Here is a 105,829-nt window from a genome sequence, read left to right as displayed (position 1 = left end):
CTATCGTGGTGTCCGAAATTACTTGACCACAGCAAGTAGCCTCACCGTACCGTTCTGAAAGCAAACCATAAGTCTCTGGACTCATGCCCTGCCAACGTTTCATCCACGCTTGAGAAAAATAGCGCTCCATATCGGTAAAAAGCATCGCCCGTCGAAAGGTCCCAACGACTGTTGTCGATGGAACGTGCCGCATCAGAGCAGCTAGAAAATCTGCAGTCAACAGGTGCTTGATGCCACTGACGGTGTCAACACCGAATAGCTTAAGCTCTCCTATCACATCTTCCACAACGGTGGATTTGGCTGAAAATTGCCCCGTGGCAATAGGTAGATCTATTCCAGACTTCAAATACTCTAAAAGGCTCAGAGACGTCAACTCCTCTTCCCCTAGAGAACCTGATTTCGCACTTTGTTGAACCCGCTTGGTGTACTCATCTACCTCGTACGCCAAGAGACCAAATTCCCCGTCTGCCAGTTCTAGAACACCAGCCAGTAGATTGAGACGCCTTCGTATAACGGACGGTAGTTCGCCAGAAAATTTGTAGCTCCTATCATGTTCAATTTCTGCCCACGCATGCTGCAGAACAGTCCGAACCTGTACTTCAAATGTCAAGCCTTTGAACGGTGCCAACTCTGGAAGTGCAATCCGTGCGTCCCCCAATTCGCAAACGAAATGAACAGATCGATATCCAAACCTATCATCACTAAGTTCCTCGGATTTATCGACGCTTTTGTCAGTGTGAACAAGAAACGCTGTTCCAACCAATTCAGCCGCGCGCGTGACATCAGACTCAATGTACGTAATGACACGAATGCCAGCAATATCAGTCATCTCGGAGAGATCGGCATAATCCTTGCGAGTAACCTTTTCTATCACGCTCTCAAGGGTCTTAGTGCGATGTGATACAGCAAGAAAGTCCACTTTTCGCGACCGTAAAAGTGCAGACAACGTTGTTGCCGCGATCTCGGCCAAGGAACTAAAGACCGGACGCTGTTCATGATACCGCTCAGCTACTTCTGTTTCATTTGACATATTGGCTTCTCTCGTTAAACGACGTCGCTGAGCAGATGACTTTAGGGCCCGAGCGGGTGTTCGAGGTGCGTTCATCAACGACCGCTCTTAGCCACTAGTTGACATTAGGGAACTTATGCGCATGCAAGTGTTGCGGTCGCCCGGAGACTGACCGCGAGACATCAACGAAACTTGTACCGCTCCCCCGTCTTCAAATCCAGCGCAAACTTCACCCCATTCTCGCTCACCGGCACTTCATCGGGCGGCTCATCCCCCGCCAGCGCGCCTTCGACGAACGCCAGCCCTTCGCCCTTGCGCACCAGTTCATCGGCGCGCTCGTACACATTGCGGCAGCCCGTCTCCGCGATCAAGGCCTGCACGATCGGCACCTTCCACGCATCCGCGCCCGCGGCCTGGAATTCGCAGATCAGATAGCCCTCCTTGCCGCCGTACTGCTCCACCAGCAAACCCGGCAACTGATCCGCCTCGGCGTTGACCAGCTTGACCACCTGGTCCGGGCGCGCCTTCTTCGCCGCCGCCGCGCTCCTGGCCAGCGCCGCTTTCACGCGCCGTTTGATCAGCGCATGGTCGACCGGCTCGCCCTCGTCGAAGGTCCACACCCGCGCGCGGATCTGCGACTTCGAATTGTAGGCCGCGCGCGCCAGGAATTTGGTGGACGACGACTGCACGATGGCCGTGCCGCCCGCCTTCATTTTTTCGTTCGGCTTGCCGTCGACTTTGTCGATCGCGGACGCGTAAATCCAGGGCTCGCCCGCGAGAAGGCTCTTTTCCTTGCCCTGTTTGATGGTGATGATCAGCATGTTGTTCCAGTGAAAATGCATTGCAATGCCACATGATACCGCCTGCCCCCCATTTAGAGCCCCTGCGCTAGCCCACAAAAATTTTTCTTGCGCCTAGACCGATCAGTCTATAGGATGAATTGCATGAAACCCACAGATGCCAAACAGCGCCTCATCGGCGCCATGATCGACGCCCTGCAACGCCGTGGCCTGCACGGCAGCGGCCTGACCGAACTGCTGGCCGCCGCCGACGCGCCCAAAGGCGTGCTCTACCACCACTTCCCGGGCGGCAAGACCGAACTCGCGGTGGCCGCCATCGAGGTGACCATTGCGCGCCTGTGCGACAGCATGGAAGCGAGCCTGGCCGCCAGCGGCGACCCCGGCGCGGCGCTGATGGTCTGGATTAACGGCGCCCAGAAGCGGCTCGACGCCAGCCACTACGAACGCGGCTGCCCGCTGGCCACCATCGCGCTGGAAACCACCGCCGACGACGTGGCGATCCGCGCCGCGCTGGCCAGGGGCTTCGCGGCGCTGCGCGAGCGCATCGCCGCCGGTTTGATCAAGGCCGGCTACGACGCGGCCAGCGCCCACGCCACGGCGGCGCTGATCCTGGCCGCCTACGAGGGCGGCCTGCTGCAGGCGCGCGTGGACGGCACGCCCGAACCGATGGCCCTGGTCAGCGCTGCCCTGCTCACCTACCTGAAACTGCAGCGCCCCAAGGAGCCCGATCATGAGTAAGCCCGCCGATGCCGAATCGCTGACCCTGACCACCGCCGACGGCTACCGGATCGCGGCGCTGCGCTACCCCGCCGCCGGCGCCACGCGCGGCCATCTGGTGGTAGCCGGCGCCACCGGCGTGCCGCAGGGCTTCTACCGCCGCTTCGCGCAGTACGCCAGCAGCTGCGGCTACACCGTGATGACGCTCGACTATCGCGGCATCGGCCTGTCCAAGCCGGCCTCGCTCAGGGGCTTCCGCATGGATTACCTGGACTGGGGCCGCCAGGACCTGGCGGCCGCCGTCGACGCCATGAGCGTGCCCGGACTGCCTTTATATATGGTGGGGCACTCCTACGGCGGCCATGCCTTCGGCCTGCTGCCCAACCACGACAAGGTGGACGGCCTGTACACCTTCGCCACCGGCGCCGGCTGGCATGGCTGGATGCCGCCGGCCGAGCGCCTGCGCGTGCTGCTCATGTGGCGCGTGGTCGGCCCGGTCATCGTGCGCATCAAAGGCTACCTGGCCTGGAACTGGATGGGCATGGGCGAAGACCTGCCGATCGATGTGTACCGCCAGTGGAAGCGCTGGTGCACCTTTCCGCGCTATTTTTTCCAGGACCCGGCGATGACGCACATCGCCGCCTCGTACGAGAGCGTGCGCAGTCCGATCATGGCCTGCAACGCGCTCGACGACCTGTGGGCGCGCCCGCCCTCGCGCAATGCCTTCATGTCGGCCTACCGCAACGCCGGCTGGCAGTCGACCGACATCGACCCGCGCCAGGCCGGCCTGGGCGCCATCGGCCACATGGGCTATTTCAAGGCCCACTGCAAGCCGCTGTGGGAAGGTGCGCTGGGCTGGCTGGAGCAGCACGGACGGATTCGCCCGGCCGCTCCATCGCGCTAGATTGCAGCCTGTCCGGCGCGCGCTGCAGTCTGTCGCAAACGGCGCGCCGCGCATCGCCCGCTTGCCTACTATGCCGATCAGGAACACCGTCCGATCATTTATATAGAGGAAGCCGCCATGACCCCAGCACCGACATCCCGTTTCGCCCTGCGCCACCTCGTCCTGGCCGCCGTCATCGCGTGCGCGCTGCCCGCCAGCCAGGCGGCCGGCAGCTGGTTCGGGGGCGAAAAAGTCCAGGGCAGCACCATCATCAAGCGCCAGGCGCGCGCGCTGGGCCACTTCAGCGGCGTGGGCGTAAGCCTGCCGGCCAGGGTGGAAGTGCGCATCGGCGAGACCGAAGGCGTCACCATCGAAGCCGACGACAACCTGCTGCCGCTGATCGAAGCGGTGATCGAAGACGGCACGCTGCAGCTGCGCCCCAGCAAGCGCAACCTCAGTCTTCAGTCGCGCAACATCAAGATCGTGGTGCAGGCCAGGAAGATCGATCACCTGGCCATGGGCGGCTCGGGCAGCATCGAGTCCGACACCCTGCGCGGCGACAAGGTCACCCTCAACGTCGGCGGATCGGGCAGCGTCGTGCTCAAGGGGATCGAGGCCGATCACGCCGTGATTGCGGTCGGCGGCAGCGGCAGCCTGTCGAGCGGCCCCGGCACGCTGAGCAATGCCTCGATCTCGATCGGCGGTTCGGGCGACGTCGACCTCGGCAAGGTCAGGACGCGCGACGCAAAAATCAGCGTGGCCGGCTCCGGCGAAGCGACCGTGTGGGCCAGCGCCAGCATCAACGCCTCGATTGCCGGCTCGGGCGACGTCAAATACTACGGCGACCCGAAGGTGAGCAAGTCGGTGGCCGGTTCCGGCACCACCCGCCGCATCGGCGACGCCCCGCGCTGACCATTACAGGTCGAAGCGCAGTTCCGCCACCGCCGTGCGCTGGGTGTACGGATGGAAGGCCCAGTAGCGCGCGTTGTTCACATTGTCGATCCCGAGCGCCGCGCTCCACTGCTTGTCGATCCTGTAGCGCAGGCGCAGGTCGGCCACCAGGTAGTCGGACACGCCCATGTAGGTGGCGCCGTTCGGATCGGTGTTATCCAGCGTGCCGTATTGCCTGCCGCTGTAGCGCACGCCCACGCTGCCGACCCAGTCCTGCCCCAGGTGGTAGGTCGTCAGCAGGTTGGCGCGCCATTGCGGCACGCGCGGCTGGCGTTTGCCGACGCTGGCCGCAAAGCCGCGATTGCGCACGATGGCCGAATCGGCGTAGGTCAGGCTGCTGTTGATGGTCAGGCCGTGCACCAGCACATCGTCGCCCTGCCATGCCATTTCCAGGCCGTTGGTGCGGATCTTGTCCACGTTCTGGACCGTGTTCACAAGGCCGGTCAGCGGCTGCGAGTACAGCGCGTCGCGCGTGGTTTCGTGGAACAGGGTGGCGCGCAGCGAGGTATCGCCGCTCATCCGTTCGGCGGTCAGCTCGCCGGTCCACGAACGCTCGGCGCGCAGCTTGGGGTCGCGGTTGACGATCTGCTGGTCGACGATCGATCCCTGGAACAGTTCCGCCGCCGTCGGATTGCGCACCGCGCGCCCGCTTGACGCCTTGAGCGCCCACTCGTCGCTGGCCTGCCACGCCAGCGCCGCCTTGGGCGACCAGCTGGTCTCGCTGCGCTCGCCGAACGGCAGCGGCGCGACCGAGGCCGCGTTCGATACTTCGCCGCCGTACGCGCGCCAGCGCTCCATGCGCATGCCGAGGGTGGTCTTCCACGCGGGCGCAAAGCGCCAGGTGTCTTGCGCGTACAGGCTTTGCAGGCGCGTATTGCCGTTGAAGGTCGAGACGGTGGCGCCGTCGCCCGCGTTAATCCAGTCGCTGGCCGAGAACACGCGCGTGCGCAGGGCCGCGCTCTCGCTCTGCGCGCCCATGTCCACAATGTGGGCCGGCGACGGGCGCCAGATGCCCTTGAGCGCCAGCGTGGTCCAGCCGCTGCCTTCCATGTCGGTCACGTTGCCGCGCCCCGCCTGGCCGATGCCGGCGACCGGCACCGTCGGCGTGCGCACCAGGTCCTTGGCATAGTCGTATCTGCTGGCCGCGACTTCCCAGTCCCACACGCCCTTGCTGTGCTGCTTGAGCGAGAAACCGTGCATCAGGTGTTCCAGCTTGCCGATGGTGGGCGCCAGATCCGACGGCTTGAGTTCATAGCGCTTGCCGCCCATGTTGATGAAGCCGTTGGCATCGCCACGGTAGACCGGTGCGCCGCTGGCGTCGCGCAGGTAGGTCTCGGCGGCGCGATGGGCGTCGTTGCCCCACCAGCCCAAGGTGTAGCTGGCGCGCAGCACCGGCGACACATCGTAGGCCAGCTTGATCTTGGCGTGGTCCTGCACCGTGTGCGACTGGCCGGTGGTGCCGATGATCAGCCAATCCTTGTTGGCCGAATTCCGGTCCGCCACCGCGCCGCTCACCGGCAGGCCGGCCGCGCTGTTCACGCCCGTCGACACCAGCTTGTTGGCGAACACGATCGGCTGGCCGCGGCTGTCCAGGCGCGACACATCGACCCACCACGACCACGCGCCCTGGCGCTTGCCGACCGAGGCGCTGCCCTGCCCTCCGCCGTAGCGGTCGTCGGTCGCGTACTGGCGATAACGCTGGCTGAAGGCGGACAGCTTCACGTGCGCTTCCAGACGGGTCGGCATGCGGGTCTGGAAGTCGACCACGGCGCCGGCCGAATTGCCCGGATAGGCGGCCGAAAACGGGCCGTACAGCACGTCGACGCGCTCGATTTCCTCCGGCGAGACCATGCCCCAGCGCGGGGTAAAGGTGGCGCCGTTGCCGAGCAGGTTGGACAGCAGGATGCCGTCGGCGTACACCAGCGAACGCGCGCTGTTGCCGGTGCCGGACGCGCGGCTGGCCAGCACCGCGTGGTCGTAGTCGCCGATGTAGCGCTTGCGCACATTCAGGCTGGGGAAGTATTTGAGCGCGTCTTCGCTGTCGGTGGCGTTGATGCGCTGCTCCACCTGCGCGCCGCTGATGCTCTCGATGGTGGTCGGGATCTGGGTCGGCAGCGAGCTGGGACGCCCGCCGTTGACGGTCACCACCGGCAGCCGGTCCGGCGTGTGGGTGGCCTGCGCCACGCTGGCGGTACAGGCGAGCAGGATCCCCAGCGCCGGCGCGCTGCTCATAAACGTGTTCATGGCGGCTCCTTAGTGGTGGGGCGCGCCGGCGGCGGCGGGAACGATCTCGATCCACGGCGCCGGCGAGGCAAGCCTGGCGCCGCTGGCGTCGGGAAGCGCATCCCAGTCGAGGCGTCCCTGCTCGCACAGCTGCGCGACCTTGAAGTAGTGCTTGCCGACGCTGGCGGGCAGCTTGACCTGCATGACGAATTCGTCGTAGTGGGCGTCCGCCAGCGGGCCGCCTTTCCAGGTGACCTGGTTGGACGTGGTGGCGAGCGCCCAGCCGGTCTTGGGCATGGGCTTGGCGCCGTTGAAGCCGTCCGGCAGGGTCACCGTCAGCGTGTGGGTCGGGCTGCCCTTGCAGCCGTGGCCGACGCGGAAGGTCAGTTTTTGGTACGCGCCGGCAGCGGCGCTGGTTTGTTCGAGCGTCACGTGGGCGTGCGCAAGCGGCGCGGCAAGCGCCGCGCAGGCGAAGAGAAGGCGAATGTGCATGATGGTTTCCGAAGAAGGTATTGCGTCAGGTTCAGTGGGCAGCGTGCGCACCGGCTTGGCCGACAAAATTGAGCGGCTTGACGGGAACCTCGACGGTCATCGATTCGCGTTGCTTGTTCGGGTGTTCGAAGGTCAGTGTGAGCGGCACGGTGTCGCCCGCCTTGAGCTGGCGTTTCAGGTCGATCAGCATGAGGTGGTAGCCGCCCGAGGCCAGCTTGACGGCCTTGCCGGCCGGGAGGTCGATGGCGTCGACCTGCGCCATTTTCATCTGGTCGCCCTTCATTTCCATCTTGTGCATTTCGACGGTGCCGGCCACCGGGGAGCTGGCGCCGACCAGGCGCGCATCCCTGGCCGACTGCAGCTGCATGAAGGCGCCGCTGGTTTTCTGGACCGGCACGGTGGCGCGCGCCCAGGGGGCGTCGACCTTGACCTGGGCGAAGGCGGAGGAAGCGAGCGCGCACAGGGCGATCAGCGTAGCGATATTCTTTTTCATGGTGGTTCTCTCTGTCAGGTTCTGGGGACGTGGGCCTGCCGTGCAGGCGCGCACTGTCGCAAAGGGGCGGCGCGCAGGGCGCCGCAAGAACGAATCAGAGAACCGCGGGAGGGCCGCGCGGCGGGGCGGCGCTGAGCGCGAGCAGCGGCTGCGGCGCGCGGTAGAACAGGAAGGGACGCAGCGCGTGGCCGCCGAGGATGGCCAGGCCGGTGACCTGGTTCGGCATCAGCGAATAGGTTCCGGCGTGCGGCAGGCAGTAGCCGCAATCTTGCATCATGCCCGCTTCGGAATGCTTGTACTGGTCGGCGACGAAGTTGATGGCGTCGACGGCTGGCGCGGCGCGGGTGCCGGAATCGGTGAAGCAGATGTCGGCGCCGGGCACGACGGTGCGGGCCGCCGCCACCGCGTGCGAAATCGAGGGAGCGAGCACGTTCATCAGGATCGCGAAACATGCGATCCAGATTTGCAGGCGCCAGGTGGTCGACTTCATATTCATGCGATGAATTATATCGCAGCGATGCTGCGTTTGGGGCAATACCTCGGACGGCAAAAGGACTAGGTCCCGTACCGAATTCGGCGTTTGGATGTTACAGCCAAAGCTGCAAAAACGCTTGAACCACCCGCCGCCGACGCCTACCCCGAGGCGCCGCGAACGAGCCGGGCGCAGCAGGCCGGAATGACGGTGCTTAGCGCACCGCCTTGAAATCCTCGCGCTCGATCAGCACCGTGTTGGTGCTGTCGGTCAGGTAGATCTGGCCGTCCTGGATCGTGCACTGCAACTGCATGTTACGCTGCGCCAGCGCTTCGAGCTGCGCGCTGGCCTCGGCCGGGATGTTAATCACGGTCAGGTTCTTGGCGCGATCGAGCTTGTTGGCGATCTGCTTGTACCAGATATGGCTGGTGGCGCTGTAGCTGTACACGATCACGCGCTCGCTGCGGCCGCACGCCTTCATCAGGCGCTTGTCGTCCGGCTGCCCGACTTCGATCCACAGCTCGATCGCGCCGGTCAGGTCCTTTTGCCACAGGTCCGGTTCGTCGGTATCGAACAGGCCCTTGGTAAAGGTCAGCGATTCGCTCGCGTGGATCGCAAACGCGAGCAGGCGGATCATCATCCGTTCGTCGGTCTCCGAGGGATGCCGGGCCAGGGTCAGGATATGTTCCTGATAATAGTTGCGGTCCATGTCCGCAATCTGCAGCTCTGCCTTGTAAATTGTCGCTTTAAGTGCCATCGATACGCCTGCCTTTAACTTCTTTGTTGAACTTCTCTGATTTATTTGAAGACGACCGTCTTGTCGCCGTTTTGCAGGATGCGGTGCTCCACGAACCACTTGACGGCGCGCGCCAGCACCACGCATTCCACGTCGCGCCCGATGGCGCTGAGGGTGTCCGCATCCATCGCGTGATCGACCCGTTCCACGTCCTGCTCGATGATCGGGCCTTCGTCGAGGTCGCCGGTGACGAAGTGCGCGGTGGCGCCGATCAGCTTCACGCCGCGGTGGTGCGCCTGCGCATACGGCTTGGCGCCCTTGAAACTGGGCAGGAAGGAATGGTGGATATTGATCGCCTTGCCGCGCATCGCCTCGCACAAGGCCGGCGACAGGATCTGCATGTAGCGCGCCAGCACCACCAGGTCGATCTTGTGCGCGTGCATCAGTTCGAGCACGCGCGCTTCCTGCGCCTGCTTGGCCGCCGCATCGGCACCGATTGCCAGCGGCAAGTGGTGGAAGGGAATGTTGTAACTGGCCGCCAGCTGGTAAAAGTCCATGTGGTTCGAGACGATGGCCGGAATGTCCACCGGCAGCAGGCCGCTCTTGTAGCGGAACAGCAAATCGTTCAGGCAATGCCCGATTTTCGACACCATCAGCATCACGCGCGGTTTGGCGTGGGCGTCATGCAACTGCCCGAGCATGCCCATCTGCGTGCACAGGGCCTCGAAATCGGCGCGCAGCACCGCGTCGCCGACGGCGCCCTCTTCCAGCGCAAAATGGACGCGCATGAAAAACAGCTTCGATTCGGCATCGCCGAACTGGGCCGAATCGATGATGTTGCAGCCATGTTCGGCGAGAAAGCCCGACACACGGTGCACGATGCCGCGCTGATCGAGGCAGGACAGGGTCAAAATGTATTCTGGATGCGTCATGGTCGTATAGTCATTGGCGTGGGAACTGCGAACCTTGTATTGTCGCATGCGTCAGGGAAAATCGCCCCAACACAAAAAAGCACGCCCGTGCAGAATTGCGGTATAGTAGGTAGATCACCACTTCAATCAAGGACTCGCCATGACGACTACCGCACTGATGAACCAGCAGTTCCGCCTCGCCGCCCGCCCTGTCGGGATGCCGAAACGCAGCGACTGGGAAGAGATTACCGAAGCAGTGCGCGAGATCGGCGATGGCGAGATCGTCGTCAAGGTCCTCTACCTGTCGCTCGACCCGGCCATGCGCGGCTGGATGAACGAAGGCAAGTCCTACATCCGTCCGGTCGCCATCGGCGAAACCATGCGCGCCGCCGGCGTGGGCGTGGTGGTCGCCTCCCAATCGGACAAGTTTGCCGTCGGCGACACCGTCTCCGGCGCCACCGGCGTACAGCAATACTGGGCCGGCGCAGCCGACGACAAGCACGCCAACTTCTACAAGATCTTCCCGGCCATGGCGCCGCTGACGACCTGGCTCAACACCCTGGGCATGCCCGGCATGACCGGCTACTTCGGCCTGATCGAATCGGGCCAGCCGAAGGCCGGCGAGACGGTGGTGGTATCGGGCGCGGCCGGCGCGGTCGGCATGACGGTCGGCCAGGTCGCCAAGCAGCTCGGCTGCCGCGTGGTCGGCATTGCCGGCGGCAAGGAAAAATGCGATTTCGTGGTCAATGAGCTGGGCTTCGACGCCTGCATCGACTACAAGAACAGCGCGGTCAAGGATGGCCTCAAAGAACATTGCCCGAACGGCGTGGACGTCTACTTCGACAACGTGGGCGGCGACATCCTCGACACCGTGCTCACGCGCATCAACCTGCGCGCCCGCATCGTCATCTGCGGCGCCATCTCGCAGTACAACAACACCACCCCGGTCAAGGGTCCGGCCAACTACCTGTCGCTGCTGGTGAACCGCGCGCGCATGGAAGGCATCGTCGTGTTCGACTACGCCGACCGCTACCACCAGGGCGTGGCCGCCATGGCCAAGTGGATGCAGGAAGGCACCTTCAAAAGCCGCGAAGACGTGGTCGACGGCCTCGACAATTTCCCGGAAGCGCTGTTGATGCTGTTCGAAGGCAAAAACTTCGGCAAGCTGGTGCTCAAGGTGGCGGACGCCTAAGCCGCCCATCCCGCCTCCCTTCATCTGATCTGACCCACCGGGCCGCCCGTTCGCGGCGGCCTTGCCCCCCTTCCCGCTTGACCTAACGCGCCTTCGCGCAAAGTTCATGGAACTTTGGCGCGCCTTGTCACGTCTATCCCATGCCAATACGACGCACGGCCGCCTGAACGCGGCGGCGTCCTTCCCCATGTTCTACGACAAGGAATGTCATGCCAAGCTATCCGAACAGACCACCGATGCGCTCGCCGTTCGACACGCAGGTCGATTTTCTCACCGGGGTGGCGAGCACGGGCCTCGATGCGCTGCGCAGGCTGAGCGCGCTCAATCTGCAGCTGGCGCGGCAACTCAATGACGACGGCATCGACGCCCTGCGCGCGCTGATGGCCTTCGGCGCCCGCGCGGCCGGGGCGGCACCCGGCGCGCCGGCATCCCATCGGCCGGCGTAAGCGCCGGCCAACAGACCACCCACGGAGTTCACCCATGTCCAACCACGGTAAGCCAAAAAGCGGCGCGGCGATCGGCGCGCTCGCATTGCTGAAAGCCGACCATGACAAGGTCAAAAGCCTTTTTCTCGCATTCGACAGCCTGCGCGAGAACGACGACGAGGACGAACGCAAGTTCGAGCTGGTCGACGAGATCTGCTACGAACTGACCTTGCACTCGATGATCGAGGAAGACATCTTCTATCCCATGCTGCGCTCGGTCATCGACGACGGCGAGTTGATGGACGAAGCCGACGTCGACCACGTCGGCATGCGCGACCTGATCGGCCGGCTCGACGTGATGTATCCGGGCGACGACCATGTCGCCGCCACGGTCACGGTGCTGGGCGAAGAAATGCGCCGCCACATCGCGCGGGAAGAGCGCGACATGTTCGACGCCGCGCTGGAGTCGGGCATCGACCTCGACGACCTGGGCGAGCGGCTGGCGGCGCGCAAGGACCAGCTGGACGACGACCTGACGGCGCCGCCGCCCCCGATCGACGCGATGGACCGGCACGACGGCGCGCGCCGCATGCCGCGCCCACCCGACTAAGAGCCTATCTCAATAAGCCGCGCTCCGCATCGCGCGGGAACTATTGAATTGGGCACCTCTCTAACCCACAAACCCGGTAACGCGCGAGAGCGGGGTTCCTATATCCAGGCAAACAAGGAGAACGACATGGCAACAAGTAAGGAAAGCGGAGGCAACAAGAACAGTACGTCCGGCGGCAACGCGCAAAAGAGCGGGAGCGGCAGCGCTCCCGCCAAGCGCGGTTTCGCGGCGATGGACCAGAACCAGCAGCGCGAAATTGCCAGCAAGGGCGGCCAGGCAGCCCACCAGAAGGGAACGGCGCACGAATTCGATTCCGAAGAAGCGCGGCGGGCCGGGCAAAAAGGGGGCGAAGCGGTAAGCCGCAACCGCGAGCACATGGCGGACATCGGCCGCAAGGGTGGCGAGAGCCGGCAATCGGCGGCGCGCGCTGCCGCTGCCGCCAACAATGCCGATGGCGCCGCCGGCGCCGCCGCCAAGGGATCGCGCCAGGGCAGCAAGGAAAAAGCCAGGGACAAGACGGAGTGATGGCAAGTGGTGCCGGCGGCATGCGGGCACCACCTGCCATCAACGGCGATGGCATATCCGCGGATGTGAACCGGAAGTTCATATCCTGCGCATGTGCGCGTGACAGCGTGCTGACAATTGACTGCGGCAATGCGATGGTCAGCCGGCTCCGTTCGCGCGCTACAACCGCGACTGCGCTGGCGTGCATCCATGCAGTCATCCACGCCGCGCCGGCGCGCGCCGCGTGCCGCGTGCATATGATGCATACGCCAACGGCGCCAATGCCGGCAAGGCGCGCTTTGAAGCCGATCCGGCGCCGCACCTCCTCAAGCGGCAAAAACTGATCTATCATGCAACTCCGGAAGCCGCAGCCGACGGCATCCCCACCCAACCAGAAAGACGTTCGCCATGTCACGTGCCGCCTTGCGTTTCTCCCTGTCCGCCATCGCCGCAGCATGCTGCGCTTCCAGCTTCGCCCAGGCTCCCGCCGAGGGCGATACCCAGCGCGCTTTCTCGCACCCCAACCAGATGGTCGACATCGGCGGGCGGCGCCTGAACCTGTACTGCAGCGGATCGGGAGCGAACACGGTCATCTTCGATTCGCCGTCCGGCATGGGTGGCTGGGTCTGGTACAAGGTCCAGCCGGAGGTGGCAAAACACACGCGCGCCTGTGTCTTCGACCGCGCCGGCATGGGCTTCAGCGACCCGTCGCCGCGTCCGAACACCTCGCACAACGTCGTGGAAGACTTGCACATAGCACTCGGCAAGGCCGGCATCGCGCCGCCCTACGTCCTGGTCGGCAATTCCTTCGGCGGCGCCAATGTGCAGTTGTTTACCTACCGCTATCCGGGCCAGGTCGCTGGGCTGGTACTGGTCGAGGGCCAGCATGAAGATGAAATCGACCGCATCGATGCCGTCTCGAAGGGCAAGTTCAAGGAAATGAATGCGGCCGGGGCCGAATACGCCAAAGCCTGCGAGGCCCAGGCCGAAAAAGGCTTCGTTCCCGGCAGCGAACTGTTCACCAACTGCACGGGCGGCTTCCAGCCGCAATTCGGGCGCGCCCTGAATGCCGCCTATTTGGCCTCGCTCGTCTCGCCGGCGTACTGGCGCGCGCGCAATGCCGAGGAAAACGCCTTCGAAGAAAGCGGCGCCCAGTTGCGCGCGGTGCGCAAGCCCTTCGGCGACCTGCCGCTGATGGTGCTCACGCGCAGCGTGTCGCCGTATGCCATTCCCGGCAAGCCGCAAAGCGCGCTGAACAAGGCAACGGAAAAGGAGAACTTCACGATTCACCAGGAGATGGCGGCCCTGTCCACGCGCAGCACGCACCGGGTGGTGCCGGGTGCGGGCCACCTTATCCAGGCCGACCAGCCGCAGGCGGTGGTCAGGGCGGTACTCGACGTCCTGGCGCAAATCAAGCCATAATGCCGCAGCATGCAGGCGCGCCGATTCCGCCTGCGCAAGACAAGGAAACCGCATGATCCCAGACGAGGTAAGGACCGAGATAATGGCGCGCCTGGCGCGCACCGAGCGCGAGGAAGGCGTGCGCATTATCCTGGCGATCGAATCGGGCAGCCGCGCCTGGGGCTTTGCCTCGCCCAACAGCGATTACGACGTGCGCTTCATTTACATGCGTCCGGCCGACTGGTATCTGGCGGTCGATCTGGAAGAGCGGCGCGACGTGATCGAATACCCGATCGTCGACGATATCGACCTCAATGGCTGGGACTTGCGCAAGGCGCTGCGCCTGCTGTGGAAAACCAATCCGGCGATGGTGGAATGGATCCAGTCGCCGATTTCGTATATCGAGCAAGGCGGCTTTGGCGCCGGTGCGCGCGAACTGCTGCCGGCCCTGTATTCGCCGGAGCGCGGGATTTATCATTATCGCAGCATGGCCAAGACCAATTATGGCGACCATTTGCGCGCCGCGCAGGTGCCGCTCAAAAAATACTTTTATGTGCTGCGCGCGCTGCTCTCGGTGCACTGGATCGAGCGCTATGGCACGGCGGCGCCGATCGAATTCCACAAGCTGCTGCATTTGCTCGACGGGCGTGCGGATCTGCTGGCGCGGATCGACGCGCTGCTGGTGCAGAAGCGCGCGTCGCCCGAACTTGGCTTATCCGCCCCGATCATGCTTCTCAACGACTTCATCGAGCAGGAACTGGCCCGGCTGGAAACGGTACAAGCGCTGCCGGCGCCACGCACCCAGCCCCTGCCCGCGCTGAACGCCCTCTTCCACGCCGTCCTGCGCGAACACCAGGGCTGACTCCGCCCCGCGCGGCCGCTTACCTGTCCAGTTCGTGTCCACCCCGGTGCCAGGTCTGACATTCGGACACGGCCTCATCCTTTACAGCCAGTCACATCACGAGTCTGACTGCTCTGCAGGGGTCCTTCTGCGTGCTCAGTTCGTGTCCGAATGTCAGACCTGGCACCGAAGTGGACATTTACAGCCAGTCACATCACGAGTCTGACAGCTCTGCAGGGGTCCGTCTGCGTGCTCAGTTCGTGTCCGAATGTCAGACCTGGCACCGAAGTGGACACGGACTCATCCTTTATAACTAGCAGCATCATGCGCCTGCCAGCCCGCAGGCGGCCGCTTGCCTGCCCAGTTCGTATCCGAATGTCAGACCTGGCACCGGGGTGGACACGAACTGGACGGCGGCGGTCTGTTGAGGCCTTCCCTGCACGTAATTCGTAAACCTCCTATAATTTCAGTAATTCCTGAAAATTCAATACTTCCAAAGACCTATAGACATGACCAATCTCACTCCCCTTGCCCAGAAATTCATCCTGCATTTCGGCGAAATGGGCAGCCGCTGGGGCATCAACCGGACCGTCGGGCAGATCTACGCCCTGCTGTACGTCCTGGCCAAGCCGCTCAATGCCGATGAAATCGCCGAACACCTGCAGTTTTCGCGCTCGAATGTGTCGATGGGCCTCAAGGAGCTGCAATCCTGGCGCCTGGTCAAGCTGCTGCACCAGCCGGGCGACCGCCGCGAATACTTCGAGCCGCCCAAGGATATCTGGGACATCTTCAAGGCCCTGCTCGAGGAACGCCGCCGCCGCGAAGTCGAACCGACCCTGTCGATGCTGCGCGACGCCCTGCTCGAAACGCCGGCCACCGACGCCGACCGCGTCGCCCAGGAACGCATGCGCGAGATGTACAACCTGATCGAACTATCGAGCTCCTGGTTCGACGACGTGCAGCGCCTCTCGCCCGAAACCCTCACCTCGCTGATGAAGATGGGCTCCACCGTCAAGACCCTGCTCAACGTCGGCGACACCGTGCGCGGCACCTTCCGCAAGAAGCGCGCCCCCGAAACGGCAGCCGCCGCCGAACCGGGCGACGACAGCGCCAAAGGCGATTAGGATGCGCGCCCTTCTCCACCGTCTCCCGTTCGCGCTGGCGATCACGCTGGTGCTGGTTTTGAAGGTCGTCATCCTGTTCATGCTGTACAAAGCCTTCTTTTCCACGCCCCAGGTTAAAAAAATGCGCATGCCGACCGCGCAGGTGGAACAGCACCTGCTCGCTACGCCCCGCTTGCCCCCACCTCCTCCCGCCAAGGCCACGCCATGAGTCCCATCGACGATGTTGTCACCCTGTCGCGCTTGCAGTTCGCCGCGACCGCCATGTATCACTTCCTGTTCGTTCCCCTCACCCTGGGCCTGTCGTGGATCCTGGTGATCATGGAATCGGTCTACGTCATGACCGGCCGCGAAATCTACCGCGACATGACCAAGTTCTGGGGCAAGCTGTTCGGGATTAACTTCGCCATGGGCGTCACCACCGGTATCACCCTCGAATTCCAGTTCGGGACCAACTGGGCCTACTACTCGCACTACGTGGGCGATATCTTCGGCACCCCGCTGGCGATCGAGGGCATGATGGCCTTCTTCCTCGAATCGACCTTCGTCGGCCTGTTCTTCTTCGGCTGGTCGCGCCTGTCGAAGGTGCAGCACCTCGGCGTGACCTTCCTGGTGGCCCTCGGATCGAGCCTGTCGGCCCTGTGGATCCTGATCGCCAACGGCTGGATGAACAATCCGGTCGGCGCCGAATTCAACTTCGAAACCATGCGCATGGAACTGGTCAGCATGTCGGAGGTGTTCCTCAATCCGGTCGCCCAGGTCAAGTTCGTCCACACCGTGGCCGCCGGCTACGTGACCGCGTCGATGTTCGTATTGGGCGTGTCGGCCTTTTACCTGCTCAAGGCGCGCGACGTGCCCTTCGCCCTGCGTTCGTTCGCGATCGCGGCCGGCTTCGGCCTGGCCTCGACCCTGTCGGTGATCGTGCTGGGCGACGAATCGGGCTACACCGCCGGTGAAGTCAACAAGGTCAAGCTGGCCGCCATCGAAGCCGAATGGGAAACCGAACCCGCACCGGCCGGCATTACCCTCATCGGCTTGCCCAACGACGCCGAGGAACGCACAGATTACGCGGTCAAGATCCCATACGTGCTGGGACTGATCGCGACCCGTTCGGTCGATACCCAGGTGATCGGGATCAAGGACCTGAAGAAGCTGCACGAGACGCGCATCCGCAACGGCATGCTGTCGTACGCGGCCCTGACGCGCCTGAAAAGCGGCGACAAGTCGCCCGAAGCGCGCGCCGAGTTCCTGCGCCTGCGGGACGACCTGGGCTACGGCCTGCTGCTCAAAAAGTACACCCCGCGCGTGATCGACGCCACCGAAGCGCAGATCAGGATGGCCGTCAACGACACGGTGCCGAAAGTCGCGCCGCTGTTCTGGTCCTTCCGCATCATGGTCGGACTGGGGATGCTGTTCCTGTTCATCTTCAGCGCCTCGTTCTATTTCCTGATCCGCAAGCGCCTGGCGCAGCAGCGCTGGCTGCTGAAACTGGCCGTGTTCTCGATCCCGCTGCCGTGGGTGGCGGCGGAACTGGGCTGGGTGGTGGCCGAATACGGCCGCCAGCCGTGGACCATCGCCGGCATCCTGCCGACCCATCTGTCGGCGTCGACCCTGCAGGCATCGAACCTGTATTTCAGCCTGGCCGGCTTCATCGCCTTCTACACGCTGCTGCTGGTGATCGAGATGGGTCTGATGATCAAGTACACGCGCCTGGGACCGAGCGCCCTGCATACGGGTAAATATCACTGGGAACAGGGCCAGCAAGCCCATAAGGAGGCCGTATGATCTTCGACTACGATACGCTCAAGGTGATCTGGTGGTGCTTCGTCGGCATCCTGCTGATCGGCTTCGCGCTGACCAACGGCTTCGACTTCGGGGTCGGCATGTGGCTGCCCTTCCTCGGCAAGGACGACATGGAACGGCGCGTCATCATCAACGTCATCGGTCCGACCTGGGAAGGCAACCAGACCTGGTTCATCGCCGCCGGCGGCGCCATGTTCGCGGCCTGGCCGCTGGTGTACGCGGCCGCCTTCTCCGGTTTCTACGTGGCGCTGATGCTGCTGCTCTTCGCGCTGTTCTTCCGGCCGGTCGGCTTCGACTACCGCAGCAAGCTGGCCGACACGCGCTGGCGCAACGCCTGGGACTGGGGCCTGTTCACCGGAGGCTTCGTGCCGCCGCTGATCTTCGGCATCGCCTTCGGCAACCTGCTGCAGGGCGTGCCCTTCCACTACGACGACACCATGCGCATGGAGTACACCGGCAGCTTCCTCGGCCTGTTCAATCCCTTCGGCCTGCTGGCCGGCGTGCTGGGGGTGTCGATGCTGGCGATGCATGGCGCCACCTATCTGTATCAAAAGACCGACGACGTCATCGCCGCCCGCGCACGCAAGGCGGCCATGGCGGCCGGCGTGGTGACGCTCGCCGCCTTCGGCGCCGCCGGGGCGTGGGTCGCGCTGGGGATGGATGGCTTCCGCATCGTCTCGATGCCGCCGGTCGATTCGGCCTTCATGCCGACCGCCAAAGTGGTCGAGCGCGGCGTCGGCGCGTGGATGGACAATTACACGCGCTGGCCGCTGACCATCGCCTTCCCGGTCCTGGGCCTGCTCGGCGCGGCGCTGGCGGTGCTCCTGTGCGCGGCGCGCCGCAGCCTGCCGGCGTTCTTGGCCAGCGGCGTGTCGGTCGCCTCGATCCTGCTGACGGCCGGCGCGGCCATGTTCCCCTTCATCATGCCATCCTCGCTGGCGCCCGGCAGCGGCCTGACCGCATGGGACGCGGTGGCCAGCCACAAGAGCCTGGGCGTGATGTTCTGGGTGATCGTGGTGATGCTGCCGATCGTGGTGATGTACACCAGCTGGGTCTATTCGATCATGCGCGGCAAGGTCACCGCCGCCCACATCCGCGAAAACGAACACGAATCTTACTAGGAGCAGACCATGTGGTATTTTGCCTGGATTTTGGGAATCGGCCTCGCCCTCTCGGCCGCCATCATCAACGTGATGTGGCTGGAGGCGAATTACGCGTTCGGCCTGCGCGACGAGGATGTCACGCGGGCCAGCTTCGAAGAGGCGAACAAGGAGAATCGCCTGCTGTGAGCCGGCAAGCGACGCGGCTGCGGCGAGCGACTGGCGTCGGTCGCCGCAGCGCTGCGGCCTTAAGCCGACACGCCGGTCGAAGCCGCGCTGAAGATAATCAGCAGCCAGAGGATGATACCGGCCGCCATCCACACATAGTTGGCCGTGGTCAGGCGGTTATTGCGCGCGCCTTCCGGATCGCCGCAGCTCTTGTTGATGTAGGCCTGGGCGCTACGCAGGCTGTAGCAAATACCGGCCAGCAGGCCGATCGTCACCAGCGAGCCGAGAACCTGGCCGAAGATGGTCGTGATCACGCCGTTGGCCAGGTTGGTGATGACCAGCATCACGACCAGCCAGGTGGCATGGGCACCGACATTCCAGCCGAGCGGGCGCTGCTTCGCCTCGGCGTGCTGATCGACATTGCGGAACAGCGAGTGGATGAAGAAAATCGCAAAAATGGCGCGCGGAACCGGCCAGATATCGCTATCGGCCGCATTCTGCAGCTGGCACTGCTTCTTGTAGTTGGCCCAGTTCTTGTAGAACCAGTAGTACAGGTACAAGGTGAAGGTCAAGATGAACATCAGCGTAAACTTGCGCTGCGAGACGACGTAGAAGCTGTCGTCGGATCCGGCGGCAACCGGCGTCTTGCTCATGTCCGCTTGCGGCGGGGCGTAAAGATTGTCTGTCATATAATTCTTTCAGGAAAAGTTGCACAATCATAACAGGACTTTTCGCCGAATGCCTAAGCAAAAAAGCATTATTTGTTGTTTTTATGAATAGATTGGAATCGATTGCAGCTTGCCGTCCGCAGCCAGGGCGTGCTGGCCGCCCATGCAATGCGGGTGAATCGGCACAGGGCCGCGTATGGTAAAGTGCTGCCATGCAACCCCTTAAATACCTGAGCGCCTATTCCGAACAGACGCAGGCGCAAGTGAGCCAGCTGCTCGCGCAAAACAAGCTCGGCGACGTCCTCAAGCAGCGCTATCCGGCCGCGCACGAGGTGCGCACCGACAGGGCGCTGTACGACTACGTGCAGGACCTCAAGACCGAATTCCTGCGCAACGCCGACCCGATCAACAAGGTCGTGTTCGACAGCAAGCTGCACGTGATCCAGCACGCGCTCGGCCTGCACACTTTCATCTCGCGCGTGCAGGGCAACAAGCTCAAGGCCAAGCACGAGATCCGCGTGGCCACCGTGTTCAAGGACACGCCGATCGAATTCCTGCGCATGATCGCCGTGCACGAGCTGGCCCACGTCAAGGAAAAGCAGCACGACAAGGCTTTCTACAAGCTGTGCTGCTACATGGAACCGAACTACCACCAGTACGAATTCGACCTGAGGCTGTACCTGACCCAGCTCGAGGTATCGGGCCAGCGCCTCTGGTGAGGCATCCCGCGCCGCGCTAGCGCCGCTGCAAGGCCCACTGCTGGCTCGCACCGTCATTCGGCGCGGACTGGATCGCCGGCGCGTTCTCCTGCGTGGCGCCGCCCTTCACGTCCAGCGCCATCGCGCTTAACTGGTTGCCGACGGTGTACCAGCCTGCCGCCGGACTGGCAAAGCGCCACTTCTGCCCGCTGCCGGCCCAGTCATCCCATTGCGCGATGGGCGTGCCCGCGCTCGTCGAGTTACCGTAGTTATCCAGGCTGCGCAAGCTGCCCGCATTGATGATGCTGTAGTTGCCATCGCCCTGCCCGATCACGTACCACGACTGGTGCTTCGCGCCGCTGTCGGTGGCCTGCTGCACCATCGCGCCGTTGGCCGTGGCCGCCCCCGCGACCGTGAGCACCTTGCCGCTGGCGCGCGACTTGATCGCATACGCACCGTCGCTGATGCCGCCGCAGCCGGCAAAGCTGCTGAAGTTGCGCGTCATCGCCGGCCAGCCGCCGCTGTAGCTCATCTTCAGGAAGTCCAGCTTGGCGTTGCCCTTGTCCGTCAGGTCGTAGTAGTGCGTGGACACGTAATGGCAGCCATCCTGCTTGAGCACCGCCACATGGCCCGGTCCCTTGTACTTGCCGTCGGTATTGGGCAGGATCGTGCGCGCGCCCGAATACGGCCCGGTCACGCTGGTCGCGCGCAGCACCTGCACGTAATAGGTGCTGTCGGCCAGCTTGCAGCAGGCGCCGCGGTTGACGAACAGGTAGTAGTACTGGCCATCGCGCGTGATGTACGGCGCCTCGATATCCTGATGGCCTGCGCCGAGTATGCGCGTCACGCTGCCGGCCAGCTTGCCGCTGGCCTGGTCGATCCGCGCCACCCCGATCCCGCCGAAAAACGAGCCGTACGACATATACACCTTGCCGTCATGGTCGCGGAACAGGGCCGGGTCGATCGCGTTGATCTCGGCATGTCCGCCGAACGACTCGACCACGATGCCAAGGTCGGTCCACGCCGGATTCTTCAGCGAGGGCGAGCGCGCCACGCCGATTGCCGAGGTGGTCGTGCCCCATGCCGACACCGAGTAGTACAGGTAGTAGTGGCCGTTCATGTGGATCACGTCGGGTGCCCACATGGATCCGGTAAATCCCGGGATCTTGTTGGCGATCCACCCCGGGTAAGTGGAAAACACCGGCTTGCCTTGCGCCGACCAGGTCACCAGGTCCCTGGAGGTCGAGTGCCAGATGCCGTTCTCGCCCGTGGTGAAGTTGAACCAGGTGTCGCCGTCCCGGGTGACGGTGCCGGGGTCGTGCGCGTTCCTGAGGCCGGCCAGTTCGATGGCGAACGCCGGAGCGGCGCCGATGGCAAGGGCTGAGGCAAGCGCCGCGATGCGTGGGGTTAACATGGGTCTCCGATCTTGTTGTGCTTGTCCTGCCAATGCAGGGCAGGTCCGGCCAGGGTAGGCCCAGCCGGGGTAGGCCCGGCGCCACGCGGCGGCCAATGACATTTTTTCGCCGCGCGATCACCGTTTCGGTATCGCCCGGCCCGCGCACCGCGCCCCGCGCTCGCCGCATTCTCTCCGAATGTTGCATTTCCGCAGCACAAGTTATCAGGACAATACCGTCCTGCTGGAAAATTATCGACAAGCGCCACCCTGCTCTATACAGTCGAACCTGACCCCGCGCTGGCGCAACATCCGCCCGCCCCTGAACCACACGCTTCCCGCACCTGGCCATCGCGCTTGTGCGCGCACGCCAGTGCCGCGCCTGCGCGAGGCATGTTTCACCGGACTATATTCATGACCAAGCCTGACCCACGCCCTGCCCCTGCCTTCACGCGCGCCTGCACCCTGGCGCTACTGCTGCTGGCCGGCGGCGCCGCGCACGCGGCCGAACGCGGCCCGGCCGACCGTGGCCCGGCCGATCGTGGCCCGGCCGATCGTGGCCCGGCCGAACGCGGCCCGGCCGACCGTGGCGCGGACAATACCGGCACCGCGTGGACCTTCGGCGGCTTCGGCACGGCGGCGGTGAGCTATTCCGACAACCGCCAGGCCGACTTTTCCTCCAGCGTCCTGAAAGGCACCGGCGCCGGTGCCAGCGACGCCTGGAGCCCGCACGTGGACAGCCGCCTCGGCGCGCAACTGGGCGTGACCCTCGACAAGCAATGGTACGGCGTGGTGCAGGTGATCGCCGAACAGCGGCTCGACCACAGCTACCGCCCGCTCGTCGAATGGGCCAACGTGAAATACCAGGCCACGCCCGACCTGTCGCTGCGCCTGGGCCGCATCGCGCTGCCGATCTTCCTGGCGGCCGACTACCGCAAGATCGGCTACGCCTATCCGTGGGCGCGCACACCTGGCGAAGTGTATGGCGCGCTCTCGATCAGCAGCAGCGACGGCGTCGACGCCAGCTACCGCTGGCAGGCGGCCGGCCTCAGATTGCTGACCCAGGCCTTCGTCGGCGGCACCGACCTCGATCTGTACCAGGGCTACACGGTCAAGGCGCGCAAGCTGACCGGCGTGTCCACCACCGCCGACCGGGGCGCCTTCAGCAGCCGCATCAGCGCCTTCAGCAGCCAGGTGTCGATCGACCTGGCCGACGAGCTGTTCGACGGCTTCAAGCAGTTCGGGCCCGCCGGCGAAGCCCTGGCGCGCCAGTACGGCGTGCAGCGCAAGCGCTTCAACGCGCTGACCGTCGGCGCCAGCTACGATCCGGGCCACTGGTTCCTGATGGCCGAACTGGGGCGCTTCAATTCCCATTCCTTCCTCGGCAAGACCATCACCGGCTACGCCAGCGCGGGCTACCGCATCGGCGCCTTCACGCCCTATCTTGCGTACGCCGCCTCGCATGCGAGGAGCCCGACGCGCGACCCCGGCCTGGCGCTCGACGGCCTGCCGCCGCCGCTGGCCGCGCCGGCCGGCCAGCTCAATGCGGGCCTGAATTACCTGCTGATGAGCGTACCGGTGCAGGACACCGTCAGTGCCGGCGTACGCTGGGACGCGCGCCGCAACGTCGCGCTCAAGCTCCAGTACGACCGGGTGCGTCCGGGCGAGCGCTCGCGCGGCACCCTGGTCAACGTGCAGCCGGGTTTCGGCGCGCGCACCAGGGTCAACCTGGCGAGCGCGGTGCTCGACTTCGTGTTCTGAGGACGGCGCCATGACCAAGCCAACCCTGCGCCGCCTGCTGGCCGCCTGCGCCCTGGCGGCGTGCTCGCTGCACGCCGCCGGCGCCGAGCTGGTGGTGATCGTCTCGGCCAGGAGTCCGGTCGCCAGCCTGCGCGCCGACCAGGTGGCCGACATCTTCCTCGGCGCCGTCGGCACCTTTCCCGACGGCGCCGAAGCCGTGGCGCTCGACCAGCGCATCGGCGCCCCGCTGCGCGACGAATTCTACGCGCGCGTCGCCGCCAAGACCCCGGCCCTGCTCAAGGCTTACTGGACCAAGATGATCTTCACCGGGCGCGGCCAGCCGCCCAAGGAAGCCGTCGACAGCGCCGCCGTGCGGCGCATGGTGGCCGACAATCCGGCCCTGATCGGCTACATCGACAAGGCCGCGCTCGACCCGAGCGTCAAGGCCGTCCTGGTGGTGCGCTGAGCATGAACGGCACGCGCGCCCGCTTCACGCGCCTGCTCGGGCTCGGGCAGGAAACCCATATCTCGCTGCCGCTGTTCGCCGTGCTGCTGCTGGTGATCATCTGGATGGCGACCGACCACTTCATCGGCATCGAGCGCAGCGCCGCGCAGAACGCCGCGCGCGATTCGAGCCGGGAACTGATCGACACCTACGAAGCCCAGATGCAGCGCAACCTGGGCAGCATCGACCAGACCCTCAAGGTACTCAAGTACGCGGTCGAACTGAAAGGCACGGCCGGCGCCCTGCCCGCCCTGAACCAGCAAGGCTTGCTCCCATCGGGCCTGGTGTTCGTGGTCAGCATCGCCGACCGCAACGGCATCGTGGTGGCCAGCAATCCGCCGGCGCGCAAGATCGACGTCTCGCAGCAAGGCTACTTCGGTTTTCACCGCGACAGCGATACCGCCACACCCTACGTCAGCCAGACCTTGCGCGACGACGCCAATCCCGACTGGCACCTGCACTTCACGCGGCGCCTGAACGATGGCGAGGGCCGCTTCGCCGGCGTGGTCATCGTCGAAGTCGACCCCGGCTACTTCACCAGCGGCTACGAGCGCTCGCGCCTGGGCGAGTCGGGCGCGCTCGGCCTGTATGGCTCGGACGGGGTGTTCCGCGCCCTGCGCATCGGCGACAAGGTGGTCTGGGGCCAGCCCGCGCCGCGCCCCGCACCCGACGCCGGCGCCGGCCAGGCCGTCGCCAGCGACTGGGACGGCGTGCGCCGCTACACCAGCGTGCGCCGCCTGCACGGCTTTTCCCTGATCGCGCTGGTCGGCCTGTCGGAACACGAATCGATGGCCGCCTTCGAGCAGCAGCGCCGCAACTACCTGTGGGTGGCCGGCAGCGGCAGCGCCGTGCTGGTGGTGATCGTCACCCTGGTGTGCGTCTGGTCGTGGCAGCTCACGCGCACGCGGCGCCGCATCCGGCGCGCCCAGGAGACCTACGCCGCCGCCTCGGAAGCGAGCCTGGATGCGTTCTTCGTCATGCGCAGCGTCAGCGGCGAGCGCGGCGCCATCGTCGACTTCATCATCGAAGCGACCAACACGCGCGCCGAAAAACTGGCGGGCATGGACAAACCGGACCTGTGCGGCATGCGCCTGTCGGCCATGCTGCCGGCCTTCCGCGACAACGGCATCTTCGACGACCTGGTCAAGGTCATGCAGGACGGCGGCGTGCACGAAGCCGAATGGCTGGCCGAGTTGAGCGGCGCGCGCACCTGCTGGCTGCACCGCCAGGTGGTGGCGGTCGAAGACGGGGTGGTGGCGATCGTGCGCGACATCACCGAACGCAAGGTGGCCGAAGAACGCATCCGCCACATGGCGCACCACGACGAGCTGACCGGCCTGCCCAACCGCAGCCTGATCCGCGACCGGCTGGACCAGGCCATCGTCCAGGCGCAGCGGCGCGGGCGCTGCGTAGCGGTGGCCTTCATCGACCTCGATGGCTTCAAGCTGGTCAACGACGGCCTCGGTCACAACGCCGGCGACGAACTGCTGCGTATCGTCGGCACCCGCATGGCCGCCTGCGTGCGGCGCGAGGACACGCTGGGGCGCTTCGGCGGCGACGAATTCGTCATCATCCTGCCCGACCAGGCGGACAATCCGATGGCGGTCGCGCCGGTGCTGGAAAAGATCCGCCAGGCGGTCACCGAACCGATCCTGCTGGGCGGCCAGGAAGTGCAGGTCAGCTGCAGCATGGGCGTGGTGATGTATCCGCGCGACGGGGCCGAGCCGAACACCCTGATGATGAACGCCGACGCCGCCATGTACCGCGCCAAGGAAATGGGCAACAACAACTTCCAGTTCTACACGCGCGAAATGAACGCCAGCGTCGAAGAAAAACTGGTGCTGCTCGAAGGCTTGCGCGGCGCGCTCGACGACGGCCAGTTCCACCTGCTGTACCAGCCCAAGGTGGACCTGCGCAGCGGCCTCATTTTCGGGGTCGAAGCGCTGATCCGCTGGGAGCATCCGGAGCATGGGGTGGTCTCGCCGATGCGCTTTATCGGCCTGGCCGAGGAAAGCGGCCTGATTGTCGCCATCGGCGACTGGGTACTGCACACGGCCTGCCGCCAGAACAAGGCGTGGCAGGATGCGGGGCTGGCGCCGGTGACGATGTCGGTGAATGTCTCGCCGCGCCAGTTCGAAGAAAAGCGCCTGATCGACAGGGTGGCCGCGGCCCTGCGCGAGAGCGCCCTGCCGGCCGCCGCGCTGGAACTGGAAGTGACCGAAAGCCTGATCATGCGCGACCTGGCGCAATCGGTCGGCAAGATGCGCGAGTTGAAGGCGATGGGCATTTCGCTCTCGATCGACGACTTCGGGACCGGCTATTCGAGCCTGTCGGCGCTGAAATCCTTCCCCATCAGCACCCTGAAGATCGACAAGTCCTTCGTGCGCGAACTGGCCGACAATAGCGACGACCAGGCCATCGCGATGGCGGTGATCTCGCTCGGCCACATGCTCAATCTGCGCGTGATCGCCGAAGGCGTCGAGACCGAGCAGCAGTGCACCTTCCTGCGCGATAACGACTGCGACGAAATGCAGGGCTACCTGTTCAGCCGGCCGGTACCGGCGGAACAGATCGCGCTCCTGCTGGAAGAACAGGCGCGCATGCAGGCCGGCTGCGACAGCGCCGGACGTCCTTTGTTCCGCCCGCAGGCCGATGCGGCGTGAAGAATCCATGTTGGACTGGATGCGCGGCGCGCAGGTCCAATCGGAAAACGCGGAGGTACTTGCGGGTATTATCCAGGTCGCCATCATCAGCGGCATGGTGGGCGGGTTGATCTTGCAGCGCCACGCACCGTTCGACGCGACCTTGCGCAAGTCCCCGAACGACCCTCGTCCCGCTACGCAAAGCGCATCGCTACCGCCCCGCCGGCAATCAGGCCCACCGCACACAGTCGACCCACGCCGAGCCGCTCGCGCAGGAACACGCGCGCGATCAAGGCCGCAAACAGGATCGAGGTTTCGCGCAGCGCGGCGATGACGGCCACCGGCGCGGCGGTCATCGCCCACAAGGCCAGTCCGTACGAGGCCATCGAGACGAAGCCGCCGAGCAGGCCGGTTTTCCAGTACGCGCGTGCGTATGCGCGCAAGGCATGCCGCCTGCCCGCGAGCGCCACGAGCAGCACGCAGGCCGACAGGGCGAACAGCCACAGGGTATAGGCCACGGGCGCGCCGGACAGGCGCACGCCGATGCCGTCGATCAGCGTGTAGCACGCGATCACGGCGGCGTTGAGCAAGGCGAACAGCGTGGCGCGGCGCGACGGCGGCGCCGCACCCGCGCCGCGCCACAGGCTCATGGCCAGCACGCCGGCGCAGATGAGCGCGATCGCGCCATACTGCCGCGCGCCGAGCACCTCGCCGACCAGCGCGGCCGAGACCAGCGCCACCAGCAGGGGCGCGCTGCCGCGCATCAGGGGATAGGCGTGGCTCATGTCGCCATGCGCATAGGCGGCGGCCAGCAGCCGGTAGTAAGCCAGGTGACAGCACGCCGATCCAAGCATCCAGGGCCAGCTGGCCGGCGCCGGGAGCGCCAGGAAGGGCAGCGCCAGGGCGGCCAGCAGCCCGGCGCCGCCGGCGACCAGCGCGCTGCCCAGCAGTTTGTCGGGACCGGCCTTGACCAGCGCATTCCAGCCCGCGTGCAGCGCCGCGGCAAACAGCACCAGCAGCACGACGGCGCCGGACATGAACGCGGCCGGCGCCGTCTAGCGGCCCAGCAGGCGCGCCAGCAGCGCCTCCGGCTCGGCCTCGACCATCATCAAGCCCGCATGGTCCTCGCGCACGAACGCTTCGCGATGCTGGTGCATGACGAACGCCGCCAGCAGGTCGTAGAAGCCGCCGGTGTTGAGCACGCCGATCGGCTTGCGGTGGATGCCGAGCTGCGACCAGGTCAGCATTTCGAACAGTTCTTCGAGCGTGCCCATGCCGCCCGGCATGGCGATGAAGCCGTCCGCCAGCTCGGCCATCATGGCTTTGCGCTCGTGCATGTCGCGCACGATGAACAGCTCGGTCAAGCCGTGGTGCGCCAGTTCGCGTTCGACCAGCGCCTGCGGAATCACCCCGACCGCCTGCCCGCCCAGGCGCAGCACTTCGTCGGCGATCACGCCCATCAGGCCCACCTTGCCGCCGCCGTAGACCAGGCCGATACCCTGCTCTACCAGGGCGCGCCCCATGGCGCGCGCGCTGTCCGCGTACAGGGGCGAGGCGCCGTAGGAGGCGCCGCAATAGACTGCGATTGACTTCATGGTGTGCCGCTTCTTATTTGAGTTTTTTGAGGTATTCCTCGGACAGCTTCTGGAACAGCAGGTGCGTATCGCCGCGCAGGTAGGGACCGATCTGCGAGAGCACCTGGTAACAGCCGCGCGCCAGCGCATCCGACATGGCCTGCTGCTCCGAATACTTGCGCGGATTGAGCACGTATTCGTACGACAGCCAGTAGGTGGCCACCACCACCATATTGGTGGCCATGGCATTGATGTCGGCGTCCGACGCCTCGAGCGATTTTTCGCTGCGCAAGTCTTCGCACAGCTCCTTGGCGACCTTGATCTTGTGCGCCAGGATCAGCTTGAAATGCAGTTCGAGCTTGCGGTTGCGCGACAGCAGGTCGTTCAGGTCGCGGTAGAAGAAACGGTAGCGCCAGATCAGTTCGAACATCAGGTGCAGGTAGATCCACACGTCTTCGATGTTCGAGCGGCGCCCGTCCGGCACCGTCAGGATGCGCTCGATCTCGGCTTCGAACTGCACGAAGATCGAGTTGACGATGTCGTCCTTGTTGCGGAAATGGTAGTAGAGATTGCCCGGCGAGATATTCATCTCTTCGGCGATCACCGTGGTCGTGATATTCGGCTCGCCGAACTCGTTAAACAGCCGCAAGGACAATTCCAGGATGCGTTCACGGGTGCGGCGGGGAGCTTTCTGTAGCATGGCGGGGGCGGTCGGTGTTTTTTCTCATGCAAGCATAACACCGAACATGGGTGCATTCACAGGGCAATGACGATACCCCGGCGTACGGTCAGGCGCCCTCCCCGCCCCCCGGCGCAGGCGTTTTGCGGGGCGCGCGCTTGCGTGGCGCCAGCGCTGCCTTGGCCGGCGCCTTGGCTGCGCGCTTGGCGGCCGGCTTGCTTGCCGTCTTAGTTGCACGCTTGGCGGCCGGCGCCGTTGTCGCGCTCAGCTCCGCGACGCGCTTGCCCAGTTCCTCGACCTGCAAGGCCAGCGCCTTGAACTGTTCCTGGGTCGGCACGCCCATCCCGGCCAGCGCGCGCGTGACCCGGTCTTCGAACACCTGCTCCATCTTGTCCCACGATCCGGACGCCTGGCGCGCCACCAGCTCGGCCACGCTGGCCGCGCTGTCGGCCACGCCGCCGGCCTTGTCCTCGGCCATCGAGCGGGTGCGTTTCTGCAGGTCGTTGCCTTCCTGCACCAGTTTGCTGAATACCCGGCTGCCCTCTTCCTGCGCCTTGGCGAATGCGCCAAGGCCGGCTTGCCAGATCTGGTGCGCCGAGGCGCGCACGGCGTCGGCCAGTTGCGAATCGTCGTCGATGGCGTCGGGCTTGAGTTTTTTTTCCATTCCAGAACTCCCTGAATAAGATGTGGGTCGGACCGCAGAGATCCATTCTAGTGAGCTACGCTAGAGAGTGCGTTCTAAAGCACGCGTCCTGCGCCGCATGATACACGCCCGCGCGGCGCGCCAAATCCGTCGCCGCCGGCGACATGGTGTATAAAAGCGGCTGCGCCACGCCGGACGGCGTGCGGCGACTTCAACCAAGGGAGGATGGCTTTGAACGGACACTTGCTGGGATGGTGCGCGCTGGCCCTGGCGCTGGGCGGATGCGGCAAACAAGAGGCGCAGGCGGGGAGCGGGCAAGCCGGCGCTGGGCAAGCCGGCAACAGCGGCCCCGCCAATACCATGCGCTGCACCATCGACGGCGCCACGACGTTTTCCGCCAGCGGCGCCCAGGTCAGCGTCGCCAGCCTGGGCGGGACGGCCGACAAGATCAGCCTGGGCCTGGGCATGCATGCCGACAGCATCGGCCGCACCCACGAAATGTCGACCGGACTGGTGGCGCTGCCGCCCGCAGCGGGCAAGTACCAGTTCCCCGAGCCCGGCACGCGCGGCATGTCGCTGGCCCAGTACCGCATCAGGAATGCCGACAACCAGACCCTGGAAGACTACACCGGCAGCGGCTACGACCAGTTCTACGCGCTGGGCGAACAGGACCCGCAGGCGCGCCTGGTGCTCGACATCACCCGCTTCCGGAAGCTGCCGGCGGGCGCGCCCGACACCCAGCGCGTCAGCCTGGCCGGGAGCTTTCGCTTCAACGCGGCCTACGCGCCTTACGTCAACGGCAAGCTGCCCGACGCCTGCACCACCGAAGCGATTACCCGCTCCATGAACCATATCGGCAAGCCGGTCAGCTACCCGCGCTTCGATGCGGGGGTGTGCGGCGCCCGCAAGCACCGCGTCGAGTGCACATTCGATGTGACCGAAAACCTGCTCCAGTTCTGACGCTCGGGCAGACTCTCAGCGGCAACTGGCGTTCCACGCATCGTAATCGGCGCCGCTGCGGCGCGCCCAGACGGTGGCCTCGGTCTCGCGCCCGCTGCGGTACACCAGCGCCACCATTTCTTCGCTGCTCGAACCGGAGGCGCCGACATCGATCGCGTGCAGTTCGAACGGCAGCGACCGATGGCGCGCGCAGGCGGTGTTCCCGGCCAGGAGCAGGCGCGCCTTGTCCAGCAATCTGGCCTGCTGCGCCAGCACGGCCGCCAGTTCGGTGTCGGGCATGCGCTGCAACAGCTGCACCGGCCTGGCCGGCGGCGCGCAGCCGCTGGCGCGGTCGAGCCACGCGAACTGGCGCGGCGCCTCGGCGGCGTGCCACTGGGCGCCGGCCGGCGTGTAATGGAAATCGATGCGCTGCATGCGGCACAACAGCTTGTGCCCGCGCCGAGGCGCCAGGCTCACCGTCGCCGCGACCTGCCACGGCGCGCCGGCATCGGCGCGGGTGACGGCGAACGCCGGCTGGGCGCTGTGATTGTCGGGAAAGCGCTTCTGGTAATACGCGTGGAAGGCCTTCACCTCGGCCTCGGACGGCGCGCGCGTCTGGACGGGATCGGCGATGCCGGCCGCCGCGTGCGCAGCGCCCGCCAGCAGCAGCGCTGACACGGTTGACAACAGCGCGCCCCTCATGCGCGCGCCAGCATGCGCCGTTCGACCGATTCGCCGGCGCGCATGCGGAAGGTGAAGCGGGTGGCGCCGTCCACCGACGTCACTTCCAGCGTAGCGCCGTGCGAACGGGCGATTTCGGCCACGATGAACAGGCCCAGTCCCAGGCCCTCGCTGGCCAGCTGGCTGGAGGCGCGCCAGAAGGGCTTGAACAGCTGCCCGAGCCTGGCCGGGGGGATGGCCGGGCCGCCGTTGCTGACGCCGATCTCGAACTCGCCGTCGCGCGCGCGGGCGCGCACCTGCACCGGCTGGTCGCGCGCGCCGTGCACCAGCGCGTTCTTGAGCAGGTTCGACAGCAACTGCTGGATCCGCGCCGGGTCGCAATACACGGTCGCGGGCAGCTCGATTTCCAGCCCGATGCGCTGTTCCGGATACGCCCCCTGCAGCTCGGCCACCACCTGTTCGAGCGCCTGGCGCAAGGCCGGCTCGTTGCGCAGGTCGAGCGCGATGCCGCCGCCCATGCGCCCGCGCGTAAAATCCATGACGTCGTTGACCAGGGCCGCGATCCGCAGCGCGCTGCGGCGCATGCGCTCGACCACGCTCTCGGCCTGCGCGCTCAGGGGCTCGCGCCGCAGCAGTTCGGTGCCCAGCATGATCGACGACAGCGGCGTGCGCAGGTCGTGCCCGAGCACGGCGATGAACTGTTCGCGCAGTTCGGCCGTATCGCGCTCGCCCAGCAGCGCCGACTGCGATTCGCTCAGTTTCAGCTCGCTCTCGAAGTGCTTCGAAATGAGCTGGGCGAACAGGGTCATGCTGGCCACCGTCGCGCTGCCGGACAGATTGGCCGGCAGCGGATCGAGACCGCACAGGGTGCCGAAGTAGCTGCCGTCGGGGCGCCGGATCGGGATCGAAATATAGCTCTGGAAGCCGTAGATGCGCGGCGTGTGGTGGTCGCGGTAGCGCGCGTCCTCGCTGACGTTGTCGATGATGACGGCGCGGCCGGTGTCGCGCACTTCCTCGCACAGGGTGCTGGCCACATCGAGCCCGTCGCCGACCTTCAGGCCGAATCCGAGCGTGTCGCGCACCGCGCAGGTGGTCCACGAATCGGCAGTCACGCGCGCGATGCACACGAAGCGCAGGCCCGTGATCGCCGCCACCGCGTCGAGGATGGTCGGCACTGAAGAAATCGCTTCGATGGCGGCGATATCGGCAGCTATGTCAGTTTGCATCGATCTCACTTGCGCGAAAACCCGGTTGGAGGAGGCGCAATCGTACCATGGGCGCCGCGCGGGCCGGCCGCGCAGGCCGCCCGGCGTCGAAGAGATCGTGCGAAAAACAGCGCTAGGCGGCCTGGCGCCCGTGCATCTGGCGGTGCAGGCGGAAGCCTTCGCGGATATTCTCGCGCAGCACCGCCCCCTTCCACGGCTTGGTGTAGAAGCGGTCGATCGCGCCATGGTTGATCGCCGCCATGATCGGCGTCAGGTCCGAATACGCCGACAGCATGATGCGGAAGGTGTCCGGGCACAGGTTCTTGACCCGCTCCATGAATTCGGTGCCGCTCATGAGCGGCATGCACTGGTCGCACAGGATCACCTGCACCTTGTGGCGCGCCAGGATGTCGAAGCCTTCGGCCGCCGTCTGCGCGGTCAGGATGCGGTAGCCGTCCTGCGCCAGGAAGTCCGACAGCACGTCGAGCATGAAGGCGTCGTCGTCGACGATGAGCAGGGTTTGCTGGTTCAGCAGCGACTCGTCGACCGGCGGCATCAGGTACTTGCCTTCGCCGAGCATCTGTTCGAATTCGTTTTCCGGCAGCGGGCGGCTGAAGTAGTAGCCCTGCATCTCGTCGCAGCCGTGGCGCCGCAGGTAGGCCAGCTGCGCATCCTTTTCCACGCCTTCGGCGATCACCTGCAGTTTCAGGCTGTGCGCCATGTTGATGATGGCCAGGACGATGGCGGCGTCGTCCGGGTTGCTGGTCACTTCGCGCACGAAGGCGATGTCGATCTTCAGTTTGTCGATCGGGAAGCGCTTCAGGTACGCCAGGCTCGAATAACCGGTGCCGAAATCGTCGATCGAAATCTGGATCCCCAGCGCCTTCAGGTTGCGCAGCACGGTGATGGTATCTTCCGCGTTCGACATGAGCGAACTTTCGGTCAGTTCGAGTTCCAGCAGTTCGGGCGCGATGTCGTGCACCTTGATCGCATTGAGCACTTCCTGTTCCAGGCCGCCGACGAAAAACTGGATGCCCGAGACGTTCACCGACAGGTGTACCGGCCCGATCTTGCTCTTGCCCCACTCGCTGATCTTGCGGCAGGCTTCGTTCAGCACCCAGTTGCCGACCCGCACGATCAGGCCCGTCTCTTCCAGGATCGGGATGAACAGGCCGGGCGAGACCATGCCGTGGCCCGGCCGCTTCCAGCGGATCAGCGCTTCGGCGCCGCTGACCCGGCCCGAGCCGATGTGCACCTTGGGCTGGTAGTACAGCACGAATTCTTCGTTGTCGATGGCGCGCCGCAGCGCGTTTTCCAGGTCCAGCCGGGCCAGCGACTGCGCGTTCATCTCCGCCGTGAAAAAGCGGAAGGCATCGCGCCCGGCTTCCTTGGCGCGGTACATGGCGGTGTCGGCGTACTTGATCAGGGTGTCGGCGTCCAGGCCGTCGTCCGGATAGACCGTGATCCCGATGCTGGCCGTGACGGTCACTTCGTGCCCTTCCAGGTCGAACGGGCGGCGCAGGCTGTCGCGGATCTTGTCGACCACGGCGATGGCCGTCTGCGGACCTTCCGGCAGCATCAGGATGGCCGCGAATTCGTCGCCGCCGAAGCGGCCGATGGTGTCGCGCACGCGCAGGCAGTCGACCAGGCGGCCGGCGAACTGGCGCAGCAGCTCGTCGCCGATCGGGTGGCCCAGCGTGTCGTTGACGGTCTTGAAGCGGTCGACGTCGAGGAACAGCACGCCCACCGCCCAGCGGTGCTCGCCCGCCTGTTCCAGCGCGCGCGTGAGCGAGGAATAGAACTGGCTGCGGTTGGGCAGGCCGGTGAGCGTGTCGAAGTGGGCCAGTTTCAGCAGGCGCAGTTCGGATTCCTTGCGCTCGGTGATATCGCGCGCCACCGCCACCAGGATCCAGCTCGCGCCCGAGCGCAGGGTGCGCCGCTGCACCTCGACCGACAGGGTCGAGCCGTCCTTGCGCTGCACCACGATTTCGGCCATGGCGCCCGACTGGTCGCCCGAGAGCAGCTTGTCGTACAGGTCTTTCAGGCGCAGCTTGTCGGTCTCGTCCTCGTCCGAGCGGGCCGGCGCCGACAGCGCCAGGAAGTCGTCGCGCATGAAGCCCAGCATGCGGCAGGCGGTCGCGTTGACGTCGACGAAGGCCATGCCGGAACGGTCGATCAGGAAGATCGCGTCGGCCGTGGCATCCATCGCCGTGCGGAAGCGCCGCAGGTCTTCATCGAGGCGGATGCGCGCCGTCATGTCCGAGGTCAGCTGCGAGTGGTGGCGCTTGATCTCTTCGTACAGCAGCAGGTTTTCGTAGGCCACCGCGATCTGGGCGCTGACCGTCACCGCGACCCGTTCGTCGACTTCCGAAAAGCCGTCGGCGCCGAGCTTGTCGACCAGGTACAGCCAGCCGTGCACGCGTTCGCGCGAGGCGATCGGCACCCCGAGCAGGGAATGCACGGGCGGATGGCCGGGCGGCAGCCCGACCGAGCGCGGGTCGCCGTCGATGCCGTCGATGCGCACCGGGACCTGCTCGTCGATCAGGGTGGCCAGCACCCCGGCGCGCGGGCTGGAGGCGACCACGCGCGCCTGGCGGTTTTCGCCGCACGAGGAAAAGTAGCTTAATTCGTCGGCGCCCTCGTCGAGCACGCCGATGCAGGCGTATTTGGAGACGCAGATGTTCTGCGCCACGCGGCAGCCGATTTCGAGCAGCGCGGCCGGATCGCGCTCGGCCCCCAGTTCGATGCCCAGTTCGATCAGGGCGGTCAGGCGCAGGCTCACCGCCTGCAGGCTCGATAAGGAACTCGAGAGCCGGTCGGTCATCTGCGACAGGTCGTACGACGGTTCCGGCAAGCCGTGGCTGGCGATGCGCGACAATACCTGGCTGCTGCTCGACTCGACTTCGACCAGGTATTCGGCCACCGTATTTTCGATCGAGAACATGCGGTTGTTCTCGCCCTGCGGCGAGGCGAACGCGGGCAGCATGACCGGGTCGGTGATCCCGAGCGCCTCGTGCACGGTGCGCAGGATCACGTCCGGGTCGGACGGTTTCGGCAGCACCCACTGCACCCCGCAGGCCTGCGCCATCTTGTTCGCTTCGCGCTCGCGGTAGGTGGCGGTGTAAAAGATCACCGGCAGGCCGGCCGTGGCCGGATCGTCGTGCAGGCGGGTGACGAATTCGTAGCCGTCCATGTTCGGCATCAGGATGTCGGAGATGACCAGGTCGGGCCGCTCGGCGTGCACCATCTTCAGGCCCTCGACGCCGTCGGCCGCCTCGATCAGGCGGTGGCCGCCGTAGCCGAGCAGGGTCATCAGGAATTCGCGGTTCAGCACATGGTCGTCGACGATCAGGATGGTGGCCTGCTCGGCCGCGCGCCCGTCGGCGGCGGGCGCGCCGGCCGGCTCGGCGGACGCGGCCTCCGGCACGGCGACCAGCTCGGACGGCGCCAGCAGCGGCAGAAAGCTTTCCAGCTGCGCCACGAAGGTATCGGGTTCGATCGGCTTGCCGATGTAGCCGTCGAAGCCGGCGTCGAGCAGGCGTTCGCGGTCGCCCACCATGGCCAGGGCCGTCACCGCCAGCACCGGAATCGCGGCCAGCGCCGGATCGCCCTTGAGCGCCGCCACCACGCCGTAGCCGTCCAGCTTGGGCAGGTGCACATCGCAGACGATCAGGTCGGGCAAGGTCGCGCGCGCGGTGTCGACGCCGCTCACGCCGTCGTAGGCGGTCAATGGGGTATAGCCGAATGCCTTCAGCAGATACACCATCAGCTCCATGTTGGTGGGATTGTCTTCGATGATGAGGATGCGTGCGGACACTGTTGCGCTCCTGGTTTAAACCGGTCCTCGTGCGACTGGTGGCATCGCAGTCCGGGCTCTTCTGTTGCATCCTGACACATTCCTGCGCGCAGTGGCAATTGCGCGCGACGAAACAGGCTCAACATGGCCGAGGCAGTCGTTATTCGGCGACACAATCGGGCCCATCTCATGCATCCCGCATAAGAAACTCACCATTACTCACGAGAGGAAATCGGATTGTCCATGACAATCGATGTCACAGGAACTTTATCACGGCTCCCGCCGGTGTTGCTAAAGATTATCTTTGGGTGTGGACAGGCTGATAATTTCCTGCATCAGGCGCGCCAGCACGCGCCGGTTGCGTCCCAGCGCGACGTGGCCGACGCCGCCGAAAGCGATGTTGCGGGCGCCTTCGAGCACGCTCGACGTCTGCGGCGCCACGATGTTGTCGTGGTGGGTGAACAGGGAAGTGATCAGCGCGCGCGTCTGCGCGCTTTCGCTGGCGGCCAGCGCGCGCAGCCAGGCGCCGGCGGGGGCGTCGCCGGCGGGGTCGTGCCGCATCTGCAGCGCGTTCAGGCCCGGGCCCTTGCTGGCCAGGCTGGTGCCGTGGTGCGGCGTGCCGAGCGTGAACACATGCGCCACGCGCGCGCTGCCGTGGTCGCGCAGGTAGGCGCGCGCCACCAGCCCGCCCATGCTGTGGCCGACGATGACCACCCGCGCCGCGCCGCTGGCGGCGCACAGGGCGTCGACCGCGCGCCGCACCGCCGGCACGAAGTCGTCGATCCCGGCCAGCACCGGTTCCAGGTCGAGCGTGGCGTGGCTGATGCGCGCCGCGTCCAGCTCGCGCACCAGGTGGGTCCAGTAGCCGCTGTTGCAGCCGTAGCCGTGCAGCAGCAGCAGCGGCGGCGCGGTGCTGCCGGCGTGGATGCGCTGGTGCGCCGAGGCCTGCGCCATGAACCACGAGGACTGGGTCAGGGTCGCCATGAACTCTTCGGCGAACAGGCGCAGCATGGCGCCCGCGCCGATCCGGAACGGCGCCGGCGTCGGGCTGGCAAACGGCGCCGTGGCCCTGAAGTTGTTGGCCGTGATCAGGACCCGCACCAGCAGCACGCCGGCCAGGCCGCAGGCCAGCGCCAGCCAGGCCGAGGCCACGCCGGCGCGCAGCACGGCGTACGCGATGGCGCCGGCCACGGCCAGCTGCAGCAGCAGGACCCAGCGCAGCATGGCGCGCGTGCTCATGCTCATGCCGGCGCGGCCAGGGGCGCGCTGGGCCGTCCGGTCAGGGCTTGCGCCAGCTCGCTCGCCAGGCGCGCCGTGATGCCGTACACCGACAGCTGGGGATTGGCCCCGATCGAGGTCGGGAACAGCGAGCCGTCGTGCACCGACAGGTTGCGCACGCCGTGGTAGCGGCCATTCGCGCCGGTCACGCCGCGCCGCTCGTCGTCGCTCATGGTGCAGCCGCCCATCACGTGGGCCGACACCACGCGCGTGATGTGCTGCTTCATCGGCAGCGCGCCGATGCCTTTCCTGGCGGCGTCCCAGCTGGTATAGCGGTCGGCCAGTTCGTGCACCGGCTGCACGCTGGCGGCGCCGGCGGCGAACTGGATTTCGGCCATCGACAGGAAGGCGCGCCGCACGCCGTCCCAGATGAACTCGTCCAGCGGATAGTCGAGCAGCGCCGCGCCGTCGCGCGCCAGGCCCACGCTGCCGCCCGGCGCGTCGCCATGGAAGCCGTCGCGCAGCAGCGCCAGCAAGCCATGCACGTGCGGGAACTGGCGCATGGTGTCGGCGTGCGCCTGGCCGTAGCCGGCCATGGTGGTCGACAGCAGCAGCGGATGCAGGGGCGGCGCTTCGAGCTTGTAGCCGATCGGGCCGTCGATCGGGCCGTTGTCGAGGAAGTGATCGGAATAGATCGTCTGCGGCGCGCCGGCAAAGCCGTCCACCCGCTGCGCGAAGATGGCCGCCGACACCACGGTCGGATGCAAAAAGGTGCGCCGTCCCAGCAGCCCGTGCGGGTCCGGTGCGCGCGAGCGCAGCAGCAGGGCCGGCGAGTTGATCGCGCCGCCGGCCACGATGAAGTGCCTGGCGCGAAGGGTGAGCGTGCGGCCGGTGGGCGCCAGTCCGCCGGCGTCGAGCGCCTCGCACAGCAGGTGCTCGACGGCGTCGCCCTTGAACGCCAGGCGCTGCGCGCGCGCGTGGGTGACCAGGGTGGCGCCGTGCGCGAGCGCCGACGGAATCGTCGTCACCAGCATCGACTGCTTGGCGTTGGTCGGACAGCCCATGCCGCAGTAGCCGAGGTTCCAGCAGCCCTTGACGTTGCGCCGGATCGCCGCCGAGGCGATGCCCAGGCGTTCGGCGCCGCGCCGCAGCAGGTCGTTGTTTTCGTTGGGCGGCGCCTGCCAGTGGCCGATCGACAGGCGCGCCTCCATCATCGCGAACCACGGGGCCAGCGCCTCGCTGGTGTAGCTCGCCAGGCCGAAGTTCTTGCGCCAGTAGTCCAGCGTCGGCGCCGGCGTGCGAAAGCTGGAGGTCCAGTTGACGGTGGTCGAGCCGCCCACGGTGCGGCCCTGCAGGATGTTGATGGCCTTGTCGCGCGTCTTGCGCGCGGCCGATTCCTGGTACAGGGCCGGATAGGCGTCCGCTTCGCGCATCTTGAAGTCGCTCGAGGACTTGAGCGCGCCCTCTTCCACGATGACGACCTTCAGGCCGGCCAGCGCCAGGATCTCGGCGGACACGCCGCCGCCGGCGCCGCTGCCGACGATCACCACGTCGGCCTCGATGACGCGGTCGGCGTCAAGGGTGGCGGCGTCGATCACCTTCCAGCCGGCGGCGATCCCGGCCTGGACCGGATCGGGGATAAACGGCGGTGCGGCGCTCATGCCAGCTCCTTGATCGGACCCGGATAGCCGATCGCGGCCCAGCTCGACGGATCGGCATACCAGGAGCCGATGATCAGGTCGTGCAGCGCGTGGTAGGCGCTTTGCAGCATGCCGAGGCGGTGAAAGCGCCAGTCGTGCAGGAACGCGCCGACCTGCTCGACGCTGGCGCCGGCCCAGCCGCCCGACACGCCGGCCAGCAGGCGCCGCGCGGGCGCCAGCGAGAGCAGGCCGAACAGATCCTGGACTTCCTTTTGCGACGCCAGCGGCAAGCCCAGGATGGCCTGGTGCACGCGCGCGGTGGTGGCCGCCACGGCGGCGCCGCGCGCGCCCGCTTCGGCCGGCAGGGCCCCGGCCAGCATGGCCGGCACGATGGCGTCGATGGCCGCCTTCGCTTCGCCGTCGAGCACGAAGCGGCCCGGCGCCGGGGGATGGATGTAGCGGTAAATGCCACCGCCGGCCGCCAGGGCCAGCGCGCCGAGCGCGCCGACCTTCAGGAAGCTTCTGCGTTTTGTCTCCATGTGCTTGTTTTCCTTACTGTTTTTTTCGGCTAGTGTACGCCAAACAGGTGGGCGGGAAATTACACAAACTAGAGTCATCCATCTAGTCGTTTCTGGTACAAAGAGCACCGGCACTTGACGCGAAAGCTGGCGTTCTTGCCATGTTTTATTACTTTGAGGAACCGGAACTTCATGCAATAATAGAATGGTTTCCTTTTTAGAATCGGTTCTTCGCCGGATTCACCAGGCCAGGCGCCATCGATCCGCGCCCGCGCCTTCCGCGCCTTCCGCGCCTTCCCTTACCCACTGTGCACGCCCTTTTTCTTGCCCGACGATGACGATATACGATCTCAAGCCCCGCTTCCAGGCCCTGCTGCGCCCGTTCACCAGCTGGCTGTTCCGGCGCGCGGTCACGGCCAATATGGTGACCGTGGCCGCCATGCTGGCCTCGCTGGCCTACGGCGCGTGGATGCTGCTGTCGGCCTCGTCCCTGCCCTACCTGCTGCTGCCGCTGTTCATGTTCGCGCGCATGGCCCTGAACGCGGTCGACGGCATGCTGGCGCGCGAGCACGGCCAGCAGAGCAAACTGGGCGCGGTCCTCAATGAAGTCGGCGACCTGATCGCGGACGCCGCCCTGCTGCTGCCCTTTGCCACGCTGCCGGGCGTGCATCCGCAACTGGTCTGCGGCGTCGTCTACCTGTCCACACTGACCGAATTCATCGGCGTGCTGGGGCAGGTCACGGGCGCCGGGCGGCGCTACGACGGCCCGTCCGGCAAAAGCGACCGCGCCTTCGTCTTCGGCCTGCTGGGCCTGCTGATCGGCCTCGGCCTGCCGGTCCTGCCTTACCTCGATCCGGTGCTGATCGCGCTGCTGGTCCTGCTGGCACTGACCTGCTGGAAGCGCGCGCGGCGCGCCGCCGCCGGCGCGGCCTGATCGCCCTTCCCACACACGCTATCCCACCAGGAAATGAACCGATGACCACCGATCACAGCAGCAACACCGCACGCGCCTGCCAGGAATGCGGCTTCGACAGCTTCGACGGCACGCGCCTGTTCTACCGCTACTGGCCCGGGGCCGGCGGCGGCCAGCGCGCGGTCGTGCTGTTTCACCGGGGACACGAACACGGCGGCCGCGTGGCGCACCTGGTCGACGAGCTGAAGCTGCCCGAATTCGCCTTCTTCGCCTGGGATGCGCGCGGCCTGGGGCGCTCGGGCGGCGAGCGCGGCTACGCCGACAGCATGGCCACGCTGGTCAAGGACATGGACGCCTTCATCGCCCACATCGGCGCCGCCTATGCCATCGCCCCGGGCGAACTGGCGGTGATCGCGCAAAGCGTGGGCGCGGTGGTGGCCTCGGCCTGGGTGCACGATTACGCACCGGCGCTGCGCGCCCTGGTGCTGGCCTCGCCCGCCTTCAAGGTCAAGCTGTACGTGCCGCTGGCGCGTCCCGGCCTGGCCCTCATGCAAGCCCTGCGCGGCAAGTTCTTTGTCAATTCCTACGTCAAGGCCAGGTTCCTGACCCACGACCCGGCCCGCATCGCCTCCTACGACGCGGACCCGCTGATTACCCGTCCGATCGCCGTCAACATCCTGCTCGGGCTGTACCGGACCGGCGAACGCGTGGTGGCCGACGCCGGCGCCATCACGGTGCCGACCCAGCTGCTCATCTCGGGCGCCGACTGGGTGGTGCATCACGGGCCGCAGCACGCCTTCTTCGAGCGCCTGGGCAGCGCGGTCAAGGAAAAGCACGTGCTGGACGGCTTCTATCACGACACCCTTGGCGAACTCGACCGCGCCAAGGCGGTCGCGCTGGCGCGCGCCTTCATCGTGCGCCAGTTCGCCGCCCCCGCCTGCGTGCCGAGCCTGCTGGACGCCGACCAGCGCGGCCTGACCAAGGCCGAATTCGACCGCATCAGCCTGCCGCCTGCCTCGGCCCTGGCGCGCGCCTGGTGGGCCATGTCGCGCTTCTGGATCGGGGTCGGCGCCAGATTGTCGGAAGGCTTGCGCATCGGCGCCGACACCGGCTACGACTCCGGCACCACGCTCGACTACGTGTACCGCAACAAGGCGACCGGGGTGCCGCTGCTGGGCACGCTGGTCGACCGCATTTACCTCGACAGCGTCGGCTGGCGCGGGATCCGCGTGCGCAAGGCGCACCTGGAACGCCTGATCGCCAGCGCCATCGGGCGCCTGGAAGCGGCGCGCACGCCGGTGCGCATCGTCGACATCGCCGCCGGCCACGGCCGCTACATCCTGGAGGCGCTGGCGCCGCAACAGCAGCGCGTCGAGCGGATCCTGCTGCGCGATTACAGCCAGCTCAATGTGGACGGCGGCTCGCGCCTGATCGAAGCGATGGGCTTGAAGGAGCGCGCCCGCTTCGTGCTCGGCGACGCCTTCGACCGCGCCTCGCTGGCCGCGCTCGCGCCGCGCCCGACCCTGGCGGTGGTGTCCGGCCTGTACGAACTGTTCCCCGACAATGCCCTGATCCGCGCCTCGCTGGCCGGCCTGGCCGACGCGGTCGACGAAGGCGGCTACCTGGTCTACACCGGCCAGCCGTGGCATCCGCAGCTGGAACTGATCGCGCGTTCGCTGACCAGCCACCGCCAGGGCCAGGCCTGGGTGATGCGCCGCCGCACGCAAGGCGAGATGGACCAGTTGGTGGCCGAGGCCGGCTTCGAGAAAGTCGACCAGTTCACCGACGAATGGGGCATTTTCACCGTTTCCCTGGCACGCCGCAGCGGCGCGCCGGTGCGCTAGATGACGGCCTCCCCGGCGCCGGCCGGACGGCCGTGGCGCCGCGCCTGCGCCTGGCTGGCCTTCCTCGGCCCCTTCTTCTTCCTCACCTACGGGCTGGCCAACTGGTGGAGCGCCAGCCTGCCGCAGGTGGGCAGCGTGGTCTTCGCCTGGGAGCGGCATATCCCGTTCTGGGACTGGACCATCCTGCCGTACATGTCGATCGACGCCTTCTACGCCGTCTCGCTGTTCGTCTGCGCCACCAAGGTCGAGCTCGACACCCACGCCAAGCGCCTCCTGATGGCCACCTGCGTCTCGGTCCTGTTCTTCTTCCTGTTCCCGCTGCGCTTTTCCTTCGACCGGCCGGCCACCGAGGGCTTCAACGGCGCGCTGTTCACGGCCCTGGCCGGCTTCGACAAGCCGTTCAACCAGGCGCCCTCGCTGCATATCAGCCTGCTCGTCATCCTGTGGCTGGTGTACGCGCGCCACCTGCGCGGGGCCGGCCTGTGGCTGCTGCACCTCTGGTTCTTCCTGATCGGGGTGTCGGTCCTGACCACCTTCCAGCACCATGCGATCGACGTCGTCGGCGGCCTGCTGGTGGCGCTGGCCTGCGTCTATGTGTTTCCGGACGCCCCGCACGGCTGGCGGCGCGCCCCGGCCCCGGCCGCGCACGGCCAGCCGCTGGCACTGCTGTACGGCATCGGCGGCGCGGCCTGCTGGATCGCGGCGGCGCTGCTGGGCGGCTGGGCCTGGCTGCTGGCATGGCCGGGCACGGCCTTGCTGCTGGTGGCGCTGGCCTACGGCCATTTCGGCGTGCACATCTTCCAGAAGCACGGCGGGCGCGCCAGCTGGGCCGCGCGCACCCTGCTGCTGCCCTACCAGCTGGGCGCGCTGGCCTCCTCGCGCTGGTTCACGCGCGCCATCGCCGCGCGCGCCGAAGTGGTGCCGGGGGTGTGGATCGGCCGGGTGCCGGGACGCGAGGCGCTGGGCGGCATGGCGGTGCTCGACCTGACCGCCGAATTCCACGCCGCGCCGCAGCGCCGCGCCCATTACGACAGCGTGCCGATGCTCGACCTGCGCGCGCCCTCGACCGCCCAGCTGGACGCCGCCGTCGACGCCCTCGAGCGCCTGCACGCCAAGGCGCCGGTGCTGGTGCACTGCGCGCTCGGCTACTCGCGCAGCGCCCTGGTGATTGCCGCCTGGCTGCTGCGCCGGGGACTGGCGGCCGATGCCGCGCAGGCGCTGTCGATCCTGCGCCGGGCGCGCCCGCAGGTGGCGCTGAACCAGGCCCAACTGGCCTTGCTGGAGACCCGCGCCCATGCATGAACCGGACCTGCGCCAGCAAGCCACCCGCGCCGGCGTGATGGCCGCCTTCCTGCGCGTGGGCGCGCCGGTCGACCACGCCTCGTCCCTGCTGCTGGCACTCGGCGTGCTGTGCGGCCTGCTGGCGCCGATGGCGCTGGCGCTGGCGGCCCTCCTGCTGGGCATGGCCGAAAAATATGTCGCCTGGCGCGCCGCGCTCGACGCCGACCTGTTCGCGCTGCTGGCGCGCGACCCCGGCAACGATGCCGGCTTCGACGCCGCCCTGGGCGCCTGCCTGGGCCGCGGCGATCCCCTGCCGCAGCGCACGCTGGCGCAGCGCTGGCAAGGCGCGCGCCGCTTCCTGCTGTGGCAGATCGCCCTGGTGCTGGCGCAGGCGCTCCTGCTGGCCGCCATGCTGATTTTGCGGTAGTGTACGTCAGTCATCCATCTGCCTGCGGCGGGACACATGAACAAAGACACCCTGGTCGTCGAACTGGAACGCCACCTGCGGGAGGTCGCTGCCGAACGCGAGGCGGCGCGCCGCGATCCGGCCCTGCAGGCGGCGCGCACGGCCGTCAAGCGCTACCAGGCGGCGCGCCTGGCCGCCACCCATCCCGACCTGCTGGCCGCGCCCGACACGCGCGAGGCGGCCGGTTTTTTTCTGAACGATATCTACGGCGCGCACGACCTGGGCCGGCGCGAAGCCGACCTCGAACGCATCGTGCCCAGCCTGCACCGGCTGCTGCCCTACGAACCGCTGCACACCATCACCGGCGCCATCGCGCTCGACGCGCTGACCGAAAAGCTCGATACCGGCATGGCGCGGGTGCTGGGCAGCGACTTCGACGAGGGCGGCTACCTGGCGGCCTACCGCAGCGCCAGCGCACCGCAGGACCGCGCGCGCCAGCTCGACCTGGTGCAGCAGCTGGGCGACTCGCTGTGCACGCTGGTGCGCATCCCGCTCCTGTCGCTGACCCTGTCGGTGATGCGCGCGCCGGCCAGGCTGGCCGGGGTGAGCGACCTGCACCACTTCCTCGAACGCGGCTTCGGCAGCTTTAAAAAGATGAAGAAGCCGGCCAACTTCGTCGACACCATCGTCGGACGCGAGCGGCGCGCCATGGGGCATATCTACGCGGGGCGCAAGGAGCCGTTCGACGTGTTTTGAACTTCAATGGCAGGAAAGAAGTGAACATTTATCGCATGATTGAACTGCGCTATCAGCCAGGAATGCACGCCTCGAAGCGGCGTCCGACCGGATTGCGCTTGCCGCGCGCGGTCGATTCACACTGAAATTTGGCGGTTGGTTGCCCCGTTACAACATCACTCAGCACGACTTTGCCTACGGCAAACAGTAGTTTCAAAATCACATTTACACCGAGCAACGATTTTTGATATATTTGTCAATTGTCATAAATTAATTTTCGGGATCAGCATGAAGAAGTTCACCGGTATGTTATTTACCGCCATGTTTGCAATGGCGAGCGCCCAGGCCCAGGTGGTCACGTTCGACTTCACCGCCAAGGTGCACGGATTGGATACAAGTGGCGGCAAGGTCATCGGGCCGGGCTTCGATATTGCTGCCGGCGATACCGTGCATGGCCGATTTTCGTTCGACGTCGCCACGCCGCTGTCGACGCTCGTCGATTGGACCCCGGCATACAAAAGCCGCTTGTACGAGGGCCCGCAGCATCCGGTGCTCGCGGCATTTACCGTTGATCGCAATGGGCAGACGTCCGCTATCGGCCATCCCAGCGCTTCCTCAATCCTGGTCGAGAACGCACCGGTATCGTTGGGCGGCGACTCGCTAAAATTCCAGACTTCCATCCATGCACCGGACTGGAGCCAGGGCAGCTGGGTCGCGTTGACATTCAACGACCGTACCGGTACCGCCCTTGACAGCATGTCCATTCCTGGCTCATTCTCCTTGTCGGCATTTCATTCCGCCAGTTTCATTTTCGGCTGGTCCGACAATACGAAAAATACTCACTTAAACACAGGCGGCTACGGCACCATCACCTCGCTGACACAAGTGGTCACGTCCCCCGTGCCGGAGCCAACGACCTATGCCATGTTCGCGGTCGGCCTGGTGGCAGTCGGTGCGATGGCGCGCCGCAAAGCGGCTCCACAGACCTAAGTCAATGCAATGCGGTGGCGGCAGGCGGGCGCCGCACTCGCCGGGTTCCGCAGCCGCAGGCAGGCTGCTGCGGCGCGTCGCTCATCTCAGCCGGGCAGCTCCGCTTCCAGGCATCGTCCCAAGAAACTTTCCTCGCCCTGCGTGGCCAATTCACTCTCGAGCCTGACCGCAAGCTGCGCCGTGATGCGGACCTGCTCGTAGGTAAGCAGCCGTGCCACGGGCTGCTCGCCTGGGCTGCGTGCGCTCGTATTGTCGATGAGGACGTGCCCGGCCGGAGCATGCGGCGGCCGCAGCCAAATCGCGGTGCTGTACATGACGATATCGGCGCAATCGATAGCGCCTGGCGGGAATCGCCGCTGCGGGCCGCGTCGTGCATGCCGGGAAAATCGTCCGGCTCCGGGCCGGGCAGGTCTCCCACCGCGCGGCACAGCGTCGAGCTCACGGCATCGTCGTCGCTGTCATCGTCGCCGACGCGGATAAACTCGGTGTACACGGAGTCATCGCTCATGCTGATGGCTGTACCGACGATCTTTTTCATGATTTGTCCGGGCGCGCCTTGAGGATATGGCGCGCGATCCCGCGCAGGATGTTCACTTCCTCGGTCTCGAGCTGGGTGCGCGCAAACAGGCGTTTCAGGCGCGGCATGAGCTTTTTGGGATTGTCGGCATCGAGGAAGTCGATGGCGACGAGCGCCTGCTCCAGGTGGGTGTACATCCCCTCGATCTGCTCGAGGCTGGCGGCGTCGCCATGAAAGCCGATCGCGCTCGGCGCCGGCGCGGCGGCGCCTTCCAGGCCAGCCATCCGGCATTCGTAAGCCAGCACCTGGGCCGCCTGCGCCAGGTTGAGCGAGGAATAATCGGGATTGGCCGGAATATTGATCAGCACATTGCACTGCTCGACGATCTGGTTCGGCAAGCCGAAGCGCTCGTTGCCGAAAATAAGCGCCGCCGACAGGTCGCCCTGCCCCGCCACGTGCCCGGCAAAGGCGCGCGGGGTCAGCACCGGCGGCGAGAACTCGCGCAGGCGCGCCGACACCGCGGCGGCGAAATTGCAGCCATCGAGCGCCTCGCCGATGCTGGCGACGATGCGCGCCCCCTCCAGCACATCTTGCGCGCCGCTGGCGAAGGCCACCGCTTCCGGGTCGGCCAGGGCGTCGGGAAAGCGCGGATTGACCAGCACCAGCTCGGTAAATCCCATGGTTTTGATGGCGCGCGCGACGGCGCCGATATTGCCGGCACGGCTGGTCTCGACCAGGACAAATCGCAGGCGTTTGAAAACAGACGTGTTGATTTCGGGCGTGTTCATTTAAAATAGCGCTATCGCGCAGTAGCGGATCGTTGAAAACAGGGCTGACCAGCCCGCGATTTTAACCAGTTCGCCGCCGCACCGCTCTTTAATTCATTCTTGTTCTCTACCGTTCGCTGCGCCCCGAGGGGCGCCGTGGGCGTTGGCGTTCTTTTAACGGAAGCTCCACATGCACCCAATGCTCAATACGGCGATCAAGGCAGCTCGCCGCGCCGCCACCGTGATCCAGCGCGCGTCCTTCGACGTCGACCGGATCAGTGTTACTGAAAAACAACACAACGATTTCGTCACCGATGTCGACCAGGCGGCCGAACAGGCGATCATCGAAACCTTGCTCAAAGCCTATCCCGACCATGCGATCCTGGCCGAGGAATCGGGTGCATCCGCCAACCTGAACGACGAGAGTGAATTCGCCTGGATCATCGACCCGATCGATGGCACCACCAACTTCATGCACGGCTATCCCAACTATTGCGTCTCGATCGCGCTGGCCCAGCGCGGCATCGTCACGCAGGCCGTGATCTACGATCCCGTGCGTAACGACCTGTACACCGCCAGCAAGGGCGCCGGCGCCTACCTGAACGACAAGCGCATCCGCGTGACCAAGCACGACCGCCTGGCCAACACCCTGCTGTGCTCCGGTCACGGCGCCGGTCCGCGCGCCCTGGCCGAGTACATGAAGATGTACGGCGTCGTCGCCGAACGTTGCCAGGCCGTGCGCAGCGCCGGTTCGGCCGCGCTGGAACTGGCCAACGTGGCCGCCGGCCGCAGCGACGGCTTCTACGAAAAAGGCCTGAAAGCCTGGGATATCGCCGCCGGTTCGCTGCTGGTGACGGAAGCGGGCGGCATCGTCGGCGAGTTCAACGGCGAGTCCGACTACCTGCACAAGGGCGACATCATCGCCGCCAGCCCGAAGGTGTTCGGCCAGATGGTCACGCTGTTGTCGCCTTTCGCGTAAAATACGCCGTTAAGCTGTATTGGAGGCCCTGTCAGGCCTCCGCTTTCCCTCCGCCAGGCTTAACACGCCGCACGTGAAATTTCCACAGCGAAACTGATTTCTGTTAAATTTAGCATCGCTGTGTATGCTGCAATGTCGGGTGGCACCGTTTCCAGTGCCTTTGCCACCACGATTTTCTAATATTGATTGCCTGCGACTGGCGCTTTCTGCATGAGCGACGGGCCGATCTCCACCATAAAGTTATCATGTCATTTTCTAAACTCGGCCTGTCCGATGCTATCGTTCGTGCCGTAACCGAACACGGTTACACCGTCCCGACCCCGATCCAGACCCAGGCGATTCCCGCCGTGCTGAACGGCGGCGACCTGCTGGCGGGCGCACAGACCGGCACCGGCAAGACCGCCGGTTTCACCCTGCCGATCCTGAACCGCCTGTCGACCGACGCGGTCGGCGCGGCCCTGGCCAGCAAGACCTCGCCGCGCGCGGTGCGCGCCCTGATCCTGACCCCGACCCGCGAACTGGCGGCCCAGGTCGAGGAAAGCGTGCGCGTGTACGGCAAGTACACCAACCTGAACTCGGCCGTGATTTTCGGCGGGGTCGGCATCAATCCGCAGATCAAGCAGCTCAAGCACGGCGTCGACATCCTGGTGGCCACCCCCGGCCGCCTGCTCGACCACATGGAACAGCGCACGGTCGACCTGTCGAAGATCGAAATCCTGATCCTGGACGAAGCCGACCGCATGCTCGACATGGGTTTCATCCGCGACATCAAAAAAGTGCTGGCCGCCCTGCCGCCGAAGCGCCAGAACCTGCTGTTCTCGGCCACCTTCTCGGAAGAGATCAAGGCCCTGGCCGATGGCTTGCTGAACAAGCCGGCCATGATCGAAGTGGCGCGCCGCAATTCGACGGTGGAAGTCATCGCCCAGAAGATCCACCCGGTCGACCGCGACAAGAAGCATCCGATGCTGTCCTACCTGATCAAGTCCAACAAATGGACCCAGGTGCTGGTATTTACCCGCACCAAGCACGGCGCCAACAAGCTGGTCGAACAGCTCGGCGCGGACGGCATCGGCGCCATGGCGATCCACGGCAACAAGAGCCAGTCGGCGCGCACCAAGGCGCTGTCGGAATTCAAGGATGGCGCACTGCAAGTGCTGGTGGCGACCGATATCGCCGCGCGCGGGATCGATATCGACCAGCTGCCGCACGTGGTCAACTACGACCTGCCGAACATTCCTGAAGACTATGTGCACCGCATCGGCCGTACCGGCCGCGCCGGCGCCACCGGCGAAGCCGTATCGCTGGTCTGCGTGGACGAGCACGAGATGCTGAAGGATATCGAAAAGCTGATCAAGCAAACCCTGCCGCGCCAGATCATCGCCGGTTTCGAGCCCGATCCGAACGCGCGCGCGCAGCCTGTGCAACTGCGTAGCGGCGCCCCAGGCCATGGCGGCCGTGGCGGCCGTTCCGGCGGCGGGCAAGTGATCAAGGTCGGCGGCGGCGGTGGCCGTGCGCCGGCCAAGCCGCGCAGCGCCGGCGGCGGTGGCGGTGGCGGTGGCGGTACGGCTGGCGCGCGCGGTCCGCGTCCGGCGGCGCCGCACCGCTCGGGCGGCCGTGGCCGCTAAGTAGGCGGCTGCGCGCCCGGCTTACCGTAGCCGGGCCTACCCCGCGCGTGCCCATCGATTCGCCCATCCGCAAGGAGGGATGCAAATCGGTGGCCACGCGCTTTAAAAGCAGATATACTTGCGCACTCAAACATCGATACTGTATTAATAAAGGAAATTACCATGAACGAACTCAATTCCCACGCCGAACTGTGCCTGCGCATGGCGCGCGCCAACGCGGCCCTGCTGCGCCGTTTCGACAATTCGCTGGGCGGGCACCACGGCATCAGCTTTTCCGACTTCCAGATCCTCAACCACCTGAGCCGCGCCCCGGGCGGGCGCCTGCGCCGGGTCGACCTGGCCGAACGGCTGGGGCTGACCGCCTCCGGCATCACGCGCAGCCTGCTGCCGCTGGAAAAGATCGGCCTGGTCACGCGCGAAGCCGACCCGCGCGACGCCCGCGTCGGCTTTGCCGTCATTACCCCGACCGGACAGGAACTGGCGCTCAACGCCAGCGACGTCGTCGACCTGATCAGCCGCGAAGCGCTGCGCCCGTTCGCGCCGGACCAGCTCGAAGCGATGTCGGCCATCCTGGGCCAGATCGCCGGCATCAACCTGAGCAACAGCTAAGCCATGGACGATCCGACACAGGCGCGCGCGGCCCTGCTGCGCGAGCCGAATTTCTTGTGGATGATGGGCGGCGCCATCATCTCGGCCCTGGGCGACCAGTTCACCATGATCGCCCTGCCCTGGCTGGTGCTGGTCGGCACCGGCGATCCGCTCAAGATGGGACTGGTCATCGCCCTGATGAGCGTGCCGCGCGCCATCTTCATCCTGCTCGGCGGCGCCCTGGTCGACCGCTACTCGCCCAAGTCGATGCTGATGATCAGCAAGTACGTCAATACCGTCCTGCTGGGCGTGCTGGCGGCCATGGTCTTCAGCGGCCGCATGGACCTGTTACCGATCGGCGCGCTGGCGCTGGCGATCGGCTTCGCCTCGGCCTTCAGCATTCCGGCCGGCACCTCGATGCTGCCGAACGTGGTGGCGCCGGCGCAGCTGCCGATGGCCAACGGCATCATGATGGGGATTCGCCAGCTCACCATGCTGGCCGGGCCGCTGCTGGCAGGCCTGCTGATCGCGCTGTTCGGCGACGGCAGCCGGGGCGGCGACGCGAGCGGCATCGGATTCGCCTTCGCGGCCGACAGCGCCAGTTTCCTGCTGTCGGCCTGGACCTTGTCGCGCGTGCGGCTGCTGCATGCGGCGCCGAAAGCCGCGCCCGAGCCTGTCCTGCGCGCGGTCGGCGCCGGCGTGAAGATGGTCTGGAACGACATGGCGCTGCGCACCAGCATGCTGTACTGGGGCTTGTGCGCGTTTGTCGTGGGCGGCGCCATGCAGGTGGCGCTGCCGGTGCTGGCCAGCACGGTGCTGCACGGCGCCTCGGCGCTCGGCATCATCATGGGCGTGCACGGGGCAGGCAGCCTGATCGGGATGGCGCTCAGCGGCGTGCTGGGCAAGTTCCGGGTGCGCAATTTCGGCACCACGGTGCTGCTGGTCGATGTGCTGGTCGGGCTGCTGCTCATTCCGCTGGGACTGGTGGCGGCGACCTGGCAGGCGGCCGGCCTGCTGCTGGCGATCGGCGTGCTGGGCGGCTTCATGCAGGTGGCGGTGTTCAGCTGGCTGCAGCAACGCGTGCCGCGCGCCATGCTGGGGCGGGCGATGAGCATGTTCATGTTCATCTTCATGGGCGTGGCGCCGCTGTCGGCCGCGCTGACCGGCTGGCTGATGCAATATGCGACTTTGGCGCAGCTGTTCGGCGGGGCCGGCCTGTTCCTGGTGGGGACCGCGCTGCTGGCCTGGCTGCTCACGCCGATGGGGACGATCGCGGACGTGGCGCTGCCGGCTCCGGAGTAAGCTGGCATGCCGGGGCCTCGCGGCATGCCGGCGTATCGACATGAGCTCGCTGTGCCGGCTGCGCGCGCCGTCCGTGCGGACAGTTGCGCCGCCCTGCCGTGCGGCAGACGATATGGGTCGGGGTCCGGGTCCGGGTCCGGATCCGGATTCTGGTTTACGATATCCCCTCCTCAACACGCAGCCCGCCCGATGCCCAGATTCTGCGCCAACCTCAGCCTGATGTTTACCGAAGCGCCCTTCCTCGACCGCTTCGCCGCCGCCCGCGCGAGTGGTTTCGATGGCGTCGAATTCCTGTTTCCCTACGCCTTCGACGCCGGCCAGATCGGCGAGCGCCTGGCGCGCCAGCATCTGCAGCCGGTGCTGCACAACCTGCCCGCCGGCGACTGGCACGCGGGCGAGCGCGGCCTGGCCTGCGACCCGCGCCGCAGCGGCGAATTCCAGGACAGCGTGGCGCTGGCGCTCGACTACGCCAGCGCGCTCGGCGTGCGCCGCCTGCACTGCCTGGCCGGCATCGTGCCGCCCGCCATCGCGCGCGAACGCGCCCACGAGACCTACATCGGCAACCTGCGCTTCGCCGCCGCCGCGCTGGCGCCGCACGGCATCGACCTGTTGATCGAGCCGATCAACACCTACGACATGCCCGGCTACTTCCTGACCGGCAGCGCCCAGGCCGCCGCCGTCATCGCCGAATGCGCAGCGCCGAACCTGTTCATGCAGTACGACATCTATCACATGCAGCGCATGGAAGGCGAACTGGCCAATACCATCCGCGCGCGCCTGCCCCTGATCCGCCACATGCAGGCGGCCGACAATCCCGGCCGCCACGAACCGGGCACGGGCGAGATCAATTACCGCTACCTGTTCGCCCTGCTCGACGAACTCGGCTACGACGGCTGGGTCGGCTGCGAATACCATCCGCGCGCCGGCACCATGGCCGGCTTGGATTGGCGTAGCGTATTTACTTAATCCATGGCAAAATCAACAAGATGATCGATGGCAGTTTTCGCGAATGAAAACAGTCGTGAGGTTTGACCTTAAACAAACAGCATTCAAATCATCGGCGCAAGAATGGGAACTTCTTACCCGTTTCCCGCGCGTGCCTGAAAGGATTTATGAACGCCCTCCGCACCCTGAGCACGTCCACGCTGCTTGCCGCCAGCCTCTTGCTGGGCGGCTGCGCCAGCAACCGGGTCAACCTGGAAGAGGTGCGCGAATTCGCCGACGCCTCGGCCCGGCTGGGCGGCTACGCCGAGCTGTCCGCGCGCTACCGCGACACCTACCTGCGCGAGCAACCCTACCTCCCGGCCGCCGCCGACAAGGCCGCCAAGGAAAACGACGCCCGGCGGCACGCCGCCTATAACGATTTCGTGACCATCCAGAAAGCCGTGGTGGCGTACATGCAGACCCTGAGCGCACTGGCCGGCGAGGCGCGCTACGATTTCACGCCGCAGATCGATACCCTGGGCGTGGGCCTGAGCGGCTTGTCCGAGACCACCCTGGGCCAGAAACAGGTGAGCGCCTACACCGGCCTGGCGCGCCTGCTGACGCGCGCGCTCACGTCGCGCTACCAGAAGGACAGCGTGGAGACCATGGTGCGCGACGGCGACGCCGACCTGCGCGTGCTGCTCGACGCCATGCTCAGCCTGACCGACATCTACGCGGCCGCCCACGAGAACGAAAAGAAAACCGTGCTCGGCTTTTTCGAGGTGGCCCTGCCGCTGGCCGAGCGGCCCCAGGACCGCCTGCTGTACACGCTGGCGCGCGCCCATGTGCAGGCCAAGACCAGCGAGTACCGCCTGGTCGACAGGCGCATCGACCTGGCGCGCCAGGGCCTGGCCAAGGTGGCGCTGGGCCACCAGAAGCTGCGCGAGAACCTCGCCACGATGTCCTCCTCCGAGATGCGCCGCATGCTGTCCGACCTCGTGCGCGACCTGCGCCTGATCCGCGCCGGCCTGGCGACCGACTAAACCGACCCGAGGTGTGCTATGAAAACAGATCAAGACGGACTGGCCAGCGTGGAAGACATCATGGCGCTGGCCGCGCAATTGTCGGGCGTCGCCGGCGCCATCCATGAACGCGCGCTGCTGGCCATCCGCGCGCCGGCCGGCGCCACATCGGGCGAGGCCGAGCGCGATGCCGCCTTCGCCCTGCTCGACGAGGAATTGCTGCTGCGCCAGCACGTGCACGCCCTGTACCTGGACGCCGCGCGCGCCGTGCTCAAGGGCCTGGGCCACTCGCAGCAGCAGGTGCTGGCCCTGACCGCCGACGCCACCGAAAAAATCCGCAAGATCGGCGCCATCGCCGACATCGCCGGCCTGGTGGCGGCGGTGGTGGGACTGGCCGGCGCGGCAGCGAGCGGCGTGCCGGGCACGGTGTCGCTGGCGCTCAAGGATGTGCGCGAGCGCATCAAGGCGATCAAGGCGCACTAGCGCGAACCGCGCCGGCCGGCGCGCGTGCGCGGGTATTCAGCGCCGCGCGAACGCGCTACACTCTTATCAGGCCGGTGCGCGTCCGTGGCGGACGCGGGGCCGATGCAAGATCAACCATCCCGAGCGTCATCATGAACGGACTGGAACCTGGGCAGCTTGCGCTCCTGAAAGCCGTGCTCGAAGGGCGGCTGGCCGAACTGGCGCGCGGCGACGCCGACACGGTGCCGGCCGGCCCGCGCGAACTCGCGGTGCAAGAGGTGGAAACGTCTCCCGCCGACAAGGCCACCGTGCGCCTGCTCAACGACCTGGCGCTGGAAGCGGCCGGCCACCACGTGGCGCAACTGCGCACCCTGCGCCAGGCGCTGGCGCGCATCGACGAGGGCAGTTACGGCGCATGCGAGGAATGCGGCAATCCGATCGGCTTTTCGCGCCTGCAGGCGCGCCCCGAAGCGCGGCTCTGCATCGCCTGCCAGACCCGCGCCGAGAAACGCTGACGCGCCCATCGGCGCGTCAGTTCATGCCCATGGTCGCATCAGCTACCCTCAGCTCATGTGCTGTCCGCCATTGATGGCGATGTTCGCGCCCGTCACGAACGCCGCCTCTTCCGACGCCAGGTAAGCCACCAGCGCCGCCACTTCCTCCGGCTCGCCCAGGCGTCCGACCGGAATCTGCGGCAGGATGCGCTTGTTCATCACGTCTTCCGGCACGGCCATCGCCATACTGGTGCGCAGGTAGCCGGGCGAGACCGTGTTGACCGTGACGTTGTGGCGCGCCATTTCCAGCGCCAGCGCCTTGGTGAAACCGTGCATGCCGGCCTTGGCGGCGGCATAGTTGGCCTGGCCGAAGGCGCCCTTCTGCCCATTGACCGAGGAGATATTGACGATCCGTCCCCAGCCCTGCGCGATCATCGGTTCGATCGCCTGCTTGCACAGGTTGAACACGCTGTCCAGGTTGGTACGCATGACCTCGACCCAATCGTCGTGCTGCATCTTGGACAGGCTGCGGTCGCGCGTGATGCCGGCGTTGTTGACCAGCACGTCCAGGCGCCCCTGTTCCGCCAACAGTTTTTGCACCATCCATTCGCTGTCGGCATAGTCGCCCACGTCCACCTTGCAGGCCGTGAAGCGAAAGCCTTCATCGCGCTGCGCCGCCAGCCAGCCCTCGGGCGAACTGTTGTGCGGCGAATACGTGGCCACCACGCGGAAGCCAGCCCGGTGCAAACGCTGGCAAATTGCCGTACCCAAACCTCCCATGCCTCCCGTTACAAGTGCCACTCTTTTGATGTCCATCATGCTTTCCTGTCGTCGTGGTGAAGTCCGAACCCAAGTCTAGGGGGCTTGCCGTACGCAACATTGAGCAATATCAAAGCTTCGGGAAAGATGGTTTAAGATGATGCCTATCACGCTACCGAGGCAGGAACATCCATGGCTTACCAGAGCATCCTCGTCCATGTCGACGACAGTCCGTCCGCCGCCGCCCGCATCGGCGTGGCGATCGCGCTGGCCAGGCAGGGCGGCCACCTGAGCGGGGTGGCGCCGACCGGCGTCTCGCGCACCCTCCATCCGAACCTGCCGCCGGGCCAGACCGATCCCACCCTGGCGCTGCACCTGGGCTTTTTGCGCGAACAGGCGCAGGCGGCGCTGGCGGGGTTTTCCGCGCGCTGCGAAGCGGCCGGACTGGCAGGGTACGCGGCGCGCGTGATCGACGACGATGCCGGCGGCGGCCTGTGCCTGCACGGCCGGGTCGCCGATGTGATCGTGCTCAGCCAGTCCGATCCGGATGACGGCGGCCCAAGCCTGCTGGCCGACCTGCCGGCCGACGTCGTCCTGCACGCCGGCAAACCGGTGCTGATGGTGCCGTATTCGGGCGAGCGCGCCAGCATCGGGCAGCGCGTGCTGGTGTCCTGGGATGCCAGCCGCCAGGCCGCGATCGCATTGCACCTGGCGCTGCCGCTGCTGCGCCAGGCGGCCAGCGTGGAGCTGGCGCTGTTCGATACCGGACCGGGCAGCCACACGGTGGCCGAAGCGCAGGCCGCCGATCCGCGTCCCTACCTGGCGCGGCACGGCATCGAGGCGCGCTTCGCCGTGCATGCGCTGGCCCACAAGCGCCAGCCGGTGGGCGAAGCGCTGCTGGCGCTGGCGGCGCAAAAGAATGCCGACCTGCTGGTGATGGGCGCCTACGGCCACTCGCGCGTGCGCGAAACCATCCTGGGCGGGGTCACGCGCACCTTGTTCGAGTCGATGAGTTTGCCCGTGCTGATGGCGCACTAGCCGGCGCCGGCGCGGCCTCAGTGCCAGTCCAGCTCGCGGATGCGCGAGACCTGGCGGCGCGCCATCAACGCCCACAGCTCTTGCGCCAGATGCAGGTCGGCGCTCATGCGGCGCGGCGGCGCCAGCGCCAGCTCGCAGTCGCGGTCCGACCATTCCTCGAAGCGGATATCGCCGCCGCTGCTCACTTCGATGACATACATCAGGCCATCGTCGTAGCCGAAGCGCAGCGCGGCGCTGGCCGGTTCGCGCGCGGGGGCGGGCGCGCCCTTGCCCTTGCCCTTGGGCTTGCGCAGCGGCGCGTACAGCTCGGCGAGGACCGCCGCCAGCTGGGCCTCGGTGGGCGCGGCGATATCGCGTCCGTCCATGCTCGTCAGGGTGAGCCAGGCTTGGGTCATGGTCGCGTCCTCCCGAAGGCAGGCAGTCACCGGCGCGGATGCCCCGGCTGGACTGGTATATGGATGCACTATGTTGGATGCACTATGTTAAGAGCATCATACCCAAAAAGCCGATGATGGGAAGCCTTATCTGAGCGCTGTTGCAGGCGCGCCGAATCGGACGCGCGCATGCCGGCGCGCCGCCCGGCGCCAGGGCGGGGCGGCGCGCCGGCCGCGACTGCGGGGCAGCCGGGACAGGCTGTTACTGCACCAGCACCGGAATGCTGAGCGGATCGAAATCGGTCCAGTCGCCGCCTTCGATGGTGCCCTTGGCGCGCTCGATATGGTGGCCGCCGAGGCCGCGCAGCACCTCGATGGCGCGCGTTTCGTCCGCCGGCTGCTCGGTCGCGACCGCGATCAGCATGCCCGACTGGCGCGGCTCGTAGCGGTTTTCGCTGCTGCCCTCTTCCTTCTCGCCGGCATCCTTCATCTTCGACAAACTGAACAGCGAACCCACGTGCGCTCCGACCAGGCCGCCCACCACCGGGCCGACCGGACCGGTCACGATCGAAGTGGCCGCGCCCAGCGCGACGCCGACCGCACCGCCGGTGGCGGCACCGGCGAGCACGCCTTCCGGGGTCTCCTTGGCGCCCGGCGACTGGATGTGGTCGCCGCCGATCGGGGTCTGGTCGTGCTGGCCCGGCTGGTTCAGGAAAAAGGCCGAGATGCGGTCCTCCGGAAAACCGGCGCGTACCAGCTCGCGACGCGCGTTGTCAACTTCGTCCTGAAGCTGAAAGTGACCTGCAACGATTGTAGACATGCTAACTCCTCCTGCATTAATGATGGCTCCAGCATGCACCGGCCGAGGCATTTGCTCTGTACGCAAACGCACCTAAGGCTACTGAGCAACAAAAAGAATGCTTCGCCTGCGCGCCGTAAATATTTCTCCGTATAATAAATCGAAGGCCCACCGTCGACACGGGGGCGCCCCTACGGCCAGCACGCTCGCATTCGTTATTGAAAGACGCTGATGGACTTGGATACCGCGCAGTCGCCCCTACCGCTTCCCGGCGCCGCCGAGGCCGCCTGGGCCGCGTGCGCCAACGGCGTGCTGCTGGTCGATGCCGGCATCGACAGCTTCCCCATCCTCGACGCCAACCCGGCCATGTGCCGCCTGAGCGGCCGCACGCGCGCCGCGCTGGTCGGCGCCAGCGCGCTCGGGCTGGGCGGCGCGCAGCCCGGCGATTTGCTCGGCGCGGCCCTGCGCACGGCCGCCGCCGGCGGGGCGCCCCAGCCCTTCCTCGTGCAGCCGGGCGGCGGCGCGCCGTGCAGCCGCTGGACCGTCAGCCTGGCGCCGCAGGGCGACGCCGCGGCGCGCCTGCTGTGCATCGCCGAGGACGTCACCGACCTGCGGGAGCAACAGGCGCTGCTGGCGCACCTGTCGACCCACGACGCCCTCACCGGCCTGGCCAACCGCGCCCTGTTCAACGAGCGCCTGCAGGCGGCCATGGCGCATGCGCACACCCATGCCGGCGGGGTCGCGGTGCTGTGCCTGGCGCTGGACGGCTTCAACCTGGTCAACGAAAGCCTCGGCTACGTGGCCGGCGACCAGCTCCTGATCAGCGTGGCGATGCGGATCCAGGCCTGCATGCGTGCGCAGGACACCCTGTCGCGCCACGGCGGCAACGAGTTCGTGCTGGTGCTGGCCGACGTGGCCGACAGCGCCGAGGTGCAAGGCGTGTGCGAGCACATCGTGCGCGTGATCGGCGCCCCCTTCCCGGTGATCGGCCAGAGCCTGCATGCCGGCTGCAGCATCGGCATCGCCCGCTATCCGCAGGACGCCGGCGATGGCGTGACCCTGCTGCGCTACGCCGACATGGCGCTGTCGCACGCGCGCGGCCTGGGCGGCAACCAGCTGCAGTTCTTCGCGCCCGAGATGAACCAGCGCACCGCCGAACGGGCCCAGATGGAAGCGGCGCTGCGCATCGCCCTGATCGAGGGCCAGCTGCAGCTGCAATACCAGCCGCTGGCCGACCTGCAGCAGGGCGCCATCTGCGCGCTGGAGGCGCTGGTGCGCTGGCAGCACCCGCTGATGGGCCTGATTCCGGCCGGGCGCTTCATCCCGCTGGCCGAAGCGGCCGGCCTGACCACCGCGCTCGGCTACTGGAGCCTGCACCGCGCGGTCGAGGACATGCTGGCCTGGCGCGCGGCCGGCCTGCCGCCGGTGCGGGTGGCGATCAACATCTCGCCCAAGCAGTTCCGCGACGCCGCCCTGCCGCAGGCGGTGGCGGCGGCGCTGGCGCAGTCGGGCATACCGCCGGTCCAGCTCTCGCTCGAAATCACCGAGGCGGCCCTGATGCAGGACCCGCAGGCCAGCGACGCCATCCTGGCCCAGCTCAAGGCGCTCGGGGTCGGCCTGACCCTGGACGACTTCGGCACCGGCTACTCCTCGCTGAACCACCTCAAGCGCTTCCCGCTCGACCTGGTCAAGATCGATTGCGGCCTGACCGGCAATATCGTCACCGGCGCCGACGACGCCGCCCTGGTCAAGACCATCATTTCGATGGCGCACCACCTGGGCATCGAGGTCGCCGCCGAGGGCGTGGAGACCGAAGCCCAGTGCGACTTCTTGCGGCGCAATATGTGCGACCAGATCCAGGGCTATTTTTTCGGCAAGCCGTGCGACCGCGAGCAGGTGGCCAGCATGCTGGCCGCGCGCCACGCGGTGCCGCCGCACCTGCTGCGCATCCAGAAGCAGGCGCGCACCCTGCTGCTGGTCGACGACGAGCAGAATATCGTCTCGGCCCTCAAGCGCCTGCTGCGGCGCGACGGCTACCAGATCCTGACCGCCCACAGCGGCCAGGAAGGACTGGACGTGCTGGCCGCCAACGCGGTCGACGTGATCGTCTCGGACCAGCGCATGCCGGGCATGATCGGCGCCGACTTTTTGCGCGCCGCCAAGACCCTGTATCCGGACACCATACGCATCATGCTTTCCGGCTACACCGAGCTGCAATCGGTGACCGACGCCGTCAACGAGGGCGCGATCTTCAAGTTCCTCACCAAGCCCTGGGACGACGAACAATTGCGCACCCACATCGCCGAAGCCTTCCGCCTGAAGGAAATCGCCGACGACAACGAACGCCTGAACCTGGAGCTGCGCACCGCCAACCACGAACTGGCGGCCGCCAACCGGCGCATGGAAGACGTGCTGCGCCAGAAGCAGCAGCAGATCACGCGCGACGAAATCAGCCTGAACGTGGCGCGCGAACTGTTGCAGTTCGTGCCGCTGGCGGTGATCGGGCTGGACGACGAGGGCATGGTGGCGTTCGTCAACGATGCAGCCGAGCGCATGTTCCGCCAGAATGGTGCCATACTCGGCAATGAGGCGGACATCGTGCTGCCCGAACTGTTTCCAGACGGCCTGGCCCCGAGCGGCAGCCACCAGGTCGACATCGATGGCCGCTGCTACCAGGTGGTGGCCCATCCGATGGGCGCGAACTCGCAGTCGCGCGGCAGCCTGATCACGATCAGTACATGCGAGGACCTGCCATGACCAGCACCGTACAGACCATCGGCATCGACGCCGCCAGCGAAGGCATGGTGCTGGCCGGGGATTTGCGCGACGCCGGCGGCGCCGTGCTGCTGCCGGCCGGCGCCACCCTGGGCGCGTCCTCGCTGGCCTCGCTGCGGCGGCGCGGGATCGAGCAGCTGGAGGTGCTCGGCGCCGCCGAACCGCTCGACCAGGCTGCGCTGCAGGCCGAGCGCGAGCGCCAGTGCGCGCGCCTCGAGCACCTGTTCCGGCGCTGCCTGGGCGGCCCGCCCGCCGGCGCCAGCGCCGTGCTGTTCGAGCGCCTGCTGGCCTACCGCCGGAGCGCACGATGAGCGCCGTCATGCCCACCTCGATCGACGACGTCGTCAAGCGCATCCGCGACCTGCCCTCGCTGTCGGCGGTGGTGGTCGAGCTGCTCTCCTCCATGGAGCAGGAAGACATCGATGTGCATGTCCTGGGCGGCAAGATCGCGCTCGACCAGTCGCTCACGGCCAAGACCCTGCGCCTGGCCAATTCGTCGTTCTACGGCATGTCCTCGAAGGTGACCACGATCCAGCAAGCCATCTCGGTGCTCGGCTTTCACAGCATCCGCACCCTGGTGACGGCCTGCGCGGTGACCGCCAGCTTCCCGTCCAACGCGGCCGGCGGAATCGACCTGCAAGCCTTCTGGCGCCATTCGGTGGCCACCGCCGTGTGCGCCAAGCTGCTGGCGCTGCACCTGAAGCTCAATCCCGACACGGCGTTTACGGCCGGCCTGCTGCACGATATCGGCACCCTGGTGCTGGCCACCCGTTTCCCGGACGCGTACGCGGCCATGCTGGCCTTCCGCAAGGAGCACGATTGCTACACCATCGAAGCCGAGCGCGCCGTGATCGGGGTCGACCATGCCGCCGCCGGGGCGGCGCTGGCGGCATACTGGAAATTCCCGGCCGACATGCAGGAAGCGGTGGCCGGCCACCACCAGCTCGACGCCGCCGGCAAGCCGACCCTGCCGCTGCTGATCCACGCCGCCAATGTGATCGCGCACGCCCTCGACCTGTCGGGCGAGCCCGACGACCTGGTGCCGCCGATGCCGCAGGCGCTATGGATGACCCTGGCGCTGAGCGAAGACGACTGCGCCAGCCTGTTCCGCGACACCGAGTCGACCTTTGTCGACATGTGCAAGATTCTCGTGACATAGCGAGCTCAACCAGACCAGCGGCATGGAGGCCGAACAAGATGGCGAACCGCGAACACCCGCTTCCGACCTGCCCGTCCGGCGACGACGGCGGCGCCTTTGCCCTGTCCGAACTGCTGGACGGGCATCCGGTGGCCACCTTCGTCATCGACCACGAGCACACCATCACGCACTGGAACAAGGCTTGCGAGCACCTGCTCGGCTGGGGCACGGAAGCGATGATCGGCACGCGCAACCATGGGGTGGCGTTCTATGCGCATGAGCGGCAGATGCTGTCGGACATGATCGTCTCGGGCGACAGCGAGGGCCTGGCCGCGCACCGCCAGTCGGCCCTGATACCCGGCGCCTACGAAACCGAAGGCTTTTTCGAAAACCTGGGCGTGGGCGGGCACTGGCTGCATTTCACCGCCGCGCCCCTGCGCGACGCCTCCGGCCAGGTGGTCGGCGCGATCGAAACCATGCGCGACGTGACCGAACGGCGCGTCGCCGAGAATGCCTTGCGGCGCGCCCACGACAACCTCGAACACCTGATCGAAAAGCGCACCGCCCAGCTGGCCGAAGCCAAGGAACGGCTGGAAGACGACCTGCGCCAGCGCCAGGCGGCCGACGCCGAGCTGCGCGCCAAGCACCTGGCCCTGACCGAACTGAACGCCAAGCTGTCGATGGCCCAGGAGCAACTGGTGCAGTCGGAAAAACTGGCCTCGATCGGGCAGCTGGCGGCCGGCGTGGCGCACGAAATCAACAATCCGATCGGCTACATCTTTTCCAATTTCGGCACCCTGCAAAGCTACCTCGACCAGCTGTTCGACATGCTGCATGTGTACCAGGCGGCCGAAGCCGAAGCCAGCCCCGAAACGGCGGCGCGCCTGGGCGCCATGCGCAAGACGCTCGACCTGGACTTTTTGCGCGACGACATTCCGGTGCTGATGAGCGAGTCGAAGGAAGGCATCGCCCGCGTGCGCCACATCGTGCAGGACCTCAAGGATTTTTCGCGGGTCGACGCCAACCAGGAATGGGTCTGGTCGAACCTGCACGGCGGCATCGATTCGACCCTGAACATCGTCTCCAACGAAGTCAAGTACAAGGCCGACGTGGTCAAGCAGTACGGCGCCATTCCCGACATCGAATGCCTGCCGTCGCAGATCAACCAGGTGATCATGAACCTGGTGGTCAACGCGGCGCATGCGATGAGCGAGCGGCGCGGCACCATCACCCTGCGCAGCGGCACGCTCGGCGAGGCCGGCAGCGACGCCGAACAGGTGTGGCTCGAGATCGCCGACAACGGCGCCGGCATTGCGCGCGAGAACCTGTCGCGCATCTTCGACCCCTTTTTCACCACCAAGGCGGTCGGCAAGGGCACCGGCCTGGGCCTGTCCCTGGCCTACGGCATCATCCAGAAACACCGTGGCAGCATCGACGTCGACAGCGAAGTGGGACGTGGCACCACGTTCCGCATCGTCCTGCCGGTGCACCAGAGAACCGCAGAAAGCGAGGAGAACAGCCCATGACAGAAATCCCCGGCGACGATACCGCCCCAGCCCCGGCCACCATCCTGTGCGTCGACGACGAACCGAACATCCTGTCGGCGCTGCGCCGCCTGTTCCGCCCGGAGGGCTACCGGGTGCTGGTGGCCGAGAGCGGCGCGGCCGGCCTGGCCATCCTGGAACAGGAACAGGTCGACCTGGTCATTTCCGACATGCGCATGCCCGAAATGGACGGCGCCCGCTTCCTGGAACACGTGCGCCAGCGCTGGCCCGACACGGTGCGCCTGCTGCTGACCGGCTATTCGGACGTGTCCTCGATCCTGGCGGCGATCAACCGCGGCGAAATCTACCGCTACATCACCAAGCCCTGGGATGACACCGATATCTGCCTGGTGGTGCGCCACGCGCTCGAACGCCATGCGCTGGAGCAGGAAAAGGCGCGCCTGGAAGCGCTGACCGCGCGCCAGAACGAGGAACTCAAGACGCTCAACCAGAGCCTGGAGGCGAAGGTCGAGATCCGCACCGAAGAACTGCGCAACTCGCGCGATACCATTTTAGAGACCAACAAAAAGCTCAAAAGCAATTTCATCACCACTATCAAGATCCTGTCCAGCATGATCGAAATGCGTGGCGGCAACCTGGCCGGGCATGCGCGCCGCGTGGCCGACCTGGCGCGCCGCCTCGCCGTCAAGCTCGGGCTCGATGCCAACGCGACCCAGGAAGTCTTCATCGCCGCGCTGCTGCACGACATCGGCAAGATCGGCTTTCCGGACGACTTGCTGGCGATGCCGGTCAACCTGCTCAGCGGCGACATGCTGGGCGTGTTCCGCAAGCATCCCCTGCGCGCCGAGCAACTGCTGATGCCGCTGGAAGACTTGCAGGGCGTGGCTGCCTTGCTGCGCGCGCAGATGGAGCGCTTCGACGGCGGCGGCTTTCCGGATGGCGTGGCGGGACCGCTGATCCCGCTCGGGGCGCGCATCCTGGCGCTGGCCTCGGACTACGACAACCTGCAGATCGGCGCCCTGATCCAGCGCCGCGTGCTGGCGCCCGACGCCAAGCAGATCATCTACGACGCCGTGGGCAAGCGCTACGATCCGAACGTGGTGGCGGCGTTCCGCGCGCTGATGGATGGCGACAAGGTGGAGAAAGTCAAAGACCTGGCCACCATGGCCAAGTACCTGGCGCCGGGCATGACCCTGTCGCGCGACCTGGTCAGTCCGGAGGGCTTCATGCTGCTGTCGGCCGACCATGTGCTCGACGAACGCATGATCCAGCAAGTCCAGGATTTCGAGAACAAGAACGAGGTCCGCCTGAATATCTGGGTCTGGCCTCTGCCGCCGAAGGGAGCCTGAGATGCGCCGCATATTATTGGTCGACGATGAAATCAACGTCCTCAACGCACTGGTGCGGGCCATGCGCCAGCACCTGGACATTCCCGACCTGCAGATCGAAACCTATACCGATCCCTTCGACGCGCTGACGCGCTGCGCCGAGGTGACCTTCGACGTGGTGATTTCGGACTTCCGCATGCCGCAGATGACGGGCGTGGAGTTCCTGCACGCGATCATGGAAGTGGCGCCCGACACGGTGCGCATGATCCTGTCGGCCTCGACCGAGTTCGAGACGGTGATGAGCGCCATCAACGAGGCGCAGGTGTTCCGTTTCATCCCCAAGCCGTGGCAGGTGGGCGACCTGCGCGAAAACATCCGCCTGGCGCTGGAATACCGCGATACGCTGCACGAACAGCACGCGCTGGCCGACAAGCAAAGGGTGCAGGAAGGCACCATGAGCCGCGAAGAACTGGCCAAGCGCAAGATGGAAGAGGAAGAACCGGGACTGCTGAAGGTGAAGTGGGGGCCGAACGGGGAAATCATCATGTAGCGCGTCGGCCCGCCGCACCCGCCCCGCCCGCGGGAACCCAAGTACGCGCTGATGCCACGAGCGGCCCAACGAACTTGGGTTCCCGCCTTCGCGGGAACGACGGGGGCGGCGGAAACGACGGGGCGGCGGGAACGACGGGGCGGCGGGAACGACGGGGAGGTGGGAACGACGAGGCGGCGGGAACGACCGGACGCTGGAAACGCGCCCCTATCCCTGCGGCGCCGCGCCCGGCGGCAGCACCGGCAGGCGCACCGTGAAGGTGGTCCCCTCCCCCGGGGTCGAGGCGACGTCGATCCGTCCGCCATGCTTGTTGACGATCCCGTACGACAGCGACAGGCCCAGCCCGGTCCCGCTGCCGACCGGCTTGGTGGTAAAGAAAGGCTCGAAAATCCGGTTCAGGTGTTCCTGCGCAATGCCGCAGCCGGTATCGCCGATCGCCACCCATACCCAGCCATCCTGGGCCCCGGTGCGGATCGTGATCGTGCCCTTGTCCTTGATCGCGTGGCCGGCGTTGACCAGCAGGTTCATGAACACCTGGTTCAGTTGCGACGCCAGGCAGGTGACCGGCGGCAGCTGGCCGTACTGCTTGTCCACCGTGGCCTTGTACTTGATCTCGTTGGAGACGATATTCAGGGTGCTGTCGAGCCCGTGATGCAGGTCGGCCACCTGCCATTCGTTCTCGCCCACATGCGAAAAATCCTTGAGCGCCTGGACGATATCCTTGACCCGCTTGAGCCCGTCCATCGATTCGCGGATCAGATCGGTCGCGTCTTCCTGCAGGAAGGCCAGGTCGGCGCTCTTGCCGATCTGGGCGATGCGGCTGCTCAGGGCTGGCGGCGGGCTGTGCGCGGCGATCGCGGCATCGTACTCGCGCACCACGCCGAACAGGGTCGCCACGTATTTCTGCAAGGTGCCCATATTCGAATTGACGAAGCCGACCGGATTGTTGATCTCGTGCGCGATGCCGGCCGCCAGCTGGCCGATCGAGGCCATTTTTTCCGATTGCAGCAGCTGGTTCTGCGCTTCCTGCAAGCGTCCGATCAGCAATTGCTGTTCCTGTCCCTTGCTGTAGAGCGCCTCTTCCATGGTCTTGCGAATCGTGATGTCGGTCAGCGAGCCGATCACTTCGAGCGGCGCGCCCTGCTCGTCGCGGATCAGGCGCAGGGTGTCGTGCATCCACAGATAGGCGCCGTCGGCCGCGCGGAAGCGGTATTCGTAGGCGCGCTGGCCCTCGACGAACACCAGCGCCAGGCTGGAAAAGATGGCCGGGGCGTCGTCCGGATGAATATGGTCGAACCAGAAATTCGGATCGGCCACCATGTCCTCGGGCCGGTAGCCGAGCACGTTGTAAGCGTTGTTGCTGACAAACGTCATCTTGAAGTCGCCGCTGGGCACGGTGCAATAGATGATGGCCGGGGTATTGTCGATCAGGTACTGCAGCCGCACCAGCGGCGAAGCGGCGTCGGCGGCCGGCGCGCGCGCCGCGGCAGGCGCGCGCGCCGCGGCAGGCGCCGTGTCGGACGCAAAGGACTCGAATTCCTCGAACTGCATCGCCATGATCGATCCCGTGGGAAAGTGCTTCAGGCGATTATGAACGAGTATTCATGCGCGCGCTAGCAGGCGCGCGCTAGCAGGCGCGCGCCGCTTTCAGCGCCACTGTCCGTATACGGTGCCGTAGGAGGCTGGCGGCTCCGGTTCGTCGAACTGGGGCTCCGGCGCGGGCGGCGCCAGCCAGTCGCGCGGATCGACCCGGTAGTATTGCTGGAACTGCTCGTAGAGCGCGGCGTGGCGCTCGGCCATCTGCCAGGGCTTCTCGAAAAACGTTTCGGTGGCGACCGCGAAAAACTCGGCGGGATTGACCGCGCCATAGTGGTCGAGCACGCTCTGGCGGTGGAACATGGCGTCGTGGCGCAGGTTGTTGAAGTCGCGCGAGAGCACTTCCGACCAGTTGCGGTAGCTGCCCGGATGGCCGAGGAAAGGCGCGCCGTTGTTGCTGCCCGACTCGCTGTCGAGCTGGTGCGCGAATTCGTGCAGCACCACGTTCTGGCCGTCGGTCCAGTCGCCCGCGCCGCGCTGGACGTGGTCCCACGACAACACGACGCGGCCGTCGCCCCACGATTCGCCCAGCAGTTCCTGGCGCGCCGGATGGACGATGCCGGCTTCGTCGGCATGGTTGCGCGGCACCAGGAAGGCGCTCGGGTAGACCAGGATGGTGTTCAGCTTGCGGTACACGCGGGTATAGCGGCCCAGCAGCAGCAGGCAGGCCTGGCCGGCGATGGTGACGCGCATCTCGTCGTCCACCTCCAGCCCTTCGCAGCCGACGAATTTTTTCTGGAACAGGAATTGCTGCACCAGCCGCTGCAACTGCGCTTGCAGCTCGGGCTGCATATTGCGATAAATCGGGATATTGTGCTCGAGAATGTCGAGCCACGCGGGCGGGAACGGCTGGGCCAGCGCGCGCTTGAGGCGCCAGCCGGGATAGCCCATGCCGAGCCCGATTGCCACCACGATGGCGGTGGTCCAGAACAGCGCTTCCATCTTGATCCTTGTCGGGTGCCTGTCGAAAACGAGGGGGCCGCGCCGCTGCGGCGCGGCGGCGCAGGGCGTGCGTCCCGGCTTATGCCGGCTTTGCGGCGCCGAAGTAGGCGTCGACGGCGTCGGCGTTACCGATCAGCTTGCCGCCGATGAATACCTGCGGCCAGGTCGACTGCCCGGAGACCGCGCGCAGCACGCTGGAATTGATCTTGCGGTCCTGCACGATTTCGGTGAAGGCCAGGCCGTGCGCCTTGAGCGTGGCCTTGGCGCGCGCGCAGTGCGGGCAACCGGGCTTGGAAAACACCACCACCGGATCGGGCACCTGCACGTCCGGATGGATATACCGCAGCATCGTTTCGGCGTCCGAGACGTCGAACGGGTCGCCTTCCTTGTCGGCCTCGATGAAGATCTTTTGAATGATGCCGTCCTTGACCAGCATCGAGTAGCGCCACGAGCGCATGCCGAAACCCAGGTTGCGCTTGTCGACCAGCATGCCCATGCCTTCGCTGAAGTCGCCATTGCCATCCGGGATCACGGTGATGTTCTCGGCATCCTGGCCGACCTTCCACTCGTTCATCACGAAGGCATCGTTGACCGAGATGCAGACGATCTCGTCGACACCGTTCTGCCTGAACACGGGCGCCAGTTCGTTATAGCGCGGCAAATGGGTGGACGAACAGGTGGGCGTGTAGGCGCCGGGCAAGGAGAACACGACGACGGTGCGCCCCTTGAACAGTTCATCGGTGCTGATGTCTTTCCACTGGTCGTTCGGCCTGGCCTTGAACGTCACATGGGGTACGGGCTTGCCTTCCAGCGATTCTGGCGTCGGTAACATGGCGATCCTTTGGGTGAGTGGACGGGACGAGCGAACGTCCCCGCACCGCCACAAGTGGGGCTGGTCCAGGGGTTTTCAATTGGGGACAATGACAGAAAAACAGCAGGCGCGCCGAAACGCACGCAATCCCGAATGGGAAGGCGAAGGCCGGGCAAGGGACGAAGCCCAGGGCAGGCGCCGGGGGCGATACCGGCCTGGGCCGGTCCTGCCTGAAAGGAAGATGGCGCGAGCGGCCCCTGCCCCGCGCCCCGGCCCGAAGGGGGACGCCGGTGCGGCGGAGCCGCTCAGCGCAGGATCAAGCCTGGTCTTTGGCCGACGGTGCGGCGCCGAACAGGGCGGCGACCAGCGGATCGCGCGCCACCGGGCTGCGATTGACGCGGATGGCATAGTGGGTATCGTCCGCCAGGATGTGGAAGTGGCGGCCCGTGCCTGCCATGCTCTGCTCGCGCAGGCCCGGACGTTCCTTGCGCGGGGCGGCGCCTTCGCGTTTCGGCTGGACGATCGCGGCCAGGAAGGCCTTGACCCGTTCCGGATCCGGCGAAATCTGGTACACGGCCTTGCCCAGGTAGGTGGCGGTGCCTTCGATATAGCGCGCCAGCTCGATCACGCCCGCTTCGCGCAGGTCGCGGATGTATTTACGCGCACCGGACGGCGAAAACTTGAGGAACCAGGCGATCTCGTCGGCCAGCATTTCGTGGGTCGACAATTCGCCTATCAGTTTTTGCATGTTTTCGATGCGGCGCTGGGTGGCCGAGGTCGAACGCACGCGCTCGATCGGGGCCATGGAGATCGGGGCGCGCTCGGCCGGCTGGGGCGCGACGCGCTCGATCAGCGAAGAATTAGCGTTGGTGTGCAATGTGGTCTTTTCGCCTTGGGCCGCATTGTGGTGCTGTGTCGGTGCATGCATGTCGAGTACTCCATGATAAGAGATTCATTTGGTCCGGAACCGGCTCATGTCGTTTGACAGCCTGACAATCATTTGGTTCCGCACAACTTGAGTGCAAGATTGCCTGCGCGGCGCACGACGGTCTGTGCGCCATCGAACATTTCGCACAATTTACTTCCTATGGTCATCTTTTCATCGTTGCAATCTTGATGACGAGCGCGGCTGTGTGCGTTGGCGTACAGATTCCAACAAAACAAGGCCGTATTCTGGCCTCGTTCGCACAAATTCGTGTGTGCAATGACTTTCACTGACGTTCAGTCTGAATGCCGCCGGCACCAGACACATATAAAAGGAAACCACCATGAAAACGACTCTCCTGGCAGCACTGCTGGCAATCGCCGGCCTCACCGCATGCGAAAAAACCACCGTCAACCCACCGCCGACGGTGGTTACCCCGACCGTTGAAGTGCCTGTGGCAGTTCCTGGCCCAGCCGGCGCCCCTGGCGCTCCGGGCGCACCAGGCGCCGACGGCGCACCGGGCGCGCCTGGCGCACCGGCCGCTCCAGCCCCGATGGAAGCACCGAAGGACGACGCTGCAAAAACCGACACCACCGTTGTCGTGCCGGAAAAAACCAACTAACAGCCGCGCCCCGCTGTTTTGCGCGACCACTCGCGCCGCACCAGGTTCGCCTGGTGCGGCGCGATTTTTCTTGGCATTCGCACAAATTGTTGTATTAAAAAGACAAGCCAGGAATCCGGGTGCGCTATCGAACGGTTGCATTGAACTCCGCCGCTTAATCTCAAGTCGAACGTCACACTGCTTGATCCGGTGATGACAAGTTAACTGACCCATCGAATAGGAGTTCCCTGTGAACAAAATGAGAAAGACGGCCCTCGCGGCGGCACTCATGTGCGGCGCCTCGCTGGCCATTGCGCAAGACATCAATCCCTCGTGGTATCTCCAGCCCAGCGTCAACGCCTTCCGGCCCGACAAGGATTTCGGCCTTGACGAGCGCGACTACGGCGGCGGCCTCAGGATAGGCAAGCCGCTCTCCGAGATGTGGGACGTGCAGATCGGCGCGACCCATGCGCGCAGCAAGGAAGGCCGCGCCAGCTATCGCCAGACCCTGTTGGGCGCGGACGCGCTGCTGATGCTGTCGCGCCAGAATTTCCGTCCCTTCTTGCTGATCGGCGTCGGCGCCGAGCGCGACCGGGTCGACAATCCGCTGCGCCGCGTCAGCAAGACCTCGCCCTACGCCACTGCCGGCCTGGGATTCCAGGTCGGCCTGGGCGAGCAGTGGTCGATGCAGGCCGACCTGCGCACCGTGCGCGGGCGCCTGCGCGCCGACGAGGCCTTCGGTTTCGGCCGCAGCAACAATAAATACCTGACGATCGGCTTCAATTACGCCTTCGACAAGCCGGCCCCGCCACCGGCGCCGACGCCGCCGCCGGCCGTCACGCCGCCGCCCGAGCCGGCCGCACCGCCGCCGGCGCCGCCGCCAGCGCCGCCGGCACGCTTCGAAAAGATCACCTTGACGGCCACCGAGCTGTTCGCCTTCGACAGCGCCACCCTCAACGTGACCCAGACCCGGCTCGACGAGATCGCCGCCGCCCTGCTGGCCGACCCGAGTATCACCGACGTCGACATTACCGGCTATGCGGACCGGCTCGGGTCCGAGCAATACAACCTCAAGCTGTCGGAGCGGCGCGCGAATGCGGTACGCGACTACCTGGTGGCCAAGGGCATCGACGGCGCGCGCCTGAAAGCCTACGGCAAGGGCGAAGCCAATCCGCTCGTCACCTGCACCGAGAAAAACCGCGCCGCCCTGATCAAGTGCCTGGAACCGAACCGGCGCGTGGAAGTCGAGCAGATCACGATCGAGCGGCGCGTCCCATAAGCACGGGCGATAGCCTGTTTTGCGGGGGTGCTGGCGCCCCCGCCTGAATGTCGGAAGGAAGATGATGATGATGGAAGTAAAGGAATGGGCCCCGTACTCGAAACAGCTGGTCAAGGTGATGCGCTGCGCGGTGACCGAATGGTTTGCGCACCGCGCCGCCAGCAAGGGTGCGGCACTGGCTTTCTACACCCTGTTTTCGATGGCGCCGATCCTGGTGCTGGTGATTGCCATCGCCGGCTTTTTTTACGGGGCCGACGCGGCCCAGGGCCAGCTGATCAACGAGCTCCAGGGGCTGGTCGGCAAACAGGGCGCGGAAGCGATCCAGCTCATCCTGGCGGGCGCGCGCAACAAGGAAAGCGGCATGTGGGCCACCATCATCGCCACCGGCCTGCTGCTGTTCGGCGCGACCACGGTGTTTTCGGAACTCAAGGACAGCCTGGACGAGATCTGGTCGGTGCCGGCCTCGACCGACGCGACCTGGTGGGACATCCTGCGCACGCGCCTGCTGTCGTTCGGGCTGATCCTGGTGCTGGGATTCTTGCTGATGGTGTCGCTGGTGGTCAGCGCCGCGCTGGCCGTGCTGGAAAAGTACATGAACGGCTTGTGGAAGGATGCGGCGGTGCTGCTGTCGTGGATCTCGTGGGCGATCAGCTTCCTGGTCATTGCGGTGCTGTTCGGCGTGATCTACAAGATGCTCCCGCGCATCAAGCTGTCCTGGCGCGACGTGACCATCGGCGCGCTGGGCACGGCGGCCCTGTTCACTTTGGGAAAATACGCGATCGGCCTGTATATCGGTAACAGCGGCGTGGCCAACAGTTTCGGCGCGGCCGGCTCGATGATCGCCCTGCTGCTGTGGGTGTACTACTCGGCGCAGATCTTCTTCCTGGGTGCGGAGTTCGCGCGCCAGTATGCGCTGCAGCTGGGCAGCCTGAAGCACAAGCCCGATGCGGTCACGGGCGGCGGGCAGACCGCGGCGCCCAAGGTGACGCGGATTCGCTGACGGGGGAGACGTTTGCGCCGCTACATGCGAAGTCCGACCGCTACGATCGATGGATCTGTGAAAATCCAGTTAACATGTATGGATATCTCCCTCATCGATCGCGTCCTCGCTTTGATCGGTTTCGCACTGACGCCATGGCAGCTCTTCCGCACCAGGACAGCGGCACAGGCTGCACGACAGGCTGCGGATGAAGCAGTATCAGCCATCCGCTCGCTTGAAGCCATTACGAAGATGCATGATATTTCCAGCAGGTCGAGAGAATGAGAATTCGGACGTGCCATTTGTCGCTTTTGGCATGTACGGACCTCAAGGGACAGTAATCGATTCCTGGCATGTGGACGAATTCGATGCGGACTACGCAGAAACGATTGAGCCATACAGATCTGCGAACCGGCATGCACAAGGCGTTCCGGCACGCCTGAAAGAACTTGCAGGGCGATGTAGGCAATCGAGATTTACTCGTAGCGCAGCGACTCCGCCGGATTGGTGCGCGCCGCCCCGTAACTCGGATACAGGGTCGCGAAGAACGACAGCGCCACCGACACCCCGCCGATCATGAGGATATCCTGCCATTGCGGGTCGGACGGCACCGAACTGAGGAAATAGATTTCTTTCGACAGCAGCTTGCTGCCCAGCAGTTTTTCGACCACCGGCATGATCATATCGATATTCATGGCCACCAGGACGCCCGCCGCCACCCCGGCCGCAGTCCCGATCACGCCCACCAGCGCCCCCTGCATCATGAACACCGCCATGATCGAACGCGGCGAGGCGCCCAGGGTGCGCAGGATCGCAATATCGGCCTGCTTGTCGTTGACCTTCATCACCAAGGTGGACACCAGGTTGAACGCCGCCACCGCGATGATCAAGACCAGGATCAGGAACATCATGCGCTTTTGCGATTGCAGCGCCGCGAACCACACCTCGTTCTGGCGCGTCCAGTCGCGGAACATCAGCTGCGAGGGCATGCTGTCGGCCAGTTCGCGCGCCACCTTCGGCGCCTGGTGCAGATCATGCAAACTCAGGCGCAGCCCGGACGGCAGGGCCAGTTGCTCGACCGCGCGCGCATCGTCGATATGCACCAGCGCCACGCTGGAATCGTAATCGTTGTGGCCCACGTTGAAGGAGCCCTTTACCGTGAACACTTGCCGGCGCGGCGTCCAGGCCGTGGCCGCCCCGCCCTGCGGCGCCACCAGCAAGGACAATTTATCGCCCGGCTTGACGCCGAGTTTGCTGGCCAGTTCGTAGCCGAGCACGATATTGAAGCTGCCCGCCTGCAAATCGTCGAGCTTGCCGTCCTTGACGCGCTCGGCGATGCTCGACACGGTCTTTTCGGCGGCCGGCAAGATGCCCTGCACCACCACCGGGCGCATGGTGTCGTCGTACAGCAGCATGCCCTGCAGGGTCACGAAGGGCGCGCCGCCGGACACGGCCGGATTGGCGCGCGCCTGCGCCAGGGTCTGCTCCCAGTTCGGCAGGCCGCCGCGTTCGTCGATCACTTCGATGTGCGGAATCATCGACAGCATGCGCGCCGCCACTTCCTTCTGGAAGCCGTTCATCACCGACAGCACCACGATCAGCGCGGCCACGCCAAGGGCAATGCCGCTCACCGAGATCAGCGAAATGACTGACAGCATCGGATTGCGTTCGCTGCGGCGTTGGGCGCTGGTGTAGCGCAGCGCGATCTGTAATTCGTAAGGTAAATTGGCGAGCATGTAATCCTAGTGTCCTTGTGCGGTCAGGCGGCCGATATCGGCCTCGCCATCGTCTTGCAGGCGTTTCTTGTCGAACTTGTCCATGCCGAGGCTGCGCGCCATCGACAGCAGCAGGCTTTGTCCGTGGGCGGCGTGTTGCGGCGCGAACTGGTAGACCGGGTCTTCGAACGCCGTGGCCGGCGCCACGATGGTCCAGCCCATGTCCTTGAACATGCCGATCACGTCGTCGAGAAACAGCGCGTTGATCAAATTATGGTGCAGCAGGATGACCTGCGCAATCTCGCGTCCCTGCAGCCGCTGCGACAGATCGCGGTAGGCCAGCGCGCGCTCGCGCACGTGCGCCAGGTAGGCTTTCTTCAAGGGCGCCAGGTCGGCCTTGCTGTCTTTCGCCAGCGTCTCGCCCAGGTGCTGGTCGAGGCGCCAGTCGCTGGTGTCGAGGCTGACATGCGCATTGCGGTAGCCCTGCGCGCCAAGGAAGGAGCGCATGCCGTCGCGTTTTTCCGGCGTGCCGCCTTCGCGCAGATAGGTGTAGCGAAACCATTTCTGGTAACCGGGCAAGGGAGCGATGATCTTGTCGCAGTCCAGCACTTCCTGCTGGTATTGCGCCAGGCTGACCTTGGCGCCATCGAGGTCGGGATGAGTCATCGTGTGGTTGCCGATGGCGTGCCCCGCCGCGCCCCAGGCACGCGCCAGCGCCAGGCCCTCGGGCTTGTCGGCGCCATTTCCGCAGGTAACGAACAGCGCGGCCTTGACCCGGTGCCTGGCCAGCGCGTCGAGCATGGCCTGGTTGCGTTGCTGGGGCGTGAGCCGTGGCGTTTCCGCCAGCGAGGGACCGTCGTCGAAGGTGAAGGCGACCGTCTGCGCAAACGCCGCGCCGGCGAACAGGCCGCAGCACAGCATGAGCGCGAGGTTTTTTAACTGGAGCATGAAGCGCGCTTGTGAATTGTCGATCTGCAAGCCTAACATACGGCGGCGCGGGCGCAAAGGCATGCGCCCGCCGCCCGCTTACTTGCCCGCTTACTTGCCCGCTTACTTGCCCGCTTACCCGCCCGCTTATTCGCCCAGCAGCTCGGCCAGCACTTCCATGCCTTCGACCCGCTCGGCCACGACCTTGATCATCACCACCACCGGCACGCCGAGCAGCAAGCCCCACATGCCCCACAGCCAGCCCCAGAACAGCAGGCTGACGAACACGGCGGCCGCGTTCATCTTGGCGATCTTGCCGGTCATCCAGGTGGCGATGACGGTGCCGACCAGGGTGGCGATGGCGAGCGAGGCGCCGGCCACCAGCAGCACCATTTCCAGCGATTCGAACTGCATGAAGGCAACCAGGCCCGTCAGCGCGGTGATCAGGAGCGGGCCGAAGTACGGCATGATGTGCATCAGGCCGGCGAAAATCGCCCAGGCGCCCGCGTTTTCCAGGCCGATGGCGCGCAGGGCGACCCACATCAGCAGCGCCAGCAAGGTATTGGTCACCAGCAGCATGAACATATAGTTCTGGATCGAGGTGTTGATGTCGTCCAGGATGTGCACCGTGACCTTCTTGCGGCTCAGCGACGGCCCGGTCAGCTTGACCAGCTTGCGCTTGAAGGTGTCGCCGGCAAGGAGCAGGAAGAACACCAGGAACACCACCATGGTCGCCTGCGTGACGAAGCCGATGAAACCCATCGAGCCGGCCAGCACCCAGTCCATGATCTTGAAACTGCCTCCGGCGGCGGCGGCGGCCGGCATCGCCTTGCGCGTCGAGGACTTTTGCCCGCCCACGCTGGACGTGGCTTGCTCGATCTGGGCGGCGGCGGCCTGCATCTGCTGGATCGTGCTGGGCTGGCCGCCGCTGGCGCGCGTCAGGATGCGCGTGACCTTCTGGGTAATCGTCGGCAATTCGTCGATGATGTTGAAAAACTCGCCCTGCACCCGGTTCAGCACCCCGCCCATCAGGACCAGGATGACCACCGTGACGATGGTGGCGCCGATGGCGCGCTTGATGCGCAGGCGCCGTTCGAGGAACAGCACCAGCGGGTTGAGCGTGTAGGCGATGAAGATCCCGAGCAAGAGCGGGACCAGGAATTTTTGGGCCCATTGCAGCGCGTAGACGAAGGCGATGGTGGCGATGATGCCCAGCGCCAACCCGCGCGCATTGACATGGATCGGCAGGCGCAAGGTCTGGGCCGCATGGGCCGAGAATGGGTCGTGATGCTCCGCGCCGGGAGCGGCGGGGGCTGCCTTGACGGCGGCGCTCTCTGCGGAAGGAGAGGGATTGTCGTTGGCGGGTGCCGGAATCGGATCTGCAAGCTGCATAAAATCTTCACATTATAGGGCCGGCCCCGCAGGCCGGCCACTGCGGGCCAGCCTGAAGAGCTCAGCTTACTTCACACGTACGTCGTTCTTGACCGATACTACACCCTTCACGCCACGCGCCACGTCGGCAGCTTTGGTGGCATCGGCCGGATCGGCCACGAAACCGGACAATTGCACGTCGCCCTTGAAGGTTTCGACGTTGATTTCCGACGCTTTCAGGGTAGGCTCGTTGAAGATCGATGCCTTGACCTTGGCGGTGATCACGGTGTCGTCGATAAATTCGCCGGTGCCTTCCTTGGTGGCGGTCGAAGCGCAACCAGCCATGGTGGCGACGAGGGTTGCGGCAAACAGCATGCTCGACAGACGTTTTGCGATGTTCATGGTGGACTCCTTGGTGGTGGTAAAAAATGCTCAAGATGAGCTGTTGTAGTACGGCTTACTTCCCGTACTGCGATTTCGCGGCCGAGACACAGCTGTCCTTGACCGCACCGGCAAACGCATCGCACTTTTCGAGTGCGACTTTGTACTCGGCCGTTCGTTTGTCGTCGCGCGCATCGGTGCGCGCTTCGATGGCTTTCTTGTCCGCCCTGGCATCGGCCTGGGCCGCGATCAGGGTGGCTTTCGCCTGCTGCACGCAGACATCCTTGTCGTTGCCGGTCAGCGCCTTGCACTTGACCTTGTCGAGGTCGAAGTTGGCCGAGGCGATCGTCAGGCGCGACTGGGTGTAGGCTTTCAGCGTGTTCTTGTAGATGGCGCTGGCTTCTTCCACGGCGCGCACGCGCGCTGCCTTGGCTTCTTCCACGCACACTTCTTTCGGGTTACCGGTGATGACGTCGCAGCGCGCGCGCTGCGCCTTGTAGGTGGCGGCGGCCGCCTCCTTGGCCTGCTTGTAGGCGGCCTTCGCTTCCGGCGTGGCCGCGCTGGCGGACAGGACGGCAGACATCAGGACGGCGCCGATCAGGGCAGGGGTGACTACGTGTTTCATCTTGCTTCTCTCCGGTGACAATACATCGCTGAGTACCGTTTTACGGGAAGTGCCGACGAACATCTGTTCGCTGGCGAACACAGCGTGATTAGTGGCAAAAACCCAACAGTTAGAGGCAAACCCGGCTGCTTGGAAATGGGTGCGGCAACGCACAGACCCGGCCGTGCTTGGTGATTATGCTGGCTCTACACTTTTGTCAGGAGAACAACATGAAATCGACTCAGACTATCGCAGCACTCGTTGTCGCCACCACCGCCCTGCTGAGCGGCTGCGCCAGCACCTCGTCGCAGCCGGTCTATAACGGCGGCTACGACAACCCGGCCACGGCATCGGCCGGCTACGGCACCATCGAATCGATCCAGGTCACCCGCGCCGACGGCCAGACCAACGGCACGGGCGCCGTTGTCGGCGGCCTGGTGGGCGCGCTGGTCGGCAACCAGGTCGGCAGCGGCAGCGGCCGTACCGCAGCCACGGTCGCGGGCGCCGTCGGCGGCGCCGTGGTCGGCAACAAGGTCGAAGCCAACCGCAACCAGGGCAACGGCCAGGACATGTACCAGATCAACGTGCGCATGCAAAACGGCGAAACCCGCACCGTCGTGCAGGACAGCGTGTACGACCTGCGCGTGGGCAACCGCGTGCGCCTGGTCGACGGCCGCGTCTACCGTTACTAATATTGTTGCAGTACCCCCACCACTTACCATAAATCACGACCTGCACAGACAGATCGACAACACTTAAAGGAGTACCACCATGGGTACCATTCTTCTCGTCATCCTCATTCTCGCGCTGATCGGCGTTCTTCCAACCTGGAACCACAGCCGCAGCTGGGGATACGGCCCAAGCGGCATCACCGGCCTGATCGTGGTGGTGCTCATCGTGCTGCTCCTTACCGGGCGCCTGTAAAAGTCGACCACCGGCGCCGCGTGCGCCGGTTTTTTTTGCCCCACCATAGCCAAGCAAAAAAGGAGCTGCCATGCGCAAGCCCGAAACGATGACGATGCAAGCGGCACTGGCCGCCGCCTGCCTGATGGCGATGGGCCTGGCCCACGCCCAGATGCCCCAGACCTCGACCGACCAGAACGTGCCGGCCGCCACCGCGCGCCAGCAGGCGGCGGAAATCGCCCGTGGCGACCCGGCGCGCTGGAGCCAGGAAGACACCACCGCCGAGGCGCGCCTGCGCACCCTGCGCAAGGAAATGGGTGCGGCCCTGCAGGAAGCCCGGGGCGCCTGCCGCGCCCTGCCGGCGCCCGAGCGCAGCGCCTGCAACAAGGAGGCGCAGGCGAACTACCAGAAAGACATGGCCGGCGCGCGCGCCCAGGCCGCTGCCGGCGGCTGAGCCACCCGGCATGCCGGCGCGCGCCGCCGGCAAGCGGGATCACGCCGCCGCGGCGACCCAGTCATCTTGTTCCGGCGGCAATTCATGCACCACCACGGCTGTTTCTTCAGCCACCATCACCAGCCAGCCCGCGTGCCTGAGCGCGCGCAGCGCGTCGCGGTAGCCCTGCTCCCAGCGCCATTCGATCGACCCCCTGGAAAAATTCACGTCCTTCGAGGCCATATGCCAGTCGTGCCCGGCATACGGAATCCGCACGATGTGCAAGGTGGCGTCGCAGCCGAGCGCCGCCAGTTCGCGCCGGTCGGCCTCGGTGCGTTCGGCCTCGGGCATGCGCGCATAGATCTGGCGCAGCTTGTGCTGCAAGGCATGGGTGGCGCTGTAGTCTTCGATATGGCGTTTCGAACGCGAGGCGTAGGTCACGTCTTTCTGGCGCGTGTTGACCTGGTCCATCGTGACCGGCTCCTCGCCTTCCGCGCTCCACAGATCGACCATGAAGCAGATGGTGTCGCCGCCGGGCAGCTCGCGCAGCACCGATTCGAGCGGGGTGTTCGAATACAGGCCGCCATCCCAGTACAGTTCGCCGTCGATGCGGACCGGGGCGAAGGCCGGCGGCAGGCTGCCGCTGGCGCGCACATGGTCGGCGCACAGGTCCCCGTTCTGGCTGTCGAAATGCGCCAGTTCGCCGGTGCGCACATTCACGGCGTTGACCGTCAGGCGCATGCCGCCGTCTTCGTTCAGATAGTCGAAGTCGACCAGTTCCTCGAGCGTCTCGCGCAGCGGCAGGGTGTCGTAGAACGAGGCTTCCTCGGGCGCGACCGTCATCCCGAACGGAAAGCCGCTGAACAGGCGCGGCTTGAAAAAGCCCGGCACCCCGCGCATCACCGTATCGAAGGTATTGAGCCAGATATTCGAGCGGCGCTGGCGGTCGTCGACCCGGGTCATGTCCAGCGTGTCGGGATGCGAGACGCGGTCCCAGAAGGCCTTGACCTTTTCCAGCCGCACCGATTGCTCGTTACCGGCGATCAGGGCCGCATTGATGGCGCCGATCGAGGTGCCCACGATCCAGTCCGGCACCAGATTATGCTCGTGCAGCGCCTGGTAGACCCCGGCCTGGTAGGCGCCCAGCGCGCCGCCCCCTTGCAGCACCAGCACGATGCGCAGCTTGTCGGGATTGAGCTTGTTTATGTCAGTCATAGGATCGCCGGAAATAAAGGAGGAATGCGGGATGGAGGAAATCGATCGCGAACGAATCGAGTATAGATGAAAACGATGTCAGCAAAAAAAGACGGCGCCGAATCCGAAGATTGCGACGCCGCTCAAGCCCCACCATATTTTTCCGTTCTTATTGCAAGGCCGGGTTCGCTTGCCCGGCATGGTCACAACTGTCTTACGGGTCCCGCGTCACAGGTTTTGCAGCTGTCCCGTGCGGCGCCGCTGCAAGTACCACGCCAGGCCGCCCAGCACCGCCGCCACGCCGAGCGCGGGCTTGACCAGCCGGCGCCGCGAGATGAAGCCGATGATGGTCGCGGCGTACGGCATGATCGAAGCGACGCTGATGCCGGTCGGATGCAGCACGCTGTCGATGCGCGAGCGGACCGCAAAGGTCGCATGGTCGAGCGCCGAGTGAAACAGCACGTCGGGACGCGCATCGTGCTTGATGCGCGCCTTGGCGTGGGCAATCCCGACCCGGTAGAAGTCGCCCTGGCGCAGCAGGCGGGCCTTGCGTTCGGCCAGCGAATCTTCCGTCCCCGGCGTCTTTTCGAGCCCGATAATCTTATCCATCGTAATCCTCCCGTCTGAAAATCCGCTTAAAGCAGCATGTCGCGATCGTTCTTCAGTTCATTCATGGTCTCGGGGAAAGCCAGCTTGTTCTCCTTGAGCATGGCCTTGGCCTTGACCACGAGGCCGATCGTCACGACAATGAACACGGCAAACATCAGCAGGAGGATCTTCCAGCCCATGCTTTCCCAGGCAAGCGCAACGATTGTCGCGGTGCCGTAGGCCAGCGCAAACATCGCGCACAGCACTGCCAGCGAAAACACCACCAGCAATTCGAGCAGATGATTGCGCACTTCGGACAACTCGAGGGCCGCCAGTTCCACGCGCGACACCACGAGTCCGAAGACATTTTTTGCCAGCCCTGTCAGGCCGCCCATCAGGCCGGGGCCATGTACTGCTGCTGTCGTTTTGTCCATGGCTTCTCCCGGCGTGAATTATTTGCGGCCCAGGATCACACCGACCAGCAGGCCGACGCCGGCGGCGGCGGCGATGGTGCGCCATGGGTTGTCCTTGACATAGACATCGGCGGTGTGCGCCAGTTCCTTGCCTTTGACGATGGCTTGACCTTGCACTTGCGATGCCTTGCCCAGCGCCACGTCCAGCATTTCCATGCCGCGTGCGCGCATGTCTTCGGCTTTCTCGCCGGTCAGTGCGGCCGCTGCGGAGAGCAGGGTCTGGGCATCCTTGACCAGGGTCTTGACGTCGGTCTGCACGGCGTTCACGTTGCCGTTCAGGTTGGAAGCGCCGTTCGTGCGGGTAGTGGTATCTAACATGATGAACTCCAGTGGTGGGTTGAAAAAAGTCTGTAAGTGTTACCGTTTTTGCTCTTAGTGAGCCAGCAGGTCGCGCATGTCGTCCGCGTGCTCTTCTTCGACCGCCATGATGCTGATCAACAGATGCTTGGTGGTCGGGTCCTTGTCGCCAATGGCGGCAATCATTTGCCGGTACGACTCGATCGCCACGCGTTCGGCGATCAGGTTGGACCGGATCATCGCTTGCACATCGTCCGAATCGTCGTACTCGGCATGGCTGCGCGAGGTCAGCGTGGCCGGATTGAAATTCGGCGAACCGTTCAGCTGGACGATGCGTTCGGCCAGCTGGTCGGCGTGCTCCTGCTCCTGCTGCGCATGCTCCAGGAATTCGGCCTTGATCGGGCCGTTGCCCACGCCGCTGACCGTGTAGTAGTGGCGCTTGTAGCGCAACACGCACACCAGTTCGGTGGCCAGCGCGTCGTTCAGCATATTGATGACCGCTTCACGATCGGCCGCATAGCCGTCCGTCACGGCGCCGTCGTCGAGGTTGGCGGCTGCCTGGCGGATGGCCTTCACGTCGAATCCGTGCGCCAGTGGCTTGGTATTGTCGTCCATGGTGTTTCCTTTACTGTGTTGACGTCTCGTTATGCGTGGTGCGAAATCGGGTATTAACGGCGCGGCGCGATGGCGGCGTTTTCGTTCGACAGCACGATTTCCACGCGACGGTTCAGCTGGCGGTTGCCGGCGTTATCGTTCGGCGCGACCGGGAAGGCTTCGCCATAGGCGCGCATGGCGACGCGGTCGCGCGCGACACCCATCTCGACCAGGGCGGCGCGCACGGAAGCGGCGCGTTTTTCCGACAATTGCTGGTTATGCGCGGTGCTGCCGGTACTGTCGGTAAACCCTTCGACCAGCACGGTGCGGTTCGGGTTCTGTGCCAAGGCATCGGCCAGCTTGCGCAGGGTGGCCTGGCCGTTCGCGGTCAGGTTGGCCTGGTCCACGCCGAACAGCACGTCGCCGATGGTGATGATCAGGCCGCGTTCGGTCTTCTTGGCTTGCAGGTCGGTCATCAGCGCTTCGAGCTGGGCTGCGCGGGCCTGGGCTTCGCGGGTCTGGGCTTCGGCGGCGGCGACCTGGCCTTGCGCGGCGGCAGCCTGGTTCTGGGCGGCGGCGGCATCGGCGGCGGCGCGCGCGGCGGCGGCCTGGGCGGCGGCGGCATCCATCTTGGCGCGGTCCGCTTCGGCGGTACGCGCTTCGAGACGCACGGCATCGCGCTCTTTGCCGGAAGCGGCGATATCGGCTTCAGCCTGCTTCTGCTTGGCTACTTCCTGTGCGGTGGCGATTTTTTGCTTGGCCAGGTAGGCCAGCTTGTCGATCTGCTCCAGGCTGTCCTTGCGGGCGGCGGCGGCATTGGCTTGCTCCAGCGCTTCGCTGGCCTGCTTGAATTCCAGCGGGGCGAAGGTGGCGACGCGCGAATTGTTGTTGGCGGCGACGAAATCGCCACGGGCCTGGTCCAGCAATGGGGTGGTGGTCGGTACGCTGCTGCAGGCGCCCAGTCCGAGGACGGCGGCGAGGATGGCGGTTTTGATCAGAGTATGTTTCATGGGGGTAGGTCCTTTTCTTGTCATGGCGCCGGGGGCGCGGAGTTCAATCGTTTTCTTGTGCTGTCGGTGCTGCTCTGGGTGCTGCTCCGGGTGCTGCTGTGCGCGGCGTACCGCCTGTTGTTATTGTTGTGGCTTGTTGGCGCGGTCGACTTCTTCACGCAGCACGCGCAGGTCGTCCTGCAGGGCATTGGCGGCGGTGGTGGCCTTGGCCGAACTGGCCTTGCTCTGGGCCAGCTTGGCGTCGGCCTGGGCCTGGGTCGCCAGTTCGCGCGCCAGCTTGTAGTCCTTGGCGGCCAGCGCCTGGTTCGCCTGCATCATCTTGGTGCGGGCGGCATTGATCTCTTCGGGAGCCAGGTCGGCGGCGCCGGCGCTGACGGCGTTTTCGACAGCGTTCTTGGACACGGCAACATCGGCGGTGGCCGGCGCTTTTTGCGAACTGGCGCAAGCGACCAGTGTCATAACCAGTGCAGCGCAAACAACTTTACCGACTTGATTCTTGATTTGTGCATTCATCGTGTTTCTCCATGAGGTGTAGTGATGTCGTGATAACGTTATAAGCTGTTTCATTGGCAAGTTCGGTTCGCTGCCGCACATAGCAAATGTTTTACGCCCGGGGGGGCGCGCGACCGTGCGCTAACGTACACAAACCCCTACCCTTATCGCTTAAAGTGAGCCCACTTCCACAATAAGGATCATCATGAGTCAAGCCGCTCCGGCCCCGTCTGGCCGCCGCACCAGAGTGATTCTCGCCGTCGTGGCCGTACTGGTCGCGATTCCCCTCGTCGCGCTCGCCATCCTGCTCACCTACGACTGGAACAAGGCCAGGCCCTGGCTCAATGCCAAGGCCAGCGAAGCGATCGACCGCCCCTTCGAAGTGCGGGGTAATCTCGACCTGAGCTGGGAAAAACCGGCCACGGTCATGGCCGAGCGCGACCGCACCTGGCGCGACCTGGTGCCCTGGCCGCACCTGGTCGCCAACGATGTGCATGTGGGCCAGCCGGCCGGCATGGCGGGCGCCAATCGGGGCGACATGGCCTCGGTCAGACAGTTTTCGTTCTCGCTCAATCCCTTTGCGCTGCTGCGCAAGACCATCGCCATTCCCGTGCTGCGCTTCGACGCGCCGGCGATCGACCTGCGCCGCGACAAGGATGGCAGGAACAACTGGACCTTCCGCAACGAAGACCAGCCGGCGCGCTGGAAGCTCGACCTGGAACGCGTGATCTTCACCAAGGGCGTGGTCAAGTTCAACGATGCGCTCGAGAATATCGACCTGGTCGCCGACGTCGACACCGTCAACGCCGACCCCGCCTACGGCATCAGCTGGAAGCTGCGCGGCACCTATAACGACGGTCCCGTGAGCGGCGGCGGCAAGGCCGGGGCGGTGCTCTCGCTCAAGCAGCAGAGCACGCCCTACCCTGTGCAGGCCGACCTGCGCGTCGGCAAGACCCACATCGAAATCGAAGGCACCGTCACCAAGCCGACCAAGCTGGCCGCGGTGGACGTGCGCCTCAAGCTGTCGGGCGCCAGCATGGCGCGCCTGTACACCCTGACCGGCCTGCTGCTGCCGGAAACGCCGGCCTTCCGCACCGAGGGCCGCCTGACCGGCGAACTGGGCGAGACCGGCAGCCGCTGGGTCTACGACAAGTTCACCGGCAAGGTCGGTTCGAGCGATATTGCCGGCCACATGGCATACCAGACCGGCAAGCCGCGCGGCAAACTGAGCGGCAAAGTGTCGTCCAATCTCCTGCAGTTCGCCGACCTGGGGCCGCTGGTCGGCGCCGACTCGAACGCCAGCAAGGCCGCGCGCGGGGTCGAGGCGGTGCAGCCGAAAGGCAAGGTGCTGCCGGTCGAATCGTTCCGCACCGAGCGCTGGACCGCGATCGACGCCGATGTGCATTACGCGGCCGAACGCATCGTGCGCGAAAAGCAGCTGCCGATCAGCAAACTGAGCACCCACCTGATCCTCAAGGATGGCGTGCTGACCCTGGCGCCGCTGAATTTCCGCATGGCCGGCGGCAATATGACCTCCACCATCAGGCTCGACGGCAGCGGCAAGGGCGAGCAAGCCATCAAGGCCACCGCCAAGGTCAGCGCGCGCCATATCAAGATCAAGGAACTGTTCCCCTCGATGCAGCAGATGAAGGCCACCGTGGGCCAGATCAACGGCGACGCCCAGTTGTCCGCCACCGGCAATTCGGTGGCCTCGCTGCTGGCCGCCTCGAACGGCGAAGTCAAGGCGCTGATCGACGAAGGCACGGTGAGCAAGATGCTGCTGGAACAGGCGGGCCTGAATATCGGCAATATCGTGCTGACCACGCTGTTCGGCGACAAGCAGGTCAAGCTCAATTGCATGGCCACCGATTTCCAGGTCACCAACGGGCTGATGCAGACGCGCTTCTTTGTGGTCGATACCGAAGAAGCGCTCATCAACGGCCAGGGCAGCGTCAACCTGGCCAACGAGCAGATCGACCTGACCTTGAATCCCAAGACCAAGGGCTTGCGCATCTTCTCGCTGCGTTCGCCGCTGCACGTGCGCGGCAGCTTTTCCAAACCCGACGTGAGCGTCGACAAGGGGGCGCTGGCCCTGAAGGCCGGCGGCGCCGTGGCGCTGGGCCTGGTCGCGGCCCCGGCCGCCCTGCTGCCGCTGGTCACCACCGGCCCGGGCCAGGAAAGCGGCTGCGCCCGCCTGCTGGCCGAGGCGCGCGAAAAGCCGGTGGCGCCGCCGCCCGGCAAGCGCCAGGGTTCGGCCAGCAACGTCCGCCCCCGGCGCTAGTGCGGAAAAATTGCGTTTTGTCACTTATGTGCGTTGCCGAACAGACCACGAGCTCGGCAGCCGGTAATCTTCACACATCGGTTGGGCGACACGCACCACCGAACGCATAACAACATAGACCACCACCATAGAGGAACACACCATGAAAAACCTGAAAATCGTTTCGACCCTGATCGCCGCCCTGATGCTGACCACCGTTGTCGGCTGCGCCGCGACCGACAAGAAAGAAAGCGTTGGCGAATACGTCGACGACAGCGTCATCACCACCAGCGTGAAGGCAGCGATCGTCAACGAGCCAACCCTGAAAGTTTCGGAAATCAACGTTGAAACCTTCAAGGGCGTGGTGCAACTGAGCGGCTTCGTTGCTGCACAGGACAGCATCGCTACCGCCGGCAAAGTCGCCCGCGACGTCAAAGGTGTGAAGTCGGTGAAAAACGACATTCGCATGAAGTAAGCAACGCAATCAAAGAGGTATCGCCATGAAGACAATCAAGCAACTGGTAGTGAGCGCGTCGCTGGTCGCAGTGGCGCTCGGTTTGGGCGGCTGCGCAGGCATGTCCGCCCAGGATAAGAACACGGCCATCGGCGCCGGTGCCGGCGCGGTTGTCGGCGGCGTACTGACCGGCGGCAGCGCGGTCGGTACCGTCGGCGGCGCAGCGGTCGGCGGCGTGATCGGCAACCAGGTCAAGCCGCCGAAATGATCCGCTTTGCCTGATTGCGAAAAACCCCGCTTGCGGGGTTTTTTTACGTCTGCAGCGCATGCGGCCCCGCGACGCGGGAACAGGGATAGATGGGATCAAGACACGGAAGAAATACAGGCGAGAAATACAGGGGAGGAATACGGTCGCGGCAGCGGCCAGCCCGGCGGGCCGGCTGCCGCAGGGTCAGACGAAGGCGGTCGACAGGGCGCTGGCGCCCGCTTCCTTGACGATCTCGTAGCATTTGCAGGAGGCGGCGGCCAGTCCCTGCACGTCGAGGATCTCGATATTGCCGCGGCTGTAGATGATCAGCCCCTGCTGCTGCAGGGCGCTGGCGGCCTTGGTCACGCCGACCCGGCGCACGCCCAGCGCATGCGCCAGGAATTCATGGGTCAGGTGGAATTTGTCGGACTTGAGGCGGTCGCGCGTAATGAGCAGCGAGCGCGCCAGGCGCGCTTCGAGCACATGGAAGCGGCTGCACACGGCGATCTGGATCGCCTGCGCCAGCAGGGTATCGGTGTAGCGGTACAGGACCCGCTGCAAGGCCGGATTGCGCGCGAACTCGGTGCGGAACTTGGCGCTGTCCATGCGGCTGGCGCAACCGGCGCGCTGTACGATGGCGCGCGTCTGCGCCGTGTCGTGCCCGAGCGCGACGGTCGCGCCGAGCATGCCTTCGCGCCCGACCAGGCCGACCTCGAGCGTCATGCGCCCTTCGGCCACGCCCAGCAGGGAAATCAGGCTGTCGTGAGGAAAATAGATATGGCGAACCGGCTCGGCCGGCTCATACAGCACCTCCCCCACTTCCACCTGGACCGGTTCGAGCAAGGGAGACAGCCGCGCAAGGTCGTTGTGCGGCAGGGCGGCGAGCAGCTGGTTGCCGTTCGGGTGGTCGAACTCGACGGCGGAAACGTGATTCATCGCTCCCTCCGGTGGGCGTTGCGCGTGGTCGACCATGAGACAAAACGGATAGCGATCATTAGATAGGGACGGGCCAGTAGGTACGACAGATACATTTACAAACAATTTCAATCAGCGTAACGGCAATAATAGGCAAAGTATGTACGGTGACGCACGGAAGGACGGTCCCATCCTCGGGAGAATGGCCGGCATCAACCCGACAGTGCAGCACCACACCTACAACCAAAGGAACCACCATGAGCAGCCCTTCCTCCCGCGCGCCGCGCCACCCTCAGCATCCCTTGCTGATCGCCGCCGCTGTCGCGGTGATCGTGTTTTGCGGCGCCGGCACCGCTGCCATCCTCGGCTGGATTCCCTCGTCCATCGGCGGCACGCCCGCCAGGGCCGAGCTGAGCGAGAGCGAGCGCGCCATGCTGGCCTCCGCATTGCAGGACGGCGCGCCACGCACCCTGGCCGCGCTGGACGCGCCGGGCGCCGGCTCCGCCCCGCAGCGCCCGCCGCTACAGGAAAGCGAGCGCGCCGCGCCGGATGAGCTGCCACCGCCGGCGCCCGTGCAAGCCGCCCGTAAAGCGGTCCCCGCCGCCCGCCACGTGGCGGCCGAGCCGGCGCGCGCGCGCTGGTGCGCGCACTGCGGCAACATCGAATCGGTGCGCGAAGTGAGCCAGCGCGCCCAGGGCAGCGGCCTGGGCGCGGCCGGCGGCGCGGTGCTCGGCGGCCTGCTCGGCAACCAGGTCGGCGGCGGCAACGGCCGCAAGCTGGCCACGGTGGCCGGCGCGGTCGGCGGCGCGGTGGTGGGCAACCAGGTCGAAGGCAACCTGAAAGCGACGCGCAGCTACGAAATCCGGGTCCGCCTCGACGATGGCGGCGCCCGCACCTTCCATCAGCAGAGCGCGGCCGGCTGGCGCGTCGGCGACCGCGTCAAGGTGGTCGACGGGACCTTGCGATCCGCCGTCTGATTCACGCTTGCTGTACAAAAAAACAACGGCCTGTGGCAATTTCCACAGGCCGTTTTATTTTCTTGTTTGCAATGTGCGCCATCGAACCGATGGGCTGCCCAGGGGGCGCGAAAATAGCGTCACGCCTGCAGCAAAAGGCGGGGCAGTATCACCAGAGACGAGGGAATTATCATGAACCGCATGGTTTGGATCGGCATTTTAGCTTGGGGCATCATCGTGACGCTGTTCGGTTTCAGCGCCGCGGGACCTGTCGCGGCGGGCAGCAGCGCCACAATGCAGGCCCAGGATGTGGTGTTGTTGATTGCCGGCGGCCTGGTGGCCTGCCTGATCGGTCTCGTTGGCCTGGCGGGCGTGTTGGGATGGTTGCCTGCCTTGCAAAACGAACAAAAAACTTATTTTTAATGTACGCCAGCGTACGGAGCGGCATGCAAGAGTTCTGCATACTGCATTCACGACATACCAGTCGTCTATAAAAACCCACCGAGGACAAAATCATGCTCTATACAATCGCCGTCGTACTTCTGATCCTGTGGCTGCTTGGCCTGGTCACTTCATATACAATTGGTGGCTTCATCCACATCCTGCTGGTTGTGGCTGTCATCATGATCCTGGTGCGCCTCATCAGCGGACGAGGTATCTAGCTGACGCATCACCTGGCCATCGACTGATGTCCGATCCGTTTCGCGGTCGCGCCTGGCTTAGCCTGGTGTGACAGCGAAACGGATTAATTACTTTTAGGAGCCACACTATGAAAAAGAACCTGACTACCTCCCTGATCGGCATCACCGTCGTCGCCATGCTGGCGACCGGTTGCGCCGACATGTCCGCCACCCAGCGCGGTACGGCAACGGGCGCTGGTGTCGGCGCCGGCCTGGGCGCGATCATCGGCGCCACCGCCGGCAGCGGCGGACGTGCCGGCAAGGGCGCCATCATCGGCGGCGCTGCCGGTGCGATCATCGGCAATATCTGGTCGAACCGCATGGAACAGCAAAAGCAGGCGATGGAACAGGCCACGCGCGGCACCGGCATCCAGGTCAGCCAGACCCAGGATAACCGCCTGAAACTCGAAGTGCCCGCCGACGTGTCCTTCGACACCGGCCGCTCCGACATCAAATCGAATTTCCGTCCGGTGCTCGAGCGCTTCGCCGCGACCCTGCAAGAGCATCCGGCCACCACCGTGACCATCGTCGGCCACACCGACAGCACCGGCAACGATTCCATCAACCAGCCGCTGTCGGTCGACCGTGCCGCCCAGACCCGCGACTATTTGGCGGCGCGCGGCGTCTCGCCGAACCGCATCATGATCGACGGCCGTGGCGAGCGCGAGCCGATCGCCTCGAACGACGACGCTTCCGGCCGCGCGCGCAACCGCCGCGTCGAGATCTACGTCGCCGAGCCGAACCGCCAGGGTTAAGCCGCGCGCCGTACCGGACCTGCATGGTCAAAGCGGCCGGCGCCACAAGCGTCGGCCGCTTTTTTTCGCTCTCCGCCTGCACGACGGGCGCCACTGCACGCAGCCCTTTTACGCCGGCGCCACATGCACCGCCACCCCCAGCGCCCGGTAGCGCGCCAGCAAAGCCTCGTCGCTGCCGTGCGCCACGACGATGGCCCCGATCTCCTGCGCACCGGCGATCCGGTAGGGCGAGGCCGTCGCCAGTTTTTCCGGCGAGGCCAGCACCACCGTGTGCGCGGCCGCGCGCCACATCGCGCGCTTGACGGCCGCCTCCTCGAAGTCGCCGGTCGACAGCCCCGCTTCCGGATCGATGCTGCTCACGCCCATGAAATACAGATCGGCGCGCACCTGGCCGATCGCTTCCAGCGTGGCCGCGCCCACCCCCACCACCGAATGGCGGTACAGGCGCCCGCCCAGCATGATCACCTCCAGCTGTTCGTGCCCCAGCAGCGCCAGCGCCACCGAGGGGCTGTGGGTAAGCACCGTGGCGCGCAAATCCGGCGCCAGCGCGCGCACCAGATGAGCCGAGGTGGTGCCGCCGTCGACGAACACCACCTGCCCCGGCATGACCAGGCTCGCCGCGGTGCGCCCGATGGCCGCCTTGGCGTCCGGCGACATCTGCGCGCGCGCGCCGAAGTCGGCCAGCGCCGGCGACGCGGGCAAGGCCGGCATCGCGCCGCCGTGCACGCGCTGCAGCAAGCCTTCGCGCGCCAGCTCGCGCAGGTCGCGCCGGATGGTGTCTTCCGACAAGCCCAGCGCTTCGCTCACCGCCTTGGCCACCACCTGCCCGTCGCGCCGCAACAGGTCCATCAGATATTGTTTTCGCTGGGTCGTCAGCATGCTTGCTCCTGCACGTATTTTCTTGACATTGCACGATTTTGCACGATATTCTAAAAAACACCAAGCACAATCACAAGGAACCATCATGCAAGACACCCGGGTACGGATCGACAAGGAAGAACTGCTGTCGGACAACTGGTACATCCTGAAACGCCTGAGCTTCTCGCTGCGCCGGCGCGACGGCAGCTGGCAAAGCCAGACGCGCGAAGTCTACGATCGCGGCAACGGCGCCGTCATCCTGCTGTACAACCTGCGCCAGCGCACCGTGCTGCTGACGCGCCAGTTCCGCATTCCCGCCTTCGTGAACGGCCACGACGGCTTCCTGATCGAAGCGGCCGCCGGCCTGCTCGACAATGCCAGTCCGGAACAGCGCATCCGCCAGGAAGCCGAGGAAGAAACCGGCTACCGCGTTGCCGATGTCCGTAAAATCTACGACCTCTTCATGAGCCCCGGTTCGGTCACCGAACGCCTGCACTTTTTCGTCGGCGCCTACGAGCCGGAACACAAGGTCGGCGAGGGCGGCGGGCTGGCCGCCGAGGGCGAGGATATCGACGTGCTCGAACTCGGCTTCGAGCAGGCGCTGGCGATGATGGCCAGCGGCGAGATCATGGATGGCAAGACCGTCCTGCTGTTGCAATATCTCCAGTTGCATCTGATGTCGGCGCAAAGCTAGCGCCAGATCAATACATCGGCGTGGGAGGCACGCGATAGTTGCACACATGAATGCACATCCTTCCCTCCCAGACACCCCGGCCGCGCACGCCGGGCAGCGCGCGGCGCTGTGGAACCCGGACGCCGCCGCCTGCTGGAGCCTGCTGTTCACGCCGCTGTTCGGCACGTACCTCATGATCCGCAACTGGGAAGCGCTGGGCGAACCGAAGCGCGCCCTGCACGCCTGCTGGTGGTTCGCCGCCTGCCTCGCCGCACTCATCCTGAATTTCTATCTTTCCCTGTTAAGCAACGATGCCTCGCCGCTGCAGATGGGCCACATCGGCCTGCTGCTGGTCTGGTACATCGCCGTCGCCAGCCCGCAGGAACGTGCTGTGCGCGAGCGCTTCGGCACCGACTATGCGCGCCGTTCATGGGCCCTGGCCCTGCCCTGCGCGCTGGCGGCGCTGCTCGCCTACCTGCTCGGCTACGCGCGCCTGCTGGCCGTGTTCCAGCAGGTGCGTTGATGGCGGCGCCGCTGGCTGCACCGCGTTGTTCATGGCAGTACCCACTTTTCGCAGGTTGACCACTCGCACAGGAGCACGGTATGAGCACGGAGCGTTTTGCCCATTTTTTGGATTCTCTGCAATCCTGGAGCGCGGAAGCGCCGGCGCCGGCCCCGGCGCCGCCCAGCGCCAGCGGCCAGACCAACGCCAACCAGAGCGCGCGCGTGCGCCGCGTCAAGGGCTTGCTGGAAGCGGTCGGTTCGGACACGGCCTGGCGCGCGCGCGGCGATATCCTGGCCGGCAACGACAGCCAGTCCGGCAATGCCGATGAGGCCGACGACGAGCTCGACGACGGCCTCGACGAGGACGGGTTCAACTGAACGGCGCGGCGCAGGCCGTTTCGCGCTAGACTGGCGGCTTGCCACAGGAGCCGCCATGATCCCACGCCTTCGTCCGACCGCCGCCGTCCTCGTTGCCGCCGCAAGCTGCTGCGGCGCCCCCGCTTTCGCCCAGGCCATGAAGCCCGGCCTGTGGGAAAGCACCAGCAAAACCACCTCGCAAAACCCGCAGCTGGCCCAGGCCATGGCCGAGATGCAAAAGCAGCTCGCGTCGATGTCCCCGGAACAGCGCAAGGCGATGGCGAACATGGCCGGCCAGTCGGGTGCGCCGCAGTTCGACATGAACGCCGACGGCAGCGTGACCATCAGGATGTGCGTCACCCAGAAAATGATCGACGACGCGGGCGGCAACTATCTCGGCCCGCAGGACGGCAACTGCACCCACAAGAAAAGCCCGCTGGCCGGCGGTACCCAGAGCTTTTCCTACTCCTGCGCCAATCCGCCGTCGTCCGGCCAGGGCAAGGTGTCGTTCCAGGGCGGCACTACGTATACCTCGACCGTCACGATGAGCTCGAGCGCCACCGGCCAGAAGGAAACCATGGTCATGGAAGGCAGGGGCAAGTGGCTGGGCGCCAATTGCGGCAACGTCAAACCGATCGAGATCAAGCCGGGCGGCGCCAGATAGGGGTGCCTGGGTAGCGGGGTGCCGGGATGCCGGTCAGGCAATATTAATGTAGCAACATCGCGTGCCCGTTTCAGGCTACACTAGCGGATTCCCACTTGGAGTAGCTATGAATCAACGTTTCCGCCTGACCGCCCTCGCCCTCGTTTCCGCAGCCGCCATGGCGATCTCGCCGGCCTTCGCCCAGACCATGAAGCCGGGCCTGTGGGAAAGCGTCAGCAAGACCACCTCGTCCGATCCAGTCACCGCCAAGGCGATGGCCGATTCGCAAAAGCACATCGCCAACCTGCCTGCGGCCCAGCGCAAGGAAATGGAAAAGTCGATGAACCAGCCGGGCGGCCCGGCCATGTCGATGAACGCCGACGGCAGCTTTACCGTCAAGGCCTGCGTCAGCCAGAAAATGATCGACGCCGGCGCCAACATCGGCCTCGACGACGGCAACTGCAAGTACAAGCAGGGCGCCAACGTGGGCGGCACCCAGACCTTTTCGTTCACCTGCGCCACCCCGGCCTCGTCCGGCGAAGGCAAGACCGTGTATCAGGGCAACGAGTACACCTCGACCATGAAAATGACCACCAGCGTCACCGGCAAGAAGGACGTCATCACCACCGAGACCAAGGGCAAATGGCTGGGCGCCGACTGCGGCAGCATCAAGCCGATGGAGATCAAGCCGACCGCCGCCAAAAAATAAGCGGGGCCGGCCGGCGCGGCGCTGGGCTCAGGCCGCGCCGGCAAACGCCAGGTAGCGCTCGCGCGCCAGGGTCGCCACCGGCCCGATGGCCAGCGTGCGCTGCTCGTAGCGGATGCAGGGCGTGACCTTGCCGTAGTTCCCGGTATTAAAGATTTCCACCGCAGTCAGCAGCTCGTCCGGATGGACGCTGCGCTCTTCCACCGCCACCCCTGCCTCGGCCAGCAAGCCGATCACGCGGGCGCGCGTAATCCCCGCCAGGAAAGTCCCGTTCGGCACCGGCGTCACCACAGTGCCCTCGGGCGTGACCAGGAACAGGTTTGAGGTCGCGAACTCGGCCACGTTGCCGTCGCTGTCGACCACCACCGCATTCTCGAAACCGCGCGCGCTCGCTTCGCGGATCGCGCGCGTGGTGTTGGCGTACAGGGCCGAGGCCTTGGCGTCGGTCGGCGCCATATTGGCGTCCGGCCGGCACAGGGTCGACAGGCAGGCCGAAAAGCCGGTAAACGGCGGCATCGGCGCGTCGAACAGGGTCAGCGCGAAGGCGCTCTTGTCGGGCACCGGCACCAGAAAGCCGTCGGCGCCGAACACCAGCGGGCGCACATACAGTTCGGCGTCGGCCGGGAATCGGGCGACGCCCTCGCGCACCAGCGCTTCCATTTCGTCGACCGTCAGCGGGCATTGCAGGCCGAGCCGCTCGGCCGAGCGGATCACGCGCTCCAGGTGCGGGCGCAGGTCGGGCAAGCGGCCACGGATGGCGCGCGCGCCGTCGAATACAGACGAGCCCAGCCAGGTGCTGTGATCCATCGCGCCGAACAGCGGCACGTTTCCTTCGGCCCATTGCCCCTTGAAATAAGTCAGATACATCATTGCTCCCTATTCATCGTTGTTCAAGGAGTTTAACCGAACTTGCCCCACAGCTCAGACCTTCCCCCGCGCCGGCCGGTTAGAGGGCGAGCTCCAATGCAGCGCAGCAATAAGCGCTCCGTACCTGTTAGCATTGAGAATGTTGCAATCATTGTTTTCACCTAAGGCATTCCAATTTGTCGACGCTGCCCACCGACCTCGCTTCTCCCCGACGGCCAACGCGCTGGCTGACGATCGGCATCGTCATCGGCCTGCACGCGGCGCTCCTGCTGGCATGGCGCCAGACGCGCGAACAGGCGTCCGAGCGCGACGCCGAAAGCGGCCCGCGCATCCAGTGGATCGCCACCAGCGCCCCGATAGCTGCCGCGCCGCTCCCCGCCACCCGGCCCGCGCCGGCCGCCAGCGCCGCCAGGGCGCCGCTGCCGAGCGCGCGCCCGCGCCGCGATCCAGCGCTCCCGGCAGCGGCGCCGCCCTCCCGCGCCAGCGAAGCGCCGCCCGTGGCCGACAGCGAGGCGCCCGCCATCACGGTGGTGCCGGCCGATCCCTTCGCCGAAGCGCCCCCGCCCGGCAGCGCCGACGCCATCCGCAAGCGCGCCTTTGCCGACCTCGCCAAGATAGACAAGGATTTGCAAAAGCAATCGCTCAACAAGTTCGGCACACCCGACGATTCGCCGCAGAAGCGCCTGATCGCCGGCATCGAGTCGGCGCGGCGCAATCCCACCCTGTTCGAAAAAGCCGAGATCGAAGAAGTTACTACCGGCAACGCCGATGGCGGTGCCCGCAAGTACAAGATCAGGACGGCGCTGGGCACCTACTGCGTCACCTACCCCTCGGTCGAGGATCCGATGGGCAAAAAGAAATATACCTTGTGCCCGAAATAGGCGGCCGTCACCGTCTGTACGCTACCGAACAAAGTTTCGGAGCAACAACACGTACACTACGTCTTTAGTATCTGTTGCTCCGGCTATCTTTCATGCTTTCCACTTTAGAACGAATCGATCCCCATAGCGACCGCATTGACGTGCTGGTCGACCTGGTGGAAAAACTGCGCCCGCGCCGCCGCGCCCGGATTGCCACCAGCGCCGAGCGGGTGCGCACCCTGTGCCAGCTGCTCAAGGGCAATCCCGAGCAGGCTTCCGCGCTGCGCAGCTACCTCACGCGCCTGCTCGACAGCCGCCGCCACGCCAGCCTGTACACCGACATCGGCGTGCTCTCCAACGATGGCTTCTTCACCGAACTGAAACGCCGCATTTCCTACCGCTTCCTGCCGCCCGCGCTGGGCGATGTGTACCTGAGCGACGCCATCGACCAGGTGCTGTACATCAAGACCGACTACCGCTGGATCCGCAGCGTGCCCGCCGCCGACTGGCTGGAACTGTTCGACGTGGTTTCCAGCGCCGCGCCCGCGCCCCTGACGGCGCCGCCGAACGCCGCCCGCACCACCGTGCTCGGCATGCTGGAGGCGATCCGCACGATTTCCTGCCGCGTCTGCGCGCTCGGATTCGAGCCGCGCCTGATCGGCAGCCACGCCGATATCGAAAACTTCGATTCGCCCTTCCTCATGCAGAACATCGAGGTCAACAACTACCTGGACGGCTATGCGCGCCTGATGGCCGGCGAAGCGGCCAGCGTCGACGATGCGCGCCACCTGCTGGTGATGCTCGACCAGTGCGACAGCGTGGTCGCCAAGATCCGCAAGAACGCGCTCAGCCACGGCACCAGCGTGGCCCTGACTTACCTGCTGGTGGCGCTGACCCAGAGCATCGACCGCCTGCGCAAGCTGCTGTTCCTGGTCGACGTCAGCGGCCGCCTGCCGGCCGCGCCCAGTGTCGAACTCGTCTCGCTAAGCGACGAGGCCCAGCCCATCGGCCCGCGCCGCGCCGGCGCCATCGCCCTGGCCCAGGAACTGGTCGAAGCGCATAACAACAAGTACACGGTGCGCGACCTGTTCGCCGACAATATCGACTTGCTGGCGCGCAATGTCACCGAAAACGCCAGCCGCACCGGCGAACACTACATCGCCGACAGCCGGGTCCAGCTGCGCGCCATGTTCAACTCCTCGGCCGGGGCCGGCTTCATCGTCGGCTTCATGGCGCTGTTCAAGATTCTGCTGGGCACGCTGCGCGCCGCGCCGCTGGTCGAAGCCTTCCTGTTCAGCCTGAACTACTCGCTCGGCTTCATGCTGATCCACGTGCTGCATTTCACCGTGGCCACCAAGCAGCCGGCCATGACCGCCTCGCGCATCGCCGCCGGGCTGTCCAGCAAGGATGGGCGGAACATCGACCTCGACAGCATGGCGGCCCTGATCAACAAGGTCTTCCGCACCCAGTGCATTGCCGTGCTGGGCAACCTGGCGACGGCGATCCCGACCGCCTGGCTGATCGCCACCGGCTACCACTACGCCAGCGGGCGCCACCTGGTCACGCCCGACAAGGCCATGCACATGCTGCACGACATCGACCCGATCCACAGCCCGGCCCTGTTCTATGCCGCCATCGCCGGCGTCTGCCTGTTCGTGGCCGGCCTGATCTCGGGTTACTACGACAACAAGGCGCTCTACACGCGCATGGCACAGCGCGTCTACCAGCTGCGCGGCCTGGGCCGCCTGATCGGGGCCGAACGCCTGCGCCGCCTGTCGCTGTACATCGAAAACAACCTGGGCAGCCTGATGGGCAACCTCTACTTCGGGGTGCTGCTGGGCACCATCGGCACCCTCGGCTTCCTGTTCGGCCTGCCGCTGGACATCCGCCACGTGACTTTCTCCTCGGCCAACTTTGCCACGGCCCTGGTGGCGCTCGACCACGAGATGAGCTGGCAGGTCGCGCTGACCTCGATCGGCGGCTTTTTATCGATCGGCACGGTGAATCTGGTGGTCAGTTTCGGCCTGGCACTGATGGTTGCGCTTCGCGCGCGCAAGATTCACTTCGAACACGGTATTCTTCTGTTGAAAGCACTCGGACGGCGCTTCCTGGCCGCCCCCATCGATTTTTTCATCGGGCCCAAGGACATGCTGTCCGAGCCGCCCGACGCAGCGCCACTGAGGGGAATGAAATGACAAAAACACGCGTCGCCGGCTGGCTTGCCGTGCTGGCCCTGGCGGTCGGCCTGGCTTCCTGCGCCTCCCTGCCCTCGATGGAGGGCCTGGGCCAGGCGCCGGCGGCGCAGAAAACCCCGACCGTGGCGACCGGCAAGGGGCGCATGGACAAGAAAAAAGCCGCCGACCTGCTGGCGCGGCGCTGGGCCAGGGCCACGCCCGACATGAAGGCGCTGGCCGTGCTGGAAGAAGCCGCCACCGGCGTGCCCCTGGTGGCCGGCAACAAGGTCACCCTGCTGTTCGACGGTCCCGCCACCATGCGCGAGATGATGGCCGCCGCCAGCGCCGCCAAAACCTCGATCAACCTGGAAACGTATATCTTCGACCAGGACGAGATCGGCATGCAGTTCGCCGACGTCCTGATCGCCAAGCAGAAACAGGGCGTCACCGTCAACGTGCTGTACGACAGCGTCGGCACCCTGAGCACGCCGAAGGAATTCTTCGAGCGCATGCAGCAGGCCGGCATTGCCATGCTTGCCTTCAATCCGGTCAATCCGGCGGCGCGCGTGGGCAAGTGGGAATTGAACAACCGCGACCACCGCAAGCTGATGGTGGTCGACGGCAAGGTAGCCTTCACGGGCGGCATCAATATCAGCAGCACCTACGCCAACAGTTCCTTCTTCCGCTCCAAGCGCAAGCCGGACGCGACCGACAGCAAGCAGGTCGGCTGGCGCGACACCCATATCAAGATCGAAGGTCCGGCGGTGGCCTCGCTGCAATATCACTTCATCGATGCCTGGGTCAACCAGGATGCCGGCGAGTTGCCCGAGCGCGAGTATTTCCCGCCGCTGGCGCCGGTCGGCGACAAGATCGTGCGCGTCCTGGCCACCGATCCCGAGCGCGATTCGGAGATCTACAAATCCTTCATGCTGGCGATCCAGGAAGCGAAGACCTCGGTGCACATCACCTCGGCGTATTTTGTGCCGGACCGCCAGTTTGTCGATGCCCTGAGCGCGGCCGCGCGGCGCGGCGTGGACGTGCGCCTGGTGCTGCCGGGCGTGACCGACCATGGCCTGGTGTTCCATGCGGGACGCGGGTTCTACGACGAACTGCTCAGCAATGGGGTCAAGATCCACCAGCTGCAGGTGGCGATCCTGCACGCCAAGACGGCGGTGATCGACGGCACCTGGTCGACGGTGGGCTCGGCGAATATCGACCGGCGCAGCTTTTTGCACAATTACGAGCTGAACGTGGTGGTGCTCGATGCCGGCTTCGGCAAGGACATGGAAAGCGCGTTCATGGAAGACATGCGCGATTCGAAGGAAATCACCCTCGAAGCATGGCGCGACCGGCCGTGGAGCGACCGCATCAAGGAATGGGCGGCGCGCCTGACCGAGTACTGGATCTGAGACCAGCGCGTCGCCCCCGCCATGCGGCGGGGCGCGCCGTCCGCCTCAGATCCCGCTGGCCATCAAGCCTTCGGTATGGCCCGACCAGATATTCCCGGTCCGCAAGAACGGCTCGGTCTTCATCAGCGAAAAACGCAATCCCACCTCATCCCAGCCATAGCGGTCCACTTCCACCCGCTCGCGCTCGACCCGCACCACGTTGAAGGAATTGACCTCGCCTCGGCCGCGCGTCGAGGTCGCCGTGCCCGCCTGCACCACCAGCGCCGCGTACTCGCTCATCTGGTAACGCTCCGAGGTATTGCCGGCATGGCTGGTGTGCATATGCCCCGACAGCAATAAATCCACGCCGCACTCGGCAAACGCCTTCATCGCCGCCGGCGCCCGGTCGACCAGGTCGTCGTCGTCCGCCGTCTTCGGCAGGTCGAAGGGATGGTGGGTCACGATGATGCGCGTGATGGCCGGATCGAGCCCGTCGAGCTGCTTGCGGATGGTGGCCACCTGTTCTTCGTTGACGCGCCCGTCCTTGAAGGTGAGCGAGCGTGCGGTATTGACGCCCAGCACCGCGATTTCCTGATCCACATAGATCGGATCGAGATCGTCGGTGATATAGCGCTTGTAGCGCGTCAGCGGCTGCAGGAAGCGCCGGAACACGTTGTACAGCGAAATATCGTGATTGCCCGGCACGATGATCTGCGGCCCCGGCAAGGTGTCGAGCCAGGCCTTGGCGGCCTCGAATTCCTCGCTCTTGGCGCGCTGGGTCAGGTCGCCCGAGACCACCAGCACGTCCGGCGCCACCCGTTCGATGAGCTCGCGCAAGGGCGCCAGCAATTTGTCGTCGACGCGGCCGAAATGCAGATCCGACAGATGAACCAATGTACGCATGTTAACTCCTCAAGTGGGGACCACGACCGTCAGCGCGGCCGGACGGATCCGGTAGCGCAGCGGGGTCGTCATGACCGTGACTTCGCCATCCGTGGCCACGCGCAGGCGCGTGTGGCGGGTGGCGATTTCCATGTTTTCTACCGACAGCACGTCGAAATCGCGCTCCTGCGCCAGGGTGCCCCACAAGGCGCTCCAGCCCAGCCGCAGCAAGCCCAGGCGGCCGGGGCGCTGCGCCACGTACAGGCTCAGCTTGCCGCCATCGAGGCGCTGGCGTTCGCCCACGCTCAAGCCCTGCATCGTGTATTCGTTATTGCCGATGAAGACGAACGGCGTATGCCGCGCATGTTCGTCCTCGCCCACGATCAGGCGCAGGCTGAGGAAGGGATAGCGCCGCAGCGCGGTGATGGTGGCCCAGCCGGCCGCCAGCCATTTGCCGCGGCCCAGGCGGCGCTGCTGCCGCTCGCGGTCGCGCACGATGTCCGGATACAGGCCCAGGCTCGAATTGTTCAGGAAAATCGTGCCGTTCACCTCGCCCACGTCGACCTGGGTGCGCCGCCCCTGCGCCACGTTGCGAATCGCCTCGTCCAGCGCCAGCGGGATCCCGAGGTCCTTGGCGAAATGGTTCAGGGTACCCATCGGCAACACACCGAAGGCCACTTCGCTGCCGACCAGCTGCGAGGCGACCGCGTTGATGGTGCCGTCGCCCCCGCCCGCCACCACGATCCGCATGCCGCTCGCGCGCGCCGCCCTGGCCGCGCCGATCAGCTCCTCGCCGCCGCGCGCCAGGGTCACCTCGGCCGCCATGCCGTGCGCGGCGAATTTCTCGCGCAGCTCGGTCGCGCGTTGGTCGTCGTGACCGCTGCCGGCACTGCCGTTGACGATGACGGCGATCGGCGTCATTCGCCGATCCGGGCGTCGCGCCGGCGGCGCAGGGTCGAGCAGCCCGTGATGCACACCGCCAGCCAGCCGCAGCCCTCGACGATGGCTCCCAGCACGTCGCTCAGGTAATGCGCGCCCAGGTAGACCCGGCTCAGCGCCACCAGCCCGACCATGGTGCAGGCGAACAGGACCGCCAGGATGCGCGCGTTCCAGCGCGGCAGCGTGCACACCAGGTAGGCCGCCAGCACGCCGTAGAACACGGTCGCGCCCAGCGTATGGCCGCTCGGAAAGCTGTAGGTGGACAAGGTCAGCAGCGGCTCCTCGAAACTGGGCCGGGCGCGCTGGAAAATATACTTCAGCAAAACGTTGAGCAACTGTCCGCCGGGCACCGCCAGCATCAGGCAGATCAGCCAGTAGCGGGCTTTCTTCAGGTAGAAAAACAGGCCCAGCGCGCTGGCCATGATGCACACCCCGAGCACGTCGTGGGTGTGCGTGATGAACAGCATCGGGTCGGTCCAGATGCTGTGCTTATGGCTGTGGAACCAGTCGGCCAGGAAGGCGTCGAGCTCGGTGATGTCGTCGTGCGAGACGACATCGGCGGCCAGGTTGCCGAACAGGGCGGCGGCGATCATCATCAGGATGGCGCCGATGGTGACGTGCAAACCGAATTCGCCCTCGGGACTGAGGCGGGCGACGACAAAACTGCGGACACGGGGATGGACTTTGATCACGATGAACGATGGGCTCACGGCCGGCACCAGCGGCACGGCAACGTTTGCAATCGTACACGAGGCGCCGCGCTTCGTAGCGCACAGACCGCCAAGCGTGCCCCCTCCGGTTCCTATTCCAGCGTGTCGACCAGCTCCAGCAGCGCGGCGTGGTCGAGCGGCTTGTTGAGGAAGGCGGTCGCGCCCTGGCGCAAGGCCCAGACCCGGTCCGAATCCATGTCCTTGCTGGTGAGCAGGATGACCGGGATATGCCAGGTGCTCTCGTCGTTGGTGATGGCGCGCGTGGCCTGGAAGCCGTTCAAATTGGGCATGATGACATCCATCACGATCAGGTCCGGCTGTTCGCTGCGCGCCATCTCCACCGCTTCCTTGCCGTCGGTGGCAAGGATCACGCGGTGCCCGTGCCGGGTCAGCAGTTCCGAGACGATCAGGCGCTGCACCAGCGAATCGTCGACGACAAGGATTTTTTGACTAGCCATGACAAATCAAATCATTTCAATGGGCGGCGGGCCCAGGCGCCTGGGCCGCCGCTGCTTTGTGTTCGGGGAAATAGCGCCAGTAAAAGGCGTGCGGCTGCAGGCCGAACTGCTGCTGCAATTCCTGGCAGAGGATGGTTTCGGCCAGGTACAGCGCCTTGAGGTTGGTGGTCCGGCTGACCGTCACGTACACCCGTAGCGTCTTGGTCGAGCTGGAAAGATGCAGTTCGAGGGCCGTGACGTCGAACTCCATGCTGCGCAGCTTGTGCCTGATGTGGAGCAGCACCTGCTTGCGCACGGTGTTGTACAGCGCCGCATCGAACGCCTTTGGGTCAGGCATAAATAGAGCCCCAATCAATAAACGCGCCGCAACAGGCCTTGAGGAGCACTGGCGGCGGCATAAAAACCGTTGTCCCGGTTCTATCGGACACGGAAATGACACATTGCATCATACGCCAGATCACATGCGGCAACAGCCGGGGTGCGCGCAGTATCGCCGCGACTTGCACACGAGTCAATCAAAATGTTGCTGCGCGCCAAATATTATGCCAGGGACATAGATCGCCGGGCGTCTTGTTGAGCCTGCGCACGGCGGCAGGCCGCGCCGCGTCAAGGCGCACCGGGCCGGCGCCCGCCGATCCCGTCCGATGGAGGCGGATCAACACCGGGCGCCGCCGCTTCCCGGAAACTCGGCAGGAAAGCTGTGTCCCTTTCCTTGCCGCGGGAGATCCTTGTGCGATGCCATCGACTGTTTACCCTGTTGTTCGCGCTGACCCTGTCCTGGTCGCACCATGCCTGCGCCGCGCCGCTGACCCTCACGCCGGTCGCCTATAACGTCACGCTGGCGCCCGGGGCCGGCTGGGACGCCATGGGCACCATCACCAACCTGAGCGGGAACGACTTGCTCAGCACCGAAATCTTTCTTGAATTCAGTGCCTACCCGCATGCCGTGCTGGCGCCCCGGCAACGCCTCGGCGGAATTGAATTTACCATCGGCAACCGCACGATCTCGGAGGTGACCGCGCTGTTCCACGTCGATATCCTGCCCGAGGCCGTAGGCGGCACGCGCTATTGGCTGGACGTGTTTGCGCTCGACGTGCACGGCAATGTCAGCGAGCCGGCCACGTACGCCTTCCTGGTCGAGGCGCCGGCGGTGGTCCCGGAACCGTCCACGGTGTCGCTGCTGGCGGCCGCGCTGCTGGCGGCGGCCGGACTGGCACGGCATCGCGCGCGCGGAGGCTGACATGGCAAGCCGTCCAGCGGCAACCAGGGTCATCCTGGGGGAAGCGGGGATCGAGCATGTCGGCGGACAGCTCTTCCTCAACCTGCACATCATGAACGTGGGCGAAGCGCCGCTCGACAAGCTCCACGTCACCGCCATGACGCTCGGCAAGGCCAGCCGCGCCAGTCCGCCCGGCTTTCCCATCGTGATCGACCTGATCGGCGCCAGCGCCACCGCCCACCTCACCGCGCGCTTTTCCAGCGCGTCCCTGGAGGTGGGCGAAAAATACCTGTTCACCCTGGGCGGCACCTACGCGCTGGACGGCCGCACCTACGGCCTGAGCCTGAACCGCTACATCCGCCTGCCGCCCGCCAGCGCGCCGGCTTTGCCGACCCTGCATGCGCGCGTGGCATCGGCGCAGCGCGGCGGCCACTGGAACTACACGGTGTTCAACGACGAAGCGCCCGCCAGCGGCCGCGCAATCGCCACCCTGTCGCTGTCGATCGCCGCCCCGGTGGCCGTCACCGGCATCCCGCCCGGCTGGGCGGTGGAAACCGACGGCCGCAGCTTTGTCCTGTGGTACGCCGCCGACGACGCCCCGCCCTACCCGCACCAGGTGGCGCCCGGCGCGGCGCTGGGCGGATTCCAGCTGGCCAGCACCCGCTCCTTGTCGGAAGCCACGCCGGCCGCGCTGAGCTCGTGGCAGCACGGCGGCGACGAGGCGGGGCCGGTGCTGTCCGATTACGTGCTCACGCCGTACCGCTTTGCCGACCGACCTTGACGCGGGAGAAATGCATGGATGCCTATCGTTCGGCCATGGCGGCACTGGCGCGCTGGACCGGCGCAGAGGAGGATGGCGGCTTCGACCGCTTTGCGCGCTCGCTCGGCAGCCAGGCCGGACGGCGCGACGTGCTGAAAGTGGCGCTGCTCGGGACCGTCTCGGCCCTGCTCGGCGGAGTCGGCATGAAGCAGGCCTGGGCCGCCGCCAATTGCCTGTGCGGACGCCAGCTGTACGACGTGGCGACCGAATGCTGCACGCCGTCCGGGGTGCGGCCCAAGCATCCGCTGGCCGACCTGGCCTCCTGCCCCGAGCGGGTCGCGCACCCGGGCGCCGTCTGCCGCCCGAACGGCTGCGGCGCGGCGGGCGGGCAATCGTTCCCCGCCGCCTTCGGCGCGGCCCGCTTCAGCCCCTGCTGCGACGGCCACGACTGCTGCTGGGGCAGCTGCAACAGCCGGCGCGACAGCTGCGACGGCGATTTCCTCGACTGCCTGCGCGCCTCCTGCGACGCGGCCTACCCGCCGGCCCGGAATGCGCTCGGGCTCGACAGCAACCGGATCCGGCGCGCCTCCTGCCGCGCCACCGCGCGCAGCTATGCCGAAGGCGTCCGGACCGAGCGCTGGGGCACGCCCGCCTACGTGGCGGCGCAACAGGCGGCCTGCGACTGCTGCGGCACGCAACCCTGCAAGAGCTGCCCGGGCGGCAGCTGCGACGCCTTGCCGAGTTGCGAAGACCCCGGCTGCGTGTGCTTCCAGACCATCGAGGGAAGCGGCTTCTGCCATTCGCCGCAGTCGTGCGCGGGCCTGTCGGGCTGCGCCTCCAGCGCCGCTTGCCCTCCCGGCTGGGCCTGCGTCAGCGTGACCTGCTGCGGCAGCGGGCCGGTCTGCATCCAGCCCTGCTTCGTTGCCGGCGGGCCGCGCATGTCGCCCTTCGGCGCCGCCCCGCCAGCGCCGGGACCGACTACCGCGCGGCGGCACTGAACGATCCCGCCATTCGCTTCGCACACACTGAGGGAGGTCATCGATGGGTATCCTGTTCGTCGCATGCGGCATCACGGTCGTGCTGGTCCTGGCGCTGGCCGGCCTGTCCAAGTTAGGGCGCGCCGCCGACACCGCCGGCGCCATGCAGGCCTTCGGCGTGCCGCCCCGGCTGGCGCAACGGGCCGCGCCCGCGCTGCCGGTGGCCGAACTGTGCATCGCCGCCTGCCTGCTGATTCCCGGGCTGGCCCGCTGCGGCGCGCTGGCGGCCACCGTGCTGCTGGGCACGCTCACCGCCCTGGTCACGCTCGCGCTGCTGCAGGACAGGCATCCGAGCTGCAATTGCTTCGGCCGGGCGGGGGCGGCGCCGGTCGGCTGGGGCGTCGCCCTGCGCAGCCTGCTGCTGACGCTGTGCGCCGGCTACCTCGTCGCGCTCGGCGATGCACGCCTCGAGCATGGCCTGTTGATCGAGGCGGGCCGGGTCGCTGCCGCTCTGGGCACGGCCGTGCTGGCCGCGCTGGCCCTGGCCTGCGTGGTCATGCTGCAGGGCTGGCTGTCGCTCAAGCTGGTGCGCCAGCAAGGGCGCCTGCTGCTCAAGATCGACAACCTGGAGCACCGCCTGGCCGCCGCCGGCATCCCCGCCAGCGAACCCATGGCGCCGCGCGGCCCCGCGCCCGCCTTCGAGGCCGTGACCCTGTCCGGTTCCCCGGTGTCGTCGGCCACGCTGCTCGGCGGCGGCACCCCCGCGCTGCTGCTGTTCGTCAGCGCCGACTGCGCGCCCTGCAAGGATGTGCTGACGGCGCTGGCGGCATGGCGCGCCGCCCATCCTGGCGGCGAGCGCCTGGTGATCGTCACCAGCGGCGCGGCCGAGGCCAACCGCGACAAGCTCGGCGACCTGCTGGACGGCGACGCCGTGCTGCAGCGCGAGCGCGAAATCAACGCCCTGTTCGGCGTCATGGCCACGCCCAGCGCGCTGCGCATCGACGCCGGCGGCGCCATTGCCGCCCCCATGGCGGTGGGGCGCGAGCGCATCCTGGCGCTGGCGGCGGGCGCCCGGCCCGGCAAAAAATGAGCGCCAGGTGCGCCGATGCGGCAAAACGACAGACAACTGTTTATTTATACAGTACCTGTGGATTCATACAGTAGTTGTGCTATTCTTGAATCACTCGATCAACGCAAACCCACAAAAGGAGTCTGTCATGACACCACTGAACGGAAACTTCGGCCTCGAATACGCTCCAACGCCATTCATGATGCGTCTGGGCCGCCGCGAAGTACTGGTCACGCGCGATTTCCGCAAGCGTTTCTACGCGGTCAACCCGATCATCGAATGCGACACCGGGGTCGAGCCCGGCCATGTGGAAGTGCTGCTGATGCGCCGCTGGCTGCTGATCCTCTCCAAGGCACATTAAACGCATATGCAAAGCTGATTTAATTCGTGTTCTTTCCGGGAGGGGGCCTCTATGCTGATGGCTCCCGAACTTCCCACCGAGAGAGCCCGCCATGCTGTTAAAAACAATAAGCCAGTCCTTGATCGCACTGACCGTGCTGTCACAAGCTGCCATCGCCGCCGACGTCACCTTGCTCAACGTATCCTACGATCCGACCCGCGAGCTGTACCAGGACGTGAATACCGTGTTCGCCAAGCAATGGAAAGCCAAGACCGGCGACAACGTCACGATCAAGCAATCGCACGGCGGTTCGGGCAAGCAGGCCCGCGGCGTGATCGACGGGCTGGAAGCGGACGTGGTCACGCTCGCGCTGGCCTACGACATCGATGCCATCGCCGAGCGTGGCATCGTGGCGCCGCAGTGGCAAAAACGCTTGCAGCACAATAGCGCGCCGTATACCTCGACCATCGTGTTTTTGGTGCGCAAGGGTAATCCGAAAGGCATCAAGGATTGGAACGACCTGGTCAAGCCGGGCGTCGCCGTGATCACTCCGAACC

Annotated in this window: 117 protein-coding genes (1 of these 117 only partly in view); 68 read left to right on the top strand and 49 right to left on the bottom strand. The window is 65.8% G+C overall.

The window, feature by feature from the left end; genetic code table 11:
* Positions 1 to 1,030, bottom strand: a 1,030-nt coding sequence (locus EJB06_RS20205) for a GTP pyrophosphokinase (protein WP_164557975.1), incomplete at its 3' end; no start/stop codon positions are given.
* Between the two features lie 161 nt (positions 1,031 to 1,191).
* Positions 1,192 to 1,830, bottom strand: coding sequence for a class I SAM-dependent rRNA methyltransferase (locus EJB06_RS20200; protein WP_126075809.1), 639 nt, complete (start codon positions 1,828 to 1,830; stop codon positions 1,192 to 1,194).
* A gap of 123 nt (positions 1,831 to 1,953) precedes the next feature.
* Here EJB06_RS20200 and EJB06_RS20195 point away from each other — a divergent pair, with 123 nt between their 5' ends.
* The 3 genes from EJB06_RS20195 (at position 1,954) to EJB06_RS20185 (ending at position 4,321) form a co-directional block, all read left to right on the top strand.
* Positions 1,954 to 2,547, top strand: coding sequence for a TetR/AcrR family transcriptional regulator (locus EJB06_RS20195; RefSeq protein WP_126075808.1), 594 nt, complete (start codon positions 1,954 to 1,956; stop codon positions 2,545 to 2,547).
* Positions 2,540 to 3,430, top strand: a complete 891-nt coding sequence (locus tag EJB06_RS20190) for an alpha/beta hydrolase family protein (protein ID WP_126075807.1) — start codon at positions 2,540 to 2,542, stop codon at positions 3,428 to 3,430. The genes EJB06_RS20195 and EJB06_RS20190 overlap by 8 nt, the downstream gene beginning before the upstream one ends.
* A 117-nt stretch (positions 3,431 to 3,547) precedes the next feature.
* Positions 3,548 to 4,321 (top strand): head GIN domain-containing protein, encoded by a 774-nt coding sequence (locus EJB06_RS20185; RefSeq protein WP_126075806.1) that lies wholly within the window; start codon positions 3,548 to 3,550, stop codon positions 4,319 to 4,321.
* A 3-nt stretch (positions 4,322 to 4,324) separates the two neighbouring features.
* Here the strand turns inward: EJB06_RS20185 and EJB06_RS20180 are convergent, their stop codons facing one another.
* From EJB06_RS20180 to purU, 6 genes are all read right to left on the bottom strand, one after another.
* Positions 4,325 to 6,604, bottom strand: coding sequence for a TonB-dependent receptor (locus EJB06_RS20180; RefSeq protein WP_229427171.1), 2,280 nt, complete (start codon positions 6,602 to 6,604; stop codon positions 4,325 to 4,327).
* A 9-nt stretch (positions 6,605 to 6,613) separates the two neighbouring features.
* Positions 6,614 to 7,075: a YcnI family protein gene (locus EJB06_RS20175; RefSeq protein WP_126075805.1), complete on the bottom strand. Its 462-nt coding sequence runs from the start codon at positions 7,073 to 7,075 to the stop codon at positions 6,614 to 6,616.
* 31 nt (positions 7,076 to 7,106) lie between these two features.
* The gene (locus EJB06_RS20170; protein ID WP_126075804.1) at positions 7,107 to 7,568 is read right to left on the bottom strand and encodes a copper chaperone PCu(A)C; all 462 of its coding nucleotides are present in this window, start codon (positions 7,566 to 7,568) and stop codon (positions 7,107 to 7,109) included.
* A 94-nt stretch (positions 7,569 to 7,662) separates the two neighbouring features.
* Entirely contained in the window at positions 7,663 to 8,064 is a 402-nt protein-coding gene (locus EJB06_RS20165) for a DUF2946 domain-containing protein (RefSeq protein WP_126075803.1), read from the bottom strand.
* A 190-nt stretch (positions 8,065 to 8,254) separates the two neighbouring features.
* Positions 8,255 to 8,797 (bottom strand): YaeQ family protein, encoded by a 543-nt coding sequence (locus EJB06_RS20160; protein WP_126075802.1) that lies wholly within the window; start codon positions 8,795 to 8,797, stop codon positions 8,255 to 8,257.
* A gap of 41 nt (positions 8,798 to 8,838) precedes the next feature.
* Positions 8,839 to 9,708: a formyltetrahydrofolate deformylase gene (purU, locus tag EJB06_RS20155; protein ID WP_126075801.1), complete on the bottom strand. Its 870-nt coding sequence runs from the start codon at positions 9,706 to 9,708 to the stop codon at positions 8,839 to 8,841.
* A gap of 139 nt (positions 9,709 to 9,847) precedes the next feature.
* On the opposite strand from purU, the gene EJB06_RS20150 reads away from it, so the two are divergent.
* From EJB06_RS20150 to cydX, 11 genes are all read left to right on the top strand, one after another.
* The gene (locus EJB06_RS20150) at positions 9,848 to 10,879 is read left to right on the top strand and encodes an NADP-dependent oxidoreductase (RefSeq protein WP_126075800.1); all 1,032 of its coding nucleotides are present in this window, start codon (positions 9,848 to 9,850) and stop codon (positions 10,877 to 10,879) included.
* A gap of 209 nt (positions 10,880 to 11,088) precedes the next feature.
* A complete protein-coding gene (locus EJB06_RS20145; RefSeq protein ID WP_126075799.1) occupies positions 11,089 to 11,325 on the top strand; it encodes a phasin family protein in 237 nt (78 codons plus the stop codon).
* Positions 11,326 to 11,359: 34 nt separating this feature from the next.
* A complete protein-coding gene (locus EJB06_RS20140) occupies positions 11,360 to 11,914 on the top strand; it encodes a hemerythrin domain-containing protein (RefSeq protein WP_126075798.1) in 555 nt (184 codons plus the stop codon).
* A 126-nt stretch (positions 11,915 to 12,040) separates the two neighbouring features.
* Entirely contained in the window at positions 12,041 to 12,439 is a 399-nt protein-coding gene (locus EJB06_RS20135; RefSeq protein ID WP_126075797.1) for a KGG domain-containing protein, read from the top strand.
* A gap of 387 nt (positions 12,440 to 12,826) precedes the next feature.
* Entirely contained in the window at positions 12,827 to 13,840 is a 1,014-nt protein-coding gene (locus EJB06_RS20130) for an alpha/beta fold hydrolase (RefSeq protein ID WP_126075796.1), read from the top strand.
* A 52-nt stretch (positions 13,841 to 13,892) separates the two neighbouring features.
* Positions 13,893 to 14,681: a nucleotidyltransferase domain-containing protein gene (locus tag EJB06_RS20125; RefSeq protein ID WP_126075795.1), complete on the top strand. Its 789-nt coding sequence runs from the start codon at positions 13,893 to 13,895 to the stop codon at positions 14,679 to 14,681.
* Positions 14,682 to 15,169: 488 nt separating this feature from the next.
* Positions 15,170 to 15,784 (top strand): GbsR/MarR family transcriptional regulator, encoded by a 615-nt coding sequence (locus tag EJB06_RS20120; protein WP_126075794.1) that lies wholly within the window; start codon positions 15,170 to 15,172, stop codon positions 15,782 to 15,784.
* A gap of 1 nt (position 15,785) precedes the next feature.
* Entirely contained in the window at positions 15,786 to 15,992 is a 207-nt protein-coding gene (gene cydP, locus EJB06_RS20115; RefSeq protein ID WP_126075793.1) for a cytochrome oxidase putative small subunit CydP, read from the top strand.
* Positions 15,989 to 17,566 (top strand): cytochrome ubiquinol oxidase subunit I, encoded by a 1,578-nt coding sequence (locus EJB06_RS20110; RefSeq protein ID WP_126075792.1) that lies wholly within the window; start codon positions 15,989 to 15,991, stop codon positions 17,564 to 17,566. The genes cydP and EJB06_RS20110 overlap by 4 nt, the downstream gene beginning before the upstream one ends.
* Positions 17,563 to 18,705 carry a cytochrome d ubiquinol oxidase subunit II gene (gene cydB / locus EJB06_RS20105; RefSeq protein ID WP_126075791.1) on the top strand — a complete coding sequence of 381 codons (1,143 nt, stop codon included), beginning with the start codon at positions 17,563 to 17,565 and terminating at the stop codon, positions 18,703 to 18,705. Before EJB06_RS20110 ends, cydB begins: the two co-directional genes overlap by 4 nt.
* Positions 18,706 to 18,714: 9 nt before the next feature.
* Entirely contained in the window at positions 18,715 to 18,873 is a 159-nt protein-coding gene (gene cydX / locus EJB06_RS20100; protein ID WP_126075790.1) for a cytochrome bd-I oxidase subunit CydX, read from the top strand.
* A gap of 59 nt (positions 18,874 to 18,932) precedes the next feature.
* Here the strand turns inward: cydX and EJB06_RS20095 are convergent, their stop codons facing one another.
* A complete protein-coding gene (locus EJB06_RS20095; RefSeq protein WP_126075789.1) occupies positions 18,933 to 19,541 on the bottom strand; it encodes a hypothetical protein in 609 nt (202 codons plus the stop codon).
* Positions 19,542 to 19,732: 191 nt separating this feature from the next.
* Between EJB06_RS20095 and EJB06_RS20090 the strand changes: the two genes are divergently transcribed.
* Entirely contained in the window at positions 19,733 to 20,239 is a 507-nt protein-coding gene (locus EJB06_RS20090) for a YgjP-like metallopeptidase domain-containing protein (RefSeq protein ID WP_126075788.1), read from the top strand.
* Between the two features lie 16 nt (positions 20,240 to 20,255).
* Here the strand turns inward: EJB06_RS20090 and EJB06_RS20085 are convergent, their stop codons facing one another.
* On the bottom strand, positions 20,256 to 21,632 hold the full coding sequence (locus tag EJB06_RS20085; protein ID WP_126075787.1) for a family 43 glycosylhydrolase: 1,377 nt from the start codon (positions 21,630 to 21,632) through the stop codon (positions 20,256 to 20,258).
* A 393-nt stretch (positions 21,633 to 22,025) separates the two neighbouring features.
* On the opposite strand from EJB06_RS20085, the gene EJB06_RS20080 reads away from it, so the two are divergent.
* Genes EJB06_RS20080 through EJB06_RS20070 form a run of 3 tightly spaced genes read left to right on the top strand, consistent with a single transcriptional unit; the run spans position 22,026 to position 26,519 of the window.
* The gene (locus EJB06_RS20080) at positions 22,026 to 23,372 is read left to right on the top strand and encodes a hypothetical protein (protein ID WP_198420874.1); all 1,347 of its coding nucleotides are present in this window, start codon (positions 22,026 to 22,028) and stop codon (positions 23,370 to 23,372) included.
* 10 nt (positions 23,373 to 23,382) lie between these two features.
* The gene (locus EJB06_RS20075) at positions 23,383 to 23,817 is read left to right on the top strand and encodes a type 2 periplasmic-binding domain-containing protein (RefSeq protein ID WP_126075786.1); all 435 of its coding nucleotides are present in this window, start codon (positions 23,383 to 23,385) and stop codon (positions 23,815 to 23,817) included.
* 2 nt (positions 23,818 to 23,819) lie between these two features.
* Positions 23,820 to 26,519: a bifunctional diguanylate cyclase/phosphodiesterase gene (locus EJB06_RS20070; RefSeq protein ID WP_126075785.1), complete on the top strand. Its 2,700-nt coding sequence runs from the start codon at positions 23,820 to 23,822 to the stop codon at positions 26,517 to 26,519.
* A 173-nt stretch (positions 26,520 to 26,692) separates the two neighbouring features.
* Here the strand turns inward: EJB06_RS20070 and EJB06_RS20065 are convergent, their stop codons facing one another.
* The 4 genes from EJB06_RS20065 to EJB06_RS20050 form a co-directional block, all read right to left on the bottom strand.
* Positions 26,693 to 27,535 (bottom strand): EamA family transporter, encoded by an 843-nt coding sequence (locus EJB06_RS20065; RefSeq protein WP_126075784.1) that lies wholly within the window; start codon positions 27,533 to 27,535, stop codon positions 26,693 to 26,695.
* Positions 27,536 to 27,553: 18 nt separating this feature from the next.
* Positions 27,554 to 28,093 carry an LOG family protein gene (locus tag EJB06_RS20060; protein ID WP_126075783.1) on the bottom strand — a complete coding sequence of 180 codons (540 nt, stop codon included), beginning with the start codon at positions 28,091 to 28,093 and terminating at the stop codon, positions 27,554 to 27,556.
* Positions 28,094 to 28,106: 13 nt separating this feature from the next.
* On the bottom strand, positions 28,107 to 28,772 hold the full coding sequence (locus EJB06_RS20055; RefSeq protein WP_054263370.1) for a TetR/AcrR family transcriptional regulator: 666 nt from the start codon (positions 28,770 to 28,772) through the stop codon (positions 28,107 to 28,109).
* An 88-nt stretch (positions 28,773 to 28,860) separates the two neighbouring features.
* A complete protein-coding gene (locus EJB06_RS20050) occupies positions 28,861 to 29,415 on the bottom strand; it encodes a phasin family protein (RefSeq protein WP_126075782.1) in 555 nt (184 codons plus the stop codon).
* Positions 29,416 to 29,625: 210 nt separating this feature from the next.
* Here EJB06_RS20050 and EJB06_RS20045 point away from each other — a divergent pair, with 210 nt between their 5' ends.
* Positions 29,626 to 30,354: a hypothetical protein gene (locus tag EJB06_RS20045; protein ID WP_126075781.1), complete on the top strand. Its 729-nt coding sequence runs from the start codon at positions 29,626 to 29,628 to the stop codon at positions 30,352 to 30,354.
* 15 nt (positions 30,355 to 30,369) lie between these two features.
* Here the strand turns inward: EJB06_RS20045 and EJB06_RS20040 are convergent, their stop codons facing one another.
* From EJB06_RS20040 to EJB06_RS20015, 6 genes are all read right to left on the bottom strand, one after another.
* Positions 30,370 to 31,020: a hypothetical protein gene (locus EJB06_RS20040; RefSeq protein WP_126075780.1), complete on the bottom strand. Its 651-nt coding sequence runs from the start codon at positions 31,018 to 31,020 to the stop codon at positions 30,370 to 30,372.
* Positions 31,021 to 31,031: 11 nt separating this feature from the next.
* Positions 31,032 to 32,240 (bottom strand): GAF domain-containing sensor histidine kinase, encoded by a 1,209-nt coding sequence (locus tag EJB06_RS20035; RefSeq protein WP_126075779.1) that lies wholly within the window; start codon positions 32,238 to 32,240, stop codon positions 31,032 to 31,034.
* A 112-nt stretch (positions 32,241 to 32,352) separates the two neighbouring features.
* The gene (locus EJB06_RS20030; RefSeq protein ID WP_126075778.1) at positions 32,353 to 36,036 is read right to left on the bottom strand and encodes an EAL domain-containing protein; all 3,684 of its coding nucleotides are present in this window, start codon (positions 36,034 to 36,036) and stop codon (positions 32,353 to 32,355) included.
* Between the two features lie 270 nt (positions 36,037 to 36,306).
* Positions 36,307 to 37,254, bottom strand: a complete 948-nt coding sequence (locus EJB06_RS20025; protein WP_164557974.1) for an esterase/lipase family protein — start codon at positions 37,252 to 37,254, stop codon at positions 36,307 to 36,309.
* Positions 37,255 to 37,256: 2 nt separating this feature from the next.
* On the bottom strand, positions 37,257 to 38,894 hold the full coding sequence (locus tag EJB06_RS20020; protein ID WP_126075776.1) for a GMC family oxidoreductase: 1,638 nt from the start codon (positions 38,892 to 38,894) through the stop codon (positions 37,257 to 37,259).
* Positions 38,891 to 39,412 (bottom strand): hypothetical protein, encoded by a 522-nt coding sequence (locus EJB06_RS20015; protein WP_126075775.1) that lies wholly within the window; start codon positions 39,410 to 39,412, stop codon positions 38,891 to 38,893. Before EJB06_RS20015 ends, EJB06_RS20020 begins: the two co-directional genes overlap by 4 nt.
* A gap of 313 nt (positions 39,413 to 39,725) precedes the next feature.
* Here EJB06_RS20015 and EJB06_RS20010 point away from each other — a divergent pair, with 313 nt between their 5' ends.
* The 6 genes from EJB06_RS20010 (at position 39,726) to EJB06_RS19985 (ending at position 45,560) form a co-directional block, all read left to right on the top strand.
* Positions 39,726 to 40,325, top strand: a complete 600-nt coding sequence (locus EJB06_RS20010) for a CDP-alcohol phosphatidyltransferase family protein (protein ID WP_126075774.1) — start codon at positions 39,726 to 39,728, stop codon at positions 40,323 to 40,325.
* A 41-nt stretch (positions 40,326 to 40,366) separates the two neighbouring features.
* Positions 40,367 to 42,148 carry a bifunctional alpha/beta hydrolase/class I SAM-dependent methyltransferase gene (locus EJB06_RS20005; RefSeq protein ID WP_126075773.1) on the top strand — a complete coding sequence of 594 codons (1,782 nt, stop codon included), beginning with the start codon at positions 40,367 to 40,369 and terminating at the stop codon, positions 42,146 to 42,148.
* Positions 42,149 to 43,450: a dual specificity protein phosphatase family protein gene (locus EJB06_RS20000; protein WP_126075772.1), complete on the top strand. Its 1,302-nt coding sequence runs from the start codon at positions 42,149 to 42,151 to the stop codon at positions 43,448 to 43,450. It begins immediately after the preceding gene.
* The gene (locus EJB06_RS19995) at positions 43,443 to 43,856 is read left to right on the top strand and encodes a hypothetical protein (RefSeq protein ID WP_126075771.1); all 414 of its coding nucleotides are present in this window, start codon (positions 43,443 to 43,445) and stop codon (positions 43,854 to 43,856) included. The genes EJB06_RS20000 and EJB06_RS19995 overlap by 8 nt, the downstream gene beginning before the upstream one ends.
* A 36-nt stretch (positions 43,857 to 43,892) precedes the next feature.
* Complete coding sequence (locus EJB06_RS19990) at positions 43,893 to 44,591, top strand: DUF8198 family protein (protein WP_126075770.1); 699 nt, start codon at positions 43,893 to 43,895, stop codon at positions 44,589 to 44,591.
* A gap of 267 nt (positions 44,592 to 44,858) precedes the next feature.
* Positions 44,859 to 45,560: a PEP-CTERM sorting domain-containing protein gene (locus EJB06_RS19985; protein ID WP_126075769.1), complete on the top strand. Its 702-nt coding sequence runs from the start codon at positions 44,859 to 44,861 to the stop codon at positions 45,558 to 45,560.
* Positions 45,561 to 45,646: 86 nt separating this feature from the next.
* Here EJB06_RS19985 and EJB06_RS19980 read toward each other — a convergent pair whose 3' ends face one another.
* Both EJB06_RS19980 and EJB06_RS19975 read right to left on the bottom strand, forming a co-directional pair.
* On the bottom strand, positions 45,647 to 45,874 hold the full coding sequence (locus EJB06_RS19980) for a hypothetical protein (RefSeq protein WP_126075768.1): 228 nt from the start codon (positions 45,872 to 45,874) through the stop codon (positions 45,647 to 45,649).
* 220 nt (positions 45,875 to 46,094) lie between these two features.
* Positions 46,095 to 46,865, bottom strand: coding sequence for an RNA methyltransferase (locus tag EJB06_RS19975; protein WP_126075767.1), 771 nt, complete (start codon positions 46,863 to 46,865; stop codon positions 46,095 to 46,097).
* A 178-nt stretch (positions 46,866 to 47,043) separates the two neighbouring features.
* On the opposite strand from EJB06_RS19975, the gene EJB06_RS19970 reads away from it, so the two are divergent.
* The 8 genes from EJB06_RS19970 to EJB06_RS19935 all read left to right on the top strand — a co-directional run bounded on the left by EJB06_RS19970 (position 47,044) and on the right by EJB06_RS19935 (position 54,261).
* Complete coding sequence (locus EJB06_RS19970; protein ID WP_126075830.1) at positions 47,044 to 47,823, top strand: inositol monophosphatase family protein; 780 nt, start codon at positions 47,044 to 47,046, stop codon at positions 47,821 to 47,823.
* Between the two features lie 245 nt (positions 47,824 to 48,068).
* Complete coding sequence (locus EJB06_RS19965) at positions 48,069 to 49,448, top strand: DEAD/DEAH box helicase (RefSeq protein WP_126075766.1); 1,380 nt, start codon at positions 48,069 to 48,071, stop codon at positions 49,446 to 49,448.
* A gap of 162 nt (positions 49,449 to 49,610) precedes the next feature.
* Positions 49,611 to 50,057, top strand: a complete 447-nt coding sequence (locus EJB06_RS19960; protein ID WP_126075765.1) for a MarR family winged helix-turn-helix transcriptional regulator — start codon at positions 49,611 to 49,613, stop codon at positions 50,055 to 50,057.
* Positions 50,058 to 50,060: 3 nt separating this feature from the next.
* Positions 50,061 to 51,338: an MFS transporter gene (locus EJB06_RS19955; RefSeq protein ID WP_126075764.1), complete on the top strand. Its 1,278-nt coding sequence runs from the start codon at positions 50,061 to 50,063 to the stop codon at positions 51,336 to 51,338.
* 189 nt (positions 51,339 to 51,527) lie between these two features.
* Positions 51,528 to 52,304, top strand: coding sequence for a 2-oxo-tetronate isomerase (gene otnI / locus EJB06_RS19950; protein WP_126075763.1), 777 nt, complete (start codon positions 51,528 to 51,530; stop codon positions 52,302 to 52,304).
* A 146-nt stretch (positions 52,305 to 52,450) separates the two neighbouring features.
* The gene (locus tag EJB06_RS19945; RefSeq protein WP_126075762.1) at positions 52,451 to 53,305 is read left to right on the top strand and encodes a hypothetical protein; all 855 of its coding nucleotides are present in this window, start codon (positions 52,451 to 52,453) and stop codon (positions 53,303 to 53,305) included.
* An 18-nt stretch (positions 53,306 to 53,323) separates the two neighbouring features.
* On the top strand, positions 53,324 to 53,767 hold the full coding sequence (locus EJB06_RS19940; protein ID WP_126075761.1) for a hypothetical protein: 444 nt from the start codon (positions 53,324 to 53,326) through the stop codon (positions 53,765 to 53,767).
* A gap of 131 nt (positions 53,768 to 53,898) precedes the next feature.
* Positions 53,899 to 54,261: a TraR/DksA family transcriptional regulator gene (locus tag EJB06_RS19935; RefSeq protein WP_164557973.1), complete on the top strand. Its 363-nt coding sequence runs from the start codon at positions 53,899 to 53,901 to the stop codon at positions 54,259 to 54,261.
* 48 nt (positions 54,262 to 54,309) lie between these two features.
* Here EJB06_RS19935 and phbB read toward each other — a convergent pair whose 3' ends face one another.
* A complete protein-coding gene (gene phbB, locus EJB06_RS19930; protein ID WP_198420873.1) occupies positions 54,310 to 55,056 on the bottom strand; it encodes an acetoacetyl-CoA reductase in 747 nt (248 codons plus the stop codon).
* Positions 55,057 to 55,191: 135 nt separating this feature from the next.
* On the opposite strand from phbB, the gene EJB06_RS19925 reads away from it, so the two are divergent.
* A complete protein-coding gene (locus EJB06_RS19925) occupies positions 55,192 to 56,037 on the top strand; it encodes a universal stress protein (RefSeq protein WP_126075760.1) in 846 nt (281 codons plus the stop codon).
* A gap of 17 nt (positions 56,038 to 56,054) precedes the next feature.
* On the opposite strand, the gene EJB06_RS19920 is transcribed toward EJB06_RS19925, so the two are convergent.
* Both EJB06_RS19920 and EJB06_RS19915 read right to left on the bottom strand, forming a co-directional pair.
* Complete coding sequence (locus EJB06_RS19920; RefSeq protein ID WP_126075759.1) at positions 56,055 to 56,432, bottom strand: hypothetical protein; 378 nt, start codon at positions 56,430 to 56,432, stop codon at positions 56,055 to 56,057.
* 241 nt (positions 56,433 to 56,673) lie between these two features.
* Positions 56,674 to 57,231, bottom strand: a complete 558-nt coding sequence (locus tag EJB06_RS19915; protein ID WP_126075758.1) for a hypothetical protein — start codon at positions 57,229 to 57,231, stop codon at positions 56,674 to 56,676.
* 210 nt (positions 57,232 to 57,441) lie between these two features.
* On the opposite strand from EJB06_RS19915, the gene EJB06_RS19910 reads away from it, so the two are divergent.
* The 6 genes from EJB06_RS19910 to EJB06_RS19885 are packed head-to-tail and all read left to right on the top strand — an operon-like array spanning position 57,442 to position 64,506.
* Entirely contained in the window at positions 57,442 to 59,967 is a 2,526-nt protein-coding gene (locus EJB06_RS19910; RefSeq protein WP_126075757.1) for an EAL domain-containing protein, read from the top strand.
* Positions 59,964 to 60,296, top strand: a complete 333-nt coding sequence (locus EJB06_RS19905) for a hypothetical protein (RefSeq protein ID WP_126075756.1) — start codon at positions 59,964 to 59,966, stop codon at positions 60,294 to 60,296. Before EJB06_RS19910 ends, EJB06_RS19905 begins: the two co-directional genes overlap by 4 nt.
* Positions 60,293 to 61,144, top strand: coding sequence for an HDOD domain-containing protein (locus tag EJB06_RS19900; RefSeq protein ID WP_126075755.1), 852 nt, complete (start codon positions 60,293 to 60,295; stop codon positions 61,142 to 61,144). The genes EJB06_RS19905 and EJB06_RS19900 overlap by 4 nt, the downstream gene beginning before the upstream one ends.
* Positions 61,145 to 61,182: 38 nt before the next feature.
* Entirely contained in the window at positions 61,183 to 62,649 is a 1,467-nt protein-coding gene (locus EJB06_RS19895) for a PAS domain-containing sensor histidine kinase (RefSeq protein ID WP_126075754.1), read from the top strand.
* Positions 62,646 to 63,977, top strand: coding sequence for a response regulator c-di-GMP phosphodiesterase, NosR family (gene nosR / locus EJB06_RS19890; RefSeq protein WP_126075753.1), 1,332 nt, complete (start codon positions 62,646 to 62,648; stop codon positions 63,975 to 63,977). Before EJB06_RS19895 ends, nosR begins: the two co-directional genes overlap by 4 nt.
* Before the next feature lies 1 nt (position 63,978).
* Positions 63,979 to 64,506, top strand: coding sequence for a response regulator (locus tag EJB06_RS19885; RefSeq protein WP_126075752.1), 528 nt, complete (start codon positions 63,979 to 63,981; stop codon positions 64,504 to 64,506).
* Between the two features lie 207 nt (positions 64,507 to 64,713).
* On the opposite strand, the gene EJB06_RS19880 is transcribed toward EJB06_RS19885, so the two are convergent.
* The 4 genes from EJB06_RS19880 to EJB06_RS19865 form a co-directional block, all read right to left on the bottom strand.
* Positions 64,714 to 66,057, bottom strand: a complete 1,344-nt coding sequence (locus tag EJB06_RS19880; RefSeq protein ID WP_126075827.1) for an ATP-binding protein — start codon at positions 66,055 to 66,057, stop codon at positions 64,714 to 64,716.
* A 96-nt stretch (positions 66,058 to 66,153) separates the two neighbouring features.
* Positions 66,154 to 67,044, bottom strand: coding sequence for a M90 family metallopeptidase (locus EJB06_RS19875; RefSeq protein ID WP_126075751.1), 891 nt, complete (start codon positions 67,042 to 67,044; stop codon positions 66,154 to 66,156).
* Between the two features lie 79 nt (positions 67,045 to 67,123).
* On the bottom strand, positions 67,124 to 67,876 hold the full coding sequence (locus EJB06_RS19870; protein ID WP_126075750.1) for a glutathione peroxidase: 753 nt from the start codon (positions 67,874 to 67,876) through the stop codon (positions 67,124 to 67,126).
* A gap of 295 nt (positions 67,877 to 68,171) precedes the next feature.
* Positions 68,172 to 68,783, bottom strand: coding sequence for a winged helix-turn-helix domain-containing protein (locus tag EJB06_RS19865; protein ID WP_126075749.1), 612 nt, complete (start codon positions 68,781 to 68,783; stop codon positions 68,172 to 68,174).
* Between the two features lie 340 nt (positions 68,784 to 69,123).
* Between EJB06_RS19865 and EJB06_RS19860 the strand changes: the two genes are divergently transcribed.
* The 4 genes from EJB06_RS19860 (at position 69,124) to EJB06_RS19845 (ending at position 71,924) form a co-directional block, all read left to right on the top strand.
* Positions 69,124 to 69,402 (top strand): collagen-like protein, encoded by a 279-nt coding sequence (locus EJB06_RS19860; RefSeq protein WP_126075748.1) that lies wholly within the window; start codon positions 69,124 to 69,126, stop codon positions 69,400 to 69,402.
* Between the two features lie 238 nt (positions 69,403 to 69,640).
* Positions 69,641 to 70,660, top strand: coding sequence for an OmpA family protein (locus EJB06_RS19855; RefSeq protein ID WP_307720463.1), 1,020 nt, complete (start codon positions 69,641 to 69,643; stop codon positions 70,658 to 70,660).
* A gap of 70 nt (positions 70,661 to 70,730) precedes the next feature.
* Positions 70,731 to 71,660 carry a YihY/virulence factor BrkB family protein gene (locus EJB06_RS19850; protein ID WP_126075826.1) on the top strand — a complete coding sequence of 310 codons (930 nt, stop codon included), beginning with the start codon at positions 70,731 to 70,733 and terminating at the stop codon, positions 71,658 to 71,660.
* 78 nt (positions 71,661 to 71,738) lie between these two features.
* Positions 71,739 to 71,924: a hypothetical protein gene (locus tag EJB06_RS19845; RefSeq protein WP_126075746.1), complete on the top strand. Its 186-nt coding sequence runs from the start codon at positions 71,739 to 71,741 to the stop codon at positions 71,922 to 71,924.
* Positions 71,925 to 72,115: 191 nt separating this feature from the next.
* On the opposite strand, the gene EJB06_RS19840 is transcribed toward EJB06_RS19845, so the two are convergent.
* From EJB06_RS19840 to EJB06_RS19820, 5 genes are all read right to left on the bottom strand, one after another.
* Positions 72,116 to 73,375, bottom strand: coding sequence for a lipoprotein-releasing ABC transporter permease subunit (locus tag EJB06_RS19840; protein WP_126075745.1), 1,260 nt, complete (start codon positions 73,373 to 73,375; stop codon positions 72,116 to 72,118).
* A 6-nt stretch (positions 73,376 to 73,381) separates the two neighbouring features.
* Positions 73,382 to 74,302 carry a polysaccharide deacetylase family protein gene (locus EJB06_RS19835; protein ID WP_126075744.1) on the bottom strand — a complete coding sequence of 307 codons (921 nt, stop codon included), beginning with the start codon at positions 74,300 to 74,302 and terminating at the stop codon, positions 73,382 to 73,384.
* A gap of 126 nt (positions 74,303 to 74,428) precedes the next feature.
* A complete protein-coding gene (locus EJB06_RS19830) occupies positions 74,429 to 75,673 on the bottom strand; it encodes an AI-2E family transporter (protein WP_126075743.1) in 1,245 nt (414 codons plus the stop codon).
* Between the two features lie 66 nt (positions 75,674 to 75,739).
* Positions 75,740 to 76,054: a BON domain-containing protein gene (locus EJB06_RS19825; protein WP_126075742.1), complete on the bottom strand. Its 315-nt coding sequence runs from the start codon at positions 76,052 to 76,054 to the stop codon at positions 75,740 to 75,742.
* Between the two features lie 55 nt (positions 76,055 to 76,109).
* Positions 76,110 to 76,658 carry a hypothetical protein gene (locus EJB06_RS19820; protein WP_126075741.1) on the bottom strand — a complete coding sequence of 183 codons (549 nt, stop codon included), beginning with the start codon at positions 76,656 to 76,658 and terminating at the stop codon, positions 76,110 to 76,112.
* 209 nt (positions 76,659 to 76,867) lie between these two features.
* Between EJB06_RS19820 and EJB06_RS19815 the strand changes: the two genes are divergently transcribed.
* From EJB06_RS19815 to EJB06_RS19805, 3 genes are all read left to right on the top strand, one after another.
* On the top strand, positions 76,868 to 77,329 hold the full coding sequence (locus tag EJB06_RS19815; RefSeq protein WP_126075740.1) for an outer membrane lipoprotein: 462 nt from the start codon (positions 76,868 to 76,870) through the stop codon (positions 77,327 to 77,329).
* Positions 77,330 to 77,408: 79 nt separating this feature from the next.
* Complete coding sequence (locus tag EJB06_RS19810; RefSeq protein WP_126075739.1) at positions 77,409 to 77,561, top strand: DUF3309 family protein; 153 nt, start codon at positions 77,409 to 77,411, stop codon at positions 77,559 to 77,561.
* Positions 77,562 to 77,631: 70 nt separating this feature from the next.
* Positions 77,632 to 77,994: a hypothetical protein gene (locus tag EJB06_RS19805; protein WP_229427170.1), complete on the top strand. Its 363-nt coding sequence runs from the start codon at positions 77,632 to 77,634 to the stop codon at positions 77,992 to 77,994.
* A gap of 39 nt (positions 77,995 to 78,033) precedes the next feature.
* On the opposite strand, the gene EJB06_RS19800 is transcribed toward EJB06_RS19805, so the two are convergent.
* The 7 genes from EJB06_RS19800 to EJB06_RS19770 all read right to left on the bottom strand — a co-directional run bounded on the left by EJB06_RS19800 (position 78,034) and on the right by EJB06_RS19770 (position 82,588).
* Complete coding sequence (locus tag EJB06_RS19800) at positions 78,034 to 79,188, bottom strand: patatin-like phospholipase family protein (protein ID WP_126075738.1); 1,155 nt, start codon at positions 79,186 to 79,188, stop codon at positions 78,034 to 78,036.
* A 207-nt stretch (positions 79,189 to 79,395) separates the two neighbouring features.
* Entirely contained in the window at positions 79,396 to 79,776 is a 381-nt protein-coding gene (locus EJB06_RS19795) for a hypothetical protein (RefSeq protein WP_126075737.1), read from the bottom strand.
* Between the two features lie 26 nt (positions 79,777 to 79,802).
* Positions 79,803 to 80,189, bottom strand: coding sequence for a phage holin family protein (locus EJB06_RS19790; RefSeq protein WP_164557972.1), 387 nt, complete (start codon positions 80,187 to 80,189; stop codon positions 79,803 to 79,805).
* A gap of 18 nt (positions 80,190 to 80,207) precedes the next feature.
* Positions 80,208 to 80,546, bottom strand: coding sequence for an ElaB/YgaM/YqjD family protein (locus tag EJB06_RS19785; RefSeq protein WP_126075736.1), 339 nt, complete (start codon positions 80,544 to 80,546; stop codon positions 80,208 to 80,210).
* A 54-nt stretch (positions 80,547 to 80,600) separates the two neighbouring features.
* Complete coding sequence (locus EJB06_RS19780; protein ID WP_126075735.1) at positions 80,601 to 81,140, bottom strand: ferritin-like domain-containing protein; 540 nt, start codon at positions 81,138 to 81,140, stop codon at positions 80,601 to 80,603.
* A 53-nt stretch (positions 81,141 to 81,193) separates the two neighbouring features.
* Positions 81,194 to 82,129, bottom strand: coding sequence for an OmpA family protein (locus tag EJB06_RS19775; RefSeq protein WP_126075734.1), 936 nt, complete (start codon positions 82,127 to 82,129; stop codon positions 81,194 to 81,196).
* A gap of 120 nt (positions 82,130 to 82,249) precedes the next feature.
* Positions 82,250 to 82,588 carry a DUF4398 domain-containing protein gene (locus EJB06_RS19770; RefSeq protein WP_229427169.1) on the bottom strand — a complete coding sequence of 113 codons (339 nt, stop codon included), beginning with the start codon at positions 82,586 to 82,588 and terminating at the stop codon, positions 82,250 to 82,252.
* Positions 82,589 to 82,826: 238 nt separating this feature from the next.
* Between EJB06_RS19770 and EJB06_RS19765 the strand changes: the two genes are divergently transcribed.
* From EJB06_RS19765 to EJB06_RS19755, 3 genes are all read left to right on the top strand, one after another.
* Entirely contained in the window at positions 82,827 to 84,902 is a 2,076-nt protein-coding gene (locus EJB06_RS19765) for an AsmA family protein (RefSeq protein ID WP_126075732.1), read from the top strand.
* A gap of 142 nt (positions 84,903 to 85,044) precedes the next feature.
* Positions 85,045 to 85,356 (top strand): BON domain-containing protein, encoded by a 312-nt coding sequence (locus EJB06_RS19760; protein ID WP_126075731.1) that lies wholly within the window; start codon positions 85,045 to 85,047, stop codon positions 85,354 to 85,356.
* Positions 85,357 to 85,381: 25 nt separating this feature from the next.
* Entirely contained in the window at positions 85,382 to 85,603 is a 222-nt protein-coding gene (locus EJB06_RS19755) for a YMGG-like glycine zipper-containing protein (protein ID WP_126075730.1), read from the top strand.
* Positions 85,604 to 85,786: 183 nt separating this feature from the next.
* On the opposite strand, the gene EJB06_RS19750 is transcribed toward EJB06_RS19755, so the two are convergent.
* Positions 85,787 to 86,518: a Crp/Fnr family transcriptional regulator gene (locus EJB06_RS19750; RefSeq protein ID WP_126075729.1), complete on the bottom strand. Its 732-nt coding sequence runs from the start codon at positions 86,516 to 86,518 to the stop codon at positions 85,787 to 85,789.
* Positions 86,519 to 86,754: 236 nt separating this feature from the next.
* Between EJB06_RS19750 and EJB06_RS19745 the strand changes: the two genes are divergently transcribed.
* The 4 genes from EJB06_RS19745 (at position 86,755) to EJB06_RS19730 (ending at position 88,888) form a co-directional block, all read left to right on the top strand.
* Positions 86,755 to 87,474 (top strand): glycine zipper 2TM domain-containing protein, encoded by a 720-nt coding sequence (locus EJB06_RS19745; protein WP_126075728.1) that lies wholly within the window; start codon positions 86,755 to 86,757, stop codon positions 87,472 to 87,474.
* Between the two features lie 171 nt (positions 87,475 to 87,645).
* A complete protein-coding gene (locus EJB06_RS19740) occupies positions 87,646 to 87,876 on the top strand; it encodes a hypothetical protein (protein ID WP_126075727.1) in 231 nt (76 codons plus the stop codon).
* A gap of 92 nt (positions 87,877 to 87,968) precedes the next feature.
* On the top strand, positions 87,969 to 88,115 hold the full coding sequence (locus EJB06_RS19735; RefSeq protein WP_103170603.1) for a lmo0937 family membrane protein: 147 nt from the start codon (positions 87,969 to 87,971) through the stop codon (positions 88,113 to 88,115).
* 107 nt (positions 88,116 to 88,222) lie between these two features.
* Positions 88,223 to 88,888, top strand: a complete 666-nt coding sequence (locus EJB06_RS19730) for a YiaD family glycine zipper/OmpA-like lipoprotein (protein WP_126075726.1) — start codon at positions 88,223 to 88,225, stop codon at positions 88,886 to 88,888.
* 108 nt (positions 88,889 to 88,996) lie between these two features.
* Here the strand turns inward: EJB06_RS19730 and EJB06_RS19725 are convergent, their stop codons facing one another.
* The gene (locus EJB06_RS19725; protein ID WP_198420872.1) at positions 88,997 to 89,767 is read right to left on the bottom strand and encodes a DeoR/GlpR family DNA-binding transcription regulator; all 771 of its coding nucleotides are present in this window, start codon (positions 89,765 to 89,767) and stop codon (positions 88,997 to 88,999) included.
* Positions 89,768 to 89,852: 85 nt separating this feature from the next.
* On the opposite strand from EJB06_RS19725, the gene EJB06_RS19720 reads away from it, so the two are divergent.
* The 5 genes from EJB06_RS19720 (at position 89,853) to EJB06_RS19700 (ending at position 92,632) form a co-directional block, all read left to right on the top strand.
* A complete protein-coding gene (locus EJB06_RS19720; RefSeq protein WP_126075725.1) occupies positions 89,853 to 90,440 on the top strand; it encodes an NUDIX domain-containing protein in 588 nt (195 codons plus the stop codon).
* A 46-nt stretch (positions 90,441 to 90,486) separates the two neighbouring features.
* A complete protein-coding gene (locus EJB06_RS19715) occupies positions 90,487 to 90,942 on the top strand; it encodes a hypothetical protein (protein WP_126075724.1) in 456 nt (151 codons plus the stop codon).
* An 80-nt stretch (positions 90,943 to 91,022) separates the two neighbouring features.
* On the top strand, positions 91,023 to 91,301 hold the full coding sequence (locus EJB06_RS19710) for a hypothetical protein (protein ID WP_126075723.1): 279 nt from the start codon (positions 91,023 to 91,025) through the stop codon (positions 91,299 to 91,301).
* Between the two features lie 55 nt (positions 91,302 to 91,356).
* On the top strand, positions 91,357 to 91,944 hold the full coding sequence (locus EJB06_RS19705; RefSeq protein WP_164557971.1) for a DUF3617 domain-containing protein: 588 nt from the start codon (positions 91,357 to 91,359) through the stop codon (positions 91,942 to 91,944).
* 106 nt (positions 91,945 to 92,050) lie between these two features.
* Positions 92,051 to 92,632, top strand: a complete 582-nt coding sequence (locus tag EJB06_RS19700; protein ID WP_126075721.1) for a DUF3617 domain-containing protein — start codon at positions 92,051 to 92,053, stop codon at positions 92,630 to 92,632.
* Between the two features lie 27 nt (positions 92,633 to 92,659).
* On the opposite strand, the gene EJB06_RS19695 is transcribed toward EJB06_RS19700, so the two are convergent.
* Positions 92,660 to 93,496, bottom strand: coding sequence for a branched-chain amino acid aminotransferase (locus EJB06_RS19695; RefSeq protein ID WP_126075720.1), 837 nt, complete (start codon positions 93,494 to 93,496; stop codon positions 92,660 to 92,662).
* A 176-nt stretch (positions 93,497 to 93,672) separates the two neighbouring features.
* On the opposite strand from EJB06_RS19695, the gene EJB06_RS19690 reads away from it, so the two are divergent.
* From EJB06_RS19690 to cls, 3 genes are all read left to right on the top strand, one after another.
* Positions 93,673 to 94,377: a hypothetical protein gene (locus EJB06_RS19690; protein ID WP_126075719.1), complete on the top strand. Its 705-nt coding sequence runs from the start codon at positions 93,673 to 93,675 to the stop codon at positions 94,375 to 94,377.
* Between the two features lie 92 nt (positions 94,378 to 94,469).
* A complete protein-coding gene (locus EJB06_RS19685; RefSeq protein ID WP_126075718.1) occupies positions 94,470 to 96,551 on the top strand; it encodes a site-specific recombinase in 2,082 nt (693 codons plus the stop codon).
* Positions 96,548 to 97,939, top strand: a complete 1,392-nt coding sequence (cls, locus tag EJB06_RS19680) for a cardiolipin synthase (RefSeq protein WP_126075717.1) — start codon at positions 96,548 to 96,550, stop codon at positions 97,937 to 97,939. The genes EJB06_RS19685 and cls overlap by 4 nt, the downstream gene beginning before the upstream one ends.
* Positions 97,940 to 97,984: 45 nt before the next feature.
* Here the strand turns inward: cls and EJB06_RS19675 are convergent, their stop codons facing one another.
* The 5 genes from EJB06_RS19675 to EJB06_RS19655 form a co-directional block, all read right to left on the bottom strand.
* On the bottom strand, positions 97,985 to 98,821 hold the full coding sequence (locus EJB06_RS19675) for a metallophosphoesterase family protein (RefSeq protein ID WP_126075716.1): 837 nt from the start codon (positions 98,819 to 98,821) through the stop codon (positions 97,985 to 97,987).
* A gap of 9 nt (positions 98,822 to 98,830) precedes the next feature.
* Complete coding sequence (locus EJB06_RS19670) at positions 98,831 to 99,721, bottom strand: diacylglycerol/lipid kinase family protein (RefSeq protein WP_126075715.1); 891 nt, start codon at positions 99,719 to 99,721, stop codon at positions 98,831 to 98,833.
* On the bottom strand, positions 99,718 to 100,449 hold the full coding sequence (locus EJB06_RS19665; RefSeq protein WP_229427168.1) for a phosphatase PAP2 family protein: 732 nt from the start codon (positions 100,447 to 100,449) through the stop codon (positions 99,718 to 99,720). Before EJB06_RS19665 ends, EJB06_RS19670 begins: the two co-directional genes overlap by 4 nt.
* Positions 100,450 to 100,541: 92 nt before the next feature.
* Positions 100,542 to 100,907 carry a response regulator gene (locus EJB06_RS19660; protein ID WP_126075714.1) on the bottom strand — a complete coding sequence of 122 codons (366 nt, stop codon included), beginning with the start codon at positions 100,905 to 100,907 and terminating at the stop codon, positions 100,542 to 100,544.
* Positions 100,908 to 100,923: 16 nt separating this feature from the next.
* The gene (locus EJB06_RS19655; RefSeq protein ID WP_126075713.1) at positions 100,924 to 101,244 is read right to left on the bottom strand and encodes a hypothetical protein; all 321 of its coding nucleotides are present in this window, start codon (positions 101,242 to 101,244) and stop codon (positions 100,924 to 100,926) included.
* A 393-nt stretch (positions 101,245 to 101,637) separates the two neighbouring features.
* On the opposite strand from EJB06_RS19655, the gene EJB06_RS19650 reads away from it, so the two are divergent.
* From EJB06_RS19650 to EJB06_RS19625, 6 genes are all read left to right on the top strand, one after another.
* Entirely contained in the window at positions 101,638 to 102,147 is a 510-nt protein-coding gene (locus tag EJB06_RS19650; protein ID WP_126075712.1) for a PEP-CTERM sorting domain-containing protein, read from the top strand.
* 1 nt (position 102,148) lies between these two features.
* A complete protein-coding gene (locus tag EJB06_RS19645; protein WP_126075711.1) occupies positions 102,149 to 102,907 on the top strand; it encodes a hypothetical protein in 759 nt (252 codons plus the stop codon).
* Positions 102,908 to 102,921: 14 nt separating this feature from the next.
* Positions 102,922 to 103,884, top strand: coding sequence for a phospholipase A2 family protein (locus tag EJB06_RS19640; protein WP_126075710.1), 963 nt, complete (start codon positions 102,922 to 102,924; stop codon positions 103,882 to 103,884).
* 43 nt (positions 103,885 to 103,927) lie between these two features.
* On the top strand, positions 103,928 to 104,953 hold the full coding sequence (locus EJB06_RS19635) for a MauE/DoxX family redox-associated membrane protein (protein WP_126075709.1): 1,026 nt from the start codon (positions 103,928 to 103,930) through the stop codon (positions 104,951 to 104,953).
* A gap of 127 nt (positions 104,954 to 105,080) precedes the next feature.
* Complete coding sequence (locus EJB06_RS19630) at positions 105,081 to 105,293, top strand: hypothetical protein (protein ID WP_126075708.1); 213 nt, start codon at positions 105,081 to 105,083, stop codon at positions 105,291 to 105,293.
* Positions 105,294 to 105,384: 91 nt separating this feature from the next.
* Positions 105,385 to 105,829, top strand: the 5' end (the start) of a protein-coding gene (locus EJB06_RS19625; RefSeq protein ID WP_307720462.1) for a sulfate ABC transporter substrate-binding protein. Its footprint extends 557 nt past the window's final position; only the first 445 of its 1,002 coding nucleotides appear in the window; it begins with the start codon at positions 105,385 to 105,387; the stop codon falls past the right edge of the window.

Source organism: Massilia atriviolacea (genome assembly GCF_003953935.1).
Classification (GTDB): Bacteria; Pseudomonadota; Gammaproteobacteria; order Burkholderiales; family Burkholderiaceae_D; genus Telluria_A; species Telluria_A atriviolacea.
The sequence above is the reverse complement of the archived record's forward strand: the minus strand, read 5'-3'. Positions and strand labels throughout refer to the sequence as shown.

Bases quoted from the DNA above. Each gene is read 5' to 3' on its own strand.
- EJB06_RS20035 (WP_126075779.1), bottom strand. From the start codon at position 32,240: ATGCAAACTGACATAGCTGCCGATATCGCCGCCATCGAAGCGATTTCT.
- EJB06_RS19965 (WP_126075766.1), top strand. From the start codon at position 48,069: ATGTCATTTTCTAAACTCGGCCTGTCCGATGCTATCGTTCGTGCCGTA.
- phbB (WP_198420873.1), bottom strand. From the start codon at position 55,056: ATGGACATCAAAAGAGTGGCACTTGTAACGGGAGGCATGGGAGGTTTG.
- EJB06_RS19660 (WP_126075714.1), bottom strand. From the start codon at position 100,907: ATGGCTAGTCAAAAAATCCTTGTCGTCGACGATTCGCTGGTGCAGCGC.
- EJB06_RS20090 (WP_126075788.1), top strand. From the start codon at position 19,733: ATGCAACCCCTTAAATACCTGAGCGCCTATTCCGAACAGACGCAGGCG.
- EJB06_RS19935 (WP_164557973.1), top strand. From the start codon at position 53,899: ATGAACGGACTGGAACCTGGGCAGCTTGCGCTCCTGAAAGCCGTGCTC.
- EJB06_RS19870 (WP_126075750.1), bottom strand. From the start codon at position 67,876: ATGTTACCGACGCCAGAATCGCTGGAAGGCAAGCCCGTACCCCATGTG.
- EJB06_RS19900 (WP_126075755.1), top strand. From the start codon at position 60,293: ATGAGCGCCGTCATGCCCACCTCGATCGACGACGTCGTCAAGCGCATC.
- EJB06_RS20145 (WP_126075799.1), top strand. From the start codon at position 11,089: ATGCCAAGCTATCCGAACAGACCACCGATGCGCTCGCCGTTCGACACG.
- EJB06_RS19850 (WP_126075826.1), top strand. From the start codon at position 70,731: ATGGAAGTAAAGGAATGGGCCCCGTACTCGAAACAGCTGGTCAAGGTG.
- EJB06_RS19830 (WP_126075743.1), bottom strand. From the start codon at position 75,673: ATGCAGCTTGCAGATCCGATTCCGGCACCCGCCAACGACAATCCCTCT.
- EJB06_RS20010 (WP_126075774.1), top strand. From the start codon at position 39,726: ATGACGATATACGATCTCAAGCCCCGCTTCCAGGCCCTGCTGCGCCCG.
- EJB06_RS20110 (WP_126075792.1), top strand. From the start codon at position 15,989: ATGAGTCCCATCGACGATGTTGTCACCCTGTCGCGCTTGCAGTTCGCC.
- EJB06_RS19700 (WP_126075721.1), top strand. From the start codon at position 92,051: ATGAATCAACGTTTCCGCCTGACCGCCCTCGCCCTCGTTTCCGCAGCC.
- EJB06_RS19975 (WP_126075767.1), bottom strand. From the start codon at position 46,865: ATGAACACGCCCGAAATCAACACGTCTGTTTTCAAACGCCTGCGATTT.
- EJB06_RS20195 (WP_126075808.1), top strand. From the start codon at position 1,954: ATGAAACCCACAGATGCCAAACAGCGCCTCATCGGCGCCATGATCGAC.
- cydP (WP_126075793.1), top strand. From the start codon at position 15,786: ATGCGCGCCCTTCTCCACCGTCTCCCGTTCGCGCTGGCGATCACGCTG.
- EJB06_RS20120 (WP_126075794.1), top strand. From the start codon at position 15,170: ATGACCAATCTCACTCCCCTTGCCCAGAAATTCATCCTGCATTTCGGC.
- EJB06_RS19960 (WP_126075765.1), top strand. From the start codon at position 49,611: ATGAACGAACTCAATTCCCACGCCGAACTGTGCCTGCGCATGGCGCGC.
- EJB06_RS19840 (WP_126075745.1), bottom strand. From the start codon at position 73,375: ATGCTCGCCAATTTACCTTACGAATTACAGATCGCGCTGCGCTACACC.
- EJB06_RS19740 (WP_126075727.1), top strand. From the start codon at position 87,646: ATGAACCGCATGGTTTGGATCGGCATTTTAGCTTGGGGCATCATCGTG.
- EJB06_RS19635 (WP_126075709.1), top strand. From the start codon at position 103,928: ATGGGTATCCTGTTCGTCGCATGCGGCATCACGGTCGTGCTGGTCCTG.
- EJB06_RS20025 (WP_164557974.1), bottom strand. From the start codon at position 37,254: ATGAGCACGCGCGCCATGCTGCGCTGGGTCCTGCTGCTGCAGCTGGCC.
- EJB06_RS19755 (WP_126075730.1), top strand. From the start codon at position 85,382: ATGAAGACAATCAAGCAACTGGTAGTGAGCGCGTCGCTGGTCGCAGTG.
- EJB06_RS19795 (WP_126075737.1), bottom strand. From the start codon at position 79,776: ATGGATAAGATTATCGGGCTCGAAAAGACGCCGGGGACGGAAGATTCG.
- EJB06_RS19880 (WP_126075827.1), bottom strand. From the start codon at position 66,057: ATGCAGTTCGAGGAATTCGAGTCCTTTGCGTCCGACACGGCGCCTGCC.
- EJB06_RS19775 (WP_126075734.1), bottom strand. From the start codon at position 82,129: ATGAAACATACTCTGATCAAAACCGCCATCCTCGCCGCCGTCCTCGGA.
- EJB06_RS20160 (WP_126075802.1), bottom strand. From the start codon at position 8,797: ATGGCACTTAAAGCGACAATTTACAAGGCAGAGCTGCAGATTGCGGAC.
- EJB06_RS19865 (WP_126075749.1), bottom strand. From the start codon at position 68,783: ATGCATGCACCGACACAGCACCACAATGCGGCCCAAGGCGAAAAGACC.
- EJB06_RS19825 (WP_126075742.1), bottom strand. From the start codon at position 76,054: ATGAACATCGCAAAACGTCTGTCGAGCATGCTGTTTGCCGCAACCCTC.
- EJB06_RS19785 (WP_126075736.1), bottom strand. From the start codon at position 80,546: ATGTTAGATACCACTACCCGCACGAACGGCGCTTCCAACCTGAACGGC.
- EJB06_RS20135 (WP_126075797.1), top strand. From the start codon at position 12,041: ATGGCAACAAGTAAGGAAAGCGGAGGCAACAAGAACAGTACGTCCGGC.
- EJB06_RS19770 (WP_229427169.1), bottom strand. From the start codon at position 82,588: ATGACACTGGTCGCTTGCGCCAGTTCGCAAAAAGCGCCGGCCACCGCC.
- EJB06_RS19835 (WP_126075744.1), bottom strand. From the start codon at position 74,302: ATGCTCCAGTTAAAAAACCTCGCGCTCATGCTGTGCTGCGGCCTGTTC.
- EJB06_RS19745 (WP_126075728.1), top strand. From the start codon at position 86,755: ATGAGCAGCCCTTCCTCCCGCGCGCCGCGCCACCCTCAGCATCCCTTG.
- EJB06_RS19895 (WP_126075754.1), top strand. From the start codon at position 61,183: ATGGCGAACCGCGAACACCCGCTTCCGACCTGCCCGTCCGGCGACGAC.
- EJB06_RS19685 (WP_126075718.1), top strand. From the start codon at position 94,470: ATGCTTTCCACTTTAGAACGAATCGATCCCCATAGCGACCGCATTGAC.
- EJB06_RS20015 (WP_126075775.1), bottom strand. From the start codon at position 39,412: ATGGAGACAAAACGCAGAAGCTTCCTGAAGGTCGGCGCGCTCGGCGCG.
- cls (WP_126075717.1), top strand. From the start codon at position 96,548: ATGACAAAAACACGCGTCGCCGGCTGGCTTGCCGTGCTGGCCCTGGCG.
- EJB06_RS19725 (WP_198420872.1), bottom strand. From the start codon at position 89,767: ATGCTGACGACCCAGCGAAAACAATATCTGATGGACCTGTTGCGGCGC.
- EJB06_RS19765 (WP_126075732.1), top strand. From the start codon at position 82,827: ATGAGTCAAGCCGCTCCGGCCCCGTCTGGCCGCCGCACCAGAGTGATT.
- EJB06_RS19945 (WP_126075762.1), top strand. From the start codon at position 52,451: ATGAACGCCCTCCGCACCCTGAGCACGTCCACGCTGCTTGCCGCCAGC.
- EJB06_RS19995 (WP_126075771.1), top strand. From the start codon at position 43,443: ATGCATGAACCGGACCTGCGCCAGCAAGCCACCCGCGCCGGCGTGATG.
- EJB06_RS19810 (WP_126075739.1), top strand. From the start codon at position 77,409: ATGGGTACCATTCTTCTCGTCATCCTCATTCTCGCGCTGATCGGCGTT.
- EJB06_RS19640 (WP_126075710.1), top strand. From the start codon at position 102,922: ATGGATGCCTATCGTTCGGCCATGGCGGCACTGGCGCGCTGGACCGGC.
- EJB06_RS19980 (WP_126075768.1), bottom strand. From the start codon at position 45,874: ATGTACAGCACCGCGATTTGGCTGCGGCCGCCGCATGCTCCGGCCGGG.
- EJB06_RS19985 (WP_126075769.1), top strand. From the start codon at position 44,859: ATGAAGAAGTTCACCGGTATGTTATTTACCGCCATGTTTGCAATGGCG.
- EJB06_RS19695 (WP_126075720.1), bottom strand. From the start codon at position 93,496: ATGTATCTGACTTATTTCAAGGGGCAATGGGCCGAAGGAAACGTGCCG.
- EJB06_RS20070 (WP_126075785.1), top strand. From the start codon at position 23,820: ATGAACGGCACGCGCGCCCGCTTCACGCGCCTGCTCGGGCTCGGGCAG.
- EJB06_RS20185 (WP_126075806.1), top strand. From the start codon at position 3,548: ATGACCCCAGCACCGACATCCCGTTTCGCCCTGCGCCACCTCGTCCTG.
- EJB06_RS19790 (WP_164557972.1), bottom strand. From the start codon at position 80,189: ATGGACAAAACGACAGCAGCAGTACATGGCCCCGGCCTGATGGGCGGC.
- EJB06_RS19805 (WP_229427170.1), top strand. From the start codon at position 77,632: ATGCGCAAGCCCGAAACGATGACGATGCAAGCGGCACTGGCCGCCGCC.
- EJB06_RS20020 (WP_126075776.1), bottom strand. From the start codon at position 38,894: ATGAGCGCCGCACCGCCGTTTATCCCCGATCCGGTCCAGGCCGGGATC.
- nosR (WP_126075753.1), top strand. From the start codon at position 62,646: ATGACAGAAATCCCCGGCGACGATACCGCCCCAGCCCCGGCCACCATC.
- EJB06_RS20065 (WP_126075784.1), bottom strand. From the start codon at position 27,535: ATGTCCGGCGCCGTCGTGCTGCTGGTGCTGTTTGCCGCGGCGCTGCAC.
- EJB06_RS19710 (WP_126075723.1), top strand. From the start codon at position 91,023: ATGAGCACGGAGCGTTTTGCCCATTTTTTGGATTCTCTGCAATCCTGG.
- EJB06_RS20130 (WP_126075796.1), top strand. From the start codon at position 12,827: ATGTCACGTGCCGCCTTGCGTTTCTCCCTGTCCGCCATCGCCGCAGCA.
- EJB06_RS20055 (WP_054263370.1), bottom strand. From the start codon at position 28,772: ATGCTACAGAAAGCTCCCCGCCGCACCCGTGAACGCATCCTGGAATTG.
- EJB06_RS20060 (WP_126075783.1), bottom strand. From the start codon at position 28,093: ATGAAGTCAATCGCAGTCTATTGCGGCGCCTCCTACGGCGCCTCGCCC.
- cydX (WP_126075790.1), top strand. From the start codon at position 18,715: ATGTGGTATTTTGCCTGGATTTTGGGAATCGGCCTCGCCCTCTCGGCC.
- EJB06_RS19855 (WP_307720463.1), top strand. From the start codon at position 69,641: ATGAGAAAGACGGCCCTCGCGGCGGCACTCATGTGCGGCGCCTCGCTG.
- purU (WP_126075801.1), bottom strand. From the start codon at position 9,708: ATGACGCATCCAGAATACATTTTGACCCTGTCCTGCCTCGATCAGCGC.
- EJB06_RS19885 (WP_126075752.1), top strand. From the start codon at position 63,979: ATGCGCCGCATATTATTGGTCGACGATGAAATCAACGTCCTCAACGCA.
- otnI (WP_126075763.1), top strand. From the start codon at position 51,528: ATGCCCAGATTCTGCGCCAACCTCAGCCTGATGTTTACCGAAGCGCCC.
- EJB06_RS19735 (WP_103170603.1), top strand. From the start codon at position 87,969: ATGCTCTATACAATCGCCGTCGTACTTCTGATCCTGTGGCTGCTTGGC.
- EJB06_RS19800 (WP_126075738.1), bottom strand. From the start codon at position 79,188: ATGACTGACATAAACAAGCTCAATCCCGACAAGCTGCGCATCGTGCTG.
- EJB06_RS19705 (WP_164557971.1), top strand. From the start codon at position 91,357: ATGATCCCACGCCTTCGTCCGACCGCCGCCGTCCTCGTTGCCGCCGCA.
- cydB (WP_126075791.1), top strand. From the start codon at position 17,563: ATGATCTTCGACTACGATACGCTCAAGGTGATCTGGTGGTGCTTCGTC.
- EJB06_RS19845 (WP_126075746.1), top strand. From the start codon at position 71,739: ATGGATATCTCCCTCATCGATCGCGTCCTCGCTTTGATCGGTTTCGCA.
- EJB06_RS19820 (WP_126075741.1), bottom strand. From the start codon at position 76,658: ATGAAACACGTAGTCACCCCTGCCCTGATCGGCGCCGTCCTGATGTCT.
- EJB06_RS19715 (WP_126075724.1), top strand. From the start codon at position 90,487: ATGAATGCACATCCTTCCCTCCCAGACACCCCGGCCGCGCACGCCGGG.
- EJB06_RS19990 (WP_126075770.1), top strand. From the start codon at position 43,893: ATGAACAAAGACACCCTGGTCGTCGAACTGGAACGCCACCTGCGGGAG.
- EJB06_RS19815 (WP_126075740.1), top strand. From the start codon at position 76,868: ATGAAATCGACTCAGACTATCGCAGCACTCGTTGTCGCCACCACCGCC.
- EJB06_RS19940 (WP_126075761.1), top strand. From the start codon at position 53,324: ATGAAAACAGATCAAGACGGACTGGCCAGCGTGGAAGACATCATGGCG.
- EJB06_RS20000 (WP_126075772.1), top strand. From the start codon at position 42,149: ATGACGGCCTCCCCGGCGCCGGCCGGACGGCCGTGGCGCCGCGCCTGC.
- EJB06_RS20170 (WP_126075804.1), bottom strand. From the start codon at position 7,568: ATGAAAAAGAATATCGCTACGCTGATCGCCCTGTGCGCGCTCGCTTCC.
- EJB06_RS19970 (WP_126075830.1), top strand. From the start codon at position 47,044: ATGCTCAATACGGCGATCAAGGCAGCTCGCCGCGCCGCCACCGTGATC.
- EJB06_RS20165 (WP_126075803.1), bottom strand. From the start codon at position 8,064: ATGAATATGAAGTCGACCACCTGGCGCCTGCAAATCTGGATCGCATGT.
- EJB06_RS19675 (WP_126075716.1), bottom strand. From the start codon at position 98,821: ATGCGTACATTGGTTCATCTGTCGGATCTGCATTTCGGCCGCGTCGAC.
- EJB06_RS20050 (WP_126075782.1), bottom strand. From the start codon at position 29,415: ATGGAAAAAAAACTCAAGCCCGACGCCATCGACGACGATTCGCAACTG.
- EJB06_RS20080 (WP_198420874.1), top strand. From the start codon at position 22,026: ATGACCAAGCCTGACCCACGCCCTGCCCCTGCCTTCACGCGCGCCTGC.
- EJB06_RS19875 (WP_126075751.1), bottom strand. From the start codon at position 67,044: ATGGAAGCGCTGTTCTGGACCACCGCCATCGTGGTGGCAATCGGGCTC.
- EJB06_RS19655 (WP_126075713.1), bottom strand. From the start codon at position 101,244: ATGCCTGACCCAAAGGCGTTCGATGCGGCGCTGTACAACACCGTGCGC.
- EJB06_RS20180 (WP_229427171.1), bottom strand. From the start codon at position 6,604: ATGAACACGTTTATGAGCAGCGCGCCGGCGCTGGGGATCCTGCTCGCC.
- EJB06_RS19645 (WP_126075711.1), top strand. From the start codon at position 102,149: ATGGCAAGCCGTCCAGCGGCAACCAGGGTCATCCTGGGGGAAGCGGGG.
- EJB06_RS20190 (WP_126075807.1), top strand. From the start codon at position 2,540: ATGAGTAAGCCCGCCGATGCCGAATCGCTGACCCTGACCACCGCCGAC.
- EJB06_RS19760 (WP_126075731.1), top strand. From the start codon at position 85,045: ATGAAAAACCTGAAAATCGTTTCGACCCTGATCGCCGCCCTGATGCTG.
- EJB06_RS19915 (WP_126075758.1), bottom strand. From the start codon at position 57,231: ATGTCTACAATCGTTGCAGGTCACTTTCAGCTTCAGGACGAAGTTGAC.
- EJB06_RS19750 (WP_126075729.1), bottom strand. From the start codon at position 86,518: ATGAATCACGTTTCCGCCGTCGAGTTCGACCACCCGAACGGCAACCAG.
- EJB06_RS19730 (WP_126075726.1), top strand. From the start codon at position 88,223: ATGAAAAAGAACCTGACTACCTCCCTGATCGGCATCACCGTCGTCGCC.
- EJB06_RS19860 (WP_126075748.1), top strand. From the start codon at position 69,124: ATGAAAACGACTCTCCTGGCAGCACTGCTGGCAATCGCCGGCCTCACC.
- EJB06_RS19670 (WP_126075715.1), bottom strand. From the start codon at position 99,721: ATGACGCCGATCGCCGTCATCGTCAACGGCAGTGCCGGCAGCGGTCAC.
- EJB06_RS19630 (WP_126075708.1), top strand. From the start codon at position 105,081: ATGACACCACTGAACGGAAACTTCGGCCTCGAATACGCTCCAACGCCA.
- EJB06_RS19720 (WP_126075725.1), top strand. From the start codon at position 89,853: ATGCAAGACACCCGGGTACGGATCGACAAGGAAGAACTGCTGTCGGAC.
- EJB06_RS19780 (WP_126075735.1), bottom strand. From the start codon at position 81,140: ATGGACGACAATACCAAGCCACTGGCGCACGGATTCGACGTGAAGGCC.
- EJB06_RS20005 (WP_126075773.1), top strand. From the start codon at position 40,367: ATGACCACCGATCACAGCAGCAACACCGCACGCGCCTGCCAGGAATGC.
- EJB06_RS20085 (WP_126075787.1), bottom strand. From the start codon at position 21,632: ATGTTAACCCCACGCATCGCGGCGCTTGCCTCAGCCCTTGCCATCGGC.
- EJB06_RS19955 (WP_126075764.1), top strand. From the start codon at position 50,061: ATGGACGATCCGACACAGGCGCGCGCGGCCCTGCTGCGCGAGCCGAAT.
- EJB06_RS19910 (WP_126075757.1), top strand. From the start codon at position 57,442: ATGGACTTGGATACCGCGCAGTCGCCCCTACCGCTTCCCGGCGCCGCC.
- EJB06_RS20075 (WP_126075786.1), top strand. From the start codon at position 23,383: ATGACCAAGCCAACCCTGCGCCGCCTGCTGGCCGCCTGCGCCCTGGCG.
- EJB06_RS20175 (WP_126075805.1), bottom strand. From the start codon at position 7,075: ATGCACATTCGCCTTCTCTTCGCCTGCGCGGCGCTTGCCGCGCCGCTT.
- EJB06_RS19925 (WP_126075760.1), top strand. From the start codon at position 55,192: ATGGCTTACCAGAGCATCCTCGTCCATGTCGACGACAGTCCGTCCGCC.
- EJB06_RS19905 (WP_126075756.1), top strand. From the start codon at position 59,964: ATGACCAGCACCGTACAGACCATCGGCATCGACGCCGCCAGCGAAGGC.
- EJB06_RS20150 (WP_126075800.1), top strand. From the start codon at position 9,848: ATGACGACTACCGCACTGATGAACCAGCAGTTCCGCCTCGCCGCCCGC.
- EJB06_RS20095 (WP_126075789.1), bottom strand. From the start codon at position 19,541: ATGACAGACAATCTTTACGCCCCGCCGCAAGCGGACATGAGCAAGACG.
- EJB06_RS20200 (WP_126075809.1), bottom strand. From the start codon at position 1,830: ATGCTGATCATCACCATCAAACAGGGCAAGGAAAAGAGCCTTCTCGCG.
- EJB06_RS20125 (WP_126075795.1), top strand. From the start codon at position 13,893: ATGATCCCAGACGAGGTAAGGACCGAGATAATGGCGCGCCTGGCGCGC.
- EJB06_RS20140 (WP_126075798.1), top strand. From the start codon at position 11,360: ATGTCCAACCACGGTAAGCCAAAAAGCGGCGCGGCGATCGGCGCGCTC.
- EJB06_RS19920 (WP_126075759.1), bottom strand. From the start codon at position 56,432: ATGACCCAAGCCTGGCTCACCCTGACGAGCATGGACGGACGCGATATC.